Source organism: Caulobacter sp. 602-1 (assembly GCF_003931565.1).
GTDB lineage: Bacteria > Pseudomonadota > Alphaproteobacteria > Caulobacterales > Caulobacteraceae > Caulobacter.
This window is the reverse complement of record NZ_RRYI01000004.1, coordinates 453,091-568,433: the sequence shown is the minus strand read 5'-3', so window position 1 is coordinate 568,433 and position 115,343 is coordinate 453,091. Positions and strand designations below refer to the sequence as shown.

The window sequence follows — 115,343 nt, the reverse complement described above, 5'->3', positions numbered from 1 at the left end:
GAACGACACGGATGCACACTGATCCGAGCAAGGGCGTGGTCGACGCCGATCTGCGTCTGCATGAGGCCAGGAACCTCTATGTCGCCGGCAGCTCGGTCTTCCCGACCTCCGGCATCGTCAACCCGACCCTGACCATCCTGGCGCTGTGCATGCGGCTGGCCGACCACCTGAAAAGCGAGACTGCACAATGACCAGCCGCCGCGACCTCCTGGCCGCCCTGGTGGCGCTTGCCGCCACACCGGCCATGGCCCGCTCCGCCACACCCGACGTCGTCGCCGGCCTCGACGCCGCCGCCGTGCAGCGGATCGGCAAGGCCTGGCGCGAACTGCATCCGAACGTCACTGCCGCCGTGCTGGCCAAGCGCCTGTTCCCGGCCGGACGCGGTCTCGCCGCCCTGCCCCGGCTGCGCGATCAGGCCGCCGCCGATTTCCGCAAGGGCGCGGTTTTCACCTATCGCGGTTGGCGGCTGTCGGACACCGAGGGGGCGCTGCTGGCGCTGCTCTCGTTCGAAGCTTAGCCCCAGGAACTCGAGCGAGCATGGCCGGTTAGGTCCTCAGCAGAGGAGTTTCGCCATGCCCCAGGGCGACAAGAGCAAGTACACGGACAAGCAGGAACGCAAGGCCGATCACATCGCCGAAGGCTACGAGGCCAAGGGCGTCTCGGACAAGGAAGCCGAGCGCCGCGCCTGGGCCACGGTCAACAAGCAGGACGGCGGCGGCAAGAAACCCGGCGGCTCGGGTCGCCACGCCTGAGCCGGATCAGGACGCCTTGGCCATACCGGCGTTGGCGGTGTCCACCCGCGTCCAGGTCTGCGACTTGCAGAGGAAGTTGGGCAGCAGACAGCCCTTGGCCTTCAGCGAGGCGCGGTCCAGCAGCTTGACCTGGCCCGAAAAGGTCATGTCCAGGTCAGGCACATAGACCCGTCCCTTCCACTCGTTGGGATCCGACGCGGAAAAGTCACGCAGCAGCTGCATGCCGACCAGGTCCTGGTTTTTCTTCTTCTTCACGTCGGCGCGCGCGTTGTCATTGGCCCAGACGACAACCCCGCAGGTGCGGCCCTCGCAAGGCTTGATCTCGATATGGACGCTGCCCTTGGGATTACGCCAGACGCCGTAGATGTCCCCCGGACGCGGCGCGGCGCCGGTCTGCGCGAGGGCGGCTCCGCCCCCGGCCCACAGCGCTAACGCCACAGCCAGTCCACGCGACATGCTTCGGCTCATCATGGCCGTCCTTCTCTCAGCGGCTACGCCAACGCGCACCCCGACGGGGCGCGAAGCTAGCCGCTTGGAAAGACGAGGTGAAGCCGTCAGAATTGAGGCGTCCCCTTATTCGGTCAGCCGGTGCGCCAATCGGCCCCGGTCGCCGCGAACAGGCGGATGGCGTCGACCAGGCGTTGGCCCTGCGCGCGGGCCTGGGCCGAGCGCGCGGCGTTGAGCGTACGCTGAGCGTCGACGACCTCCAGCAGCGTGCCGCCGCCCTTGTCGAAGGCGACCCTGGCCAGACGCAGGCGTTCGGTCGCCTGCTGCTCGGTGCGGGCGTGGGCGGCCAGCGCGGCCTCGTCGGACGACAGAGCCGACAGCGCGTCCGCGACCTGGCCGAAGGCGGTCAGCACGGTCTGCTGGTAGCGGGCGCTGGCGGCGCGGGCGGCCTCGCGGGCCTGCTGGCGGCGCGCCTTCAGGGCGCCGCCGTCGAAGATCGGGGCGGTCAGGCCGGCCCCGAGGTCCCAGCCGCTGGCGTCGTACGAGAAGAGGTCGCCCGGCTTCAGCGCGCCCTGGGTCAGCGACGCCGTCAGCTTCAGGTTCGGATAAAGGTCGGCCGTCGCCACGCCGATGTCGGCCGTCGCCGCGTGCAGCTCGGCCTCGGCCGCCAGGATGTCAGGACGCTTGCGGACCAGCTGCGACGGCAGGGTCACCGGCACGGGCGCGTTCAGGACCATGGTCGAAAGATCGAAGGCCGGAGCGTTCCAGTCGGCCGGCGCCTTGCCGACCAGAACGGCCAGGGCGTGGCGGGCGGCGGCCAGTTCGCCCTGCAGGACCGGCAGCTGGGCGCGGTCCTCTTCCAACTGGCTTGCCGCCGAGACCTTGGCCAGGCTGGTCGAGCCGCCCAGGGCGTTGGCCTTGCGGATCAGCTCGATATTGGCCTGGTCGTCGGCGATCATCCGCTCGACGCTGGCGATCTGGGCCCGCAGCGTGGCGATGGTCGCGGCCTGGAGGGCGACATTGGCGGTCAGGCTGAGATAGGCCGCCTCGGCGCGGCGCCCCTGGGCCTCGGCCCGGGCGGTCGCGCTCTCGATCCGCCGCCTGTTCCCGCCCCACAGGTCGAGGTCGTAGCTGACCGCGCCGCCGACGGAATAGAGGCTGAAGGTCGGGTTGCTGAGCTGGATGTCGCCGAAGCCCGTAAAGCCGAACGCCTGCAGGTTGGCGCGCTCGCGGGCCACGCCGGCGTTGCCTGTGACCTGAGGTCCGGCCACGCCGCGCGCCTGGGCCAGGGCCGATTGGGCCTGAGCCAGGGTGGCGTCTGCCTCGGCGAGCGTGGGACTGTCCTTCAGCGCCTGGCGGATGACGGCGTCCAGTTCGGGCGCGCTCAGGGCCGTCCACCACGGGCCGGCGTTAGCCGCCTCGGCGTCGAGGCGCGCGGCGGCGGGGGCCGTCTCGCCCGCGCCGAGGGCCGACGCGGTCTTGGGGGAGTCCGGCGCCTGGAAGTTCGGCCCCACGGTCGCGCAGGCGGACAGGCTGGTCGCCGCCAGCAAGGCGGTCAGGAGCTTAGTGGTCGGAGACATTGGCGGCCTTCGCCCCGGGCTTGGGGGTACGCATGAGAAGGATGAGCGGCGCGCAGGCGATGGTGATCACCAGCATCAGCCGGAAGTCGTCGAGATAGGACAGCATCGCCGCCTGCCGGCCGATGACGCCGTTGAACGCGGCCATGGCCGCCTCGGTCGAGAACACGTTCGGAGCGTAGGCCTGGTACAGGGGGTTGTCGGGCCGGGCGTGCTCGACCAGCACCGCGTGGTGCTTCTCGATGCCGCTGACGAACAGGGCCTGCATGATCGAGATGCCCGCCGCCGAGCCGATATTGCGGATCAGGGTGAACAGCCCCGCGCCCTCGGCCCGGTGCTGCGGCATGACCTTGGCGAAGGCGATGGTGCTGAGCGGCACGAAGATCAGGCCCGTGCCGACGCCCGACAGGAAGCCCGAGGTCACGAGCAGGGTCGTGTCCATCTCCAAATTATAGTGGCTCATCTGCCAGAGCGAGAGCGCGCTGATCGCCAGGCCGATGCTGAGCAGCAGCTTGATGTTCATCCGCCCCATCAGCTGGCCCACCGCGAACATGGCGATGAACGAACCCAGGCCGCGCGGCATCGACACCAGCCCCGTGAAGGCGACCGGATAGCCCAGCAGGGTCTGCATCAGCGGCGGCAGCAAGGCCAGGGTGCTGTACAGCAGGATGCCGATGAAGAAGCCGAACAGGCAGCAGGTGATGAAGTTGCCGTCGGCCAGCAGTTCCCGCGCCACGAACGGCTTCTCGGCCGTGGCCAGCTGAACGCCGAACACCCACAGGGCGATGACGGCGACGATCAGCTCGACCCAGATCTCGCGTGAGCCGAACCAGTCCTGGCTGGGGCCGCGGTCAAGCATCAGCTGGAAGGCGCCGATGGCGATGGCTAGGGCCAGAAAGCCCAGGGTGTCGAACTTGCGCTTCTCGCTGCTCTTCTTCTCGGAGAGAAAGAAGAACACGCCGCAGAAGGCCAGGACGCCGATCGGCAGGTTGATGAAGAACACCCACCGCCAGTCGAGATTGTCCGTCAGCCAGCCGCCCAGGCCGGGCCCCAGCAGCGGCCCCAGCACCGCGCCGGCGCCCCAGACGGCCATGGCCTGGCCGTGGCGCTCGGGCGGGTTGATGTCCAGCAGCACCGCCTGGGACAGCGGGATCAGCGCCGCGCCGAACAGGCCTTGCAGCAGGCGGAACAGCACGATCTCGACCAGGTTCTGGGCCACGCCGCACAGCATCGAGGCGGCGGTGAAGCCGATGATCGAGACGATCAGCACCATCTTGCGGCCCATCCGCTCGGTCAGGAAGCCGGTCAGCGGCGTCATGATCGTCGAGGCCACGATGTAGGAGGTCAGCACCCAGGTGATCTGGTCGGTCGACGCCGAGACGCTGCCCTGGATGTGCGGCAGGGCGACGTTGGCGATCGTGGTGTCCAGCGAGATCATGATCGTCGCCAGCATCACCGAGATGGTGATCGGCAAGCGATTGGCGACGTCGCGGGCGTGACCCTCCTGGAGCGCCTTGGGGGTCATCAGCGCTTGCCCGAGCGAATGTCCACCTTCGCCTTGGCGCTGAGCCCCGCCGACAGGTTGCTGGGCGCGGCGTCGTCCAGGGTCAGGCGCACGGGCACGCGCTGGACCACCTTGACCCAGTTGCCGGTGGCGTTCTCGGCCGGCAGCAGGGCGAAGCTGGCGCCGGTGCCCGGGCTGAAGCTGGCGACATGGGCCTTCAGCGGCTTGTCATAGGCGTCGACCTTGATCGTGGCCGGCTGGCCGACGCGCATGTGGGCCAGTTGGTCTTCCTTGAAGTTAGCCTCGATCCAGGGCTTGCCCGAGATCAGGAAGAACAGGGGCCTGGACGCCTCGACCCGCTGGCCGACCTGCAGCTGCTCGACCTTTGCGATGACGCCGTCGGCCGGGGCGATCACGGCGGCGTAGGAGCGATCCAGCTTGGCGCGCTCCAGCTTGGCGGCGGCTTCCAGCACCCCGGGCTGCTGCTCGGTGGCGAGGTCGGCGCGACCGCCGAGGTCGGCTAGGGCCGTGGCGATCTGCTGCCGGACGACGGCGACCTGGCGCTGGGCCTGGTCGGCGGCGTGGCGGGCCTCGTCGGCCTGGGCCTTGGTGGCGACGCCGGCGGCGGCCAGATCCCGCTGACGGGCGGCCTCGCGCTGGGCGTAGCCGGCGGTCTCCTGGACGGCGGCCAGATCGGCCAGGCGCTGGCTATAGACTGCGCGCTTGCCCTGGACGTCGAAGCGGGCCTGGGCAAGCGCCGCCTCGGCCTGCGACACCGCCACCTGGTAGTCGGCCGGGTCGAGGCGGAACAGCACCTGCCCCTTGGCCACGCGTTGGTTCTCCCGCACGTCGATCTCGATCACCCGGCCGTCGATGCTGGTGCTGATCGCCGTGCGGCTGGCCTGGACGTAGGCGTTGTCGGTGGTTTCGGACTTGCCGCCGGTGAGCACGACGAAGGCGCCGATGCCCACGAGAACGACGACCGGCACGCCGATCATCAACGGCCAGCGCAGCCGCTGGCCCAGGGTCTTCTGGCGCCGCCTGCCGGCCGCGCCGACCTCGGCTTCGGCGATGGCGTCGTAACCTTCAGCGTCGCTCACGCGCTGCTCCACGTCTCGATAGGTTTTGGGGAATCGTCGAGGTTCGTTCGGCTCGCGAACCTTGGCGCTCAGATAGGGCTCGGCCCGTCATGAGAGAAATGATATGTCTTCACGACAGCCATGAACGCCGTGAATTTCCGAAACGCCGATCTCAACCTCTTCCGGGTGTTCGTCACCCTGCTGGAAGAGAAGAACGCCACACGCGCCGGCGAGCGCCTGGGCCTGTCGCAATCGGCCGTGAGCCATTCGCTGCGGCGACTGCGCGAAATGGTCGGTGACGACCTCTTCGTCAGGGGACAGACCGGTCTGCGGCCGACGCCCCGCGCGCTGGAGATCGCCGACACCGCCCGCACCGCCCTGAAGCTGCTGGAGACCGCCGTCACTAACCAGCGGTTCGACCCGGCGCTCGACACCCACACCTTCAACATCGCGGCCGGGACCTACATTTCCTACGTCCTGGGCCCTTTGATCGCCGAGCGCGTGATCGCCACCGCGCCCAACGTCCAGATCCACTTCCACAACCTCTATGCCGGCATGACCGAGGACCTCGACACGGGGCGGCTCGACATGGTCATCGGCTGTTTCGAGGCGATCCCGGGACGCTTCTCCTACAGTCCGCTGTTCGAGGAGACAGGCGTGTGGGTGCTGCGCGCCGACCACCCCATGGTCGCGAGCGGCGTCGACTACGACACCCTGGCCCGTCTGCCGCGCCTGGGCGTATCGGGCGGCGGCAACGACGATCCCGACCGCACCTCGGCCGGTCACCTGGGCCTGCGGCGCGTAACCTCTTGGGGCGACACCTACGCCCTGGGCGAGAGCCCCTATCAGCCGTTCACGGTGCAGGACTCATTCAGCGCCATGAACATGGTCGGCCGGTCGGACATGACCTGCATCCTGCCGCGCCGCCTGGCCCAGTTGGCCGCCGACCGGGGCAAGGTGTTCATGGTCGAGCCGCCGAACGCCCCGCCCCCCATGCCGTTCGGCGCGGTGCTACGGGCCAGCGACGCGGCGGACTCGCCCAATGGCTGGCTGCTGGACCTCTGCCGGGAAGCAGCGGCCCAGCTATAACCCTCTATTCGACCTGGCTGACGTCGCGCACCGCGCCGCGGGCGGCGTTGGTGGTCATGGCCGCGTAGGCGCGCAGGGCCGGGCTGACCTCGCGCTTGCGATCCAGCGGCTTCCAGGCCTTGGCGCCCCGGGCTTCCTGGGCGGCGCGGCGCTCGGCCAGGACCGCGTCGGAGACTTCGAGGGTGATGCCGCGATTGGGGATGTCGATCAGGATCGAGTCGCCGGTCTCGACCAGGGCGATCAGGCCGCCCTCGCCCGCTTCCGGCGAGACGTGGCCGATCGACAGGCCCGAGGTGCCGCCCGAGAATCGGCCGTCGGTGATCAGGGCGCAGGCCGCGCCCAGGCCCTTCGATTTCAGATAGGTGGTCGGGTACAGCATCTCCTGCATGCCCGGACCGCCCTTGGGCCCCTCGTAGCGGATGACCACGACCTCGCCGGCCACGACCTTGCCGCCCAGGATGCCGCTGACCGCCGCCTCCTGGCTCTCGAAGACACGCGCCGAGCCTCGGAAGGTCAGGATCGAGTCGTCGACCCCGGCCGTCTTCACGATGCAGCCCTCGGGGGCCAGGTTGCCAAACAGCACCGCCAGGCCGCCGTCCTTCGAGAACGGATGCTCGACCGAGCGGATGACGCCCTTCTCGCGGTCCAGGTCCAGGCTTTCCCAGCGGGCGGCCTGACTGAAGGCGATCTGGGTCGGCTTGCCGCCCGGCGCGGCGCGGAACAGCTCGTGAGCGACGGCGCTGTTGGTGCGGCCGATGTCCCAGCGCGCCAGGGCCTCGGCCAGGGTCGTGGCGTGGACGGTAGGCTGGCTGGTGTCGATCAGGCCGCCCCGCTCCAGTTCGCCCAGGATGGCCATGACGCCGCCGGCGCGGTGGACGTCCTCCATGTGCACGTCGGCCTTGGCCGGGGCCACCTTGGACAGGCACGGCACCCGGCGCGACAGGCGGTCGATGTCCTCCATCTTGAAGTCGACCCCGCCCTCCTGGGCGGCGGCCAGCAGGTGCAGCACGGTGTTGGTCGAACCGCCCATGGCGATGTCCAGGCTCATGGCGTTCTCGAACGCCGCTCGCGTGGCGATGCCACGCGGCAGGGCCGTGGCGTCGTCCTGCTCGTACCAGCGCTGGCAGAGGTCGACGACCAGGCGGCCGGCTTCCTTGAACAGCGCTTCGCGGTCGGCGTGAGTGGCCAGGACCGAGCCGTTGCCCGGCAGCGACAGGCCCAGGGCCTCGGTCAGGCAGTTCATCGAGTTGGCGGTGAACATCCCCGAGCACGAGCCGCAGGTCGGGCACGCGGCCTTCTCGATCGCGTTGACTTCTTCGTCGGTGTACTTGTCGTCGGCGGCGACGACCATGGCGTCGACCAGATCCAGCGCTCGGATCTCGCCCTTCACCCGCACCTTGCCGGCCTCCATCGGGCCGCCCGAGACGAAGACCACCGGAATGTTGAGCCGCATGGCGGCCATCAGCATGCCGGGTGTGATCTTGTCGCAGTTGGAGATGCAGACGATGGCGTCGGCGCAGTGGGCGTTGACCATGTACTCGACGCTGTCGGCGATCAGCTCGCGGCTGGGCAGCGAGTACAGCATCCCGCCATGGCCCATGGCGATGCCGTCGTCGACGGCGATGGTGTTGAACTCCTTGGCCACGCCGCCGGCCGCCTCGATCTCGCGGGCGACCAGCTGGCCCAGGTCCTTCAGGTGCACGTGGCCCGGGACGAACTGGGTGAAGCTGTTGGCCACGGCGATGATCGGCTTGCCGAAATCCTCGTCCTTCATGCCCGTCGCGCGCCAGAGGCCGCGGGCTCCCGCCATGTTGCGGCCGTGGGTCGAGGTGCGTGAGCGATAGGGAGGCATGGCAAATCTCAATGTCGGCGGTGGGGTTATTTACGGCCGTTTCGTCCGCGCTCAAAATATATTAGTTCAGCATCATTAGGTCGCTGAGAATATCAATGGATGCTCGCCCGCTCCGCCACTTCGTCGCCGTGGCCCGGACCCTGCACTTCGGACGCGCCGCCGAACGACTGGGCATGACCCAGCCGCCGCTCAGCCAGTCGATCATGAACCTCGAGCGCGACCTGGGCGCGCCGCTGTTCGAACGCACCAAGCGCAGCGTCCGCCTGACCGCCTTGGGCGAGCAATGGCTGCCGCATGTGCTGGAAGCCTTGGCGACGCTGGACGGCCTGCCCGCCCTGGCCCAGCGGATGCGCGACGGCCAGACCGGCTATCTGGCGCTGTCGTTCGTCAGCACCGCCGACTACAGCGTCCTGCCCTCTCTGGTCCGGCGATATTCCCAGGCCTATCCGGGCGTCGAGATCCGTCTGTTCGAGGCGACCAGCGACGTGCAGATCCCGGCCATCGTCGGCGGCGAGCGCCATGCCGGCATCATCATTCCGCCGCTCGATCATCCCTTGCCCCCTGCCCTCGCCTATCGACGCCTGCTTCGCGAGCCTCTCGTCGCCGCCGTCCCCAGCGCCTGGATCGAGGACGGCCGCATCGCCCACGAGACCGAGATCTCCAGCACGGAGGTGCTGGCGTCGCCGCTGATCCTGTTCCCCAAACACGTGGCCCCGGCCTTTCACGACCTGGTCACCGGCTATTTCGCGTCACTGGGCGGGACGGCGCGGATCATCCAGGAAGCCATCCAGATGCAGACGATCATCAGCCTAGTCTCCAGCGGCCTAGGGATCGCGCTCGTGCCCGCTTCGCTGCGCAACCTGGCGCGGGCGGGGGTCACCTATGTCCCGCTGGCCGGGGTCGCGCCGATGCTGGAGACCGGCCTGGCCTGGCGACGCGACGATCAGGCCCCGACCCTGGCCAACCTCCTGAACCTGCTGGACGAGGCCGAAGCGCCGGGCTCGACGATCGCCGAAGACGCGCCTCGACATCCATGAGGAGCAGGAGCCGGCGCGGCGTTAGCCCCGGCGATCTTCCAGGATCATCGCCGCGCCCTTTTCGGCGATCATCACGGTGGGGGCGTTGGTGTTGCCCGAGGTGATCGTCGGCATCACCGAGGCGTCGACGACCCGCAGGCCTTCGAGGCCGCGCACTCTCAGCCGTTCGTCGAGCACCGCCATCGGGTCGTCCGCCACGCCCATGGCCGCCGTGCCGACGGGGTGAAAGATGGTCGTGGCCAGGGCTTTGGCGGCCGCCAGCAGGCCCTGATCGGTATCGACCTCAGCCCCTGGCCGGAACGCCTCGGGCGCATAGGCGGCCAGGGCCGGTTGTCCCATTATCCGCCTTGCCCAGCGCAGCGAGGCCACGGCGACGTCCCGGTCGGCCTCGGTGGTCAGGTAGCGGGGATCGATCAGCGGGGGATCGGCGAGGTCCGGGCCCGAGAGCGTGACGCTACCCCGGCTGGTGGGCCGCAGGTTGCAGACGCTGGCCGTTATCGCGCCGAACCGGTGCAGGCCCTCGCCCCAGCGATCCAGGCTGAGCGGCTGGAAGTGGAACTCCAGGTCCGGCGTGGCCAGACGCGGGTCCGACCGACAGAACATGCCCAACTGCGACGGGGCCATGGTCAGCGGCCCGGACCGACGCAGGGCGTAGTCCAGGCCCATGCCCAACCGCCGCGCCAGGTTGGCGTAGTCGGTGTTCAGGGTCCGTACGCCGCGCACCTTGTAGACCGGCCGGATCTGCAGGTGATCCTGCAGGTTGGCCCCGACGCCGGGCAGGTGATGGCGAGGCGCGACGCCGATCCGCTTCAGAACCTCGGCGTCGCCGACGCCCGAGCGTTGCAGGATCACCGGAGAGCCGATCGCTCCGGCGGCCAGGATCACCTCGCCCTTGGCGCGGGCGCTCAGCGCCTGCCCGCCCCGTCGCGCGCGCAGGCCGATCACGCGCTTGCCGTCGAACACGAGGCTTTCGACCTCGACGCCCTTCTCCAGCCGCAGGTTGCTGCGCCCGAGAATGGGCTTGAGGAAGGCCGTGGCGGTGCTCCAGCGCCGACCGGCCCGCTGGTTGACCTGGAAATAGGACGAACCGGCGTTGTCGCCGCCGTTGAAGTCGTCGATTTGCGGGACGCCCGCCTGCTCGCCCGCCAGCCGGATCGCGTCGAGAATGTCCCAGCGCACGCGCGGATGCTCGACCCGATATTCGCCGCCAGACCTGTGGTGCTCCCCCTGGGGGGCGACGTGGTCCTCGTGGCGCAGGAAGTAGGGCAGCACGTCGGACCAGCTCCAGCCGGCGAGGCCGCGCTGGCGCCAGCCGTCATAATCCTGAGCCTGGCCGCGCATGTAGATCATGGCGTTGATCGCCGACGACCCGCCGATCACCTTGCCGCGCGGATAGGCCAGGACCCGATTGTCGAGCCCAGGCTGGGCCGTCGTCTCGAACAGCCAGTCGGCGCGCGGATGGCCGATCGCGAACAGGTAGCCGACCGGAATGTGGAACCAGATCCAGTCGTCCTGGCCGCCAGCCTCCAGCAGCAGCACGCGAACCGAAGGATCGGTCGTCAGCCGATTGGCCAGCAGGCATCCGGCGGATCCCGCCCCAACCACGATATAGTCGTACTCGCCCAGATCGATCGCGTCCGTGGTCACGGCTGATTCCGTCCTCCCGAGGGAAGACTGCGGTCAGAAGTCGAAGTCGCTCAAGCCGGGATGATCGTCGGGTCGGCGGCCCAGCGGCCAATGGAACTTGCGGTCGGCCTCGGCGATCGGCTGTTCGTTGATGCTGGCGTGACGATTGCGCATCAGGCCGTCGGCGTCGAACTCCCAGTTCTCGTTGCCGTAGGCGCGGAACCAGTTGCCGCTGTCATCGTGATATTCATAGGCGTAGCGAACGGCGATACGATCGCCCTCGAACGCCCACAGCTCCTTGATCAGCCGATAGTCCAGCTCCTTGGCCCATTTGCGCTCCAGGAAGGCCTGGGCCTGATCACGGCCGTTCAGGAACTCGGCGCGGTTCCGCCAATGGGTGTCGGTCGTATAGGCCAGGGCGACCTTGGCGGCGTCGCGGCTGTTCCAGCCATCCTCGGCCAGGCGGACCTTCTCTATGGCTGTTTCGCGCGTGAACGGGGGCAGCGGCGGACGGGACATGGGTTTCTCCTCGGGGATCAAAGGGCCAGATGCAGCGCCTCGCCGTCGGCGGCCGGAACGGCGCAGCAGATCAGCGCCTCGTCCTCGGCGACCGGAGCGGTCGGCGGCGTCAGATAGGAAACGGCGCCTTGCAGCACCTTTGTCTTGCAGGAACCGCAAGTTCCGGCGCGGCAGCTGAATTCGGGTTGCAGTCCCCGCGCCTCGGCCAGTTCCAGCAGCGTGCCCGAGCCGGGCTCCCAGCGGGCTTCCTTGGACGACTCCATGAACAACACCGGCTTCGAGGTCGTCGCGGGCGGCGGGCCGACCTTGGCGGGCGCGCCGCCCAGGTCCGGCGTGCATTGCAGCGATGCGGGGCCAAAGGCCTCGGCATGGATGCGCCGATCGGCGACGTTCAGGCCCCGCAGGCCGTCATAGATCGCCTGCATGAACCCCGGCGGGCCGCACAGATAGAAGTCATAGTCGTCGAACGGCAACTCGGCGCGCAGGGCGTCCATGTCCAGCCGGCCCAGGAGATCGTAGTCATCCGGGTCCGCGCCGTCCGTGTCGCCGAGGATGCGCGTGAGGCGGATCGCCCCCTGCCCCGCCTCGACCAGCGCCGCGAGCTCCTCGTCGAACGCCCGCTCGGCCTTGGTCCGCGCCGCCTGGAAGATGTACGTGCGCCGGACACCGCGCGTGCGGAAACCCTCGAACAGGATGTGCCGCGCCATGGCGATCATGGGCGTAATGCCAACGCCAGCCGCCAGCAGCACCGCCGGACGCTTTTCCGCGGCGTCGATCGTGAAGCCGCCAGCCGGGGCGCGAGCCTCGATCAGGTCGCCTTCGCGGATCTGGTCGTGGAGGTATTGGGAGACCCCGCCCTCGCGCTTGACGCTGATCCGGTAGAACGGGTCCGACGGCGCGACCGAGAGCGTGTAGGTGCGGATGACGGGCCGCTCGTCGCCGGGCAACAGGACGCGGATCGGCAGATGCTGACCGGCCAGGTGCGGAATGGTCGCCACGCCATCTGCCGGCTCCAGCTCGAACGAGCGGATCGCCGCGCTCTCCCGGGTGATCTTCCTGACCCGGAACGGACGCCACCGATCGGCCAGTTCGGCGGCCTTCAGCCGCGCCGCCGTCGCATCCCAGTCGCCGGTGATCAGGGCGTTGGGCGAAGCGCCGTTGGCGCGGTCGGCCCAGCGCACCGGTAAGACGCTCCGTCGACGGACGATCTTGGTGGGACGCACGCGCCACAGGCGCTCCGCGCCCTGGAAAGCGGCGATCTCGGGCGAGTCCAGCACCACCTCGGCCTCGCCGGTCAGCTGCAGCATGTCACCGGACGAGAAGTCGACAAAGACCAGGCCGGCCTTGCCGTTCAGGCGGATATTGCCCAGTGTGTTGAAGAACAGGTTGCCGGCGAAGTCGGGAATGGTCAGGACGCCGTCTTGGCCGATCCGCACGAAGCCAGGCTTGCCGCCCCGGTGCGAGACGTCGACCCGTCGCCCGCCCTCGTCGCTGTAGGACGCCACGAAAAACGTGTCGGCGGCGGCGATCAGCGCGCGGGCGTCGACGTCCAGATCCGTAGAGGTCTCGACCTCGCCGGCATAGGGCGCGGCGGGGTCGCCCACGATCGCGAAGTCGCGCAGCTGGATGTATTGCGGGCAATTGCCATAGCTCTGGTCCACGACCACGTCGAAGCCGCCAGCCGTGCGGCGCAACGCACCGTTCATGCGATTGCGACGGCGCGTATGCAGCTCGACGCCCAGCAGGCCGACGGGGTCGCCGTCCTCCATCCCCGCATCGGCGGGATCACTGGGTTGCCGCGCGGCCTCGATCGAGAGGGTGTAGATGTCGGGCGAGCTGATGAAACCCGGCTGGCCGGCGACGATGGTCGCCCAGGGCGCGCCCGCCGGATCGACGCTGCCCACCACCAGGAAAGGCAGTTGCGGAAAGAACGCGCGGTGCTGATCCAGCAGGTAGTCGCGGATGACGCGACGGCCGATCCCGTCCATCCTCGCCTCGACGCCGACGCTGCGCTGGATCTCGACCTCGCCGCGATGCCAGGGAGAGGGCTTTTCGGTGGTGGTCATGGGCCCGCTCCCCGGCGCTCGACGCTACGCGGCCAGGCCGACGGGCGTCTGGCGGAACGGCACGAAGCCCGGCAGAGCCTCGATGCGCGCCAGCCATTGGCGGACGGCCGGATAGGGCTGAAGGTCGACGTTCCCCTCGGGCGCGCGGGCCGTGTAGCTATAGAGCGCCACATCCGCGATCGTCGGGCGGCCGGCGACCAGCCAGTCCTGCTGGGTCAGAAGGCCTTCCAAGATATTCAGCAGCGCGGCGCCGCGCCCGATGACTTCGTCGGCGTCGCGCTTGGCCCCGAACACGGTGATCAGGCGAGCGGCGGCGGCGCCGTAGGCCAGTTCGCCGGCGGCCACGGACAGCCAGCGCTGGACCTGGGCGGCCTCGATGACGCCCTCCGGCAGCCAGTCGGTCTTGTCGAACTTGCGAGCCAGGTAGACCATGATGCCGTTGGAATCCGAGACGATGACGCCGTCGTCGTCCAGCACGGGCACCTGGCCGAACGGGTTCAGCTTCAGGAATTCCGGCGTCTTGTGCGCGCCCGACGCCAGATCGACCTCGACCAGCTCGAAGTCCGCGCCGATCAGCGACAGGAACAGGTGGGCCCGGTGGGCATGGCCCGACAGCGGATGGTGGTAGAGGCGCATCGTCATGTCCTTCGCGGAGCGGCTGGACACAGCGTCCATCCGACGGGCCAAGGACACTCCATCCAACGGACGGGCTGAAGCCGCGACGAGGGAAAGGCACTCTTCCGCGCGGCGGAATGCTCTAGCCTAATTGATCCGGCGGTCCGCCCGTAGCCGCCCCGCCGCGAAGTCGATGAAGGTGCGGACCTTGGCCGGCGCGTGCCGTCCCTCCGGGTGGACGATGTGGACCGGCAGCGGATGCTCTTCATAGTCCGAAAGCACCGTCCGCAACGCGCCGGACGCCAGCGACGGCGCCGCCTGGTAGGACAGCACCCGCGTCAGGCCGAAGCCGTCGATCGCCGCCTGAAGGGCCGCGTCGTTGGTGTTGCAGTAGAGCCGCGGATAGACGTGAACGACGGTCTTCTGGTCCTGGCCGAAGCGCCACTCCGTCGAGGCCCAGGCGCTGGTCGCCGAGATCACCGAGTGGCTGGCCAGATCCGCCGGCGTGGTCGGGACGCCATTCTTCTCGAAATAACCGGGCGAGCCGCAGACGACCCGGCGGACCGAGCCGACGCGCAAGGCGCTGAAGCCGGAATTGGGCAGGTTGCCGATCCGAACGGCCAGATCCACGCCTTCGTCGACGATGTTGACCATGCGGTCGACGAACAGGGTGCGGATGCTGACCCGCGGATGTTCGGCCAGGTAGTCCATGATGATCGGCAGGATGTACTGATGACCGAACATCACCGAGGCGGTGATGGTCAGCGTGCCACTGGGCGTGGCGAAACTGCCGGCGGCGCTGGCCTCGGCCTCGGCCAGATCGGCCAGGATCCGCGAGCAGTCCTCGAAGAACCGCGCGCCGGCGTCGGTCAGGGTCACCGAGCGCGTGGTGCGCACCAGCAGACGCGCGCCGATCGCCTCTTCCAGCGCCGCGACCGCGCGGGTCACGGCCGGCGGGCTCATGTGCAACTGCCGCGCCGCCTCGGCGAAGCCCTTGGTCTCGGCGACCTTCACGAACACCTTCATCGCTTGCCAGCGATCCATGACGCCCGTCCCTGTTCCCGAGTCCCTGGCGTTATAGCCGGGACGCGACACCCTAGGCCACGCCTTCGCGGTCAGCCCCGGTTCGGGACGCGGGAGGTGACGTTGCGTCGCGCTTGGTCGCCAATGCGCGTAATCCGATCATATCGACTACAATATACGGGAAAGATTTGACCTCGGCGGCGGGGCGCTACAGAACTTCGTTCGCGCGAGATTCCCGCGCGCGGGGGGTCACGCGAGCGCCTGTGTTTTTGGGCCGTTGGGGAGAAGAAACTTGGATAGACGTCAGTTCCTTGCCGCCTGCGGGATCGGCGCCGGCGGTGTTCTGCTGCCCGGCTTCGGCCGCGCCATCGCCGCCGAACAGCTGGTCGAGTCCCTCGACGTGGCGGTCAAGAAGCGCCTGGCCGACGCGGCCATGAGCGCCGCCAAGGCCGCCGGGGCCAGCTATTGCGACGTGCGCGTGGGCCGCTACCTGCGCCAGTTCATTCAGACGCGCGAAGCCAATGTGCAGGGCGTGACCAACACCGAATCCAGCGGCGTCGGCGTGCGCGTCATCGCCGGCGGCGCCTGGGGCTTCGCGGCCACCAACAGCCTCTCGGCGGAGGCGGTGGCCGACACCGCCCGCCTGGCGGTCGCCATCGCCAAGGCCAACGCCAAGAACCAGACCGCTCCCGTGCAGCTGGCCCCGACCAAGGGCGTCGGCGAGGTGAAGTGGGCGACGCCGCTGCGCCGCAACGGCATGGAGGTCTCGCTGCAGGAAAAGGTCGACCTGCTGATGCGGGTCAATGGCGCGGCCCTGAAGGCGGGCGCCAACTTCGTCAATTCCAGCCTGTTCCTGATCAACGAGCAGAAGTACTTCGCCAGCACGGACGGCTCGTACATCGACCAGGACGTCCACCGCATCTGGTCGCCGTTCACGGTCACCGCCGTCGACAAGGCCACCGGCAAGTTCCGCTCGCGCGAGGGCCTCTCGGCCCCGATGGGCATGGGCTACGAGTATCTGGACCCGCAGGCCAAGGACAAGACGCTCTCGCCCAACGGCATCATCAGCTACGGCCGGTCCTACGACATGGTCGAGGACGCCCAGGCTGCCGCCGTGCAGGCGCGCGAGAAGCTGACCGCCAAGTCGGTCAAGCCGGGCCGCTACGATCTGGTCCTGGATCCCAACCACCTGGGCCTGACCATCCACGAGTCGATCGGCCACCCGCTGGAGCTCGACCGCGTGCTGGGCTACGAGGCCAATTACGCAGGCACCAGCTTCGCCACGCTGGACAAGCGCGCCGCGCACTTCAAGTACGGCAGCGACCTCGTCAACATCATGGCCGACAAGCTGCAACCGGGCAGCCTGGGGGCCGTCGGCTTCGACGACGAAGGCGTCAAGACCAAGCAATGGCCGCTGATCCAGGACGGCAAGCTGGTTGACTACCAGGCCACCCGCGACCAGGCCCATATCCTGGGCAAGACCGAGAGCGACGGCTGCTCCTACGCCGACTCCTGGTCGACGGTGCAATTCCAGCGGATGCCCAACGTCTCGCTGCAGCCGGGCAAGACGCCGCTCAGCCTCAACGACATGATCGCGGGCGTCGAGGACGGCATCTACATTCTGGGCCGCGGCTCGTTCTCGATCGACCAGCAGCGCTACAACGCCCAGTTCGGCGGTACGCTGTTCTACGAGATCAAGAACGGCAAGATCACCCAGCCTCTGGAAGACGTCGCCTACCAGATGCGCACGCCCGAGTTCTGGAACGCCTGCTCGGCGATCTGCGACGAGCGCGACTATCGCCTGTTCGGTTCCTTCTTCGACGGCAAGGGCCAGCCCAGCCAGGTCTCGGCCGTGAGCCACGGCTCGTCGACCACGCGGTTCAACGGCATCAACGTCATCAACACCGCGCGTTCGCTCGGTTGATCGGTTCGGGGAAGATTATCCAATGAGCATCATGACCGAAGCCGAGGCCAAGACGATCCTCGCGAAAGTCATCAAGCTGTCGACGGCCGATGAGTGCACCGCGCAGCTGACCGGTTCGATCGAGGGCAATATCCGCTTCGCCCTGAACAACGTCTCCACCAGTGGCGTCGTCAGCAATATCGACCTGGCCGTCACCGTCGCCTTCGGACGCCGCGTCGGCACCGCGACGATCAACGAGTTCTCGGACTCGGCCTTGGCCCGCGTGGTCAAGCGCGCCGAGGAGCTGGCCAAGCTGGCGCCCGAGAACCCCGAGTTCGTCCCCGCCGTCGAGGCCACGACCTACAAGCCGAGCGACACCTTCAGCGCCGCGACCGCTGCGATCACGCCCGACCAGCGGGCCGAGGTCGCTCGCGCCTCGATCGCCCCGTGCCGCGCCCAGAACCTGGTCGCCGCCGGCTTCCTGCAGGACGAGCAGAGCTTCGTGGCCTTCGCCAACAGCAAGGGTGCGTTCGGCTATCAGCGCGCCACCCAGATGGACTACACCTGCACGGTGCGGACGGCCGACGGCAAGGGCTCGGGCTGGGTCGCCCGCAACCTGCAAGACTCCAGCGCCTTCAAGCCGGCCAGCGACATCGAGATCGCCATGCGCAAGGCCAGCGCCTCGGCCGAGGCCCAGGCGCTGGAACCGGGCAAGTACACGGTGATCCTGGAGCCGAACGCGGCGTCGGGCCTGATCTCGTTCATGTTCAACTATTTCGACGCCCGTCAGGCCGACGAGGGCCGCAGCTTCCTGTCCAAGAAGGGCGGCGGCAACAAGCTGGGCGAACAGGTCTTCGATCCGCGCGTCACCTTCATGGCCGACCCCTGGGACAAGGAACTGCCGGTGTTTCCGTGGGACGAACAGGGCCGTCCGCGCGAGCGCATGCCTCTGGTCGAGAACGGCAAGATCGCCAACCTGCTCTACAGCCCCTACTGGGCCCAGAAGCAGGGCAAGAAGGTCACCGGCCGACCGGGCAATATCGTCATGTCGGGCGGCACGAAATCGACCGCCGACCTGGTGCGCGAGACCGAGCGCGGCATCCTGGTGACCCGCACCTGGTATATCCGCATGGTCGACCCGCAGACCGTGCTGCTGACCGGCCTGACCCGCGACGGCACCTTCTACATCGAGAACGGCCAGTTGAAGCATCCGGTGAAGAACTTCCGCTTCAACGAGTCGCCGGTGATCATGCTGAACAACATCGATGACCTGGGCCGCCCGGTCCGCGTCAGCGAAGGCGGTCGCATGCAGATGATGATCCCCGCCATGCGCCTGCGGGACTTCACCTTCACCTCACTGTCGGACGCCGTCTGACGTTCGACATGCCGAGTAGAAGCGTAACGCGTACCGAGTGCCTGCGTCTGCTGGCGGGCGGCGCGATGGGAAGCTGGCTCGCCAGCCGCCCGTCGGCCGTCCAGGCGGCGCCGACCTACGATTTCTGGTTCACGCGCCTGCGCTACGATTCCGGCGACTGGGACGTCGACCAGCGGATGCCGTCCAACATCCTGACCTCGCTGGTCGACTACACCAACCTGCGCGTGGACACCGAGGAGCGCGTCGTGCGCCTCTCGGACCCGGCCATGCTGACCGCGCCGTTCTGCTATCTGGCCGGCCACAAGCTGGTCGAGTTCAGCCCGGCCGAGGCCGCGAACTTCCAGCGCTACGTCCGCAATGGCGGCTTCGTCCTGGTCGACGACTGCAACCACGACATCGACGGCCTGTTCGCCAAGTCGTTCGAGCGTCAGATGGCCAAGCTGTTCGGCGGCGACGCCCTGAAGAAGCTGGCCAAGGACCATCCGATCTATCGCAGCTTCTTCAAGTTCGACGGCCCGCCCGCCACCAGCTTCGAGCTGAACGGATGGGGCGACGATCTCGTCCATGACTACCTCAAGGGCATCGAGATCAACGGGCGCCTCGGGGTGCTCTACAGCAACAAGGATTACGGCTGCGAGTGGGATTACGACTGGCGCAACAAGCGCTTCCTGGCCGAGGACAACACCAGGTTCGCGGTCAACATCGTCCTCTACGCCCTAACGGCCTGATCCGCTTTACGACCTGTCCGGAGTTCCGATGAGCGTCACCCCCACCGAAGCCGACATCGCGGCCAAGCTCGAGCGCCTGGGCCAGCTGCGCGCCGCCATCGGTCAGGCCATCGTCGGCCAGGACGAGGTCGTCGAGCAGTTGCTGATCGGTCTGCTGGCCGGTGGTCACTGCCTGATCGAGGGCGTGCCGGGCCTGGGCAAGACCCTGCTGGTCCGCACCCTGGGCCAGGCGCTGTCGCTGGACTTCCGCCGCGTGCAGTTCACACCCGACCTGATGCCCAGCGACATCCTGGGCACCGAGGTGCTGGAAGAGGACCATGGCACCGGCCACCGTCACTTCCGCTTCCAGCCAGGGCCGGTCTTCACCCACCTGCTGCTGGCCGACGAACTGAACCGCACGCCGCCCAAGACCCAGGCCGCCCTGCTGGAGGCCATGCAGGAGCACCAGGTCAGCTACGCCGGCGTCACCCACCGGCTGTCCGAGCCGTTCTTCGTGCTGGCCACCCAGAACCCTCTGGAGCAGGCCGGCACGTACCCCCTGCCCGAGGCCCAGCTCGATCGCTTCCTCCTCAACATCCGCGTCGGCTATCCGACCGCCGAGGAAGAGCGCGCCATCCTGACCCTGACCACCGGCGGCGCGATCGCCGCGCCGGCGGCTGTGATGACGGGGGCCGACATCGTCGAGCTGCAGACGTGGGTTCGTCAGGTCCATGTCAGCGATGGCCTGCTGACCTGGATCACCGCGCTGGTCCGCGGCACCCGGCCCGGGCCGTACGCCCCCGCCGCCGTCCAGGACTACGTCCGCTGGGGCGCTGGCCCCCGCGCTGGTCAGGCCCTGGTGCTGGCCGCCAAGGCCCGCGCCCTGCTGCACGGACGCCTGGCCGCCACGCGTGAAGACGTCAAGGCCCTGGCCGCGCCGGTCATGCGCCACCGCATCCTCTTGTCCTTCGCCGCGGAGGCCGAACGCAAGTCGACCGACGACGTGGTCGCCGCCCTACTGGCCGCCCTGCCCGCGCCGGCGCGCGACTAGCAGACAATGTCCCCGTTCGACCTGCCCCCGGACCTGCGTAGCCGTCTGCGACGTCTGTCGCTGACGCCGCGCGCGGCCGCGGTGCTGAACGGGGATGGCCACCACGCCAGCCGCAATCGCGGCGGGGCCATGGAGTTCGCCCAGTACCGCGCCTACGAGCGTGGCGACGACCTGCGGCGCATCGACTGGAAACTCTATTCGCGCTCGGACAAGTTCTTCGTCCGCGACGCCGAGCGTGAGAGCCCCGTGGCGATCTGGGTCGTGCTGGACGCCAGCGCCTCCATGGGCCAGACCGATCTCGCCAAGCCTAGCTGGACGCGCTTCGACGCTGCCCGCCGCCTGACCGCCGCGATCATCGAGGTCGCGCTCCAGCAGGGCGACCGCTTCGGGGTGATCGTCGCCCAGGCCGAGGGCGCGATCGTTCTGCCGCCCTCCAGCGACAGCCGCCATCGCGACCGCATCCGCCTGGCGCTGGGTCCCCTGCGGCCCGAGAGCGTCCCCCAGTGGGAGCGGGACCTGAAGCTGCTGGGCGAACGGATCGCGCCCGGCGACCTGGCGATCTTCATCTCCGACGGCTTCGACGACACCTGTGTCGCGGCCGCCGAACGGCTGGCCGCGTCCGGTCGCGACGTCTCGTTCGTCCAACTCCTGACCGGCGACGAGCGCGACTTCCCGTTCGATCGGAGCCTGCTGTTCCGCGATCCGGAGAGCGACATCGCACTGGCCGGCGACGGCCGCGGCCTGCGCGCCGACTTCCTGACGCGCTTCGCCGAGGCTCGCGCCGCTCTGCGCGCGCGGCTGGAGGCCAAGGGCGCGCGGTTCGTCGAACACTTCAGCGATCGGGATCCTGACCAGCCGATCCAGGATCTCTCCCGCCCGGCGACGCGCGGATGATCCCCGTCCTGCTCGCCCCCGCCGCGCTCGGCGCCCTGCTCGCGGTCCTGGTCCCGCTGGCGATCCACATCGCCCGCCGCACCGAGACGCAAGTCATCGACTTCGCCGCCCTGCGCTGGCTGAACCCGAAACCCAAGCCCGTCCAGCGACTGCGCCTCGACGAGCGGCTGCTGCTGGCGGCGCGCATCGCCCTGGTCGCCGCGATCGTGTTGGCTCTGGCCGAGCCGGTGCTACGGCCGACGAGCGACGGCCGGCCCGTGGTCGCCGTCTCGCCCGGGGTCGACGCCAGCAGCGTCCCGGACCATGGCGAGCGGCGCGTGTGGCTCGCGCCGGGCTACCCCGGCCTCGACCGTCCACCTCCCGCGCCGTCGGCGGACTTCGCCAGCCTCGTGCGCCAATTGGACGCCGAGACGCCCGGCAAGGCACCCATCACGATTGTCGCGCCGCCGGAAGTGCGCGGCGATGCCGAACGGCTTTACCTGTCGCGCAAAGTGGATTGGCGGATCGGCGCGGCGGCTGCGCGCTCGAAGACCGTCACCGCGCCAGCGCCCCCGGCGCTGACCGTCCGCTACGCCCCGGCCAGCGAACGCGCGGTCGGCTACTTCCGCGCGGCGGCGACCGCCTTCGCCGAGGCCGGCAAGCCGCCCGCCTTCGACGCCGCGCCGACCGACAGTCCCGTGCCGGGGACGGCGCGCTATCTCATCTGGCTCTCCGACGCGCCCATGCCCGCGCCCGTTCTCGACTGGATCGAGACCGGCGGCGTCGCCTTGCTGGCCCGAGACGCCCCCTCGCCCGTCGAAGGCGCGCAGCCCGCGATCTGGCGCGACGCCGACGGCGCGCCGCTGGCCACGGCTGGCCGCTTCGGAAAGGGCCGCGTGTTGCGCCTGACCCGTCCGCTCGAACCCAGCGCCATGCCGGGCTTGGTCGAGCCGAACTTCCCCGAGCAGCTGTGGACGCTGCTGGCCCCGCCGCCCGCGCCAAGTCGGGTCGCGGCGACCGACTATGCCCCGAGCGTCCGTCCGGCGGCGGGCGGCTTGGCTTACAATCCGCATCCCGTCAGCCTGAAGCCTTGGCTGGCCCTGATCATCGCCCTGATTTTCACCGTCGAGCGCTGGCTGGCGACACGGCGTGACCGTCCGGTGGCCGCATGATCGCCGCCCTCGCCCACCATCCGCGCGCGGCTCGACAGCGGGCTGTTCTCGACACGGTCGCCGTCGGCCTGCCCGTCGTCCTGGCGCTCGCCGCGCTGGGCCTGCGCTGGTTCCAGGGCGTCGGGGCCATAGCCGTGCTCGTCGTCGGCGCGCTCGTCCTGGCCGGGATCGCGATGCGCCGCGCGAGCCGTTTCGATCAGACCTGGCTCACCGCCGCCCTCGACGCGCGCGCCCCAGGTCTGGAGGACAGCAGCGACCTCCTGTTTCGGCCCGCCGTCGACGGCCTGGTCGCCCTGCAGCGCGCCCGCCTCGAGGCGCGTCTCGCCGAAGCCGCCGCCGTGGACCTGCGGCCCGACTGGTCCCGTCGCTGGATCCCCTGGACCGCCGGCTTTGGCGCGCTCGTGATCCTCGCCGCCTTGTTCTGGCCGCCCGCATCGGGCGTCGCTCTCGGCCCAGAGGAAGCCGAAACCGCGGCGGCGCCCGGCGCGCCCAAGGTCACCAACGCCAAGCTGCGGATCACGCCGCCGGCCTATACCGGCCAGCGCCCCTACGATCAGGGCGGCCTGGACGCGCGGGCTCCGGAGGGGTCGCGCATCGAGTGGACGGTGAGCTTCCGCCCGCATCCCGACGCCGCCAGCCTCAACTTCCCAGGCGAGGCCTCGCTGTCGCTGCGCAGCGACGGCGGACGCTGGCTGGGGGGGCGTGCGTTCGAGCGGTCGGCGCTCTATCGCGTTGAAGCCCCTGGACTGGCCCGCCAGCGCCTGCACCGCCTTGAGATCATCCCCGACGCACCGCCCGTCGTCCGCGTCGTGACGCCCGACAGTTCGCTGACCCTGATCGCGCCCGGCCAAACCCGCTGGTCGCCGGTGTTCGAGGTCCGCGACGACTACGGCGTCGACGGCGCCGCCCAGCTGCGCATCACCGTCACCAAGGGCGAAGGGGAGAACATCACCACCGCCCAGCGGACCCAGCCCCTGAGCGGCCAGGGCGCCGGGCGGCTCAAACGCTTCACCGCCGCGCTGGACCTGGCGCGCGAAGGCCTGGCGCCGGGCGGCGACATGATCGTCCAGCTGGTCGTCGGCGATAACCGCGTCCCGCGACGCCACACGGTCGAGGGTCCTAGCGTCATCCTGCGCTGGCCCGCCGCCATGGGCCTGGCCGACGGCCTGGACGGCATGGCCAAGCAGGTCATGCCCGTCTATTTCCGCAGCCAGCGCCAGATCATCATCGACGCCGAGGCCCTGATCGCCCAGCGCGGCAAGATCACGCCCGACGCCTTTCTGAGCCGCTCGAACAGCCTGGGCGCCGACCAGGCCCAGCTGCGGCTGCGCTATGGTCAGTTCATGGGCGAGAAGGCGGAAGGCGAAAGCGGCGGCGGCCTCGACCTGCCGACCAACGACGCGCCCGCCCTGCCGACGGACGATGCGCCCGCCGCCACGCCCGCCAAGGCCGAGGCGCATCACGACGACGATGACGGCCACGATCATGGGGGCGGGGCCAATCTCAACGACATGACCGACGTCGTCGCCAAATACGGTCACGCCCACGATACCGGCGACGCCGCGACGCTGTTCGACCCGGGCACGCGCTCGACCCTGGCCCAGGCGCTGGACGCCATGTGGGATTCCGAGCGCGCCCTGCGCCAGGGCAAGCCGAAGGACGCCCTGCCCCACGCCTACAAGGCCCTGAACCTGCTGAAGACCGCCCAGCAGGCCGGACGCATCTTCCTGGCGCGCACGCCGCCGAAGCTGCCGCCGGTCGACCTGTCCCGCCGCCTGACCGGCAAGCGCGAGGGCATCGCGCCGGGTCACCTCGCGCCGGCGACGCGCGATCCCGCCGACACGCCGGCCGTCGAGGTCTGGCGCGCGCTGGGCGATCGGCCCGACGCCCCGCTCCAGCTCGACGCCTTGGCCCGCTGGGTGAACGCCAACCAAAAGCGCCTGGCCGATCCGCTGGCCCTGTCGGCCGCGATCGACACGGTCCGCAACGAACCCCGGTGCCAGGACTGCCGCCGCAAGCTGCGCGCCCTGCTCTGGACCGCGCTGGAGCGCCCGCCCGCCGCCGTCAGTCGCCGCGATCCGGCCGACGCACGCGGCCGGCGCTATCTGGACGCTTTGCGATGAGCGGTTCCTTGGAACTCTGGACGGCGATCCTGATCGCGATCGTCACGATCGGCGGGATCGCGCGGACGGTTCTGCGGCGACGATCGGCCGACGTGCGCGGGCCCGCCTGGCGGTTCGCCGCGCTGATCGCTCTGCAGATCCTGGGCGGAGCGCTGCTCCATCCGACGCTCTTCCCGCCTTCGGTCGCTACGCCGCCTGGTCGCCTCGTAGTCGCCACGCATGGCGCGAAACCGGCGCTACGCGCCTCGGGGGACGTCCTGGTCGCTCTGCCGGAGGCCGGGCCGCTGCCGGGGGCGGTCCGCGCGCCCGACCTTGGCTCGGCCTTGCGCCTCTATCCGGAACCCGGGCGCCTGCGGATCGAGGGTGACGGCCTGACGCCGCGCGACCAGATTCCGCTCGACCGCCCCGCCGAGTTCGCCCCCTCGCCCGCGCCCCGCGGCCTGATCGCGCTGACGCCGCCGAAGCCGCTCGCCCCGGGCGGATGCTTCACGGTCGCCGGCCAGGTCGGAGGCGGGGGCGGCGTCGAGCTGATCGATCCAGCCGGCGCCGTGGTCGATCAGGCCGCCGTCGCCGCCGACGGACGCTTCCAGCTGTCGGCCGCCGCCCGCGCGCCCGGTCTGGCCCTGTTCGACCTGCGCCTGAAGGACGCCGCCGGCCGCACGGTCGAACAGATCGAGATCCCGATCGAGACCCGCGCCCAGCGCCAGCCGCGCGTGCTGGTCCTGGCCGGCGCGCCGAGCGCGGAGACCAAGTACCTGCGCCGCTGGGCCCAGGACGCCGGCATCGCGCTCAACCTCGACATCGACGTGGGCGCTGGCGTGGCCCTGGGCGATCCTCCGATACCGATCACCCGCGCGACCCTGGCCGAGATCGATCTCGTCGTGGTCGACGATCGCCGTTGGGAAAGCCTCTCGCCCGGCGCGCGGACCGCCCTGGCCGCGGCGACGGGCGAGGGCCTGGGCCTGCTGCTGCGCCCAACCGGCCCGCTCTCGGCCGCCACGCGGCGCGATTGGACCAATATGGGGATGGCGACATCGGGCGATGGCGAGGTCCACGCCTTCAGGCTCGACGGCCCGACCAACCTTGAGCTCAGCCGCTACGACCTCGCTCAAGCCGGTCGCGACGGCGTTCCGATGATCCGCGACAAGGCGGGCGCGCCTCTAGCCGCCTGGCGGCCGCGCGGCCAGGGGCGCGTGGGACTCTGGATCGTGGTCGACAGCTACGGCCTCGCCCTGGCCGGCCACACGGATCGCTACGGCGAAATGTGGAGCGAACTCTTCTCCATCCTGGCCCGGCCCAGCGACGGCCCCGGTGTGTGGGTGGACGGTATCGCCAGGTTGGGCCAACGCGCGACGCTCCGCGGCGTCAGGGGGCCGATCCGGGTTGTCGACCCGGATGGCGTCGAAAGCCGGCCCGTCGTCGATCCGGCGGCCGGCCCCGCCGCCCGCGCCGCCTACTGGCCCCGCCGCGCCGGCTGGCACAGGGTCTCTGACGGCGCGCGCTTCTACGTCCATCCCGCCGACGCCGCGCCCTCGCTGGCCTGGGCCGCCGACCGTCAGGCGACGCTCGACGCGGTGGCCGCCAGCGTCACGCGCGGCGCCCGCGCCATCCGCACCGCGCCGGGTTCGTCCTGGCCCTGGGCCGCCGGCCTGCTGGCCGTGCTTGGCCTTCTGTGGTGGCTGGAGCGCCGATCACGCTCTTGAAGGACTGGCGGCCGGCGGCGCGATCGCGTCAAATCGGATCGACGCATCGACGCCCAGACTGTCGAGCAGCCCAGGGAGCAAACCATGCCGCACTACGGCGACTACCAGACCGAGATCTATTTCCAGGGCCTGCACGGGGTGCTGCCGAAATACCCCGTCGACTTTGCCGGCCTCGTGGCGCGCGCCCAGGCGGCCATGCCACCCTCGACCCTGAAATACGTGCAGGGCGGTTGTGGCGACGAACACACCCAGGACGGCAACGCCGCGGCCTTCAAGCACTGGGGGCTGATCCCGCGGATGATGGTCGACTGCTCCACGCGCGACCTCTCCATCGACCTGTTCGGCATGAAGCTGCCCAGCCCGCTGTTCATGGCCCCGATCGGCGTGACCGGCCTCTGCACCCAGGACGGCCACGGCGACCTTGCCGCCGCCCGCGCCGCCGCCGCGACGGGCGTGCCCATGGTGGTCTCAACCCTGACCAACGATCCGCTGGAGGACGTCGCCGCGGCCATGGGCGACACGCCAGGGATGTTTCAGCTGTACACACCCAGGGACCCAGAACTGGCCGCCAGTCTGGTCAGTCGCGCAGAAGCGGCCGGCTACAAGGCCATCGTCGTGACCCTGGACACCTGGGTCACCGGCTGGCGGCCGCGCGACCTCAACGACTCCAACTTCCCACAGCTGCGCGGCGCCGTGCTGGCCAACTATTTCTCGGACCCGCGCTTTCGCGCCATGGTCGGCGGAAAGGACCCGAAGTCGGACCTCCAGACCTCGGTGATGACCTGGGCGGCGACCTTCGGCAAGGTGCTGACCTGGGCCGACCTGCCGTGGCTGCGGTCGCTGACCAAGCTGCCGATCGTGCTGAAGGGGATCTGCCATCCCGACGACGTGCGCCGGGCCAAGGACGAGGGCGTCGACGGAATCTACTGCTCAAACCACGGCGGTCGGCAGGCCAATGGCGGCGTCGCGGCCATCGACATGCTGCCGGGCGTAGTCGAGGCGGCGGGCGAGACGCCGGTGCTGTTCGACTCTGGCGTCCGCTCGGGCAGCGACGTCGCCAAGGCCCTGGCGATCGGCGCGACGGCGGTGGGCGTCGGACGTCCCTATTCCTACGGCTTGGCCCTGGGCGGGACCGAAGGCGCGGTCCACGTCTTGCGCTCGCTGCTGGCCGAAGCGGACCTGCTGATGGCCGTCGACGGCTTCCCGACGATCAAGGCCCTGCGCGAGGCCGGGGCAGTGCGCCTGCCGGCGTAGCCTCGGGCGTTCTTGCCGAGCAGCGTCGCCTGTCATGCTTTGTCACAATCGCGATGCAGAGCCGCAAGGCGGGCTCGCCACTCTCGAACCGTTGAAAGGCCGCCCCCGATGGCGCGGCCCCTGTTCGGGAGAACATGGATGCGCAAGACCCATACCGGCCTGGCGGCCCTGGCCGTCGTAGCCGGACTCGCCGTGAGCGGCGCCGCGATCGCCGAGACCGTCCGCCTGCCCGCCAAGCAGACCGCCCTGACCGCCGACCACTTCCATGCCCGCGCCCAAGTCATCGACGATCCGTTGGACATCGAGACGGTGATCAGCACCGAGCGCGGCTTCCAGACCGGCAAGGGCGTCTTCAAGTCGCCCCGTAACGACAACCACCTGCGGGCGGTCGTCGACAAGCGCTCGGGCGCCACGCGCTTCGAGGTCCGGCAGACCCTGACCTACCCTGGCTCTATCCGCGGTTATAGCGAGGTCTCGCATCAGACGGGCCAATGGCCGGTCGCCGCGCCGCTGACCAAGATTCGCGACAACGCGAGCCACTGCTTCCTGTTCGAGGCGCCGGAAGTCTGCCGCGAGGAGGTCTCGTTCGGCGTCGCCGAGAGCGAATTGCGCCGCGCCGCCGCGACCCCCGGCGCCTGGGCCTTCAAGTTCACCTCGGCCAAGGGCTACGAGCATCGCGCCGCCATCACCCATGCCGAGATCGAGGGCCTGTTGAAGGCTGTCGACACCTACCGCCGCACCCTGCCCGCCACTCAGGCGCAAGCCGACACCGCCGCAGGCGGCTGAGTTTCCTCGTTCAATTTCCCGGAGTCTGTTTCGTATGAAAGTCCTCGCGTCCCTCGGCCTCGCCGCCTGCCTGCTGGCCTCCCCGGCCATCGCGGGTCCCGCCGGCACCGGCCTGACCTTCACCGAGGAGGTCGCCAAGAAGAACCAGCAGAAGCGCGACGCCAAGGCCCAGGCAGCCATCGCCTGCGCCACGCCCAAGGCCCAGACAACCGACGCCGCGCCAGCGGACGCCGCCGTCGACACCTGCCGCGCCGGCTAGCGCGGCGTCCGGACGGTCGCCGTAGCTTCATCGTCAACGGCGGCCAGCCCTCGCGCGCTCCCCTACCTGCAAAATGCGCGCGAGGGCCCAGTTTCGTGGGATGCTGAAAGTATCCCCGCCTTTTTGTCCGGAGCTGGCGAGAAATCGTCGGCTCCGGCCTTGTTCCCGGCGCTACGGCGCCTAACTAGCCCGAGCATATGGATTCTTCAGGCCACGGAATGATCGCGCTGCCGCGCGACTTGGCGACCGCGCCGCTCGCCTCCACAGTGCTCGTCGTAGAGGACGATCCGGCCCTTCGCACCCTGCTGATGCGCCTGCTGCGCGAGGAAGGCTTCCAGCCGCTCAGCGCCGCTCATGGCGCGGAAATGGCGCGCGTTCTTGAGACCAATACGGTCGACCTTATCCTCTTGGATGTCATGCTGCCGGGCAGCAATGGCTTCGATCTCTGTCGCCTGGTGCGCCGCGAGAGCGATGTGCCGATCGTCATGCTCAGCGCCCGCCACGACGAGACCGACCGCCTGATCGGCCTGGAGCTCGGCGCCGACGACTATATCGGCAAGCCCTTCAGCAAGAAGGAGCTGATCGCCCGCATCCGCGCCATCCTGCGTCGGACCCAGACCGGATCGCAGTCCAGCCAGCCGCGCGGCCACCAGCGGATGACCTTCTCCGGCTGGAGCCTGGACCCCGGCCGCCGCGAACTCCTGTCGCCGGACGGCGCCTTCGTCGACCTGTCGGGCGCCGAGTTCGACCTGCTGCTAGCCTTCGTCAGCTCGCCCCAGCGGGTGATCGGCCGCGAGCGACTGCTCGAGATGTCCCGCGCCCGCCTTTCCGACGCCTCGGACCGCAGCATCGACGTGCTGGTCAGCCGCCTGCGCCGCAAGCTGGCCGTTGTCGGCCAGGCCGAACCTCTGCTGCGCACCGTGCGCGGCGTCGGCTACATCTTCACCGCCGCCGTCGAGCGCCGATGAAGTCCTGGCGGCTGTGGCCGCAGCGTCTTGTCGGCCAGGTCACCCTGGTCCTGATGCTGGCCGTAGCCCTGGAGTTCATCGGCAGTTCGATCCTGTTCGAGAACAGCCGCCTCTATCCCGACCGCGAGAACCAGATCCGACGCGTGGCCGAGCAGTTGGCGGCCGCGACGGAGATTCTGGAGTCGTCGTCTCCAGGCGAGCGCGGGGTGCGGGCGGCGGTGATTTCCAATCGCGCCACCCACCTGACCTGGTCGGTCCTGCCCACGTTGGTCGACGGCGGCCGGGCGGTCGAGAACGACTACCGCGAAGAACTGTTCGACGCCGAGCCCAGCCTGCGCGACCGCGATCTGCGCGTCCACGCCGACATCGACCGCGCCCTGCCGCGCGACACCCGCCTGAAGGTGGCCGTCAAGTTGCGCGACGGCAGCTGGATGGCGTTGAGCACCAAGATCCGCGTCGCGCCCTGGGCGGTGCTGCTGAGCGGCTTTGGTTCCGCCTTTACGTTGGGCCTGGGCGTGATCATCGCCGCGGCGCTGGTGCTGCGCAATCTCAGCCGCCCGCTGCGGGCCTTGGCCGAGGCCGCCGACAAGGTCGGCAAGGGCGGACAGGTCCGTATCGCCGAGAGCGGGGCCGGCGACCTCAAGCTGGTGGCCAAGGCTTTCAACGCCATGCAGGACCGCATAGCCGGCCTGCTGCAAGCCCGCACCGAAGCCCTGGCCGCCGTCGGTCACGATCTGCGCACGCCCCTGGCCCGCCTGCGGCTGAGGGCGGGCTTCGTGACGGACCCGGACGCGCGCGAGGCCCTTGAGGCCGACGTCGACGAGATGACGTCCATGCTAGACTCCCTGCTGGCCTATCTGGGCGGTCAGGAGGATCCCGAGCCCCGGCGACGGACAGACCTGGCCGCAATCGCCATGACGGTAGTCGACGACGCCGCCGACGCCGAACGGCCCGCGACCTATGCCGGCCTCGACCACCTGCCCGTGCTGGCCCGACCGCTCTCCGTGAAGCGGGCGATCAGCAACATCGTCGAGAACGCCCTGCACTACGGCGGCGACGCCGCCCTCACGCTCACGCGCGACGGCGACACGGCGGTGCTGGCCATCGAGGACAACGGTCCGGGCATACCCGAGGCGGAGTTGACCCATGTGCTTCAGCCGTTCCATCGCCTCGACGACGCCCGGGCCCGCAACACCGGCGGCCTGGGTCTGGGTCTGACCATCGTCCAGCAGATCCTGCAGCGCGAGAACGGAACCCTGGTCCTCAAGAATCGTCCGCGCGGCGGTCTGCGCGTCGAGATCCGCCTGCCCGCGCTTTAGGCCGACCGAACTCCCACCAAGACATCCTTTGTCACAAAGCCGCTGCACCGCAGCAAAGACCCCAAACGACCTTCATCAATGCGTCCGGCGCTTCTCGCCGTAGCGCTCGCCGCGGCGCCCGCCCCCCTTTTGGGCGTCGCGGCGATCAGTTTACGGAGGTCCCTTGGAACAGTTTCTCGAACGCGCCGCCTTATTTCGCGGCCAGGTCTTCCCCGCCCAGAGCGCCCTCTACGAACGCCTGGCCAGCCACGGCCAGAGCCCGTCGGCCCTGATGATCTCGTGCGCCGACTCGCGCGTGGTTCCCGAACTGATCACCCAGGCCGCGCCGGGCGACCTGTTCGTCTGCCGCAACGCCGGCAACATCGTTCCGCCGTTCAGCCAAGCCAATGGCGGCGTCTCGTCGGCGGTTGAATACGCCGTCATGGCCCTGGGCGTTCGCGATATCGTCGTCTGCGGCCACTCGGACTGCGGCGCGATGAAGGCGTTCTCGAACCCGGCGGCCCTGGAAAAAATGCCGAACGTGGCCGCCTGGCTGCGCCACGCCCACGCCGCCCACAGCGTCGTGTGCAACGCCTATCACGGCCTCGACGAGCATGGCACGACCCGCGCCCTGTCGCTGGAAAACGTCGTCGTCCAGCTGAATCACCTGCGCACCCACCCGTCGGTGGCGTCGGCCATCGCCCAAGGCAAGCTGACCCTGCACGGCTGGTTCTTCGAGATCGAGACCGGCCAGATCCAGGCCTATAACGGCGACACCGGCCAGTTCGAGCAGGTCTATGAGGGCGCGCCCCTCCCCGTCGCGCAGCGCCCCTCGCGCCGCATGGTCGCCGCCGATCACCTGGGCATCGCCGCCGAATGACCCAAGCTGTCGCTTCCTCTCCCCAGGGCGTGAAGCCTGGCTTCTCGACGATCCTGTCGCGTGACTTCATCGCGTCGATCGTCGTCTTCCTCGTGGCGATGCCGCTGTGCATGGGCATCGCCGTCGCCTCCGGCGTCCCGGCCGAGCGCGGTCTCGTTACCGGCATCATCGGCGGCGTCATCGTCGGCGCCCTCGCCGGCTCGCCCTTGCAGGTCAGCGGGCCCGCCGCCGGCCTCGCGGTCATCGTCTTCGAGATCGTCGCCAAGCACGGCCTGTCCATGCTGGGCCCGATCCTGGTCGTCGCCGGCCTGATCCAGTTGATCGCCGGCGCGGCCAAGCTGGGCAACTGGTTCCGCGCCATCTCGCCCGCCGTCGTGCACGGCATGCTGGCCGGTATCGGCGTGCTGATCGTGGCGGGCCAGTTCCATGTGCTGTTCGGCGACTCGCCCAAGGCCCACGGCCTGCAGAATCTGGCGGCCATCCCGTCGGCCCTGGCCGGCGTGCAGTTCGCCACCTTGACCCAGGTCGAAGCCGCCCTGGCGGTCGGCGTGGTGACCATCGGCTCGATCCTGCTGTGGGAGAAATTCCGCCCCAAGGCCCTGAAGCTGGTTCCGGGCGCCCTGCTGGGCGTCGTCGCCGGCACCGTGCTGGCCACGGCCCTGGGCCTGGACGTCCAGAAGATCGTCGTGCCGGAATCGATCGCCGCGGCGATCGCCATTCCTGGCGTCGCCGACTTCGCCCGCATGGCCGATCCGATGCTGCTGGTGACCGCCATCGCGGTGGCCTTCATCGCCTCGGCCGAGACCCTGTTGTCGGCCGCCGCCGTCGATCGGATGCACGACGGTGAGCGCACCAAGTACAACAAGGAGCTGGGCGCGCAGGGCGTCGGCAACATGCTGTGCGGCCTGGTCGGCGCCCTGCCGATGACCGGCGTGATCGTGCGCAGCTCGGCCAACGTCCAGGCCGGCGCCATGACCCGCCTGTCGGCCATCCTGCACGGCGTCTGGATCCTGGCCTTCGTCGCCCTGCTGCCCTGGCTGCTGCGCATGGTGCCCAGCGCCGCCCTCGCCGGCGTGCTGGTCGTCACGGGCTGGAAACTGGTCAGCCTGCAGCACGTCCGCCATCTCTTCGCCCGCTACGGCCTCCTGCCGGCGATGATCTGGGCCGCGACGTTCGTAATGGTCGTGGCGACGGACCTCCTGACCGGCGTGCTGGTCGGCATGGCCCTGACGCTGCTCGAGCTGGTTCCCAACCTCAAGAAGATGCGCCTCAACGTCTCCCAGCACGAACTGGGCCCCGACGAGAGCGAGATCCGACTGGAGGGCGCGGCCACGTTCATTCAGCTGCCCAAGATCGCCAAGGTCCTGGACGGCGCGCCGAACAACGGCCGGGTGACGCTGGACACGCGCGGCCTCACCAGCCTGGACCACACAGTCGCCGAGGCTCTCAGCGACTGGCTGAAGGGCAAGGCGCGCGCTGGGGTGAAGGTCGAGTTGCCCCCGACCTGCGCCTTCGGCGACCGCCTTCGAGCCGCGGGCGCGCACTGACCCACCGTTCGTCCGCCAACTGGCCCAGGGGCGCGATCCCAGCGCCCCTGGGTCTCTTCCCACAGGATCCCCGAGACCCCCATGACCAAGGCCCAGGAACGCGCCGCCGAGATCGCCGCCCAGGTGCTGTGCGCCTATCTCAGCCGTAACACCGTGTCGGCGGACGACCTGCCGGCGCTGAGCGCGCGCACCTACGCCGCGCTCGAAGCCGTGTTCGCCGGCGCTGCGACCGGCGCCCCGCCCACCGAGCCGCCGACGCCCGACCAGATCGCCGCCAGCGTCACGCCCGACGCTATCGTCAGCTTCGAGAACGGCCGTCGCTATCGTTCGCTGCGCCGGCATCTGAACCAGTTGGGGCTGAGCGAAGACCAGTACCGCGCCAAGTGGGGTCTGCCCGCGGACTATCCTCTGGTGGCCCAGAGCTTCTCGGACCTGCGCTCCAGCGCCGCCCGCGCCCAGCGCTTCGGCGGCGCGGCGGTGGCGGCCGAGTAACGCCGGCGCAAGCCTTAAGCCGCCGGACGCTCGCCGTGTTCGATCCGGGCCGCGATCTCGGCTAGGACGGGCCCGAGCTCGGCGACGCTCTCGACCACGTAGTGGGCGCCGGCCCCGCGCAGGGCCTGGGCGGACGCCTCGACCCGAGCAACGCGCTCGGCTTCCGGCAGTTGGGCCAGGTCATCGAACGAAAGACCGACCCCATTGCCAGAGGCCGACAGGCCCACGGTCCAGGCGCCGACCTCCAGCCCCTCGCTGATGCCGACGACCGCGTCGTCGACCTTGACGCAGGCCCGCGCCGGCCAGGCGCCCAGCTCGACCAAGGCTTTCCACATCATCAGGGGCGAAGGCCGTCCCGCCGCCGTCTCGCCAGCGCAGACCACCACTTCCGGCGCATAGCCCTGTTCGGCGGCCAGCGGCAGGATGTCAGCCATCATCGGGCGGGTGTAGCCGGTGGTGGAGCCGATCTTCACGCCTCGCGCCCGCAGCTCGGCGACGAGTTCGGCCGCGCCGGGGATCAGCTGGGCGCAATCGCGGGCGGCGGCGCGCATCCTCGGCTCGACGGCGTCGTGCAGGCGATCGACATCGGCCTCCGTCGAGGCCGCGCCATGTCGCTCGGTCCAGAGCTTGGCGACGCGCGGCATGGCCAGCAAGGCCCGCACGTGGTCGCGCTTGGCCTTGCCCATGTCGGCGCGAGCCTCCGCTTCCGAGATCTCGATCCCTGCCTCGGAGAACACCTCGCGCAAGGCCATGACCGGCGCGCGGCAGCCAAAATCGATCATGGTGCCGGCCCAGTCGAAGACGACGGCCTGGATTGGGCTCATGCGGCGGCTCCTTGCCGAGGAAGGCCGTAGAGGCCGGCGATCACGTCCTCGGCCAGGCCGAAGGCGGTCGAGGCGCCGGTGCCGCTGGTCACGGTCACCAGACGCACGCGCGGCATCGGGGCCTCGATCAGACTGTGACCGACCGCCGACGCATAGGTGCCGGTCCATCGCTCCAGCACCGGCGGCGGCGCCTGGCCGAACACCTTGGCGAATTCGTCGAGGATCAGGGCGTCGACGTCGTCGCGGGCGAAGGGGTCGGGCGTGGCGCCATAGTGGTGACTGTCGCCGACCACCAGCGAGCCGTCCGCGCTCTGCGCCACGATCAGGTGGACGCCGTGCTCCAGATGCGACGGCTGCTCGGCCTCCAGCCGCGCGCGCAGGGCTGTCGCCTGGGGCAAGGCGGCATAGCCGAGGTAGCGAACCAGACCGAGGTCAGACATCACCGGCCCGGGCAGACGCCAGCCCGGCGCGGCCAGACGCAGCATCTGCAGCTTGCAGCGCGTCACCTCGGCCTGGGCGAAGGCGTCGGGGAACAGGGTGACGAGATCGTCCCCCGGGCAGACCACGACGGTCTCCGCCGAAACGGCCCCGACGGAGGTCTCCAGGCGACCGGTCTCGACGCCACGAACGGCGACGCCTCGCAGGAAGGTCACGCCGTGCGCGGCCTCCAGCCAGGCGGCCAGGCGCGGAATGGCGGTGCGGGATTCGACCCGCAGATCGACCGAACTGGTCAGGGCGCCCAGCACCTCGCCCTGAACCGGCAGTCGGTCGCCGAGGTCGCCGGCGTCGCGCCAGGCGCAGCCCTCGGCCATCTCGGTTTCGAGAAAGGCTTCCAGCACGGCCTTGGCCTCGGTCCGGCGGGCGACCATGGTCAGGCCGCGCTGCACGACCTCGATTCCGGCCGGCCCGGCGATCTCGGCCCAGACCCGGGCCGAGCGCCGCGCCCGTCGCCAGACCTCGCCTCGCGCCTGGCCCGTGACCGTCACGAAGCCGAAATTGCGCACCGAGGCGCCGTTGGCCTGGGCGTCGCGGTCGATCACCACGACACGCTTGCCGAGGCGCGCGGCGGCCAGGGCATGGGCCAGACCGACAATGCCCGCGCCGACAATGGCGAGATCGAAGGGGCGCTCCGACATCACGGCTCGACGATCTGGCCGGGGGCCGCAAAGGCCACCGCGCCCTGCCCGCTGTCGGACGTCTTCCGCCGACGCAGGAAATAGAGCCCCGCGAACAGCGTGCAGATCGCGCCAACGACGCTGGTCGCGTAGGCGCTGTTGACGAAAAAGCTCAGCCAGTCGAGGTCGACCATGGCGAAGTTGCGCCAGACCAGCAGCGCCACGCTGCCCAGATACCCCGAGGCGTCGGCCACATAGATCAGGAAGCCGGCCGTGCCGACCTGACCGCTGAAGGCGATCATGCGGTCGAACAGCATGGCGTTGAACGGGGTGTAGGCCATGTACAGCCCCGCGCCGGTCAGGACCATCCAGGTCAGGGGAGTCAGCATGTGCGCCTGAAACGCCAGGGTCGAGCCGCCCAGCACCAGGAAGCCGGCCAGGATCACGCCGTGCATGACCAGCAAGGCCCGCAGGTTGTCGCGCACCAGCATCACCGCGCCCATCACGGCCAACGAGACGACCGCAACCGGCAGTTCGCTGGCGGTGAACACGCCCGAGGCCTCGCCGAAGCCCAGGGCGGTCCAGATCTCGGCGGCGAAATTGTCACGGAAGTCGCGCAGGGCCGTCAGCAGGATGTAGGCCAGCACCAGCAGCACGACGCCCGGCGCGTAGGATCCCAGGAAGGCGCGGCGCTGGGCCTTGTCCATCGGCTCCCGGCGCACGCGAGCGGCCTCGTCGGCGGCGCTCGGCGGCGGCATCTGGACCAGCGCCCAGACCGAGACGGCCAGCAGCGGCATGAAGATCGCGCCGGTGGCGGCCGGCATCCAGAACGGCGAAACGTGCAAGTCGACCATCAGCCATTTGCCGACCGACTTCACCACGCCCGACGAAAGGATGAAGCTGGCGCAGAGGATGGCGCCCAGCACCTCCGACGTGCGGCGGCCTTCCATGAAGCCAAACACCAGGCCCCAGATCATGCCCAGCGGCAGGCCGTTCAGGAACAGCGCCGCGACATTCCATGGCGCGGGCGTGACCGCGAAGGCCAGCAGCGCCAGCCACGAGAGGCCGATCAGGCCCAGAATGGCGCCGCCGCGATGGCGAGGCGCGATCTCCGAGATCACCTTGACGCCGATCATCTTGGACAGGGCGTAGCCGGCGACCTGGGCCAGCACGAGCGCGATCTTGTAGTCGACCGCGAAATTCCAGCCCTCGACCACGCCGAACGTCGCCGCCGCGAACGGCTTGCGGAAGGCGTACATCGAGAAATAGGCGCAGAAGCCGGCAAGGCCCGCGAATAGGGTGAAGGCCAGCGGGTTGGCGCGCTCCAGCCAGCGCTTTGGACCAGTTGTCATGCGACGCCCTCTTTGGAGCGCACTGGTCTAGACCAAGTCTAAGACACTTGGATGACGGCCGCGTATGCCCGGGACGCACCCCTTCTCAAGTCAGCGTACGCGGATATCGACGCTGATTTTAAGGGAGTCGTGGCGCCAGTGTTCACGGTCGAACTCGACCACGCGACCCTGCGCGTCATAGCAGGTGCGAACCAGATTGAGCCCCGGCAGGCCGGACTTGACGCGGAGGGCCTCGGCCTCCTCGCCCGTGAGGGCGCAGGGCCTCATGTCGACCTTGTTGCGCGCCACGCCGATGCCATAGACCGACTTCAGCACACTGGTCAGCGAGCCATTCAGATCGTGGTCTATCAGACCCGGCGCCAAGGATGCGTCGACGACGATGCTCTCGAACAGCACCGCCCGGCCATCGACCGAACGCCGGCGGCGGATCCAGTACATGGGCGACCCGATCGGGCGCGAGAAGATCTCGGCCAGCATGCCGTCGCAGACGATGTCGGTCTTGCTGAGCGTCTCCGTCGCCGGCCGCCGCCCCTGCGCCTCGACATAGGACATGAAGCCTTCCCAGCGGGTCGGGTCGTAGACCACGGGCGGTGGCGAGACATACCAGCCGCTGCGGTCCTTGCGGTAGATGACGCCTTCGGCCTCGAGCTGGAACAGGGCTTCGCGAACCGTGCCGCGGGCGACGCCGCCGCCGATCTGCAACTGGCGCTCTGACGGAAGGCGCTCGCCCGGCTTGAACTCGCCGCCAGCGATGCGCGCGGCGATGTCATCGCGCACGCCGAGATACTGAAGGCTTTCGGGATGCTGCATCGAGCGACCTGGCCAGCGGTCGAATCCCGCCATGGCGCGAGGATGGGAGGGCGCTCCCCCAGGGTCAAGGAACTGGATCGGTCCGGCAGCGGAATGGCCTGATCCGCGTCGCGCTGTCACGAAACTTTCGCCGACGCCCCAAACAATCTGGTCTATACCAAACAAGAATTTCGGGAGATGGGCCGATGACGACCGACCGCCGCTCTTTCCTGCGCGCCGCCGCCACGGCCAGCGCTGCGGCCGGCCTGTTGCCAGCCACCGTCGCCAGGGCCATGGCCATCCCCGCGCGCCATCGCACCGGCACGATCATGGATGTCGAGCACGTCGTGATCTTCATGCAGGAGAACCGGTCGTTCGACCATTATTTCGGGGTGCTGAACGGCGTGCGCGGCCTGGGCGACCCGCGTCCGCAGCGCCTGCCCGGCGGCGCATCGGTGTGGCGACAGCCGAGCAAGGAACACCCGGACGGCTTCGTCGCCCCGTTCCACGGCGACGCCTCGGCGACCAACGCCTACACCGTCGACGGCTCAGACCAGGGCCATCAGGCGGCGATCACCATCGTCAACGGCGGGCGCTACGACCAGTGGGGCCACTCGGGCGAACTGCACAAGCGGATGGTCTACTACAAGGCCTCCGACCTACCCTTCTACCACGCCTTGGCCAGCGCCTTCACGGTCTGCGACGCCTATCACTGCTCGACCCTGACCCAGACCTACCCGAACCGCCTGCACCTTTGGACAGGCTGCAACGGCGGCGGCAAGGTTGGCGGCGATCCGGAAATGAGCAACTACGGCGAGGACGAGACGCCCAGCGCCGACATGGCCGAAGACAAGGTCATGGCCAAGGGGCCGCACGACTGGACGACCTATGCAGAGCGTCTGCAGGCGGCCGGGGTCAGTTGGAAGGTCTATCAAGAGTACGACAATTTCGGCGACAACATCCTGTCGGTGTTCAAGCCCTTCCGCCCCTGCGCCAAGGACTCCGAGCTCTACGCGCGCGGCCGCTCTTGGGTGAGTGAAGACAAGTCGGGCGCCGACCGCAGCCGCTCGGACGGAGAACAATTGGTCGAGGCCTTCCGCGCCGACGTCGCCGCCGACCGGCTGCCGCAGGTCTCGTGGATCGTCACCGCCGCCGACCTCTCCGAACATCCCCAAGCCGAGCCCTCTAAGGGCGAACATGTCTGCGCCGAACTGATCAAGGCCCTGGTCGACCACCCCGAGGTGTTCGCCAAGACCGTCTTCATCGTCAATTACGACGAAGCCGGCGGCTTCTATGACCACATGCAGCCGCCGATGCCGCCTCTGACGCCCGAACAAGGCTGGAGTTCGGTGTCGGTGGCCGGCGAGGCCAAGACCTATGGTCCCGACGCCGAAGGCCCAAACAAGGGCGCCCATCCCCTGGGCCTGGGCATCCGCGTGCCGGCCATCGTCGTCTCGCCCTGGAGCCGGGGCGGCTTCGTCTGCTCGGAGGTGTTCGACCACACCTCGACGCTGAAGTTCCTGGAGAAGCGCTTCGGGGTCCGCGAGGACAATATCAGCGACTGGCGCAGGACGGTCTGCGGCGACCTGACCTCGGCCTTCGACTTCGCCACGCCGAACCAGGACTGGACGGCCCTGACCCTGCCCGCCACCGCCGACTACATGCAGCGCGTGGCCCGCTCCAAGGCCGCGGCAAGCCTGAAGATCCCCGTCACGCAAAGTCCATCGGCCCAGGACGGCCCGCAGCGCGGCGCGCGCGCCCTGCCCTACGTTCTGTCGGCCGACGCCCGCGTCTTGGACGGCGCGCTGTGGATCGACCTGGTCAACGCCGGCCGCGCGGGCGCGGTGTTCCAGGTGTTCGACAACACCGACCGCGACGGCCCCTGGCGCTTCACCCTGGCGGCGGGCCGGAAATACGCCGCCGGTCACTGGAACAAGGACGGCCGCGCGCCGGGTCCCTATGACCTGACCGTCCACGGCCCGAACGGCTTTTACCGTCGCTTCGCCGGCGACACGTCACGATCACAGCCGATCGTCACGGTCGCCGCCGACGCCCGCTCACGTCTGGTCGTCAGCCTGCAGGGCGTCGGCCTGGCGACCCTGCGCATGGCCGAGGACTATCCGCTGGCCGAGGGCGAGGCCCGCCAGACCGTCGTGTTGAAGCCCAAGGGCGTCGTCCGCTCGGTCTGGGACCTGCGCGGCAGCGACCACTGGTACGATCTGACCCTGACCTCGGCCGACGATCCCTCGTTCATCCAGCGCCTGGCCGGACACCTGGAAACCGGCCGCGCCAGCCGCACCGATCCCGGTATCGGCCGGATGCGCCTCTAAGCCTTCAGTACACGGATAGTCCATGACCACTCGTCCCGCCGCCGACGCCTTTCTGGCCGAACTGACAGACCTGTTCACCCGTCTGGGCGATCTGCACTACGGTGAAGGCGTCAGCCAACTGGAGCACGCGCTGCAGACCGCGCACCACGCCAAGCTGGAAAACGCCCCGCCCGAACTGGTCGCCGCCGCCCTGCTGCACGACGTCGGCCACCTGATGCAGAAGATCGGCGAGAACGCCGCCGACCTGGGCATCGACACCCGCCACGAACACATCGGCGCCGGCTATCTGGCCCGCGTTTTCAGTCCGGCGGTCACCGAACCGATCCGCCTGCACGTGGCGGCCAAGCGCTATCGGGTCTCGGTCGATCCGGCCTATCTGGAACGTCTTAGCCCCGCTTCGCTGCAGAGCCTGGCCCTGCAGGGCGGCCCGATGTCGGCGGCCGAGATCGACGACTTCCTGGCCGATCCGGCGGCGCACAGCGCCCTGCGATTGCGCGGCTACGACGAGGCCGGCAAGGCGCCCGACGCCGAGGTGGCGGGCCTGGCGACCTATCACGACCTCCTCCGCGACCTGATCGACCGCGCGGACGGGACCTAATCCACGACCAGGTGTTGCAGCACGCGCTTTTCCAGCACCAGCAGCGCGCTGGCGTCGTTGGTGCGCATCACCAGTCCCTCGGCCAACGGTCCGGCGGCTTCGCGCACGGCGCCGGCCAGCCGCCGAAAGTCCTCGAGCCCCCGCCCGCCGACGCCGTGGAGCGCGCACAGCTGGCGCCAGTCGAACAGGAAGCTCTCCAGCAGCTTGCCGAACCGCGCCGCGCGCGCCCTGGCGGCGGCCGTGTCGTCGGTGATCGCCAGTTCCGCGCACAGGTCGTCGATCAGCCACTGAGCCTCGGCGGCGGGCATCACGGGCGAGCGCTGGCCATCCTCGGTGAGCAGCTCCGGGCTGGCGCCGGGATCCCAGGCCAACGTCCGCCATTGCGCGCGCGGCGGCGTCGGCCCGCAGGCGAGCCGCCAGAACGCCGCCGTGCCCGTGGTGTCCGCGACCAGATGGATACGCTCGGCGCTGGCTCTGTTCTCGACATGGTGCCGGCGCCAGTTGTCGAAGATCCAGGCCTCGCCGGCGGCCATGTGCACCGCCTCGCCATCGCAATGGAAGCGCACCGCCGGCTGGGTGAAGACCGGAATGTGGACCCGCACCCGCGTGTGCCAGTGGTAGTTGATGTCGGCGTGCTCGGGCACGTCGGCGCCTGCCGCCAGGCGCATCAGTCGCGAGCGGCTCCAGACTACGCCGAAGCCCGCCAGGACCTGTTGAAGGTAGGGCATGCTCTGCAGCCAGCGTGTCGCCAGCATCTGTCCGTGCACGGCGTCGGTCTCGCCCCCGCCGGCGCTGATCAGGCGCGCCGCGCTGTTGCCCGGCAGGCGATCCGGATGCGCAACCCAGGCCTCGCCCGGCAACGCGGCGACCTCGGCCTGCAGGCGCGCCACGTCGAAGAGCACGGGAATCTGGAAGAAGGGCCGCGACAGCCGCATCGGTTAGTCCTTGTAGTCGGTCACGGCGCCGCCCAGCGCCTGTCGAAGCGGTTCCAGCCACGGGGCGTAGTTCCGCCACTGGGTCAGTCCGTCTCTCCCGAGAGGCTGACGCACCTGTTCGGAGCTTGGCGTGCGCACGCTACGGCGCGTTTCGTGGAAGGTCAGGCAGGCCGGTTCGAACGGCAATCCGGCATGGTCCACCATCCGGCGCACGCCGCCCTCGAGATCCTCGACCATGTCTTCGTACGCGACCCTCAGCACTCGCCCCGGCAGCACCGCGTTCCAGTGCCGCATGACGTCGAGATAGGTCCGGTAGTAGCGGGCGATATCGTCGACGCCATAGGTGAATTCCTGGTTCGTCGTCCCGAAAAGTTGCTTGAGGTTGCTGAAACCGCAGGCCATCGGCTCGCGCCGGACGTCGAGGATCGTCGCGCTCGGCAGGATCAGGTGGATCAGTCCGATGTGCCAGAAATTGTTCGGCATCTTGTCGACGAAGAAAGGCCGGCCCAGCCGGCGATAGGTCCGCGTCTCGGTCAGAAAGCGTTCGCCCAGCGCCCTCGCCCCTTCGGCCGTCAGATCCAGCAGCGCCTCGGGGTCCAGCGGCAAGCCGCAGTCCGCATCGCTGCCGCACAGCTCGGCGGCATAACGGCCGATCTCGGTCAGCTCCTGCGTCCCCTCAACCTGGGAATGGGAGGCCAGGATCTGCTCGATCAGGGTCGAACCCGACCGCGGCAGGCCCAGGATGAAGATGGGCGCCGGATCCTCCAGGCCCCAGCCGGCGCGTTCGGCGAAGACCTTGGCGGTGAAAACCTGTTTCAGCCGGGCCGCGTGAGCTTCCGCCACCTCCGGCCGCCAGCGACCGAGACCGCGGCGCACCGCGTTGCCGCGCGCGTAGGATCGCCACGAGGCCTCATGGTCGCCCCGGTCTTCCAGCGCCTTGCCCAGGGCGAACCCCAGATAGACGCGGTCCATGTCCTGGAGATCGTTCCGAGCCTCCAGAACGCTCATCCGCGCGACCTCGTCGTCGGAGAAGCGATAGGTCTTGAGGTTGGCGAGACTGAACCAGGCCACGCCGTTATCCGGCCGCGCCGCCAGCGAGGCCTGGTAGTCGGCGATGGCCTCGGCCTGCCGCCCTGTGACCTTCAAGGCGTTGGCTCGCCACAGGCGCAGGTCGGCGACCTCCGGTCCCGTCGGGGGCAGACCGTCCAGCAGCCGCGCATAGACGTCGATGACCGGCTCGTGGTCGCCCAGCGCGACGCAGGCCGCGCCGTACTGCTTGAGGTAGTCGCGGTTGTCGGGATCGTCTCGCAGCAGCCGCTCGGCTTCCCGCCGCGCCTGTGCCGGCTTCTGCCGCTGCAACAGCACCATCCCGTAGTCGAAGCGGGCCGCATGATAGTCCGGCGCGCGTTCGACCACCGACAGCAGCAGCGCTTCCGCCTCGGCGAGATCGCCACGCTCCAGACGAATCCGGGCGAACAGGCGCAAGGCGCCGACATTGAGATGGTCCTGGCGCAGGTAGTCGCGCAGGACCGCCTCCGCCGGTTCCAGGTCGCCATCGGCCAACAGGCTGTTGGCCATCACCACCGCTGGCGGCAGCTGCTTCAGGATCGCCAGATGCTGAGCCGCCGTCGCCGCCTGAGCGGCGTCGCCCGCCATGCGGTAGAGCTGTTCCAGCATATCCCAGCTGGCCGGCAGGCTCGGGTTGAGACGCACGGCCTCACGCAGCGCCTCGATCGCCGCCGGCCCATCGCGCAGCAGGATGTGGCAGTGCCCCCGTTCCTGGTGAAGGCGGCCGAACCCGGGATTCAGCGCCTCCAGCCGCGCCAACGTGGCCAGGGCGTCCGGGACACGCTGGCTGGCGCGCAGGCCCTGGGCCTCGCGCAGCAAGGCGTCGCGTTCCTTCACCGCGCCACGCTCGCCGCCAGGAACGGCGCCAGCCAGTCCGGATCTGGCTGGTCGGCGTCGTAATATTCGAAGATCAGGTGGATGCGGTCGGTGTCGCCGTCGTTGCGCACCCAGTGCGGACCGAGGTTGTCGACCTCCACCGCCTCGCCCACGGGGAAATGGCGCTCTTCGCCGCCGAAGAACGACACCACACCCGGATTGGTCGTCAGCGGCACGTGGATCTTGTGCGGCCATTTCGCGGCGGGGTTGGCGTCGATGTGCGGATGGATCACCCCGCCCGGCGGCATGCTGGCCAGCATCACCCGCGGAAACAGTCCGCGCGCATAGCCGTAGTCGCGCACTGCCTGGGCGAGCACCGGCTCCAGCCGATCGCGCCATGCGGCCCAGGCCGGACGATCGTGCGACCCGCGCCAGTCGCGCGGACTGTCGATGAAACGGAAGACGATGTGACGGGTCGCGCCCAGCGCCTCGAACCGGTTGGGCTTGCCGGCGTTCTCCGCCGCCCAGATATCCTCGGGGATCGCCAGCACGGCCGCCCGCAGGTCGGCGATATCAACGGGGCCGAGCTTGCGGACCGCCGCGGTCTTGCGCGGATTGGCGGCCGGCATGGCGCTCATCGCGGGCCGTCGAAAGTGTAGCCGAACAGCTCCAGATCCTGGGCGTAGCGGGCCGCGACGCCGTCGATCAGGGCCTGATCGTAGTACTGGCGATAGTCGCCGTGCTGACTGCCGTTGACGCGCTCGAGCGGCTGGGAGGGAATGCCGATGCGGGCGCAGATGGTCTCGTAGGATCCCTGCATGTCCTCGACCCGGCCGATCGCGTCGGTCAGCAGGGTCGCGCCGTCGTCGTCGACCAGTAGCGAGGCCTGCGGCTTGAACAGGATGTGCTGCTCCGGTGGCTCGGCGAAGAGAAAGTGGCGCATCACATCGCGCGGGCGCTGCTGGAAGGCATCGCCGCCGCGCAGCATGAAGGCGCAATAGGACACGAAACGGTCGAACGGGTTGCGGACGAAGGCGAACTTGAAATAGCCGCCGAAAGCGTCCTCTCCCAGATACGGCCTGACCTGCTGCAGTGACAGATGGCCATGCTGGATCTCAGCCAGGTCCTGCCAGGGGAAGCGCTTGTTGAGGAACAGCCCGACCTGTTCGACATCCTCGTCGCCAAGCTGATCGCGCAGGGCGCGTCGCACCGAATGGGTGCCCGTCTTGGGCACCGCGGCGAAAATGAAGCGATGGCGATGGGAGACAATCACGTTCGAGCCCACGCAAAAGGGGGCGCCCCTCCCCGCCGGAAAGGCGGGTCGGGGCGCGGTATTGATCGAGTTCGGTCGTCTTAGAACTTGTAGCGAAGACCGACCATGTAGGTCGAACCGCTCTGGGTCTGGTTATAGAGATACTCGTTCTGCCCCCAGAACTGGGTGTCCTTCTGGTTCGTCAGGTTGATCGCATTCAGCGTCAGCTGCAGCGCGCTGGAGACGTTGACGAAGGCCGAGGCGTCCACATAGGTGGAACCCTGGAACCCTCGCGTGCTGGCGCTCATCAGGCTGTCGCTATGGCCGGTGAACCACTTGTTGCGATGGCTCAAGGAGCCCCGCAGTCCCCAGCGCTCGGTTTCATAGTAGAGCGTGGCGTTATAGCTGGTGTTCGAAATGCCGGTGAGCGCCTCGTCGGCGTCCACATAGGTATAGTTCACCACCGCGCCCAGCTTGTCGAACGGCGCCGGCAGGAACGAGAACTGGCCTTGCGCAGCCAGTTCCACGCCAGTCAACTGCTTCGTGCCGGCGATGTTGATCGGCATCTCGAACTCTTTGACGATCGAAGTAGCCGTCGCGCCCGGGATCGTGGTGTAGGGCACGCCGGTCTGACTGAACGGCACGTTCTCGAGCGTCTGCGTACCGATGAAGTTCTTCAGGCTCTTGTGGAACACGCTGGCCGACAGCAGCCCGTCCTGGCCGAAGTAGTATTCCGCCGCCAGGTCCAGCGTGCTGTCCTTATAGGGCTTCAGGTTGGGGTTGCCGCGCGAGGCCGTGATGTCGCCGCTGTCGGACTGGAAGGCGCTGCCCTTGGCCGCCATCGAGCCCAGACCCGGACGGTTCAGATTTTGCGTGGCGGAGAAGCGCACCAGCACCTGCGGCGTCAGTTCCAGCACCGAGTTCATGGCCGGCAGTACGCCGTCATAGCTGCCCTTCACGTCCGTCGTGCCCAGATAGGCGTAAGCGTCCCCCTGAATCCAGCCGGTGCCGTGCGTGTCGGTCTGATAGCCGCGCAGGCCGATATTACCGCGGAAGCGCTTGCCGAAGAGGTCGCTGTCCCAGTCCGCCTGCACATACTCGGACACGGTCTCTTCCGAGGTCTCGTAGACGTTCTCGATGTCCTGCAGCGCGCCGCCCGTGCCGTCCTTGTTCGGACCGAAGCGGTGGTACTCGTTGAACTTGGCGAAGGTCTTGTCGTAGTCGCCGACCAGCCACGAACCGAACGCGTTGGTGAACACGGAGACCAGGCCGGTGACCGACGCGCCGCGCATCTTGGATCGGGTGCCATTGACGTTGTCGTCATAGAACAGGTCCCGGCCGCCTTGCGTGAACTTGTGGTAGGCCACGCCAGCGCGCAGGGTCCACGTGTCGTTCAGCGCATACTGGGCGTTCAGCACGCCTTCCTTCAGTTCCGACTGGTTGTTGAAGCCACGATAGTAGAAGGAATCCAACGCGTAGTTCGCCGGGTTGGTGGCGTCGAAATTCGGGTAGGAGAACGTCGCCGATTGGCCATCAGCGCCATAGTTGGCGACCATATTGCCCTTGGCGCGCATATACAGCTTGTCGTCATAGGGGGTCTTGTAGGTCGACTTCTCGTAGCCGACGTGACCATCGATCTTGAGGCGATCGGACAGGTCCCACTTGCCGGTCAGCGCGACCTGGTTGAAGCGGTTTTCGTTCAACGACCGGCGATGCTCGCTGCCGAAGGTCGTGCCCGTGACATCGGTCATGGTGACGTAGTTGCTGCTGTCCCACGCCAGGTTGTTGAGCACCGAACCCTTCTGGAACTGCGACGGCCAGACCCCCCCGGCCGGGGTGTCGAACGCGAAGGACTTCGTCCCCGACCCCAGCGGCCGCGTGGCCAGGTGATATTCGTTGCGGTGGGTCGTGAACTCGCCGTGCAACACGTCCAGCGTCAGGAGGAGATTGTCCGCCGGCTTCCACTGCACGGCGCCCGTCAGACCCAGGCGCTCGGCCTTCGAGTTCCAGGAGGAGATGCGGTTGCCGTCCGCGATATACAGGTCGCCGGACAGGAACTTGGCCTGCTGCGCGGCGGACAGGTGGGAGATGTCCAAGCCGTTGGCGACCAGCTTGCCCATGTCCGAGGCGCTCAGCTTGTCGTAGTTATAGGTGTTGTGACCCTGCTCGGTGGTCTCGCGCTTGCTGTAGGCGACCGACACCGCCACGCCGAACCTGTTGTCCCAGTTGTAGCTGAACAGGCCGGCGACGCGCGGCTGGGTGTCCTTGGTATATTGGTTGGTGCCGGCCTTGACCGAGATGGCGCCTTTGGCGCCGGGCGCGTAGTCGAACGGCTTGCCGGTGAACAGGCCGACCGTGCCGGCCATGCCGCCCTCGTTCTGGGCGGCCTGGAAGGTCTTCTCGACCTCGACCTTCGAGAACAGTTCCGAGGCGAAGATGTTGAAGTCGAAGGCGCGGTCGCGCGAGCGCTGGCCGCGGCTGTCCTGCGCCGAGTCGACATTGCCCAGCACTTCCATGCCGTTCAGCTGCACGCGGGCGAAGTCGGGACCCAGGCCCCGCAGCGAAATGCGGCGACCTTCGCCGGCCTCGCGGGTGATCTGCACGCCCGGCAGGCGCTGCAGCGACTCGGCCAGGTTCAGTTCCGGGAACTTCGCCATGTCTTCGGCGACGATCACGTCCTTCTGGATGACCGAGTCGCGCTTGATGGCGCGCGCGTCGCTCAGCGACTTGCGGAAGCCGGTGACCACGACCGCGTCGACCGTGTCGGCCGCGGCCGATTCATTGGCGGTCTGTTGCGCGAACACGGCCGATGAATGAGCGCCAACGGCCAGCGCCGCGACGGTCGCCAACAGAATGGTCTTCAGGTTCGGGCGCGCGGCTCGAACGGGATATAGCGTCGACATAGGTGGCTCCCCTGCCCCAACTGGTATGGACCAGAGCGCTTTAAGCAGCTTGCCACGACATCAGCGTGACAGTCGGCGTCGATGAACTAGAAAATCGGCTTGCCCTGCCAAAGCGTCAGCGAACCCCCTCGTCGCAAGCTCAGGTTGAAGCCCATAATCTCATCGATCGAACCCTTCCGAGCGAATTTCATCGCATACGGATGAACGCCGAGCCGCATCCCCAGGCGCTAGGCGATGTTGCTTCCGCCAGACATGCTCGCAGGCGCATGGCGGCCGCGCTCCAGATAGGACTCTACTTTTGGACTATACCAAAAGCGGTTCAGGGAGCCCATCCACGACCAGCGTCGTCGATCGGGGACAGACGGCCGACCGCGGCCAAGGCGGATAAGGGCCGCGCGGGGTCAACGCGCCGTTTGAGCGTTCGCCCCGCGGCCTGGCTGGAAGACGTCGTCGAATCGATCCGGATCACCAGCGCCTTGCGGCGCCGGCTGCGGGCGATGGGACGGCGGCGAATGGCGTGCGGATCAAGCCAGGTCCCGCCGGCCCAACTTCCGCATGGCGTAGAAGATCAGCAGGCTGGTCACCAGCAAGACGGCGGCCAGGGCCAGCATGGGCGCCAGGTTGCTGCCGGTGGCGTCGCGCACCATCGGCACCATGTTCTGGGCGATGAAGCCGCCCAGATTGCCGATCGCGTTGATCGCCGCGATCCCGGCCGCCGCTCTGGGGCCGCTGAGGAAGCTCGGCGGCAGGCTCCAGAACACCGGCTGGGCGGCGAAAATGGCCGGCGCGGCGATGCACAACGCGGCGAACTTGAGCACCGGCCCCGGCAGGACCACGCTGAGGACGAGACAGAGCGCCCCCAGCAGAACCGGTCCGGCGATATGCCAGGCGCTGGCCCCATGGCGCGCGGCATGGCGCGGCACCGCCCAAAGCGCCACGGCGACCATCAGCCAGGGGATGACGTTGATCAGGCCGTTTGTCGTATTGGAGACGCCGAACGACTTGACGATGGTCGGCAGCCAGTAGCTCAGACCGTAGGCCCCCAGCGGCATGCCGATGTAGAGGCCCGCCAGCAGAAGCACGCGCGGATCGAAGATCGCCTTCCAGGCGCCGCGATGGTCGTCCACCGCGCCGCCGCGCTCGGTGTCCAGCATCTTGGCCAGCCAGGCCTTCTGATCGTCCGGCAGCCAACGCGCATGGGCCGGGCCATTGGGCAGCTTCCACAGCACATAGGGCGTCAGCAGGATCGCCGGCGCGCCGGTGGCCAGGAACACCCATTGCCAGCCGGCCAGCCCCAGCAGGCCGTCCAGGTCCAGCAGCAGGCCGCCCAAGGCCGCGCCCACCGCGTTGGCGATGGCGCTGGCGATCATGAACAGCCCCACCATGCGCGCCCGGTGCGACTGCGGATACCAGAGCGTGAGGACATAGAGCACGCCGGGGAAGAACCCGGCCTCGGTGACGCCGAGCAGGAAGCGCAGGACGTAGAACATCGTGGTGTTCTGGGTGAAGCCCAGGGCCAGGGTGACCAGACCCCAGGTGAACATGATCCGCGCGAACCAGACCCGCGCGCCCACCTTGGCCAGGATCAGGTTCGACGGCGCCTCGAACAGGAAGTAGCCGATGAAGAACAGGGACGCGCCAAGACCATAGGAGGCTTCGCTGAGGCCAAGGGCCTGGACCATGTCGAGCTTGGCGTAAGAGACGTTCTGCCGGTCGATATAGGCGATCAGGTACATCAGGCAGAACAGCGGCATCAGCCGTGCGGTGACCCGCCGGACGGTCGCGACTTCCAGATTGGGAGACGGATCAGACATTCGAGGGCCTCTTGTCGGGACGTCGGGGTGGAGCGGTAGAGTCCCGCTGGATAAGCACATGGTCCAGCACGTGATCCGCATAGACCTCCGCCGAGGGCTTGGGCGAACGCAACGCGCGCAGCAGAAGGTCGAGGGCCACCGCGGCCATCTGGCGGACAGGCTGGTGAATGGTGGTCAGCGGCGGCCACAGCGTGGTGGCCACGGTCGTGTCGTCAAACCCGACGATGGTCAGGTCGCCCGGCACGTCCAGGTGTCTGCGATGAGCGACCGAGACGGCGGCGGCGGCCATGTCGTCGTTGCTGGCGAAGATCGCGGTTGGCAGGCGCTCGCCGTCCAGCAACACCTCGGCGGCGCGCAGACCGGAGTCGTAGGTGAACGCGCCGTGCGCCAGGACAAGCTCGGCGTCTTCGACGGCTGCGACGGCCGCCCGGGCGCCGTCCAGGCGCGCGGCGCTGGCGGTCTGGTTGGGGTTGCCAACGATGAAGCCGATCCGGCGATGACCCAGATCCAGCAGATGCCGGGTCATGGCTTGGCTGGCCTGACGGTCATCGATCCGGACATTGATCGCGTCCGCCGGAGGACGCCCCGCGGCGACCACGGCGACGGGCAGATTGGCGGCGCGGAGGATATCCAGCACCGCGGCGGACTCGCCGAGCGGGGGCGCTAGGACCACGCCGTGAACGCCGCCGTTCAACAGGGGCCGCAACTCCTGGAGCGAAGGGGCCGCGCCGTTCTCGCCGCGCACCAGGATCAGCCGCGCGCCGGCGTTGGTGGCCTCCTCGAACACGCCAACCAGGAAGTCGCTCATGAACGCGGCGCTAGGATTGGAATAGACGACGCCGATCCGCAGTTCCCCGGCCGTGACGAGATTGCGGGCCGCCAGGTTGGGTTGGAAATTGAGGTCGCGGATGGCTTCGAGCACGGCCCGCCGAGTGGCCTCGCGGACCTTGGCGCCGTCGTTGATGACGCGTGACACGGTCATCCGCGAGACGCCCGCCCGCTCGGCGACGTCGGCCATGGTGGCGTCGCGGAGGCGGTCCGGCCTGCTCAACGGGCGCCCCCTCGGCTGATCGCTCTCGTCACCAGAATCCTCAACTCGATCTCCCCGCCCAAGGCCGCCTCTGGCGGCGCCGGCCGGCTTCAGTGTGTAGCGCAAAGAAAGACGCCCGAGCCACGATCCGGCGCTTGGCCGGATTCGGGCCCGGGCGGGACCGCCCAGGGGAAGGAAAGGCGGAGGAACCGGACTAGAAGCTGTAACGCAGACCAACGTGGTAGAAGCGGCCCAGCAGGTCATAGAGCGCCGGATTGGCGTCCAGACCGGTGTTGGTCTGCGGCGACGGCGTCGGATCGCGGTTCAGCAGGTTGTCGACCTTGCCATAGAGCTGCAGACCCTTGCCGAACTTGTACGAGGCGCTGATGTCGACATAGGTCGCGCCCTTCATATGGTTGTAGTCGATGGTCGGGTTGACGCCGGTCGAGACGGGGCAGCTGCCCGGCTTGCATTCGATATAGTCGGTGGTCGTGCCGCCGAACCGGCCATTGCTGAACCAGCGCTCCTGGACGCTGAAGGCGAAGCGGTCGGTGTCCCACGACTGGATGGCCAGGAACTTCCAGTCCGGCGTCGCGCCGGAGTTCTGGCCAGCCGAGTCGACGGCGACCGCGCCGGGGATGCCCGGATTGGTGACGAACTTGTGGGTGTTCGTGGCCAGGCCACGGACAGTGAAGCGCCCCGGAACGCTGGGCAGCTCGAAGCGATAGCTGCTCTCGATGTCGAAGCCGCTGGTCTTGATCGAGGCCAGATTGAACGTCTGCGAGTTAATGAACGGCGTCACGCCGCCCGAGGGGGCAAGATTGAAGGCGCCGCAGAACTGGCTGAGGCCAGCATAGCAGAAATTGACGATCTGCTGGGCGCCCAGGCTGGAGATGCCGCCATTGAGGACGATGTTGTACCAGTCGACCGAAACGCTGAAGCCCGGCAGCCATTGCGGGTTCGACAGCACCGCGCCGATGGTCACGTTCTTGGCGATTTCCGGCTTCAGGTCCGGGTTCCCCACCACGTTCTGGAACGCCGTCACCGCGCCGCCGGAAGGCTGGCCTGGCGGGGGGTTGTTGGTCGTGGGAATGGTGAAGTTCGGCAGGGTGGTCGTCACCGGTGCGGCGAACAGTTCCGACAGGTTCGGCGCGCGGACGTCCCGCGAGGTGACGGCCCTCAGGCGGACGCCGTCGATCGGCGTGTCCCAGGTGGCCCCGACCTTCCAGGTGTAGACGGTGCCGGAGGTGCTGTAGTCGGTCCAGCGGCCGGCCATGTTGAGATTGGCCCGACCCGCCGCTTCCGAATTGACCAGCGGGATGTTCACTTCGGCATAGGCTTCCTTGACCGAATACTCGCCGGCGCCGGAGTGGTAGTTGCCCGCGAACCAGTTGGAGCCCGACGCATTCAGGACCGGGTCGGCAGGGTAGTCGGCGGTATTGGGCGAGTCCGTATTGCCATCGCCGTAGGGGTCGCCTTGGACGTGGTACTGCTCCTTGCGCCACTCGCCGCCAAACGCCAGCGAGACCGGACCTGCCCAAGACGAGAAGGGTTCGCCGCTGAAATTGATGCTGGCCACATCCTGCTTCTGCACGGAATGCTGATACGGGCCGTTCTTGGGCGTGATGTAGGCCAGGGCGGCTTCGCTCGGCGGCTTACCGCCGAAGATGTTGATCGGCACGCAGCCGTTGGCGCGGGCGATCGGGTCGGCGCAGACGATCTGACCACCGACGGTCGTGGCCTGGATGGCCGCGCGATAGCGCGGCATCAGCAGGATGTCGCGAACGTGGATGTTCGTCGTGTTCTGGCCGTGGGTGTAATAGGCGTCGTAGCGCCACTCCTTGCCCATGGCGTTGAACTTGCCGTCGGCGCCGATGACCGCCCGGACCTGGGTCCGCGTCGGATGGACCGAGATATTCCGCGGCAGCAGCGCGTTGCTGGTGCCAAAGCTGAAGGACGTGATGTTGTTGGCCGCGCAGGCCGCCACGATCGACGCCGGCAGGAACGGGTTCGAGCACGACATCGTCAGGCCGGTGGTCGCCGCGCCCGGATTGGGCTGGTTGCTGCTTTCCACACGGGCGACGTTCAGGGTCGCGTAGATCTCGTTGTTGTCGTCCAGGTCGTAACCGATGCGGCCATAGCTGCCCATCCGCTTGATCCGGGATTGCAGCGAGGTGCCGACGCCGACATTGCCCGACAGGTCGCCGCCAACGCAGAAGCCGCCGTTCGTATAGCAGCCGCTGACCGCGCCGTTGGCCGCCTTGGACGGCACGCCGCCGCCACCATACTGGAACTGGAACGGATTGCCGGCCTGGTCGAAGGCTGTGCCTTGCAGCGGCCCGTTACTGATCAGGCCGTATTTGGTGTACTGATAGGCTTGGGCGTGCTCGCGATAGAGGTACTGAGGCGAACCGTCGTTGGTGACCCCGCGATTGACCAGGGTGGCGGTCGTATACCAGTCGCGGCTGCCCGGCGCGTCCTCGCCGAAGCCACCCGCCGGGACGCCCTCTTCCCAGTCATATTCGCCGCTGACCTGGACATGCAGGCGGTCATTCAGGAAGTTCTTCCCGGCGGCGACCTGGGCCAACCATTGGTGGTTGTCGCCATACTTGGTGACGCCCCCCATGACGTTGGCCTTGAAGCCCACGAACTTCTTGTTGGTGATGAAGTTGACCACGCCGCCAACGGCGTCCGAGCCATAGGAGGCCGAGGCGCCGCCGGTGACCACGTCGACCCGCTCGACCAGCAGCTGGGGGAACAGGCTGATGTCCGGCACGCCGGTGACATTGGCCGGCACGACCCGCTGGCCGTCCAGCAGGGTCAGGGTGCGGATGGTGCCAAGGCCCCGCAGCGAGAACGAGGACAGGCCCTGCTGGCCGCTCGAGGTGCTGAACGTGCCGGTAGTGGCGCCGCTGGAGCCCTGCAGGGACGGCAGCTGAGTGATGGCGGTGAAGATGTTCGGCTGGGCGGCGCGCTCGAGATCGGCCTGACCCAAGACCTGGGTCGGGGTCGGCGCGGTGAACCCGGTCGACCGGATCCGCGTGCCCGTGACGATGATTTCGGTCAGCGCCGTCGAGTCGGACGATCCTGTGGCAGGAGCCGGCGCCGTCTGGGCGTTGGCCGCTCCGGCCGCCATGACCATCGCGACCGCGCTGGTCGCGAGCAACATGCTCAAAACGGGCGATCGCCCCCGCAGGCTACCGACAGCGCTCATCCTACACCCTCCCATTTTTCATTGAGACCCTCGTTCGATGGCCTGATCGGACTATCTCAGACGATGGGACCGCTAACTATACGACCATGGTCGTATGCCCCGCGGGCTGGAGCTTCCGGCCAACGCCAACAGCCCCGGACGCGGCGCGCCCGGGGCTGTTTCGCCGTCCGTCCTCGGCGTCTTATCGCGGACGAACCGCGTAGAGCGCGTGGTGGGTCAGCACGAACAGGGTCTGCTTGTCGGGGCCGCCGAACAGCAGCTGCAGCGGCCGTTCGGGGACGTCGACACGCCCCAGTTCCTGGCCGTTCGGCGCGTAGACGAACACCTGGCCATTGGCGACATAGACCCGGCCCTGGCCGTCCGTCGCGACGCTCTCGCCGCCCCGGTCGGCGAAGGGTTTCAGGTCGGTGATCGCCCCGCCCTTCCCCACCACGCCGCTGTAGGTCTTGTTCTCGGAGCTGTTGGCCAGGAACACCCGCTGCCCTGGCTTCGCCGTCGTGAAGCCGTAGGTGTCCAGCGAGTCGGAGAACCGCAGGCCGCGATAGTCCGGCGGCCCCTGCTGAAAGACGCGGTAGGCCGGCAGCACCAGGCTGCCGTCAGGCGAGACGTATTCACGCGACTTCGACAAGGCCATGTCGCGCAGGAAGAAATCCGCCAGGGTCGGGTACTGGTAGGTCTCGGGATCGATCTGGTCCTTGAACTCGCCGTTGTTCCACCAGTTGACCGGCAACACGGTCGCCGCGCCGGCATGGTCGGCGGTCGGCGTCGCGGCGATCACCGTCACCTCGGTGTCCGGGCTTCCGGGCTTGAAGCTGTAGACCGAGCCGTTGCGGCCGTCCGACGACAGCACCAGAAGACTGCCCGAGGCGTCGACCGCCAGGTTGACCGGATCCAGGGTGTTGTCGCGCACGATCGACAGCTTGCGGGCGTCCGACCAGCTGTAGATGCGCTGATGCTTGCGGTCGGCGAAGTATAGAGTCCCGGTCGCGTCGACGGCCCCGCCGCCCAGCGAGTAGAAACCGTCGGCCAGCTTCTCCACCGTCGCGCCAACCGGGAAAACAGAGGGCGCGACCGGCTTCGAGACGGCCGGCAGGTCCAGCACCGCGAACTGGCGCTCGCGCACCTCCAGGCCGTTGGTGACGTCCTGGATGGCGTTCTCGTAAGGATACTTGGTCAGGCGCAGGAAGGTCGCGCATCCGTTCTCGTCGCACGTTCCCAGACCGCTCTCGCCATTGACGGCCACGTTGCGGAACCGGATGTCGTGCGAGTTATAGACCCGCACCGCCGCCGGCGCCGGCTTGCGCGTCCGGGTGACGCGGTAGCCGTGATAGTTGGCCAGCAGGATGTTGTGGGAGTCGCGGATCTCCAGCGAGACGGTGTCCTCTCCCTCTCCGGCCTCCTCCTCGGTCTGGGGCGCCAGGAACTCCCAGTTGGCGACGCGGTTGAGGGTGATCTCGGTGCGCACGTGGTGCTCGACCGACGTCTGGTACACATGGCCGGGCGTCGTGGTGTCGGAGACGTAGATCCCCGTATAGGCGTAGGTATTGGGGCTCCAGACATTCGCGAATGTGCCGCCGCCGCCGTTGGTCACCCAAAGGCTGGGATACTGCCCCGCCCAGCGCTTGGCCGGATCGGCGTCGCCCGTGCCGTTGGCGTTGTAGGGAATGACCCGCGTCCCATCGAACAGGTTGGTGCCGTGGCCGCCCTGGAACTTGACGTCGTTGACCATCGAGGTCGCGCCGGCCGTCCACAACAGGGCCGTGGCGCGCGGATTGGCGCCGTCGGTGTAGAGACCCAGGCCGAAGACGATGTTGTCGCCGCCCTTGGCCGACTCCACCAGCGCCTTGGGCGCGCCCACACCCTGATAGGCGGGTGTCCCGTGGGGCAACACGATCTGGGTCAGGCTGGGATGCAGGCCGATCAGCACCGTGTCGGGCTTGAGCTTCAGGGTGTCAGTGACGCGATAGAATCCGGTCGGGAAATAGACCACGCGATGGCCGTCGATCGCCTTCTGGATGGCGGCCGTGTCGTCGGTGACGTTGTCGCCCTTGGCGCCTAGCGTGCGGACATTGGTCCAGTCGACGGTCGCCGGCAGCGGCCGGATCGCGGGCGCGTCGGGCTTGGGAAAGGCCTTCAAGGGTTCGGCCTGGAGGTTCGTACGGTACTCGCCCATCTGGCCGGGGGCTGGCACGGTGAGGCCGTGATTGAAGGCCGAAACGTGGTAGGTCGCTCCCTTGCCGGCGACCGTCTTGCCGCTGTCGCGGAAGCGGGCGAACACCGGGGTGTTGGACGCCACCGCGTTCTCGAAGCCGACCTGGGTATAGACGTTGCGCTCGTTGGAAATGACGACGCCGGCCCTGGAGATGTTCTCGAAGCGGACGTCCTTGCCCCACAGCCAGTCGCCATAGCCCCTGTCGATCTCGATCCCGACTGGCGTGTCCTTCATCGCGACATTGACCAGGGTGAGCCCCGCCTCGTGCTCGCGGATCGCCGCGTCGCGCTGGCCTTCGAAGGTCGAGTCCAGCAGCACGAAGCCCCAGGCCGGCGACGGCTTCTCGGCCAGAATGCCGTAGCGCCCCCCCTTGAAATGCAGGTCCTCAGCCTCGTTGGCGACGTGGTAGAGACCCGCCAGGCCCGAGCCGATGTCGAACTCCATGTGGGTCAGCACGGCGTGCTGGGCGGCGTGGAAACGGATCGCCGTGGCCGCCGGATTGCCCTTGCCGATCTTGAAGTCGATGTTGCTCATCGCGCTGTAGAAGGTGCCGGGATTGGCGTCGGGCACGGTCTTGTCGAACGGCACGCTGCCGGGCGGCGGGAAGGCCACCGGACGGCCCGCCGGATCGCGCTTGGCGCCGGCGAAGATCACCATGTTGGCGACGCCCTTCTGGAAGCCCGGCGTGGCGTCGGGAAGCTCGATCAGCGGCCGCGTCGCGCCGACGCCGAACACCCGCACGCCCGGCCACAAGAACAGGGTCTTGGTGATCCGGTAGCGCCCCGATGGCAGGAAGACCAAACCGCCGCCCGGCTTGGCGGCCGCGGCGTCGATCGCCGCCTGGATCGCCGCGCCGTCGTCGGTCTTCCCGTCACCCTTGGCCTTGACCACGATGGCGGCCGGGTCGTCGGGGACCGTCGCCAGGACCGAGGTCGAGGCCCAGGCGGGATCGGTCGCCAAGCTCAACGCGATCGAAGCCGCACCCAACACAAGCCAATGCTTCATGGCAGCCTCCCTCACCCGCGACCTACGGGTTCACAGCGTAGAGCGAATGGTGGGTCAGGACGAATAGCGTCTTGCCGCCCTCCCCGCCGAAGATCAGTTGCAGCGGCCGCTCGGGCACGTCGATGCGACCGGCCGGCTGGCCATCGGCGCCGTACTGGAAGATCTGACCGTTGGCGACGAACACCCGGCCCTGGCCGTCCACCGCGACGCTCTCGCCGCCGCGATTGGCGAACACCTTCAGGTCGGTCAGGGTCCCGCCGGGCCCCACCTGGCCGCTATAGGTCTTGTTCTCCGAGCCGTTGGTGAAGAACAATCGTTCGCCGACCGCGCCGCCGATCAGGCCGTGGGTCTGCAGGCTGTCTGCCCAGCGCCAGCCGACATGGTCCGGCGGGCCTTGTTGCCAAACCCGGAAGGCCGGAAGCGCCACGCTGCCGTCGGGCGAGACGTATTCCTGGGCCTTGGGTGTCCCGACGTCGCGGGCGAACATTTCGGCCAGGGTCGTGAACTCGCCCTTGGCCGGGTCGTACTGGTCGCGGAATTCGCCATTGTTCCACCAGTTGACCGGCAGCAGCGTCTTGGTCCCGGCGCGCGAGGAGACGGCCGTCGGCGCGATCATCGTCATCTGGTCCTTGGGGCCGTTCGGATCGATCGAATAGACCGCGCCTTGCGGCCCCAGCGATGACACCACCAGCAGGTTGCCCGAACGGTCGACGGCCAGGTTGGTCGGGTCCAGCGAGCTGTCGCGGACGATCTCCAGGCCCTTGGCCGCCGTCCAGCGATAGATCCGCTGGAAGCGCTTCTCGACGAAATAGAGCGCCCCGTCCACGCCGACCGTCGCGCCCGAGATCGACCAGAAGCCGGTCTCCAGCTTCTTGACGTTCGGATTGGCTGGAGGCGGCGCCGGCTGGTCATCCTTCACATCCAGCACCGCGAACTCGCGCTCGCGCACCTCCAGCTTGCGGGTCTTGTCCTGGATGGCGTTCTCGAACGGATACTTGCTGGCCCGCAGGTAGGTGCCGCAGCCTATTGTGTCGCAAAGGGCCACGCCGCTCTCGGCGTTGATGTGGACATTGCGGAAGCGGATGTCGGTCGAGTTGAACAGCTTCACCGCCGTCTCGGCCGGATGGTACGAGCGCGTGACCCGGTAGCCGTGATAGTTGGCGAACAGGATGTTCTTGGAGTTGCGGATCTCCAGAGACACCGCATCGGGGCCGTCACCGACCTCCTGCTCGGTCTGAGGCGCCAGGAATTCCCAGTTCTCGACATTGTCGAGCACGAACTCGTTGCGCACGTGGTGCTCGACCGAAACCTCGTAGATGTGGCCCGGCGTCTTGGTGTCGCTGATGTAGAACCCCGCGGAGGCGAAGGTGTTCGGGCTCCAGACATTGGCGAAGGTCCCGCCGCCACCGTCGGTCACCCAGATGCTGGGGTACTGAGCGTCCCAGCGACCGTCGGCCACGGGATCGCCGCTGCGGGCCTGGGCCGCGCCCAGCGGCTTGCCGTCGGCGGTGGGCGTGCCGCCGCCGCCCATGATCTTGACGTCCGTGACCAGCGATTTTTCGCCCGACCGCCACAGCAGCGCCGAGGCGCGCGGGTTGATGCGGCCTGTGAACAGCCCGATGCCGGACAGGATGTTGTCGCCCCCCTTCGGCGTCTCCAGGATCGGCTTCACCGCCCCGACGCCGGCGTGACGGGAATTGCCATCCGGAATGACCAACTGGGTCAGGGCTGGGTGCAGGCCGATCAGCACGGTGTCGGCTTTGAGCTTCAGGGTGTCGCTGACCATGTAGAAGCCGATCGGCAGATAGAGCACGCGATGGCTGTCGATCGCCTTCTGCAGGGCGACGGTGTCGTCCGTCGCGCCATCCCCCTTGACGCCCAGCGTCTTGACGTTGGTCCACTCGCCGATCGGGGGCGTGGAACGCAGCGCCGGCGCGCCGGCGTTGGGCAGCGCCTTGAGCGGCGCGATGTCGGAGATCGTCTTGTACTCGCCCACTTGGCCCAGGCCCGGCAGGGTCAGGCCGTAGGTGAAGTTGGCGACCCGATAGACCTTGCCCTTGCCCGTCACCGTCTTGCCGCTGTCGCGGAAGCGCGCGAACACCGGGGTGTTGGAGGCCACCGCGTTGTCGAAGCCAACCTGGGTGAAGACGTTGTCCTCGGCGGAGATGACCACGCCGGCCTTGGAGACGTTCTCGAACCGGACGTTCTTGCCCCACAGGCTGTCGCTGTAGCCGCGATCGATCTCGATCCCGACCGGCGTATTCTTGATCGCGACATTGACCAGGGTCAGGTCGACCTCGTGCTCGCGGATCGCCGCGTCGCGCTGGCCGTCGAAGGTGGAGTCCACCAGGGTGAACTGCCAGGCGGGCGAGGTCTTCTCGGTGACGATGCCATAGCGGCCGCCGTGGAAGTGGACGTCCTCCATGATGTTGCCGGCCTGGTACACGCCCGCGAAACCCGAGCCCAGGCGGAAGTCCATGTGGCTGAGGAAGGCGTGCTGGGCCATCCGGAAGCGAACCCCGGCCGCGGCCGGATTGCCGTCGCCGATCTCGATGTCGACATTGCTCATCGACGAATAGAAGGTGCCGGAATTGGCGTCGCGCACCTTGGCGGTGGCGGGCCGCACGGTCGGCACCGGCACGGGGATGTCGCCGACCTGGTACTGGTCGCCGCCGGTGAACACGACCATCGTGCCCACGCCGTCCTGGAAGCCTGGCGTGTTGGCGCCCAGCACGAACACAGGCCGGGTCGCGCCCACGCCGAAGACGCGAACGCCCGGCGGCACCAGCAGGCTTCGGCTGATGCGATAGCGACCCGACGGCAGGAAGACCAGGCCATGACCCGCGCCGTCTCGGGCGGCGTCGATGGCCTTCTGGACGGCGTCGGTGTCGTCGGCCTTGCCGTCCCCGACACCCTTGACCGTGATCGCCCGAGGATCGTCAGGCGCCTTGGGCAGATACGAATTCGAAGCCGCGGCTTCCGCCACGACGGGGCACGCAGCCACCAGGATCGCCGACAACAGGATCGCTCTCATGCTGCTCCCCAAATCTACTTTGGGACTAGTGATAGAGCGGTCAGCGTGGGCGCCCACCGCGACCATGGTCGTAGTTACGGCTCGTCGACACGCCGCTAGAACCCCAACCTCGACGTGTCGATCTCCGACACCTTCCGGTCGAGGACTCCGCTTGCCGCCATCGCGCCCAGCACGCTCCACCAGTTTCGCCGTCGTCGTCATGGGCGTCAGCGGTTGCGGAAAGTCGACCCTGGGCGCCCTGCTGGCCGGCGCGCTGGACTGCCCGTTCCTGGAAGGCGACGAGTTTCACGACAGCGGCGCCGTCGCCAAGATGCGTGCGGGCCAGCCCCTGGCTGACGACGACCGCTGGCCATGGCTCGATCGACTGGGCGCGGCCACCGGGGAGTCCCTGACAACGCAGGGCGGCGTCGTGGCGGCCTGCTCGGCGCTGAAACGCAGCTATCGCGAGCGACTGCGCGAGGCCATAGGGGCGCCCACGCGGTTCGTCTTTCTTGACGCACAACCAGACGAACTCATGCGCCGCCTCACCCAGCGCGCGGGCCACTATATGCCGGCCAGCCTATTGAACAGCCAGTTGGCCACCCTGGAGCGTCCGGACAGCGACGAGGCCATCCTCACGCTCGACGCCGCCGCCTCGCCCGAGCGTCTGCGGGACCTGGCGCAGACCTGGCTCGAGACCATCGCTCGGCCAGCCAGCGCCACGCGCCTAGGGCATGAGCCGCTTCCGCCCCCTGGATAGATGCCAGCGCATGGCCAGAGCGGCGCCGTCGCCGTCCTGCGCTCGGATCGCTTCCACGATCATCTCGTGCTCGCGCATCATCTCGGCGATCGCTTCCGGCGGCCTTGACCGCGAGATGTCGACGCCGGCGCGCATGATGCGGTCGACATCGGCCTCCAGCGCCTCGAAGGCGGCCAGGAAGGCCGGGTTGGCGGTCGCCAGCACGATCTCGCGATGCAGCGCCATATCCTCCGCGTGGGCCGGCGCGCTCGACATCAAGGCGGTGCGCAGCCTCGATAGCGCCGCCTCGATCGCCACCATTTCCTCCGCCGAGCGTCGCACCGCCGCCAGCCGCGCGGCCTCGGCTTCCAGCACGAAGCGCACCTCGTAGCTGCCCATGGTCGACGGCAGCTCGGACAGCGGCATGTAGGCGCTCAGCTTGTCCGACGGCCGGTTCTTGATGAACGAGCCCGCCCCGCGCCGCGCCTCGGTGATGCTGTCGGCGGCGAGGCGCACCAGGGCCTCGCGCACGACGGTGCGCGACATGCCGAACATCTCGGCCAGCCGCGCCTCGGACGGCAGGCGGTCGCCAACCTCCAGGCCATCGCTGTTGATCATCTCGACGATGCCCGTATAGGCCCGATCAGCCAGGCGGCCTTCGCTCATCGCTCTCCCCTTCGTTGACGCCACCATCGGGCCATTCGCGTCGCGAGGCCAACCCCCACGCTCCGCAACCGTGCGCCACCCAAAAACCTGTATGACAGATTTCGGAGATATAACGACACCGACGCGATGTTCACGCTCACATTTCTAAAATCGCTTGAATTGGTCCAACAGATAACGCTAACATCCGAAATCAGCGAACCGGGCCCAGCCGACTCACAGCGGCAGCGAGAAGCCGGTCGCCGCGCCTCCGAACACGGAGGCGCCGGGACGAGACAGAGGGGTTGACGCATGACCACGATGGACATCCGCGGCGCGGACCAAGGCTTCGAGACCGGGCTGGGCGCTTTGACGCCGACCCAGATGAAGGTCCTTGAGGGCGTCAATCTGGGGCTGCTGAACAAGCAGATCGCCCACGATCTCGGCATCGCCGAGGCCACGGTGAAGGCGCACATGACCGCGCTGATGCGCAAGCTCAACGTCCACAATCGCACCCAAGCCGCCATCGCCGCACAGTCCCTGGCTCAAGGCCTGCGGTCCGCCGGACGCTAAGCCCGCGCTTGCCAATAGGGGCGCCCTCGCGCTAGCGCAGAGCCATGCCCCTATTCGCGGATATCTGGCGCGTCGGCGTGATCGAGAGTTCCATCCAGGCCGTCGCCGCGGCTGGGGGCCTGCACGCCGCCCCCGTGCGTTGGCTACCGGAGGAGCCGTCCTACAGATTTCTGGCGGACCCGTTCGGCCTGTGGCGCGACGGCCGGATACACCTGTTCGCCGAGGCCTACGACTACCGCACGCGGCATGGCGTCATCGACTATCTTGAGCTGGACTCCGACTATCGGCCGGTCCGCCGCGAGACGGTGATCCGCGAGCCCTGGCACCTCTCCTATCCCGTCGTGTTCGAGGCCGACGGCGAGACCTGGATGACGCCGGAGGCCTTTCGATCGGGGACCTTCACCCTCTATCGCGCCGAGCGCTTCCCGGACGTCTGGGAGCCAGTGGCGAAGATCGCCTTCGACACCCCCGCCATAGACCCGACCTTCTTCCAGTGGGAGGGACGCTGGTGGTGCGCCTATTCGCCGGACGGCGCGCAGCGTGACAAGCAGGGCAAGATGCACCTGGCGCACGCCGATCGCCTCGAAGGCCCCTGGACGCCCCATCCGGGCAATCCGGTGCGGATCGATCTGGCCAGCAGCCGACCGGGCGGCACGCCCTTCATCCACGAAAATCGCCTTCATCTGCCGGTTCAGGACTGCACCCGCACCTACGGCGGCGACCTGCGCCTGCTCGTCGTCAACGTCCTGACCCCCAACCGCTTCGAGGCCGAGGCGACGGCGATCCTCAAGCCCCCCGTCGACGCCGGCCGCTATACGGGCGGACGCCATACCCTGGCCGCCTGCGGGCCCGTGACCCTGTTCGACGCCAAGCAACAGAAGGTCTCGCCACGTGGCCTGGCGATCGACATCGCCCGCAAGATCCGCGCGCGCGGGGCGAAGGCTGGGCGCTCCGCCTGACGTCCCGCCGCGCGGCGCGGCGTCACGGTCGCGCTTTTTTCACGAACCAGTACGGCTCCGCTCGATCGGTGTCGTCAGACTGGTATGCGGATTTGTTTCCTCTTCAATCACGACCAAGTCCATCAGGTGGCGCACAGCCTGCCGATCGCCCTGGCGATGCTGGACGCCAATCTCGACGCCGAGATCATCATCGCGACGTCGAACGCCCGACTGACGGCCGAAGTGACGCGATTGAGCGGAGGCCGGGCCGGCCTGCCCGTCGTGGAACTGGGCCTGACACGCCGGTCCAGCCAGCTTGCGAACCAGTTGCTGGAGCGATTGCTCCCCGCCGGCAAGCTGCTGTTCTACCGCGACAATCTCGACTTCTTCCGCTCGGTGGACGTGCTGGTGGTCGCCGAGAAGACCTCGCTGATCCTCAAGACCAAGTTCGGTCTGGACAACCTCAGGATCGTCCACACGCGTCACGGCGCGGGGGACCGGGCGGTCGGCTTCGACCCCGCCAGCGCCCTCTTCGACCATGTGCTGGTTTCGGGTCCGAAGATCCGCGAGCGACTGGTCAGCGACACCGGCGTGAGTCCCGAGGCGATCTCGGTGGTCGGCTATCCGAAATTCGACCTGGCCTCGGCCACCCCCACGCGGCCGCTGCCGAACGACGGTCGTCCGCTGGTGCTGTACAACCCCCACGTCTCGCCGCACCTGTCGTCGTGGTTCACCGTCGGCCGCGAGGTCCTGGACTGGTTCGTCGACCACCCCGAATACCAACTGATCTTCGCGCCGCACGTCATGCTGTTCGAGCGCCCGTTCACGATCAGCGTCGACAAGCTACGCATCGACCGGCCCGGTCGCCTGGCGGCGCGACACCTGAACGCGCCGAACATCCATATCGACCTGGGCAGCCGCGCCTCGACGACCATGACCTACACCCAGGCCGCCGACATCTATCTTGGCGACGCCAGCAGCCAGGTCTACGAGTTCCTGCTGCGCTCGCGTCCCTGCATCTTCCTGAACCCGCAGGGCCATGACTGGCAGAACGACAAGAACTTCGGACACTGGAAGATGGGCCGCGTGATCAACGGCGTGGATCAGTTGGGCAGCGCGCTCGAAACAGCCTCGACCGACCACGCCGCCGGCTACTGCCATGTCCAGCGCGAGCAGTTCGAGAACAGCTTCGACCTGACCGAGGAGCCCTCGGCCCGTCGCGCGGCGCGGGCCGTGGCGGCGTTCGCGGGCCTGACCGCGCCTTTGCTCCAGCCGATCGCCGAGTTCGTCCGTGTCGCGAATGGCTGAGGATCGCGGCGCGCTGCGCGGCATCTTCGGCAACACCTTGCGTCTCCTGAGCGGCAAGGCCGGGGCCGGGATCATCAGCCTCGTCTATATCGCCCTGGCCGCCCACGCCCTGGGCCCGAAGGACTACGGCATTCTGGTTCTGGTCCACACCTATGTGCTCGCCGTCGGCGGCGTCATCGAGTTCCCGGGCTGGCACGCGGTGGTGCGCTATGGCGCCCAGGCCCTGCTGGCCGGAGACGAGCGAAGGCTTGCCCGCCTGCTCAAATGCGCCGCCGCGTTGGAGCTGGCCTGCGGTGTCGTCGCCGTCGTGATCTCGGCGCTGCTCGCGCCGTGGATCGGCGCCAAGCTCGGCTGGTCGGCGCGCGCCATCGAACTGAGTCTGCCCTACAGCCTGGCGGTGCTGGCCACCGTGCGCGCCACGGCCGCTGGCTATCTGCAGGTCATTGGACGCTTCGGCCTGCTGGGCGTCCACAGCCTGGTTCCGCCCGTCGTGCGCCTGATTGGCGCCGTCGTCGTCTGGATTGGCGGCTGGGGGCTGGTCGGTTTCCTTTGGGCCTGGCTGGCCGCGGCCGTGCTGGAATGGGCCGTGATGTGGATCATGGCCTTCGCCGTCATGCCTCGGTCGCTACGCGGGCTTGCCCTGGCTGCAGATCCCCGCGGCGTGCGCGCCGAGAACCCCGGCATTGTCCGCTTCATGCTGGGCGCCAACGCCGATGTGACCTTGGCTGAACTGGCTGCGCGCGTGACGCCGCTGGCCATCGGCTGGCTGGGCGGCCCGGCCGCCGCCGGCCTCTTCGCCATCGCCCAGCGCGCCACCACCGTGATCGCCCAACCCGCCCAGAGCCTTGGCCAGGCGGCCTACGCCGAATTGGCCAAGCTGGCCGCCAGGGGGGAGACGGCGCTGGTCATCTCGACGATCGCCCGCGCCAGCGGCGTGACCATGGCTATCGCGATCCCGGTCTGCGTCCTTTTCGGCCTGTTCGGAGACACGTTCGCCCGGCTGATGGGCGGTGATGGGTTCGCCGCAGCCGGCGGGCTGATGCTTTGGCTGGCCATCGCCCGCACCCTGCTGCTCTGCGCCCCGCCGCTGAGCGCGGCCCTGACCGCCCTCGGTCGTCCCGGCCTGTCGGCCACCATGAATCTGATGGGCAGTTTCAGCCTGGTCGCCCTGTTGTCGATCGCCCTGCCCGACTGGGGCCAGGGCGCGATCGGTCCTTGCATCGTCGCGCAGGCGGTGCTGACCATGGCGCTGCTGGCCGCGGCGTTGGCCACCCAGGCTCGTCCGTCCGCGAGCACGCCCCAAACCGCGTAGTATGGCCGCCTGACATGCGTATCGCCTATGTGATCAACTCCGTCGAAGGCGGCGGCGCTCAATCGCCTGTTCCCGCCATCGCCCGGGTGCTGCGCGACGAAGGCGCGGAGGTCGCGGTGTTCGCGCTCAGCCGCCGCGACGGCCGAGGCGCCGTCGCCATGGAGGCCGCCGGCTTGGACGTACGCGTCTGTCCGGCCAGCGAAAAGCAGCAGATCGCCGCCCTTCGCTGGCTCCACGCCGAGCTGAAGGCCTGGAAGCCCGATGTGGTCTGGACCTCCCTGACCCGCGCCACCCTGATGGGCCAGATCGTCGGCGGCTGGCTGGGCAAGCCGGTGGTCAGCTGGCAGCACGCCGCCTTTCTCAAGCCCGCCAACCGCGCCCTGCTGCGCTGGCGGCGCGCGGCGTCGGCCCTGTGGATCGGCGATTCAGAAAGCGTCACCGCCCTGACCGCCGAACGGATCGCCCCCGATCCGGACAAGCTGGTCTGCTGGCCGATCTTCTCTATGGACGCCGACGCGCCCCAGGCCAAGCCGTGGCGCCCGGGCCAGACCCTGCGGCTCGGCGCGCTGGGCAGACTGCACCCCGTGAAAGGCTATGACGTCCTGCTCGAGGCTCTGGCCCAGTTGAAGGCTCAGGGCTTCGCGCCCGCCACGCCGTTCGAGGTGCTGATCGCTGGCGATGGCGGCGAGCTGGAGCGGCTCGAGGCCCAGAAGGCGGAAGCCAGTCTCGACAATGTCCGGTTCGTCGGTTTCAGCCAGGACCCGCGGAGCTTCCTGGCGACCTTGCATCTCTATCTGCAGCCCTCGCGCTCGGAGGGCCTGTGCGTCGCGGCCCACGAAGCGATGCAGGCCGGCTTGCCGGTGCTGGCCTCGGCGGTCGGCGAGCTCCCCTACAGTATCGTGGACGGCGAGACGGGTTTCCTCGTTCCGCCGCGCGATCCCGCCGCGCTGGCCGCCGCTCTGGCTGAAGCGCTATCGAATCCGGAGCGCCTGGGGTCCATGGGTCAGGCCGCCCGGGGCCGGATCGAGGCGCGGTTCGGGGCCGAACAGTTCGCGGCCCGCGGCGCGGCGATCGTCCAGCGCTTGAAACGCCTGGCATGAAAATCCTCGTCGTGCTGCACGACCTGCCCCTGGGCGGCACCGAGCGCGTCGCCCTGCGCCTGACCGACGCCTGGGCCAAGGTGGGTCATCAGGTCACCTTACTGTGCGGCTCGGCGACAGGCGCCCAGGCAGGTTTGGTGTCGGAGGCCGTGGAGTTGGTCGAGTGCGCCCCGCCGATCCCACGCGGCTTCGGCTCCCGCATCCGACTGGGCCGCGCGGTGGCCGAGCATTTGCGCCGCCATCCCGCCGACGTGCTGTTCGCGCCCGGGAACTTCCACTGGTCGGTCTGCCGCTCCGTGGCCAAGAGCCTGGGCGACGACCGTCCGGCCATCGTCGCCCAGGTCAGCTCCCCGATCTTCAAACATGGCCGCAAGGGCTTGAAACAACGGATGTTCGAGGCCGGCGCGCGCCGCCGCCTGCGGGATGTCGACGCGATGGTGACGCTGTCGCCTCGGACCGTGCCCGAGACGGATAGATTGTTGGGCCGCCGCATCGCCACCGCGATCCCCCTGCCCGCGCTCGACGACACCCTCCATCCGGCGAAGATCGCCTCCGGCAAGCTGATCGTCGCGGCGGGGCGCCTGGCGCCGGAAAAGGGTTATGACATCGCCCTGAAGGCCTTCGCCAGGATCGCCGATGCCGAAGCCCGCCTGGCCTTCATCGGCGACGGGCCGCTGCGGGCGGACCTGGAAGCGCTGGCCGAGAGCCTCGGCGTCCGGGAGCGCGTGACCCTCGCCGGCTACGCGCCGGACATCGCACCCTGGCTCGATCGCGCGCGGCTCCTGCTGCTCAGTTCCTGGCACGAGGGCTTCGGCGCGGTCATCGTCGAGGCCCTGGGGCGCGGCCGTCCTGTCGTCGCCACGGACTGCACGCCAGCGGTGTGGGACCTCCTGGACACGCCCGGGCGCGGGCGCGTTGCGGCAGCGGGCGATGTGGACGGCCTCGCCAGGGCGCTCGAAGCCGAACTGGCCGCCGCCCCGCCCGAGCCCTCCGCCCTGATCGCCGCGGTTCAGGCCTACCGGATCACCCCGGTGGCAAACGCCTATCTCGACGTCTTCGAAGCCAGCCGCACGCGGCGACAGCCCCCCATCAGCTAGGCGCCGTCGCCGCCGCATGCGGCCGCGAGCAACCCGACGAGATCCTCCGTCGACGCCAGGGTCTCTACGCGGCTCATCAGGTCCTTGGAATGCGCCGCTCCAAGGCGAGGCTCGACCAGATTCAGGAACTTTGTCCGCAACCTCCCTCTCAGGACGTTCAGATCGCCGGCGGGTCTGGAGACGTCGTGACGCGCCACGAACCTCCGGCCGTCGAGGGTCTCGATGCTGACCTCGGTGACATCCTCGGGCCATCCCGCCGGCGCCAGCTCAACCTCGGTGATGGCCCGAACAGCCTGCAGATCGGCGCGCTGAACGACGGAGTCCGCATAGGCGGCGACATCCGAGGTATCGACGCCGTGCAGGGCCAGGGCCGCGTTGAGGCGCAGGCTGAACTTGGCCTCCAGCCCCGTCCGCGGTTCGGCGATGTTGCACATGGCGTCGGCCCCGGCGTCGACCTTCAGGCAGATCGCGCGAACGGCCTCGGGTGCCAAGCCCTCGCGACGCAGGACTCCAACCGCCTCCAGGGTCCCGTGCGCGCCGAAACAGGCGGCGTGGTGCTTGAAGAGGTTGTTGTCCAAGGCGTAGCCGTCCCAGCGCGGTTCCTCCGCCAGCGGGCCGTCGCTCTGGGTGGCGGCGAAGCCGCGCGGATGCTCCAGGATGTCGGCGCGAGCGCTCACGCCCGCGCGCGCCCACAGCGCCGCCATCACGCCGGCCTCGGCGGCTCGCCCCGCGTGCAGCGGCTTGGCCATGGTGCCGAACTGCGCCTTCAGCCCCGCCGCCTGAGAGCCGGCCAGGCCATAGGCCCGCGCCGTCTCCTCTTCGTCGAGGCCCAGCAGATGGGCGCAGGCCGCCGCCGCGCCGAACGCGCCGATCGTCCCGGTCGCGTGAAAGCCCCGCGCATAGTGGCTGGCGCTGATCAGGGTCCCGATCATGCCGGCGGCTTCGTAGCCGGCGACGAAGGCCTCGATCACCGCGCGTCCCGACAGGCCCTCGGCCTCGGCCAGGGCCAGCAATCCGGGCAGGATCACCGCCGTCGGGTGGACGCGCATCGCCAGATTGACATCGTCATAGTCCAGCGCGTGTCCGGCCACCCCATTGACCAGGGCCGCCTGACGAGCGCTGAACCCACTCCCCAAGCCTACCACCGAGGCCACGGGAGCAGCGCCTTCAGCCTCCACGACCTGGCGGATCAACCGCGTCGCAGGTTCCCCGCCCCCCCCGATCGCCAGGCCGAACCAGTCGAGGACGCAGAGTCGCGCCATGTCGAGCGTGGCGGACGGAACATCGGCCGCCGCCGCGCGGCTCCGCCGAATGATCGCCGTCGTCAGCCCGCTCACTGAGGCCTGCTCACTGGGGGAAGACCGCCGGACCGGGCCAGCTTGTCGTCGCGACCAGGGCGTCGAACTCGGCCGGCCAGCGCGCGCGCCATTCGGCCTTCTGGTCGTCATCGGTCCAGGAACCGTCCACGCCGTTCAGCATCATCGCGCGAAGGTCGGCCATGTCGTAGCCGAGATGGCTGTGCATCAGCTCCCAGGCGCCGCCGGGCGTGACGTTGTGCAAGGTCGGGTCGTCGGTGTTGGGGTGCAACTTCAGCCCCAGGGCGGACATGGCGCGGATCGGATGATCGATCGCCCAGCACTCGGGCTCCAGCGTGCGCAGATAGTAGGAGTTGGTCGGCACGATGGTGAACACCAGGCCCCGCTCGGCATAGCGCCGGGCCAGATCCGGGTTGTCGACGATGGTGTAGCCGTGGTCGATCCGATCGACCTTCAGCCTCTCGACGGCCGTCTGGACGTTGGTCCAGGGCATGCCGAACTCGCCCGCATGGGCTGTGGCCTTCAGGCCATGGCGACGCGCCAGGGCGTAGGCCTCATGGAAGAGCTCGGGCGGGCGGTCGTTCTCGCGATAGTCGATGCCGATGCCGGGTACGGCGGGATCGCGGCAGCCGAGCATAAGTTCGACCATCTCGAGCGCGCTGGAAGCCTCGGCTTCGCGATCGATGCTGGGGATGAGCAGCCCGCTGACGCCGACATCCGCCCGCGCCTCGCGGACGCCCGCCAGGATCCCGGCCTGGGCCTCGCGGTAGGCCAGGCCCGTATCGCGAACCGTCGCGGTCGGGTTCCAGAAGAACTCGGCGTGACGCACGCCCTCGGCCGCCGCGTCCTGGAGGTACTCGTAGGTGATCCGGCGGAAGTCGTCGGGTTCCAGCAGCAGGTGACGCTCCAGCGCCCGCAGCACGCGCAGCACGCCGACCGGCTTGGACCCGCGCTCGTAGAACGCGGCGATCTCGGCCTCGGTGATCGGCGCGCCCCTTCGACGGACCATGTCCGTGAAGGTCTTGCGCCGCACTGAACCCAGCAGGTGGCAGTGCAACTCGACCTTGGGGATGGCGCGGAAGACGGCGCGCTGGACGTCGGTCGTCCGGCGTCCCAGCGTGGAGGCCGGGACGGCTCCGATGGATGCGGTGGTGTCGGTCATCAGTGCGTGGCGGCCGTGTAGAAGTAGTAGCCGAGCGGAATGGCCAGAATGAACAGGCCGAGCGGGATCTCGCGGGCCTTGCCAGCCAGCACCTGGACGATGACATGGACCAGCAGACCGCCGGCGATGCCCGTGCCGAAACTGTTGGAGATCAGGGTCAGCAGCACCATGGCGATGGCGGGGAAAAGGTCCGTGACGTCTTCGCCGCGCAGGTGGCGGATCGTGCCCAGCATCGAGACGCCGATCAGGATCAGGGCCGGGGCGGTGGCCTGCTTGGGGATGGCCATGGCCAGCGGCAGCAGGCACAGGGCGCCCAGGAATAGCGCCGCGGCGGTGACCGGCGTCAGGCCCGTGCGGCCGCCGGCCTCGACGCCCGCGGCCGACTCGACCAGGGCGGTGCCCGCGGGAATGCCGATCAGCGGCCCAACTGCGGCGGCGAGGGAGTCGACCAGGAATGGCCGCTCGATCCCTGGCAGATTGCCCTGCGCGTCGGTCAGTCCGGCCTTGGCGCCGATCGCCAGGGTCGTGCCCAGGGTCGAGAAGAACTCGCCCGCGAAGAAGGCGAAGACATAGGGCAGAGCCGCCAGGCTGAACGCCCCCGCGAAGTCGACCTGCAGGGCCACCGGTCCAAGGCCATGCGGCAACGAAAACAGGCTGGGCGGCAGCTTGGTCAGGCCCAAAGGAATGCCCGCGAGGGCGGCGGCGGCGATGCCGGCCAGCACCGCGCCAGGGATCTTGCGGGCTTGCAGGGCCAGGGCGACGGCCAGGCCGATCAGGGCCACCACCGGTCCGGGCTGGGAGAAATCGCCCAGCTTCAGGGCCATGGTCTTGGCGTTGACCGCCACCATGCCCGCGTCGCGGCAGCCCAGCATGGCGATGAACAGGCCAATCGACGCGCCCAGGCCGAGCTTGATCTGGGGCGGGATCATCTTGACCACCAGCTCGCGCGCACCGGTCAGGGTCAGAACCAGGAACAGCACGCCGGAAGTCATGGCGATGGCCAGACCGGTGGCCAGGGGGACATGCTCGGTGTGCGCCAGGGTCACGCCCAGGATCACCGAACCGCCGATCCCGGGTCCGACGATGAAGGGCAGGTTGGCGTAGACGCCCATGGCGATGCTGCCCAAGGCCATCACCAGGATCGCCGCCGTGGTGGCCGCGCCCCGATCCATGCCGCCCGTCGACAGCAGCGACGGGATCACGACGATCAGATAGGCGGCCGCCAGGAAGCTGGTCAGGCCCGCCATCATCTCGCGGCCGATCGTGGTCTCGCGCGCGCTCAGAGCGAAACGGCGATCTAGCAGCGTATGCAGCCTGGTCATTTGGAGGCCTGCGCCACGAAGGTCTCAAGGAAGCGCGGCACGTCGATGGCCCGCACGATGTGGACTTCACGCTCGCCGGCGTTCGGCGCCATGTCCGACTTCCACACGACGGGCTGGCCATAGGAGGGCCCGGCGAAGGTGTCGACGTCCATGCGCGCCACCAGTTCCTCGGTGACCAGCGAACGGTCGATGGCCACGGCGACGGTGATCTCGTCCCACAGAGGCTGGCCGATCCGGGCGTAGGTCTTGACGTAGGTCGCCACCGGCGTGCCGGCCGCGCCGATACGGTCGACCACTTCCTGCGTCGCCTTGGCGGCGGCGGTGACGTTTCCCATCACGGTGATCTTCTTCCACGGCGCGGTCAGCACGATATGCGCCGCCTCGGGGTCGAAGATGAAGTTGAAGTCGGTGGCGTAGTCGGTATTGCCGGTCACCCGCGCCACGGCGGTGTCCAGCTTGCCCGGCTCGATGACGATCTCCTTGGCCAGGGTCGCGATGTCGGGCGCGATGCGCAGCGCCAGGGCGATATTGGTCAACGGGCCGGCGCTGACGATCGTCACCTCGCCCGGATGAGCGCGGACGTTGCGGATCAGGGCGTGGACGGCGTCCTCCTCGGAGGCCTTGAGCTTCGGCTCTCCCTCCGGCATCGGCGGGATCAGGTCGGGATCCTGGGGATGGTAGGTGCGGCCCGGACGCGGCGTGCTCCAGGCGCCCTTGAACGGCACCTTGCCGTAGCGCGCCTCCCAGTTGGCCATCTCGACCTGGGTGCGGATCAGCGGCATCTGCGCCCCCAGGTGGACGGGAGGCTCGGGACGCTTGGCGATTTCGAGGAAGCGCAAGGCGTGAGCGGCTTCCTCCTTCAGCCAGGCGTCGCCCGTGACGACGCCGATGCCCAGCAGCTTGACCCGATCGTCGCGCAGCAGCGGGATCAGCGACTGGATGTTGCTCTGGCCCGGACCGAGAAAATCGTTGTCGAAGAAGATCGCGACCTTGTCCCTGGCGGCGGCCGGCGACGTGGTCTGGGCGAGCGCGCTGCTCGCGAGCGACTGGCTCGCGAGCAGCGCCGCCAGGCCAAGGGCTGCGTGGCGCAAATAAGGGGAGAAGCGACAGGGCAGCATGGGAGATCCTTGGCCTGGACGCGGGAGGAAGAACGCCCCTCCCCCGTCTGGATCGAAAAGGGACTTGATCAGAAGCGGGCGGTGGCGCCGACGAAGATGTAGCGACCCAGCGAGTCGTACATCCCCGCAAAGAAGGCGCCGTTCGAGGTCTGGCCGCCCGTGCTGGCGGTCACAGGCGGATCCTTGTCGAAGGCGTTGTTGACGCCCAGGCGCAGGGTGACCTTCTCGGTGACATTGGCCGAAGCCGCGAAGTCGACATAGCTGACGCTGGGCATCTTCAGGTCGTAGGGCTGGTAGGTCCCGGTCAGGTAGATCGAGGTGCTCGACTTGTCGTTCTTCGTACCGCCGATATAGCGCCACGTGGTCGACAGGTTGACGCCGCTGGGCAGGGTCCAGTCGGCCACCAGGCGGTGACGCCATTCCGGGATCGGCTGACCGCAGGTGACGCCGAAATAGCCGTCGCAACGGTACGGCGCCAGGCCCGGCAGAATCTGGACCTCGTACTTGTCGGTCCTGGTGCCCGCGAAGTTCAGGCCCAGACGGCCCAGGTTCGCGCCAAACAGTTCCGGCAGATCGTGGGCGTAGCTGGCCGCGAAATCCAGGCCCTTGGTCTTCAGGTAGCCGGCGTTGATGCTGGTGGTGACGACATAGCCGCTGGTCACCAGCGAGCCGGTGGCGGGGTTACGCTTGATCAGTTCGCACGAGACGCCGGAATTGATGCACTGGTTCAGCTCGATGCTGGCCGGCACCGTGGTGATCAGCTTCTTCACGTCGATGTCGAAATAGTCGATCGAGAGGCTCAGGCCCTGCACGAAACGCGGGGTGAACTGGACGCCGAACGACTTGGTGTTCGAGGTCTCGGGATCCAGGTTCGGATTGCCTCCGACCATCGCGCCCGACTGCTGGCCGGCCGCCGGAGCGATCGAGCCGTACTGCAGCGCAGTCACACCGGACAGCGCGCATTGGGCGGCGGTCGCCTTGGGCGTCGCGCCTTCGCAGGGGTCGCTGATCGCGGCCGTCACGACCCGCTGGGGACCGAACAGCTCGACCAGGTTGGGGGCCCGAACGGCGCGCTGATAGCTGGCGCGCAGGCGCACGTCGCTGATCGGGGCCCACTCGCCGCCGCCCTTGTAGGCCCAGGTGTCGCCAGCGGTGCTATAGTCGGAATAGCGGACGCCGCCCTCGACCGACAGGCTCTTGAAGAACGGCTTGTTCTCGACCAGCGGGATCCGGATCTCGCCATAGACTTCCTTGACGTCGAACGAACCGGCGATCGGGAATTCACCGCCCGAGTTCCCGGCCACGTCGCGGCTGCTGTAGAAGCTGTCGGGCTGGAAGCTGATCTTTTCCTTGCGGTATTCGGCGCCGATGGCCACCCCGATCGGATAGGAGGCCAGCGGGCTGGTCACGCCCAGGTCGCCGGTCAAAGAGCCGCTGAGGATGCTCTCCTCGGTGTAGCCATCCCGGTGGACGACGTTCTGCACGTAGTTCAGCGCCGCGGGCGTGATGCCGTCGGCCTGGAACAGGTTGATCGGCACGCACGACGGATCGGTCCCGTTGACCACGGATTCGCAGACGATCTGGCCGCTGCTGTTGGTCACCGCGCGCAGAGCCTTGGCGAACTTGGCCAACGAGTAGTCGCCGGTCAGGCGCGAGCTGTAGTCGGTGCGGCCGTACTGGGCGTAGACGTCATAGCGCCAGTGCGAGGAGAGGTCGCCGCGCAGGCCCGCCACGCCGCGATAAGAGGTGTGGTTCGTGTAGTCGTGACGCGAGCCGCCCAGGGCGTTGCGCTGCGAGACGATGACATTGGCGCTCTGCGCGTCGGTCAGGCCGACCGAGGTGCAGATCAGGTTCTTTTCCTGAGCCGACATCAGCGGATTGTTGCAGTTGATCTTCTCGGAGACCGTGAACACGGCGGTGGGCGACAGTTTAATGTCGGCCTCGTCGCGCATGTACATCAGCTCGCCATAGGCCTCGACCTTGTCGGAGAACCGGTAGCGGGCGAACAGGTCGGCGTTGTAGCGCTTGTCGGGCGATTGCAGGTCGTAGGTGTTGCCGTTGTTGAAGCCGTCCGTGCTGCGATAGGTGCGCAGCGTATTGCCTTCCAGGGCGTAGCTGCCGCGGGTCGCGCCCGTGGTCGGGTTGGTCAGCTGGAACTGCACCGGATAGGTGGCGCTGGACAGCGAGCAGGCATAACCAGTCGCCGTGGCCGACAGGTTACAGGTCGAGAAGTCCCGATCCTTGGTGCCGACGCCGGAGATGTGCTTGTAGCTGAAGAAGCCGGTGACATTGCCGCGCCCCTCGGCGAAGTTCTTGCCCGCGGTGATCGAATAGCTCTGCTGCTCGCCGTCGAAGCTGCGGCCGAAGGCCGGCAACTGGCCGGCCGCCCGCGCCGCCGAGGCGATCCGATTGCCGTTCGAGTGCATGTAAAGGCCGCCCTGTGCGTCCACCTGCACGCCGTCGAAGTCGCGCTTGAGCATGAAGTTGACGACACCGGCCAGGGCGTCCGAGCCGTAGACGGCCGAGGCGCCGCCCGTGACCACGTCGATGCGCTGGATCAGAGCCGCCGGGATGTTGTTGATGTCGGCCGCCTGGGCCGCCGAGCGGGCCGGATCGCCCTGCATAAGGCGACGCCCGTCGATCAGGACGAGGGTCCGCTGGTTGCCGAGGTTGCGCAGGTTGATGGTGGCCGTGCCGCTGGCGCCGACCGTGCCGCCGCGGTTGCCGCTGCCTTGGTCCGCAAAGGCCTGCGGCAGGGTGTTGATCAGGTCCTCGACGCGCACGACGCCGCGTCGGGCGATTTCCTTGTCACCGATCGTGCTGACCGGGCTGACGCTGGTGGCGTCGGGGCTCTTGATGCGCGAGCCGGTGACGACGATCGCCTCGACCTGATCGGACGACGCTTCCTGAGCGCTGGCGACGGAACCGCAGGCCACGGCGGCCAGCACGGCGGTGGAGGCTAGTCCAAGCCACGACGCGCGCTTGCGGCGGATGTGGATCGCGTCGAACGCGAGACCGGGAAAGGACGACATCGAAGAACCCCCTTGGTTGTTGGCGCGCTCCGCCGACAGCCCTCCCAGCATTTTCTCTTTATTGTTGTTCACCCCGATAAGTAGAGATGATCAAAATTCGCGCTCCCCTGAGCACGACTTCGATCTTCCCTGCCCTCTATTTATACTGCTGGGTGGAAGCGCGATGAGGGAACGCTAGCGAGCCCCCTTAGAAAGGGAAATTCTTTGTAATTATCTCGCTATCGATCGCGCTTATAACCAACCCGGAGGCGCGATCCAGTCTTGCTGGAAATCCGCCGTGCCGCCTTCATCGACCGCTACGCTCCCCCGTCCCGCGGCCCGCACCCAGGCCATTTCGCTCCGCCAACTGAGGTTCTTCACGGCCCTGGCCGAGTCGGCGAACTTCAGCCGCGCCGCCGAGCGGATGATGGTGTCGCAGCCCGCGCTGAGCGCCGCGATCCGACAGGTCGAGGACCATATGGGCCTGCGCCTGTTCGACCGCAGCACCCACCATGTCGCCCTGACCGAGGCGGGCGCGGCCTTCCTGCCCCATGCTCGCCGCCTGCTGACCACCGCCGAGAACGCCTTCGTCGACATGACCGACGTGGCCACGCGCGGCCGGGCGGTCGTGCGCGTCGGCGTCATTCCCTCGGTGGTGCCGGCCGCGGCCGAAGCCATCGCGCGCCTGGGTCAGGAGCGCCCCGACATCTGCTTCCACCTGCGCGACGGCAAGAACGACAGCCTGATGGCCGACTTGCGGTCCGGCGCGCTGGACCTCGTCGTCGGCGTGCTGGGGCGGGTCGAGGACGATGTCGAGGCCAGCCTGATCACCGAGGACGAGATGATGCTGGCCGCGCCGGTCGACCACCCCCTCGCCTCGCATGACGTCCTGCCCTGGAGCGCCCTGGAAGGCGACGAGATCGTCCACTTCACCGGCGGCAGCATCGGCGAGCTGAGTTCGGCGGCCATGCGCCAGAACAACCTCTCGCCCTCCCAGCGTTTCCGCGTGGATCAGGTCGGCTCGCTGTTCGGGCTGGTCGGCGCCGGCATGGCCCTGGGCGTCATCCCCTGGCTCTACGCGCGAGGCTACGACACGGACAAGATCAGGCTCATCCCTCTGACCGCGCCGACCATCCGGCGCAAGCTGATGCTCTTCCAACGCGCCAAGTTGCGCGAAGAGCATCCCGCGGCTTGCGCCTTGGGATCGGCCCTGGCCCCGTCGCTGGGCGCGATCCTGTCGGGGAAGACCTAGCCGCCTCGCGTTCGCGCGGCTGGGCGCGGTCAGGCGCTCGTCGTGGGTCCGCGCGCGACACCACGGACCAGATCGACAGCGAAAAGCCCGATGATCACCGCCAAGTGCAGGCCAAGCGTCATGAGCGCCAGCGCCGCCAGCAACACCGCCACCGAGGACTGCGCGCCCAGCAGCAGAAGCATCAGGTTTCCGAACACCAGATCCTTGTTCGAGATCAGCGGGAGGCGTGAAACGAGATAGCGGATCGCCAGCACGACCAGCCACAGGCCTGGAGCGACGTCCGGCAACGCGATCCTCCAGATCAGAACGATCAGGGCCGTCGACGCCACGAGCCGAAACGCGTGCGCGACGGCGACATAGGCCAGTTGCCCCAGGCGCAGCGAGAACACCCGGCGCCCGAAGACCAGAAGGCCGACCGAGATCGCCACGGGAATGAGCCCAGACCACATCGCGGGCCCCAGCCGCTGGGCGAAGTCGAGATCCTGGAGCCGGGTGGCGCTGATCGCCGCCAGCGCCAGGGTCAGGAGATTGCCGAGCAGCGCCGAGACGATGTTGACGTCCTTGATGGCGCCGAAAGGCGCGGCGGCGCCGACCGCGCGCCGCGCCCAGACGTAGAGATAGGCCTCGCCGCTGTAACCGAGCACGACCTCGTTGATCACGGTCTTGCGCAACAGAGCCTCGAAGCCCGCCAGGGGCAGGTTCCAGAGCCGCCGGAAAACCGCGAAATCACAGATCGGCTGCGTCAGGTAGAGCAGCACCAAGACCGGCCAAACAAGGAGCGGAAGCCGGTTGATCGTCTTCAGGACGTCCGAGGTCGCGTCGTCCAGCTGGAGAACGATGGCCACGACCAGGCCAACCGACAGGGCGCCGCCCAGCACGTTCCACCATGGCGACGCCTTTTTTGTCGCGACCTCTGGCTTGTCGTCGGAGGGGGCGGCATCGGCTTGCGTCACGCGAGTCAAACGCTCGCGCCCGCCGGCGGCCGCCGGGCCGCGGGCCGCGGCTCGACTGACCGCCCCCTATCCGCGACACGTTGATAGTGCTCGAACAGGTCCGCGAAGTGGTCGGTGTCGCGCCTGACCCCGGCGGCCGCCTCGATCGCCGCAGCCTTCAATGCGCCCGGGTCGCGCGAGAACAGGCGACGGATGGCCGCCGCGGCCGCCTGGGTGTCGCCGGAGCGATAGACTTCCGAGGTCGACGGTTGGGCGAGGTCGGCGAAACCGCCGCGATCGGGCCCCACCAGTGGAAGGCCGCTAGCCATCGCCTCGGCCGGAAGCAGGCCGAAGGTCTCCGAGTCGCAGCCGTGCACCAGGACATCCGCGCTGGCCAGGTGAGCGGCCAGCAAGCCTCTGTCGCGGATCGGCGGGATCAGATGGACGTGAACCTTTCCGGCGGCCGCTCGCCGAACCCTCGCGCGGTCGATGCCGTCGCCCACCACGACGAGGCCGATCGGGACATCAGCGCGGGCTCTTGTCGTGGCCTCGATCACCATGGGCCAGCGCTTTTCAGGGTGGAAACGTCCGACCGCCAGGGCCAATTTCGCATCGTTCGGGCAGGAACAGGCCTCCAGCAGCTCCGACCTCAGACGTTCGTCCCGCAGTCGCGGCGAGAAAGAGCCACGATCCACGCCGAGCGGGATGCTCGTCACGGCCTCCAGGCCGTGATGCTCGAAGCGGCGACCCAGCCAGTGCCCGCCGGTCACGACGGAGGCGAAACGCCCCGTCAGCTTTCGAAGATAGTTCCAGAACCAGTCGAAGAGCTGATCGATCCTCTCGGGGCTGGCGACGGAGGCCAACCACCTCTGGGGATAGATCGCCACCGGGTCGGCGTGCATGAACATGGCGCGGGCGACGGGCGCGGACCAGTTGGCGACGATCCAGGCCCCGCGCCAAGGCGAGGACGCCTCGACCAGATCCGGCGACAGTGAATCGAGCCAGCGATGCACAGGTCCCGCTTCCCAGAACATGTGATAGTTCGCGTCGAACGGCAGCCGGGGAGCGCGAACCTGGATCAGGCCTCCCGAGGCGCGCGGTTCGAATCCGTCCTCCGGCCCCGGCGCGATGACGAAGAGTTCGTGGCCCAACTGGGCCGCCGCCTCGAACTTGCGATCGATATAGGTTCGCACGCCCCCGCCAGTGGGCGAATAGAACTCGGCGACATCCACTACCCGCATCGTGCTTCCTGAAATTACCCCGCCGGCACCCGTAGACCATCACCGTGACGGTGGCGCGGCGGGCCGCCTTCACAAAAAGACGACGTTAGCGGGTGTAGGTCTCATCGAGTTCGAGATTCCGTGTGGTGGTGGGGCAAGCGCGTCGTCGTAGTGGCCGGGGGGCCAGGGGCCGCGCTCGTGGAAGGACTGATATGGACATCAAGGCGTTGACGCGCACCGATGGTGTGCGCCCGTTGCGGATTGCCTTGTTCTCGGGGAACTACAACTACACCCTCGATGGCGCGAACAAGTCGCTGAACCGGTTGGTCGACCACCTGCAGCGCACCGTGGGCGCGGAGGTGCGGGTCTATTCCCCGACCGGCCCGAACCCTGCCTTCGAGCCTATGGGACAGCTGATCTCCGTGCCGTCCGTGAAGATCCCGTTCCGGCGGGACTACCGCCTGGCCCTGGGCCTCCCGCGCGCCTTGCGACGCGATATCCAGGCCTTCAAGCCCGACCTCATCCATCTGTCCGCGCCGGACCTTCTGGGCTCGGCGGCCTTGAAGTTCGCGCGCGCCCTGAAGGTCCCGGTGGTCGCCAGCCTGCACACGCTGTTCGACACCTATCTCGACTACTATGGCCTGGGCCGACTGCGCCCGTTGGTGCGTCGCCATCTCTGGAACTTCTATGGGGCTTGCGATTATGTCCTGGCCCCGACCGAAGCGATCGGCGACGAGCTTCGCGCCCATAACCTGCCGGTCCGCATCCGGACCTGGGCGCGCGGCGTCGATCCCGAACTCTTCCATCCCGGACGCCGCAGCGAGGCCTGGCGACTGAGCCAGGGTTTCGCCCCTGATCGTCCGGTGATCGTCTTTCTCGGGCGGATCGTCATGGAGAAAGGCCTGGCGGCATTCGCCGAGACCATCGGTCAACTGGAGGCGGCGGGCCACGCCCCGCAGGTGGTGGTGATCGGCGACGGACCCGGCCGATCCTGGTTCCAGGAGCGGATGCCCTCGGCCGTCTTCACCGGCTTCCTGACCGGAGAGACTCTGGCCACGGCCCTGGCCAGCGGCGACATCTTCCTCAATCCCAGCACCACCGAGACCTTCGGCAACGTCAATCTGGAAGCGATGGCCTGCGGCCTGGCGATGGTCTGCGCCGATGCGCCCAACACGCGCGCGCTGCTGCGCCACGGTCGCAACGCCCTCCTCTGCGCGGATCATCCTTCAGCCTATGCCGGCGCCCTGTCGGGTCTGCTCGTCCACCCGGAGGAACGACGGCGCCTGGGCGCCGCCGCGCTCGAGCGCAGCGCCGCCTATCGCTGGACGGAGGTTCTGGACGCGGTGCTGGACGTCTACGCCGAGGCCCTGGACGCGCGCCCCGCTCCGCAAGCCCCCGCCGTGCGCGTGTGGCGCTCACCGGCCAAGGTCGAGCCGCAGGCCGCCGGCCTGCCGGCGCTTTGAAGCCCCGCGCGTATCGCCCATGTTCCCGACCATACTTGACCGCTACCTGCTGCGGCGGACTTTGACGCCGATGGCCGCCGTGCTGATCAGCACGATGGTGGCGTTCCTGATGGAGCGTCTGATGCGGTCCTTCCAACTGCTCTCTCAGACGACGGAAGGCTTCAAGTTCCTGACCGAGCTGCTGGTCAATCTCGTCCCGCACTATGTGGGCCTGACCCTGCCCGGCGGCTTTTTCATCGGCTTGTTCGTGGTCGTGAACGGCCTCAACAAGAGTTCGGAGATCGACGCGATCCTGGCCAGCGGCATATCGCTGGGCCGGTTCGCCGCGCCCTTCGTCGGCCTTGGCCTCCTGCTGATGGTCTTTAGCGTGGTGTTGTTCGGCTTCATCCAGCCCTATAGCCGCTACGCCTATCACGCGGTCCTGCACGCGGCCGAGAACGCCGGATGGAACGGCGACGTCAGGCCCAAGGCCTTGCTCAACGCCGGGCCCGACGTCTTCCTGACCGCCGATGACGCCGACGCCAGCGGACGTCGTCTCCAACATGTCTTCATCCGCAAGATCGGTCCCGACGGACGCGAGGACGTCCTGACGGCGGTCTCGGCCGAGGTCAGCAAGGACGCGGGCGATCAAAGCGTGAAGCTGGAGCTGCGCGACGGTCGACAGGTCAGCACGACCCGCGACGCCCGGGTCTATGTCGCCCGATTCTCGCGCTTCGCCTTCGATCTGCCCCTGTCGCAGTCGGCCAAGCTGCTGCGGCTGCGGGGCGACGAGGTCAGCGAGCTGACTCTGGTCGAACTGGCCCAACAGGGCTTTGGCGCCGCGCGACCCGCCCTTCCCCGGCAGACCTTGCTGGCCGAACTCTATGCTCGGTCCTCGCGGGCGCTGATCCTGCCCCTGCTGCCGCTCCTGGCCGTTCCGTTCGGCCTGAGCGCCAAGCGCGCGGGCTCGGGGTCGGCCATGGCCACTGGCGGGGTTCTGCTGTTCCTCTTCGAGACCTCCATGATCCTCGGCCAGGCCATGGTCTCGGCGGCTCGCCTTCCGGCGGCCGTGACGGTCGGCGGGCCGGCCGCGCTCTTCGCGATTATCTGCGTCGCCACCTGGGTGACCAGCCGCCGACGCCCCGGCGAGAATCCCGTCAGTTGGCTGACCGAGCACGTCGCCGCCGCCTTCGCCGCCGTCGCACGGGCGCTCCGCATGCGTCGCGTCGCGCCGTAGCCGGCCGCTTCCCGAACGCTCGCCACTGACGGCGGTCTATCCGCGGCGATCGCGATAGAACGCCGCTCTTGACGGTCCAGCTCAATCGCTCATGGTGGCGACGCGAACTTTGGCCGCGCACACGCCATAATGGCAATACCGAGCTAACGGCGCTTCAGGAGATAGCGGGCGCATGTCTCTGATCACCTACGACACCTTCCGGAAATTCGTACCGAAGATCGGACCTCAGAGCGCGGAGGCCTGGTGCGCCGCGCTGGCGCGGGCGGGCGATATGTGCGGCATCACCGGCCGGCGCGCGACCGTTCACTGGCTTGGCCAGATGGCCCATGAGTCCATGGGATTTCGAACGTTCGAGGAAGATCTGTGGTACTCGGCCGCGCAAATTCGCAAGACCTGGCCTGGACGCTTCAAGACCGTCGACCCCACGCCGTTCGCCGGAAATCCAAAGGCGCTCGCCAACAAGGTCTACAACGGCCGCATGGGCAACCGCGAGGGCTCGGACGACGGCTATTACTTCCGAGGCCGGGGGGCCCAAGCAACTGACCGGACGCGACAACTATACGCTCTTTGGCGCGTGGTTGGCGTCTCGACGACCCGATGTCGGCGATATCCGCCTGAAGCCGGAGCTGGTCGCCGGCCCGGATATCGGGTCCCTCGCCGCGGCCTGGTTCTGGGACAAGAACCACCTGTCGGCGATCCTGCAGGCCGACAGCAACGACGAAAGCGCGAGCAGGAAGATCACCCAGGCGATCAACAACGGCCAAACCGGCTGGGAGTCGCGATGGACCTGGACCCAAAGGGCCATGACGATCTGGTAACCCGCGTCCGATCGACCGCACTGGACGGTCCGACAGCGGCACCGACGCACACGTCCACGGAGGTCTGCACGCCAGGGTTAAGTATTGTTCCCAATGGTGTGGTTGGGGCGTGCGGCACTATCCCTGTCATCGCGCCGCAGGGAGAGCCACGATGTCGATGTACGCCTTACCGAGATCCGCCGCCGCTCCAGCGATGACGTCGCTTTATCCGCCCATGGCCGACATGTTCGGCGACATGGGCGTCAGCATCGCCTACGCCAGCGACGAAGAAATCTACGCCCAGGGCGAAGAGACCGATCTCGTCTATCAGGTCCAGAGCGGCGCGGTGCGCGCCTCGCGCCTGACCAGCGACGGCCGCCGCCAGATCGCCGGCTTCTATTATCCGGGCGATCTCTTCGGCCTGGAGACCGGGCCCGCGCACCTGTCCTCGGCCGAGGCGCTGGGCCCCACCCGCGTCCTGGTCGCCCGGCGCTCGACCATGCGCCATCGCGGCGAGGCCGGCCACGGCCTGGAACGGGCCATCTGGCAGGCCACCGGCTCGGAGCTGGAACGGGCGCACGAGCACATGATGCTCCTGGCCCGCAAGAGCGCCTTGGAGAAGGTCGCCGGCTTCCTGTCCGACGTGGCCAAGCGACAGCGGTCGGTCTGGAGCGAGTTGGCGATGAGCCGCCAGGACATCGCCGATCACCTGGGCCTGAGCATCGAGACCGTCTCGCGCATGTTCAGCCAGCTGCAGAGCGAAGGCCTCATCGCCCTGGAGGGCTGCCGTCGCTTCCGCGTCGCCTCCCCCGCCAGGCTGGCCGCCCGCGCCGCGCCCTAGGCGGTGTCCGTGGGCCTATGGCCCGAGGCGGTCCCGCGTTCTTACCGCCGTGCGCGCCAAGGTGCAGCAGAGCCATGCCGGGGCGCCATCGGCGTCCACAGGGTCAACAGTCGCAGCAGGACCGTCGAGGCGAAGACCAGCCCCAAGGTGGCGACGATCGAAGCCATGATCAGCGCGATGAAGCTCGTGGTCGGCGCGGGCTTGGCTTGTGCTGTTTCCCGCGAGTCAGCGTTCGAGAACATAGCGCCCCGGCGCGGGCGCGCGACTGCCTTTCCCGGGCTGGTCGGCCGGTTCCAGCGTCCGGGCCGGAACGGACGGACCCGAGCGATCGGCCAGCCATTTCGCCCATTGCGGCCACCAGGATCCCTCTCCCTGCTCGGCCTGGCCGAGCCAGGCCTCGGGGTCGACATAGCGGCCGTCGGCCGGCCGCGTCCGGCGACGCCATCGCCGGCCCGGACGACGCGGTTCGGAGATGATGCCGGCGTTATGCCCGCCACTGGTCAGCAGGAAGGTGACCTCGGCGCCAGTCAGCAGATGGATCTTGAAGACCGAACGCCATGGCGCGACGTGGTCCCATTCGGCGCCGACGGCGAAGATCGGGACCCGGATATCCTCCAGGGCGATGGGCCGCCCCTCGACCAGGAACCGCCCCTCGGCCAGATCATCGTTCAAGAACAATGAATGAAGATATTGGCTGTGCATGGCGTAGGGCAGTCTGGTGCCATCGCTGTTCCAGGCCATCAGATCGCTCATGGGCGCGCGCTCGCCCATCAGGTAGTCCCGCACCAGGCGCGACCAGACAAGGTCGTTGGAACGCAGAATCTGGAAAGCCCCGCTCATCTGACGCGGGTCGAGATAGCCCCTGGACCACATCAGGTCCTCCAGGAAGCGCACCTGACCCGCATCGATGAACAGGCCCAGTTCCCCTGGCTCGCTGAACTCCGTCTGCGCGGCCAGCAGCGTCACGCTCGCCAGTCGCTCATCGCCGTCGCGCGCCATGGCCGCGGCGGCGATGGCCAGCAAGGTTCCGCCCAGGCAGTATCCCACCGCGTGAACGGCGCTGGCTCCGGTCTCCGCGACCACCGCGTCCAGCGCCGCCAGGAAACCCTGACGCCGGTAATCCTCCAGGTCCAGGCCCCGATCCGCCGGGCCTGGATTGCGCCAGGAGATCATGAAGACGCAAAACCCTTGGTCCACCAGCCAACGCACCAGGGAGTTCTCGGGCGACAGGTCCAGGATGTAGAACTTCATGATCCAGGCCGGGGTGATCAGCACAGGCTCGGGCCGGACCTGCGCGGTGGCGGGCGCATAGCGGATCAGCTCGATCAGATCGTTGCGAAACACCACCTGCCCCGGCGTGATCGCCACCTCATGGCCAGGACGAAAGGCTTCCGCCCCGGCCGGCGGCTCACCGGAGAGCCCGCGGCGGACATCATCGAGGAGATTGGCCGCGCCTTGGGCCAGGCAGACGCCGCCTGTCTTGGCGACCTTGGCCTGGACGACGGGATTGGTGAGCACGAAGTTCGACGGCGCCAGGACATCCAGCATCTGGCGCGCGGCGAAGCGCGCCATGGCCTGATGCGGCGCGGTGACGCCCGGCACGCCAGTCAAGGCCGCATCCCACCATTGTTGCTGCAGCAGGAAGCCCTGCTCAAGCAGATTGAAGGGCCAGGTTCGCCAAGCCGGATCATCGAACCGGTGGTCCTGGGGCAAGGGTGTGATCGCCGGCGCGGCGGCCGAGCCTTCCAGAAGGGCGCGCCCGGTGAAGTCGGCCAAGCGCGACATCTTGCGTCCGGCCTTGACGCCCAGGCGCCACTGGCGGCCGGGCGAAAGAGCCAGGTGAGTGGCCCAGTCGGCATAGGCGGAGAGGATCGAAAGCGGCGAGAGCCCGCCGGTCATCCGCGCCAGCCCCGCGCTGGCCAGGCGATCCAGACGTTCAGCCCACGCATCGCCGGGATCGTCGGCCTTGGCGGCTGGCGGCTGGCGGCTGTCGATCGCAAGAGCGGCGGTCACGGCGGGCTCTCCTCCACCAAGGCGGCGTGCGCTTGACCTACCGCGACGTCGGCGCGGGCGAACCTCGCAAATCTACGTAGCTTTCCCAATTGGGCGCGGCGGTCGCCCCGACCACCCTCCGCGCGTCTGGTTCCCGGCGCCGAGAGCGACGGCGGAGGAGAAAGCGATGCCTAGGCGCGGAGACGACCTTGACCTTGGCGCGGCCCTATCGGTCCCGCCCGATCGGGCGACGGATTTCATGGCCTCGGTCTGGGCCTGGATGGCTGGCGGCGTGTTGATCTCGGCGGCCGCGGCCTGGAGCGCGGCCTATCTGCCGGCCGTTTCGCGGGCCCTGTTCACCGACCAGGGTCTGACGGGCGTCGGCTGGATGGTGACCCTGGCGCCCCTGCTGATCGTGCTGCCCCTCAGCGCCTCGATCACCCGCCTCTCTCCCGCCGTCGCGGCGATGATGTTTCTGAGCTACGCCGCGCTGGTCGGACTATCCCTGGGCGGGCTGGTGATGGCCTATTCCGGCCATGACCTGGCCCTGGCCCTGGTGTGCGTCGCGGCTGGCTTCGGCGTCATGGCCGCGCTCGGCGCGGTGACACGGATCGATCTTGGCGGCCTGGGAGTCTTCATGACCATGAGCGTCGTGACCTTGCTCCTGGCCATGGTGGCCAACCTCTTTCTGCGATCCTCGCCTCTGGACCTCGCGATTTGCGCGATGGGCGCCCTGATATTCGCCGGTCTGACCGCCTTCGATGTCCAGCGCTTGCGGCGCCTCGCCGCCGAAGGCTGGAATGGCGCCCCGCGGCCGGCGGTCATGGGCGGCCTGACGCTCTATCTTGATCTGCTGAACCTCTTCCTGTTCGCGCTTCGCCTGACCGGGCGCCGGCGGTGAGCGCCAAGCTCCCGCCGTTCTGGCGGCAAGGCGCCGACGTCCTGCTCAAGACCCTGGGGAGCGATCTCCAGGGTCTTTCGACGCAGGAAGCCGTGCGCCGACTGGCCGTGGATGGCCCCAACAGCCTCGCCCCGAGCACGCACAGCCATCCCCTGGCGGATCTGCTGCGGCGCCTGGCGAACCCCTTGGTAGCCATCCTGCTGGTGGCCGCCGCGATCGCCGGGGCCACGGGAGACGCGCCCAGTTTCGTGATCATCGTCGCCGTCGTCCTGGCGTCCACCGGGCTGGACATGATCCAGGAACATCGCGCGCGGGCGAGCGCGGAGGCCTTGCGCCAAACGATCGCGTTGCGCGCTCGCGCCTGGCGAGACGGCAAGGCCGGCGAAGTTCCCGCCGCCCAGTTGGTGGCTGGCGACGTCGTCGACTTGGCGGCAGGCGACCTTGTGCCGGCCGACGGCGTGGTGCTGGCCGCCAACAATGTCCAGGTCAACCAAGCCCTGCTGACCGGCGAGCCCTATCCGGTGGAGAAAGCCGTCGAGCCCGCCGCGACGGAAGCCACCTTGGCGGACGCGCGCAACGCCCTGTTCGAGGGCGCCTCGGTGGTCGCCGGCACGGCCAGAATGCTGGTGGCCGCCACCGGCCCGCGCACCCGGCTTGGCGCCATCGCCCGAGCCTTGGGCAAGGCGCAGCCGCCCACCGCGTTCGAGCGCGGCGTTCACCAGCTGGGGGTCCTGATCGTTCGCCTGACCCTGTTCCTGGTGCTCTTCGTGCTGCTGGCCCACTTGGCGCTGGGTCGACCGGCCCTTCAGTCGTTCCTGTTCGCCATGGCCCTGGCGGTCGGGCTGACGCCCGAACTCCTGCCGATGATCATGACCGTGGCCCTGTCGCGCGGCGCCCAGCGCATGGCCGCCGCCAAGGTGGTGGTCAAGCGCCTGTCGGCGATCCACGACCTGGGTCAGATGGACATCCTTTGCACCGACAAGACGGGCACGTTGACCCAGGCGCGCATAGCGCTGGTCGCCCATCCCGGGATCGACGGCGAAGACGATGACCAGGTGGCCGAATGGGCGGCGATCAACGCGCGCTTCGAGACCGGTCTGAGGAGTCCCCTCGACGAGGCGTTGCTCCAGCACATGTCCGACCGCGACCTCAACGGCTGGCGCAAGCTCGACGAGCGCCCCTTCGATTTCGAACGACGGCGGGTCTCGGTCCTCGTCGAGCGCGCCGCCGACGGCGTCCGGCTCGAGATCGTCAAGGGCGCCCCCGAAACCCTGCTGACCCTTTGCGCGAACGCTCAGGACCGCTCGGGAGCGGTCAGACCGCTCGACGCGGCGCTTCGTCAGCGCCTGGCCGACCTCCAGGCCGACCGCGCCGCCCAAGGGCTGCGTCTCCTGGGCGTGGCGTTCAGATCCGCCGCCGGCCGCCAAACCATCGGCCAGGATGACGACGCAGGTCTTGTGTTCCTGGGCTTCTGCGTCTTCGTGGACCCGCCCAAGGCCAGCGCCACCCAGGCGATCTCCCGGCTTCAGGCGGCCGGCGTACGGGTCAAGGTGATCTCGGGCGACGCCGCGGCCGTCGTGCAGCATCTGGTCACCACGCTGAACTTGCCGGTCGAGGGCCTGTTGACCGGGGAGATGATCGACAAGCTCAACGACCAGGCTCTGGCCGTCCGGGTCGAACACACCGATCTCTTCGCCCGCGTCACGCCTGACCAGAAGACCCGGATCGTCCACGCCTTGCGCGCGCGTGGTCATACGGTCGGTTTCCTCGGCGATGGGATCAACGACGCCCCGGCGATCAGGGCCGCCGATGTCGGCCTGTCGGTCGACGGCGCCACGGACGTGGCGCGCGAGGCGGCCGACATGATCCTGCTAGATCAGGACCTTTCCGTCTTGGCCGACGGGGTGGCCGAGGGACGGCGCACCTACGCCAACATCATGAAATACGTGCGGATGGGCACCAGCTCCAACTTCGGCAACATGCTGACCATGGCGCTGGCCTCGCTGGCCCTGCCCTTCCTGCCGCTGACCGCCGTCCAGGTGCTGCTCAACAACCTGATCTACGATCTTGCGCAGGTCGGCATTCCGCTCGATGGGGCGGACGCTTCGGACCTGTCGCGTCCCAGAGCCTGGGACATGCGCGGCCTGATGCGCTTCACAGCGATCATGGGACCGCTGTCATCGGTGTTCGATGTCGCCACCTTCGCCCTGCTGCTGTGGGTGTTCCACGCCGATGTGGCCCAGTTTCGCGCCGCCTGGTTCATTGAATCCATGGCCAGCCAGATCCTGGTGATCTTCGTGATCCGGACGGCGGGTCCGGCCTTGGCCAGCCGCGCGCATCCGGCCCTGACCGCCACGGCGCTCGCCGGTCTGGCCCTCGCCCTGGCCTTGCCGCTCCTGCCATGGGGCGCGGTGCTGGGCTTCGCGCCCCCGACCGGGGCGACCCTGGCGGCGATCGCCGGGCTGGTGGGGACCTATCTCGTCTGCGCGGAGGGTCTAAAGCGCCTGGCGCTAGGTCAAGCGCACGACGGGAGGATCTTCTAGATCCTCGCGCCGTGTGGGCCCTCAGCGAGACCGAGCCCCACGCGGTTCGAGACCAGACGCCTAGCCGAAGACGATTCTCGCGCCTCCGGCGGCGATCATCAGGGCCAGTCCTCGACCTTCGAGGTTTAGGCGGATCTCCACGCCCTTGCCGTTGCGCAAGATCGCCGCGCCGCGGCCCAGGACCAAGGCGCCGCTCGCGCCCGCGCCCCAATAGACTCCTTCGAAGTCGGCGAGGGACTTCAAGTGGCGAACCTCGGCCGTTCCTTCGAGGCGCTCGGCGCCGACGCCGACCGCGGCCAGGCCGTTGACGCGGAAGTCATAGCGTCGCCCCTGGAAAGTCAGGCGACCAGCGCCCGACTGGTAGCCGACGACCAAGGCCAGGTTTTCTCCCCTGAACGTGGCTTGCGCCGTATCGGAACGGCCCTGGCCGAACGCGGCCATTGGCGCCAGCGGCATGGCCGCGGCCAAGGTCATCAAGGTTCTACGGTTGAGATATCGAGGCATGGCGGAGCTTCTCCAGGGCGCGGCGGGGATGGCCAAGGTCGCGCCGCTCGGCGCTCAATCGCATGATCTTGATCAATCCCGGCCGCCCCAGCCCGTGTCATCACCATGCAAGGCCGGCGTCCGGCGGCCTTCTGGATTGGCCCCTGGCACGATGGACACGCCCCTCCCCCGCTCCGCCGCGGCGCCAAAGACGGCCAATCCCACGCCGGCGGCCGCGCCGATATCCGCCAGGGCGGGATCGCGCCGGCTATGGGTCTTTGGCGCGGGCCTGCTCGTGCTGATCGCGGCGCTCGCCGCCGGGGCGCTCTATCTGAGGCCGCCACGGGTCGTCGTCGCTCAAGCCGTCGTGGGGCAGGCGGTCGATGTCGTCTACGCGTCCGGCGTGGTCGACTATGTGCGCCAGGCCCATGTCGCGCCGATCGTCAGCGCGCCAATACGCGAGGTCGCGGTCGCCGAAGGCCAGTGGGTCAAGGCGGGCCAACTGCTGGCTCAGCTCGAGGATGGTCCGGCGCAAGGCACGGCCCTGCAGTTGGCCGCCCAGGCGGCGCAGGCCCGCGTTGTCGCCGGTCGCACGCGACGCCTGCTGGAGGCGGGATTCGCCGCGCGCGCCGCCGATGACGACGCCCAGGCGCAGGCCCGCGCCGCGGGGGCGGCCGCAGAAGGCGCCCTGGCCCACCTGCGCGACTATCGCCTGACCGCGCCGTTCGCCGGCCAGATCCTGCGGCGCGAGGCCGAACCCGGCGATCTGGCGACTGTGGGAACGATGCTGTTCCTGCTGGCCGATCCACGCACCCTGCGCATCACCGCCGACGTCGATGAGCGTGATATCGCCCGCCTGAAGCTCGGCGCCCAGGCCCTGATCCGCGCCGACGCCTTTCCCGGGCGGACATTCCAGGGATCCATCGCCCGGATCACCCCGGCCGGCGACGCCACGGGCCGGGTGTTTCGTGTCCGCATCGCCCTGCCCGCCGACTGCCCACTCTCGCCCGGCATGACCGTCGAGACCAACCTCGTCGCCGCGCGGCGCGAGCAGGCGATCCTCGTCCCCGCCACGGCGGTCCAGAACGGCCAGGTGTGGCGCGTGGAAAATGGGCGCGCCCGCCAAGTTCCGGTGCAGGTCGGCGCGATTGGCGCGACCCAGACCGAGCTCAAGTCGGGCATGGCCGCCGGTGAGACCGTCATCATTGCGCCCGGCCGCCTTCGGGACGGTCAACGCGTAAGCGCCGCGCGCCCATGAACTCGGTCGCCGGCGTTCTGGCCGGGGTGGCCCTGGCGCATCTCCGAGTACGAGCCCGCCAAACCCTGGTGGCCACCTTGGGCGTGGCGATCGGCGTCGGGTTCTTCCTGGCCGTCTCGGGCATGATGGTCGGCTCCCAGAAGGACTTCATCAAGACTCTGGTGGACTCCGCGCCCCACATCATCGTGCGCGACGAGCAGCGCAAGCCGGTTCGCCAGCCCGCCCTGGACGCCTTTCCGAACGCCGCGGTCGCCATCCACGGCCTGCGGCCTCAGGAGGAGGTGCGCGGATTGAAGGATTGGCCCGCCATGCTCGCCGACGCCCGCGCGATCCCCGGGGCCCTGGCCGCCCCGTCGCTCAGCGGCGCGGTGACCATAGCCTACGCGGGCAGGACGGCGGCGGTGGCGCTCAATGGCGTCGACCCACGGCTGGAAGGACGCCTGGCCAAGATCGGCGAAACTCTGGTCGGCGGCGCGCTGACGGACCTGGAGGCGCGCCCCGACGGGATCATCATCAGCCGCCCCCTGGCCGAACGCCTGGGTGCGCGCTTAGGCGACACCCTGGTCGTGACCGCCTCAAGCGGGACCCTGCAGCGCATGCGGATCCTGGCGCTGATCGAGCCCGACGCCCAGGCCGGCTTCTATGCCGGCGACACGGTAGCCTATGGCCTGCTGCGCACCGCCCAGGTCCTGTTCTCGCGGCCAGACATCGTCAACCAGCTCCATATCCGGCTGGCCCGGTCCGACGACGCCAAGGCGCAGGCCGAGCGCCTCGAGAGCCGGTGGGGCTACAAATGGGAGTCCTGGCAGGAGCGTTCGGCCGACATTCTCAACCTGCTGGTCGTGCGGAACATCATCATGTACGCGGTGATCCTGGCGATCCTGGTCGTAGCCAGTTTCGGCATCTATACCGCCGTCTCCAACAGCGTCGCCGACAAGCGCCGCGACATCGCCATCCTTCGTGCGATGGGTTTCACGGCCGGCGACATCCAGGCGATCTTCCTGATGGAGGGCCTGCTGGTGGGCGTGTTGGGCGCGCTCGTCGGCTTCGCCGTCGGTACCGGTCTTCTGCAGATCCTGGCCAGCCTGCCTTTGACCATGGGCGGCAAGCCGCTGGTGCTGCCGCTCGACCGCAGCCTGCCGCAATATCTCCTGGCCGGCGGCGCGTCGCTCGCCGCGGCCCTGATCGCCGCCTGGCTTCCGGCGCGCAAGGCCGCGCGGGTGGACCCGGTCGACATTCTGCGGGGGGCGACGTGAGCGCTCTGATCGAAGCGCGCGCGGTTACGCGGGTTCTCGTGGATCCCGAGCCCTTCACCCTGGTCGACGCGGCGACCCTGAAGATCGAGGCCGGCGCCCTGGTGGCGATCGTGGGGCCGTCCGGGTGCGGCAAGTCCTCGTTGCTTTACCTGCTGGGCCTCCTGGATCGACCCGACCAGGGCGAGGTGCTGATCGCCGGACAGCCAACGACCGATCTCGGCGAAGCGGCCCGCACGCGGCTGCGCCTGGAGCGGATCGGCTATGTCTTCCAGTTCCACTTCCTGCTGCCGGAGCTGACGGCCCACGCCAACGTCGCCCTGCCAATGCGACGCCTGGGACGTCGCAGTCCTCTAGAGATCGATCAGGCCGTCCATACCCTGCTTGAGAAGCTCGGCTTGGCCCAACAGGCCGGGCGGCGGCCTGACCGCCTCTCCGGCGGTCAACGGCAACGCGTGGCGATCGCCCGCGCCTTGGCCAACGACCCGGCCATCGTGCTATGCGATGAGCCGACCGGTAATCTCGACAGCGTCAACACCCGCCTGGTGATCGAGGAGTTCCAGCGCCTGGCCCATGCCGAACAACGCGCGGTGGTGTGCGTGACCCACGACGAGAGTTTCGCCGAAGCCGCCGATCGCCGCATCCGCATGCTGGACGGCCGGATCGTTGAGGATCGCTAGATTGGGTCAAGATCGCGTTCTACGCAGGGCGACTCCACCGGCGACCGATACATCCCATGTCTGCCGCGCGCTGGTCGTCGGCGCCGAACGGAGGCGCCATGTGGCGTGATGCTTCGCTCTCCATCGCCGCGATCGGCCTGCCCGCTCCCTCGCCGGCTGGCTCAGTCGGGCTGGTTGACACGACCATGCTCTACGCGCCGGCCAGCGGCGGCGTGCGGCGCTATCTGAAGGCCAAGGCCGACTGGGTGGCCCGACGCCGACCCAGCCTGCGCCATCGGCAGGTGCTGCCCGGGCCCACTGATCGTGACGAGGCTCAGATCGCCTTTGTTCAGTCGGCCATCCTGCCCTTCACGCACGGCTATCGCTGGCCGATGAACTTGGCGGCCTGGACCGAGCGCATCCTGCGCGAGAGCCCCGCCCTGATCGAAGCTGAGGATCCCTACCTGCCCGGCAAGGCGGCTTTGCGGGCCGGCCAAGCTCTCGGCGTCCCGGTGGTCGGCTTCTGCCATAGCGACGTGGCGGCCCTGACCCGGCGACTTCTCGACGGCCGTGGAGCCGTCGCGTTTCGCAAGCTTTGGGCGCACCGCTTTCGTCGCTTCGACCAAGTGCTGGCGCCGAGCCGCTACATGGCCGAAATCCTGGGCGAGGCTGGCGTGGAAAATGTCCAAGACGTCTCGCTCGGCGTCGATACCGACATCTTCCATCCCTATCCGCAGGCTCGCGCGCCGCTGCGCGCGGCCCTTGGCCTTGGCGCGCGGGAGCGGTTGGTCGTCTTCGCCGGGCGGCCCGCGCCGGAGAAGCGACTGGACGTGCTCGTCGAGGCGGTGGAGCGCCTAGGTCCGGACTACCGCCTGCTGCTGATCGGCGGAGGCGCATCGCGCTCGCGGCAGGTGCTAACCCTGCCGTTCCAGAACGACCCCGCCAGGCTGGCCAGGATCCTCTCGGGTTGCGACGCCCTGGTCCATGCCAATCCCTTCGAAACCCTCGGCTTGGTGGTGCTCGAAGCCATGGCTTGCGGCGTGCCGGTGGTGGGGGTCGCCCATGGAGGCGTCGGCGAAACGGTCGACGAGACGTTCGGCCAACTGGCCGCGCGGGCAACGCCCGAGGCCATGGCCGAGGCGATCGCGGCGCTGTTTGATCGCGATCTGTCGGTGCTAGGAGCCCGCGCCAGGGCACGGGCCGTCGAGCGCTATCGTTGGGACACGACGTTCGAACACCTCACCCAACTTTATCATCGCCTGACAGGACTGCCCGCGTTCACCAACAGCCCGGCTAGCGCCCCTTGATCGCGAGGACGGCCGCGCCGGTGAAGGCGCCGGCGCGCAAGTCGGCCAGGGCCTTTCCGGCCTGGCGCAATCCATAAGTCGTGATGTGCGCGCGTACGCCCGCCGCGGCGGCGCGCTTCAGATAGTCGGCGCCATCGGCGCGAGTGAGATTGGCCACCGACAGGACCCGACGCTCTTCCCACAGGTCGCTATAGTCGAGGGCCGGAATGGCGCTCATGTGGATGCCGGCGCACACCACAGCGCGCCCTCGGTCGACCGCGCGCAGCGCCAAGGGGACGAGGGCTCCGTCTGCGGCGAAGATGATCGCCGCGTCCAGCGGCTGTGGCGGCCGTTCGGCGGAAGAGCCGGCCCAGACACAGCCGAGCGAGCGCGCCAGAGCCTGCGCGGCGGTGTCCCCGGGCCGCGTGAAGGCGTAAACGTCCTGGCCTTCGAAGATGGCCAACTGCGCCAGGAGATGCGCCGCCGCGCCGAAGCCATAGAGACCAAGGCGCCGGACCACGCGCCCCTGGGCGGCCATGCGCCAAGCCCGGAAGCCAATCGCGCCGGCGCAAAGCAGAGGCGCGGCTTCCAGGTCGCTGAACGCTTCGGGCAGCGGGAGGCAGAAGGCGGCGTCGGCCAAGACCTGATCGGCATAGCCGCCGTCCCGGGTCCATCCGGTGAACTCGGCGCGCTTGCAGAGGTTCTCCAGGCCTTCGCGGCAAAGGTCGCAGCGGCCGCAGGCCCGACCCAGCCAGGACACGCCGACGCGCTGACCGAGCGCCAGGGTTGTGACGCCCTCGCCCAGCGCGGCGACGGTCCCGACGACCTGATGGCCCGGCACGATCGGGCCCGGGGTGGAGAGATCGCCATCCAGCAGATGCAGATCCGTGCGGCAGACCCCGCACGCGCGGATCTCCAGCCGCACCTGCCCCGCGCCAGGCTCGGGAACCGGGCGCAGGGTGGCTGTCAGCCGACCGTCCTCGAGGACCATGGCCAGCATGGTCAGGCGGCCGGCGACGCGGCTTGGATGGGAATGGTGCGACCGACGCTCTCGTTGGTTTTTGACGCGACGATCGTCAGCACGCCGTCCTTGAGATTGGCGGTGAACCCCTCGGCGTCGACCGTTCGCGGCAAGGTGACCTGACGCGTGAATTCGCCCGAGCGCCGTTCGAGCACGCGATAGGTCTTGTCGCCGCTCTCGGTCTGATCCGTCTTGTGGCCATGGACGATCAGGCGGTCGTCTTCGACCGTCACGGTCAATTCGCTTTCAGTATAGCCTGGCACATCGAGCTTCAGCTCGATGCCCTGGGCGGTCTCGCTGAAGTCGAGACTGGGAACGGCGAAAGTCTCGGTCATGCCGAAGCCGCGGCCGAACTCGCTGAACACGCGATCGATCTCGCGCTGAAGCGGCGCGAAGATATGGGTGGCCTGTTGTCCGATGGTCGGCAGAGTGGATTTGATCTCAGGCTGGGACATTGGAAGTTCCTTGCGCAAGACACGCCCAATCGGCGCGCGCGGATGATCGCGCTGGCTGGTCCGTGTGGGTTGATCCCCGTCAAAACGGTCCGTTTTGGGCGGCGCATCCTGGTCGCCTCAACCCGGAGATAGTTCAATGGCCAAGACCGATACGCCCAAGGTCGCGGAGTCCGTCTTCGACACCGTGATCGCCGCAGCGCAAAACGGCCAAACCCAGATGGCCCGCGACTGGTCGCAAGGCTGCGAACGGTATGCGCGCTATTTCGCCAGCCTGGCCAAGGCGCGTGGCCCTGAAGATCTGATGGCCGCCAATGCGGACCTGATGCTCGGCGGGCTGGACGCTGTGGTCCGCCGAACCACCGTCCTGCCGAGCGTCGACGGGACGCCTCCGCCGGCCGCTTGACGCAGATCAGTTTCGCGCGCGCGGGCCGGCCTAGGTTTGGGCGTCTTCGTCGCGAGGTTCGCCGTGCGCCATTTCATCGATACCCAGGATTTCACCAAGACCGAGCTCGTCTGGCTCATGGACCTCATCGGGCTCCTGAAGACGGCCGACCGCGACCGCGCCCTGCCTCCGCTGCTGGCAGGCGCATCGCTGGGAATGATCTTCGAGGAGCCCTCGACCCGGACGCGGATTTCGTTCGAGGTGGCGATGACCAAGCTTGGCGGGCACGCGCTCTATCTCAAGCCAGGCGAAATCCACCTGGGCGTGCGCGAGAGCATCAAGGACTCCGCGCGCGTGATCAGCCGCATGGTCGACGCCATCGAGGCGCGCACCCTCAAGCACGCCACGGTCACGGAACTCGCCCGCTACGCCAACGTGCCGGTGATCAACGGCCTGACCGACTACAACCACCCCACCCAGGTGCTCTGCGACGTCTTCACCATGCGAGAGCATCGGCCCGCCGGTAAGCCGCTCGAGGCGCTCAAGGTCGCCTTCATCGGCGACGCGACCAATGTCTGCTCCTCGTTGATGATGATCTGCACCCAGATGGGCATGGAGTTCGTCCACTGCGCGCCGCCGCGCTATCAGGCGCCCAAAGCCTGGCAATTGATCGCGCGGGCCAATTGCGTCCAGTCCGGAGGGCGGTTCTCCGTGACCGACGACCCGGTCCAGGCGGTCGCCGACGCCGACTTCATCTACACCGATCTCTGGTGGTGGGTGGGCCAGGAGGCCGAGATTCCCGAGCGGCAGGCCGCCTTCATGCCGCGCTACCAGGTCAACGACGCCCTGTTGGCCAACGCCCCGCCTCACGCCAAGTTCATGCACTGCCTGCCGGCCTCGCGGGGCGTCGAGGTCACCGACGCCGTCATGGATGGGCCTCGGGCCATCATCTACGATCAAGCTGAAAACCGGCTGCACGCCGAAAAGGCCATTCTCGTCGCCTTCGTGCGGCCGCACCTGAGACTTCCCAGCGCCAAGCGCTCGGCCCGCCACGCGCACGCGATCGGCGCCTTCCTCGACGATCATCAACTGGACGGCGCGGCGACGCCCGCCGCCGCTCTGGAGGCTTGAGTCATGGCCAAATCTCCCGCCGCCCCGACCCGCGCGCGCTTCGCCCGCGTCATGGGTCTGCTCGACGTAACCCTGTTCACGGTCTGCGCGATCCTGGTCATCGACACCCTGGCCGCCTCGGCGGCGATCGGCCCCTCGGCCCTGAGTTGGTGGGTGATCACATTCGCCCTGTTCTTCATTCCCTATGGCCTGATCACCGCTGAACTCGGCGCGGCCTATCCCGGCGAAGGCGGCATCCAGACCTGGATCCGTCGCGCCTTCGGCGACCGTTGGGCCGCGCGCGCCACCTGGTACTATTGGGTCAACGTCGCGCTGTGGATGCCCTCGGGCTACATCCTGCTGGCGGGTCTGATCGCGCAGATCACCGGCGTCGAGATGGGCCTGTGGTCGAAAATCCTGATCGGCGTGGGCGCGACCTGGCTGACCGTGCTGATCGGCGTCACCAGCCTGGCCGCGGCCAAGTGGGTGCCCAATGTCGGCGCCTTCATCAAGGCCGGCATCATGCTGCTGATCGGCGGTGGCGGCATCTACGTCCTGGTCACCCGCGGCGCGGCCAACGACCTGTCGTGGGCCAGCCTGATGCCGCATTGGAGCGCGGGTTTGGGTTTCCTTCCGGTCATCGTCTACAACTTCATGGGCTTTGAACTAGTCTCCGGCGCGGGCGAAGAGATGCGCAATCCCGCCCGGGACGTGCCCATCGCGGTCATCACCGCCGGCCTGCTGATCTCAGCCTTCTATCTCCTGGCCACGTTCGGCATTCTGGTCGCCCTGCCCGTCAAGGATATCGGCCTGATCAAGGGTCTTCTGGACACCCTGAGCTCGCTGCTGGCCGGAGCGCCGGGCCTCGACGTAATCATCATCGTCGTCGGCGTCGGCGCGGTGTTCACGATCCTCGCCAATCTGGTGACCTGGTCGATGGGCGCCAACCGCGCGGCCCAGTCCGCCGCCGCCGACGGCGAACTGCCCAAGGTGTTTGGCTGGCAACGCAAGTCCAACCAGACCCCGGTCGGCGCCTACCTGCTCACCGGTCTGGTCTCGACGGTGGTGATCATCGCCTATGGCGTCTTCGCCCGCAGCGCCGAGGATCTGTTCTGGTCGCTGTTCGCCTTCAGCTCGGTGATCTTCCTGCTGCCCTATCTGGTGCTCTTTCCGGCCTTCCTGACCCTGCGACGCAAGGATCCGACCACGCCTCGCCCATACCGGGTTCCGGGCGGCGCGCTTGGCGCCGGAGTCCTGGCGGGCGTCTGCACCCTGTTCATCGCCCAGGCGATCATCTTCTTCCTGTGGGTTCCGGGGGTGGCGATCGACTGGAGCAAGACCGGGCCGATCCTGGGCGGCGTCATTGTCACCCTGGTGCTGGGCGAACTGGTGATCGGGACCATGAAAGCCAATCGGCGCGCGAACACGCCGGAGTCTGACCCGCCCGCCGAACCCGCCCGTCCACGCTGATTTCTCCACTCGCCGCTCAATCACATTCGGAAGGTCCCGCCATGAGCCGCCTCCTGACCACCACGCCGCGCGCCGACGGCTTCCGCATGCCCGCCGAATGGGAGCCCCACGCCGGATGTTGGATGCTTTGGCCCGAACGCTCAGACAACTGGCGCGGCGGCGCCAAGCCGGCCCAGCACGCCTTCGCCGCCGTCGCCGCCGCCATCGCTCAGGGCGAACCGGTCACCGTCTGCGCCTCGCCGGCGCAGTACATCATCGCCCGTGAAATGCTCGACCCGACCGTGCGCGTGGTCGAGATGACCAGCAACGACAGCTGGATCCGGGATTGCGGGCCGACCTTCGTCGTCAACGCCGCCGGAGAGGTTCGCGGCGTCGACTGGAAGTTCAACGCCTGGGGCGGTCTTGTCGGGGGCCTTTATTTCCCATGGGATCAGGATGACCTGGTCGGCGAGAAAGTCGTCGAGCTGGAGGGCGACGACCGCTACGGCCCGGATTTCATTCTCGAAGGGGGCTCGATCGATGTCGATGGTCAGGGCGCCGTCCTGGCGACCAAGGAGTGTCTGCTCAACCCCAATCGCAACCCCGGCCTCCATCAGGACGAGATCGAGCAAAGGCTACGCGACTATCTCGGGGTCGAGACCGTGATCTGGCTCGATCAGGGAGTCTATCTCGACGAGACCGACGGCCACGTCGACAACATGTGCCGCTTCGTGGCGCCCGGCGAGGTCGTGCTGACCTGGACCGATGACCAGGCCGACCCACAGTACGCACGCTCGGCAGCCGCGCTCGAGCGACTTTCCATGGCGCGTGACGCACGGGGTCGCCCCTTGCGAGTCCACAAGGTCTATCAGCCGGCGCCCGTCCTGATCACGGCCGCGGAGGCCGCAGGCGTCGACAAGGTCCCGGGCACCCTGCCCCGCGAGCCCGGCGACCGGATGGCCGCCTCCTACGTCAATTTCTATATCGGCAACGGCGTGGTGGTCGTCCCCGCCTTCGACGACCCGATGGACGCGCCCGCCCAGGCGCTGCTGGCTGAGTGCTTTCCCGGCCGAAAAATCCTGCCGGTTCCGGCTCGCGAAATTCTCCTGGGCGGCGGCAACATCCACTGCATCACTCAGCAGGAGCCGTTGGGGCAACGGCCGGCGGCGATCCGGCGGCAGGCCTGATGCGCCAAGTCATCGCCCTCGGCGGCAACGCCCTGCTCAAGCGCGGGGAGGTCGCCTCGGCGGACAATCAACGCCACAACGTGGCGCGAGCGGCCGCCAGCCTCGCGACGGCCTGTGACGGCGTTGAGACCGCGCTCGTCCACGGCAACGGCCCACAGATCGGCCTGCTCGCCCTGCAAGCGGAAGCCTATGCGGCCGCGCCAGCCTATCCCCTCGACATGCTGGGCGCGGAGTCGCAGGGCATGATCGGCTATGTGCTAGCCCAGGAGTTGCGCAACGCGCGGCCCGAACGGCAGGTCGCGACCTTGCTGACCCAGACCCTGGTCGATCGCCGTGATCCGGCCTTTCAGCGGCCCACCAAGCCGATAGGGCCGGTTTATACTGCCGAGCAGGTCCTGGCCTTGGGCGAGACACGCGGCTGGTCCTTCGCCAAGGACGGCGCCGGTCAACGCCGCGTCGTCGCCTCGCCCGCACCCATCGAGGTCATCGAACAATCAATCATCGAGCGCCTTATGAGAGACGGAACGCTGGTGATCTGCGCGGGCGGCGGCGGCGTTCCGGTGGCCAAAGACGCGGCCGGCCGGTTGATCGGCCTGGAGGCGGTGATCGACAAGGATTTGGCCGCGGCCCTTCTGGCGATCCAGCTGAACGTCGACCGACTTGTCATCCTGACGGACGTGGAGGCGGTCTATCGCGACTGGGGCGGCCCCTACGCGACGCCCCTGAGGACGATCCGCGCCGACGATCCCGCGGGACAGACCTATGCCGAAGGCTCGATGGGCCCAAAGGTGCGGGCCGCCCGACAGTTCGCTTTAGCGACTGGACGCGAAGCGTTTATCGGCTCGCTCGACGACGTCACGGGCGTACTGGCCGGCAGCAGCGGAACGCGGATTACGCCTTGAGCCGACAAGGGGCTCGGGCTTCGAGCGAGCCGCCCACCGTTCAAGCATTTAACTTGATGGCCCCCACTCGCCGACGCTGGTCCTCCCTCGTTTGAGCGGACACCCATGCTAGCTTTTCGGAGGTGGAGAGGAGTGTCTGATGAGCATGAAGCGCTCGGGCTTCCTGTCTGAGAGCAAATAACAGGAATCAAACGAGCGTCGGGTGGCGCGCCCGACGTTCAGGTTCGGCGGCGGCGTCGGCGATCCACGGGAGCGGATCAGCCGGCCTCGTCCACGACAGCCTCGTAGATGGTCGTGCGATCCGGCCCCTCATATATGTGAAGTAGCGTCCACGTGCCGCCGCGCTGCGCCACGATCATGCGCATTCGATCGCCGAACAGACCGTCCGCGAAGCCGATGGGTGCGACCTTGCCCGAATTGAAGATCAGCGCGCCCATGCCCGAGCCACACGCCCTTTCGCCCACGCATGAAAAGACCGTACGGAAGCCGGCAGACTGTAATAGGCCTTCATAGTAACGGCCGACCTGAGCGGTCGCTGTGGCGGGGGTCAGAACATAATCGATATGCGTGACGTCGCCGGTCATCTGCCGCGCCAGCGAAGCGGCCTTCTCGTCGCCAATACGACTGACCGGAATGATGAGGGTATCCTGCGACGACGCGCGATAGGCGCGGATCTCAGCGCCTTCGTAGCGAGGCAGCAGCGGATGATCCTCACCAGGCGCTTCGGCCATGGCGGTCGTTGAGAAAGACATCGCCAGACATAAGGCCAGGACCGATACCGGTCTCATTCTCGATGTACCTCCGATGCAGGCGGGGCCGGCGCTCTGCCCAACCGGCGCAAGATCATCGCCAGGGCGTCCCTCTGGTCGGTGTCCAATTCGGCCAAGGCGTCGTTCGCCAGTGCAAATCTCGCATCGATCAGCGCTTCGACCTTTTTCACACCCACGTCCGTAAGCCGCGCCGTGAGCCGGCGTCGGTCGGCAAAGGCGGAGCGCCGTTCGATCAGCTTCAGCGTCTCCAGCCGGCGCAGGCATGCAGTCATCGCCCCGGAGGTCAGCAGAACATTATGCCGCAGTTGGGTCGGCGACATTTCATGGGGCGGACCGATCCGGCACAGCGTCGCCAGAACGTCGAAGTCCGAATAGGACAGGCCATGAGGACGCAGCAGCCGCGTCACGTGCTCTTCATACGCGCGGCCCAGGCGGATGACCCGGCCGACAACCTGCATGGGCTCGGGCCGGGTATTGGGCCGGGTCCGTCGCCACTCGTCCACGAGCATATCGATCATGTCGGCGTCGTCGCGCTGAGCCATCGCGATACGGTAGCCGGGAATCTCGACCGGCAACAGCCTTGACATGAAGTATCTTCATATAAAGTAATCTACGTCGAACTGAGGCGAGATGAAGCAGACCGGGAGACGGGGCTTGGCGGTATCGATAGTCGAACGCAGACGAGCATGGCGCTGGGCGATGATCGGCATGACGGCCTGGAGCGCTGCGCTGGCTGTCAGCGCGACACCCGTCGCGGCGCGTACGCAGGCGGCGCTGGCGCCATCCACTACCGCCCCTGCTGGAAAAGCGCTCGATACAGCGCTGGACGCCTATCTCGCCGCAGCGACCAAAAACGAGCAGTTTTCAGGCACGGTGCTGTTGGCGCGAGATGGCAAGCCGGTGTTCGTGCGCAGCTACGGCATGGCGAATTACGAACTGGGCGTGCCCAACAGCGCGGACACGGTGTTTCGCCTCGCATCGGTCACCAAGCAGTTCACCGCACTGGCGGTCATGCAGCTTCAAGAGCAGGGCCGCCTCAAGGTCGATGACCCGATCTGCCGCTATCTGGCGGACTGCCCGGCTGCATGGCGGCCGATCACGATCCGCGAGTTGCTGAACCATACGTCGGGCATCCCCAACTTCTCCAGCCTGCCCGACTGGGACGAAGTGCTGTCACGGCGCGACTATACGCCGGCCGAGCTGGTCTCGCTGTTCCGTGACCTGCCGCTGAAGTTCACGCCGGGCGAGAAGTACGACTATTCCAATTCCGGCTACCACCTGCTCGGCCTCATCATCGAACGCGCATCGGGAATTGGCTGGGGCGAGTATGTGCAGCAGCGTATTTTCAACCCGCTGGGCATGACGCACAGCGGGGACGACAATACTCGCGCGTTGGTGCCGCATCGCGCATCCGGCTACTATTCGCTTGGCGCCACCTTCATCAACGCGCCGATCATCAGCCGGACGGTCGGCTATGCCGCGGGTGGGCTGTATTCCACGGTCGGGGATCTGCTCCTGTGGGACCGGGCTCTCGCCCCAGGCAAGTTGCTCGGCCAGGTCTCGCTTGATGCGATGTTTACGCCGGCCAAAAGCGGCTACGGTTTCGGCTGGCGGATCGGCGAACGTTTCGGCCGACGCGAGATGGATCATTCGGGCAGCGACAACGGCTACTCAACCTACATCATCCGCTTCCCCGCTGATGGCCTGACCGCGATCGTGCTGAGCAACAGCGATCGTGCGTCGGCGGGCAAGGTCGGCAATGCGATGGCGGCGATCGCCTTCGGTCAACCAGTGACGCTGCCGACGGCGCAGCTGCGCGAAATCCTATGGGAGCGGATCGATCGCGACGGCGTCGCCGGGGCGATTGCTCACTATGGCGAACTGAAACGGTCTGGGGCCAAGCTGGACTTCGGCGACGACGCGCTCGTCGGGTTGGGATATGATTTGTACGAGGCCCGCCGTTATGCGGACGCCAAGGCGATCTTCCGCTTCAATCTGACGATCTATCCCAAGTCCGCTTACAGCCATGATGGGCTTGCGGACATCGCAGTCGCCGAAGGTGATCCGAAGCAGGCGATCGCCCTGTTCCGACAGTCTTTGGCTCTCGACCCGACCAACAGCTACGCCAGCGATGCCCTGAAGCGACTCGGCTCATCGGCGCGTGATTGACCCCGTCATCCTTCCGACACCGCCGTTGCCGCAGCCGGGGCCAAGATGGCAGACGATATGATCGAGGACATCCGCCTGATCCAGCCGAGAGCTGCGGAACCTACGGATCGCCCCCAACAGGCTCGCCCGCAACTTCCAGTCCGCGCCCCAGGCCAGGTCTGGCTCGCTGATCTGACCTACATCATCCCGATCGGCGAAGGCTGGCTCTACCTGGCCCTGGCTCAGTCGGGGATCACCCAAGACCGAGCACGTTCATCACCGGATCTACGCCACCCGCGCCGAGGCCAGGCGCGATCTGTTCGGCTAGCTCTCTGGACGGCTGGTGCATCACTCGACGCGCTTTTCCCCGAACTCTCACCTTCTAAGATCGAGGTCGGATAGAGGGCGCGATGCCCCGCGCCGAGGATTGCCCTCCCCATCTCCGAAAAAGCGGCCCCCGGCGTTTATTCGCCGGAGGCCTAGCAGCAGGAAGCTTTACGTCGGGAGGTGTGACGTTGGCTTTATGGAAGTCCTACCAGCGCTTGCGCAGGCCGACCGTCCACATCCGCCCGATCGGGTTGGATCGGGTGAAGTCGATATTGCTGGCATTGGTGTCGGCGAAGGTCGGCGGATCTTGATCGGTCAGGTTCGACACGTCGAGCGAGAGCTCGATGCCCGACAACAGCCCCTCGCCTTCCGGCGCATAGCCCAGGTGCAGATCGACGGTCTTGAAGGCCTTGATCCGCTTATTGGTCGAGGTATTGACGTAGCTGCCGGTGTAGTTGCCGAATAGCACGGCCGTCCACGCTCCGTGGCTCCAGCTGGCATTGCCGCGCCCCAGCCACTTGACCGCGTAGTTGGTGTCCAGACGCGAGCTGGTGCGGGTGTCGCCATTGATGGTCTGGCGGAACTTGGTCAGGCGCGTGCCGCCGACCCCGAAACCCAGATTGCCGACGTCGGTGGTCACGCGATAGCGCACGTCGTAGTCGAGGCCTTCGATATTCTGGGTCGCGAAGTTCTGGCGCCGCAGGTCGTAGACCGCCGTCGGCAGGGCCGTCACGTCCGGATAGACCAGGCCATCGTGACGCATCGAACCCACGGCCGTGGTCACCTGGGCCGCCGTCGGGTTGTAGATCCGATAGCGGTCATAGAGCGGATTGTTCGGCTCGGTGACGACGTTGAAGCCGGGGAAGGTGATGACGTTCTTGTAGTCGATCTTGAAGAAGCCGAGGCTGGCCGACAGGCCCGGCAAGGCGTCGGGCTTGAAGTCGAAGCCCAGCGAGTAGGTGTCCGCCGTTTCGGGCTTCAGCGTGTTGCCGCCGGCCAGGATGATCGAATAAGCGCCCGGGGTCGTGCTGCCGGTGAAGTCGGCGAAGCGGATCGCGCGGGTGTCGATCGCCGTCGAGGAGTCGGCCATGCTGGGCGCATGGAACGAGGTGCCGTAGCTGCCGCGCAGCTTAAAGCCGTGAAACAGCTCCCAGTTGACGCCGATCTTCGGGTTGGTGGTCGAGCCGACGTCGTCGAAGTCGTCATAGCGCAGCGATAGCGACACATCGATGCTGCGAGCCAGAGCGATGTTCTGAGCCTCACCAATCACCGGAATGAACACCTCGCCGTAGACCGAGGTCACCTTGCGCTCGCCACGGACCGAGACCGGCGCGGTGACCGGCGCGCCGGCCTGGGGCCCTTCGCGATAGGTGGCCGCGAAGGTCTCCTGGCGGCGGGTGACGCCAAAGGCGCCCTTCACTCCGCCGGCTGGCAGGTCGAACAGCGTGCCCTGGACCTTTGCCAGTCCCTCGAGCAGGGTCTGGCGGACCGAGTAGCGGCTCTCATAGTCGCCGACCTGGCGCAGCAGGGCCTGGCTGGTCGCGGGGCCGACACCATAGGGATTGAGCGAACCGTTGGCCGCCGAGCTCGTCACCAGGCTCTGGTTGATGCCGTACTGGCGCACGATGTCGCGCTCGAAGCCGTGGTTAATCTCGGCCGAGGCTACCCAGTCGCCACCAAGCTTGTACTCAGCGCCCAGCAGGCTAGAGACCGTCCGGGTCTGCGTGCGATTGGTGAAGGTGTCGCCAAAGTCGCCGACGGGATTATAGGTCACGGTATGCGCACCGGCCGGAACGCCCAGGTTGCCGGTGACGTAGTTATAGGCCGGGCCTTGGGTGACCGTGACCGCCAGACCAGCTTTGGAGTTGTCGCGGCTGTTGACGCCGACGTCGGTATAGACCTCGCGACGTGAATACAGGGCCGAGCCATAGACCGAAAGCCTGTCGCTCAAATCCTGGGTTACCGAGATCAGGCCCTGGTGGCGATGCTGCTTGGGATAGAGATCGCTGGCCTGGTTGCTCTCACACTTGTTGGGAGGGCCGGCTATCGCGCCCGCGCCCGACAGGGCGTAGGTCGCGCCGCCGACCATGACGTTGGCGGGCGCGCAGATCGTCGAGCGGTTGTCCGTCCCGCCGATGGAGACCTGATTGTCGGTGATGTAGCTGCGTTCGAGACCACTCAGGTGACTGTTGGCCGAATAAGCATAGTCGACCAGCAGCGAGCCACCGTCCCAGGTCTTGCCGAACAGCTGGTTAAAGCTCTTGCTTGTGTAGCCGTCGGCGACCCCGTAGTTGGCCGAGGTCTCCGCGCCGTTGAAGTTCTTGCGGGTGATGAAGTTGATGACGCCGGCGACGGCGTCCGAGCCGTAGACCGACGAGGCGCCGTCGGCGACCACTTCCACGCGTTCGATAGCGCCAGGGGGGATGGAGCTGGGGTCGGGCGCGCTCTGATTGATACCCGCGCCCGGCAGACGGTGACCGTTGAACAGCACCAGGGTCAGGCCGCCGCCGCCATTGCCCGCACCAATACCGTGGATCGTGGGCTGATCGACGATGTTGGCCTGATTGGCGCCGCGGTTGCCGCCGGTGGCGTTGAAGTTGCTGACCGTGGGCGTCGAGCGCAACAGTTCGGTGGCGTTGGTGGCCGGCACCTGCTTGATGTCTTCTCGGGTCACTGCGCTCAACGGCGAGCCGACCGGCGCGACGCCGCGGATCGAGCTGCCGGTGACGACGACTTCCTCGACCGCGACCGACTCGTCCTGAGACGTCGTCTGAGTCTGCGCCTGAGCCTGAGCGCTTAACGCCAGCACGCCAGCCAGGACCGCCGAGCCGGCGAGCAGGCGGTTACGCAGAGTTCCGCGAACGAATGACGACGACATGGACGTTGCTCCCATTGTTCGGGCGAAAAGCGCCCGATTTGTTTTTTCGGGGATGCAGAGCGGCGCGCGCCCTCCCCGACCGGCTGAACCTCCGGTTACGACAACGTTATCGTAATCCCATTTTTTGGCAAGCATGCCCAACAAATGATATTGTTGTGCGTTGCAGATCTGCAACTTCTACCCAGTTTGGGGCCGCATTGTCCGAAACGACGAGCCCTCTTCAAGCGCAACCGGAGGGCTGGAGACGAGACTTGATCTCAATAAATGGGATTTTCGAGCGGACCGTGAGGAGTCTAGCTGGAGCGACCAAGCTTGCTCACCACACGCCGTTGCGGATGAGTCCTCCGAACATCGCCAGGCACAGGGCGGACGGACCGATCCATAGCGGGCCCGCGCTGGTCGAGAGGCCGTCCATCAGTGACCACTGCCCTGGTCGCGCAGCCCGCCCCCGAACCACAAACGCGCGCGTTGATCTCCAGGAAAGCTATGGCGCGGCTTGGGATGACCGCGCAGCCGATAGGATGAAACCGAGAAATTAACCGAGCGCTGCGCTGAACCCCACTATGCCTGCGCGTTCACAGGTGTTTCCGCCCGCGCGGAAGCCCCCCCCCCGAACGTCGGCGCGAGCGCTTGAAAGCGTCCCATCGCGTAAATAGGATAGCTGCAAGATGGAATCTCCAGCGGTGATCGAGGCGGATGGCGACGAAACCAAAGGCGGCGCGGCCAGCCGCACGCTCGTGCGCGGCCTGGAGGTGCTGCATGCGGTCAGTTGCGGGCACGCCGAATTGGGAGATCTGGCGACCACGCTTGGCCTGACCCGCAGCACGACGCATCGCCTGGCCTCCACCCTCGTCGAGCACCGCTATCTGAGCTTCACACCGCGCGTGGGCTATTCGCTCGGCCCCAAGCTCCTCGAGCTGGGCTTTATCGCCGGCCGTCAGATGAACGTCACCAAGGCCGCACGCGAACACCTCGAGCTGCTGTCGAGCGGCTCTGGCGACACCGTCCATCTGGGCGTACTCGAGGGGGGCAAGGTCCTCTACCTGGACAAGATCCCCGGCAGCCGGCGCGTCGATATCAGCTCGCGGATCGGCGAGCGTCAGCCGCTGCGGTCGACGGGCCTGGGTAAGGCTCTGTTGCTCGACGAGCCGACCGCGCGCCTGCGCGACATCTACGAAGCCGAGCAGCGCGAAGGATTCCGCTACTCCGTGGAGCTGTCCGAATGGCTGCGGCGGATGAAGGACTATCGCGCCTCGGGCGTGGCTTTCGACTTGGAAGAGAACGAAGACAGGGTTCGGTGCGTCGCCGCCCCCATTCGCGACGTCAGCAGTAAGATCGTCGCGGCGATCAGTCTGTCGAGCGCGGGACAGTACATGGACGACACGCGCATGGAGCGCTTGACGGCTGACGTCAAGGCGGCGGCCGAGGCCATCAGCCGCGATCTTGGATGGCGTGCCGCCCAAGCCAATATCGCCGGCCCTTCAACAACCGCGAGCCGCAAACGCGGGCCGGCGTAAGAAACATTGAGGCTGCTGAATGCCGGTGACCGGCGCCTCGCAGGGATCACGCCGCCGATCAGTTATGCTCGGCACGGCGCGTATGTGGCGATCAACTGCCATTATGACGAGGCCGACGCCGCTGACACCGCCGCCCAAGTCGAAACCGCCCAGTCCTTCATGCAGGCCGCCATCGACGCGTCCGGCGACTGGACCGCCGAATGCGCGACTGCCAGAACACCGGCGCGGCGTTCGACGTCGAGGAAAACGCCTACAAGGTGCGCAGCGTCGCCGCCCCGGATCGATCACCGTGACGGCGAATCCGACGGGCGCATCCAATTGATCAACCAATGGATTTACGCGTCATCTCTTTGAAGGCTCGCTGGAGACCGGCCGTAGACTTGACAAAGGGAGCCCCGCTGAACAGTATCAACTTATAAACAATAATCTCATGGGATGGGACGAAAGGGATCGCTTTTCTCCAGATCCCGTGGGGCCTTCAGCGCCGACTCGTTGGCCCTCGACGAAAGCGTCCCGATGACCCAGCCCTCCCCGCGCCGCCGCGCCAGCTTCGCCTGCGCCCTGCTCCTGGCATCCAGCGCGCTGAGCGCGCCCGCCCTTGGCTTGGCTCAGGGCGCCGCCGATCCGCTGGCGGCCGGGTTTCAGTCGCCGCCGGAATCGGCCAAGCCCCGCGTCTGGTGGCATTGGCTTTCAGGCAACGTGTCCAAGGCCGGCATCACAGCCGATCTTGAATGGATGAAACGCATCGGCCTGGGGGGCATGCAGATGTTCGACGGCGACCTCGGCGCGCCCAAGGTCGTCGACCACCGCATCGCCGCCCTGACGCCCGAATGGCGTGATCATCTGAAATTCGCCGCCGCCGAAGCCGATCGCCTGGACCTGGAATTCGGCATGGCGGCCGCGCCGGGATGGAGCGAGACCGGCGGTCCTTGGGTCAAGCCCGAGGCCGGCATGAAGAAGGTCGTCTGGGCCGAGACCCAGGTCACGGGCGGCAAGCGTCTGGCCGCGCCCCTGACCTCGCCACCGCGTCAGTCCGGGCCTTTCCAGGACGCGCCCCACGTCGACTTCACCGGTAAGCCGCTCGTCGGCCCCGAACATTTCGACACCATTTCGGTGCTAGCCTATCGCCGTCCGACCGGGGACATACCGCTGAGCGCCCTGGCGCCAAAAATTTCGACCCAGGGCGTTGAGGGCGCGGCAAGCCTGCTCGTCGACGGCAAGCTCGACCAGTCGGTGATCCTGACCGATCCCAAGCCGGGCGCGCCGGTCATCATCAGCTTCGATTTCGACAAGCCCCAGATCATCCGCGCCCTCACCTATGCCGGTCCGGTCGGCGATCGCTTCAACACCGGTCCTGGCGGTCGCCTGGAGGCGAGCGCCGACGGTAAGGCTTGGACGGTGGTCGCCGCCTTGACCGGAGCCGGGCACAATCCCGCGCCCCAACGCACCTTCGCCTTTCCCGAAACGACCGCGCGGCATTTCCGCGTCATCTTCGACCAGCCGGCTACCACCGAGAACCCCTGGCCGCGTGGCCCGGTGAAGGTCGCCGAACTGGCTCTGACGCCCGGAGCCCGGGTCAATCACTTCGAGGACAAGGCCGGCTTCGGCGTCGCTCCCGAGGACGAGACCCTGCGCACGCCGGCGGTCACGCCGGGCGCGGCCATCGCCTCCAAGGACATCCTCGACCTGACCAGCAAGCTCAGGCCTGACGGTACGCTCGACTGGACGCCGCCGAAGGGCGAGTGGTCGATCCTCTGGCTCGGCTACTCGCTGACCGGCGAGGTCAACCACCCTGCCACGCCGGAAGCCACCGGCCTGGAGGTCGACAAGTTCAATCCCGCCCACGTGCGCGACCACCTGGACGCCTATCTCGGCCCAGTGGCCAAGTCGCTGAATGACCTGGTCGGGGCCAAGGGCCTCAGATACATCATCACCGACAGCTGGGAGGCGGGCGACGAGAACTGGACTGAGGCGATGGCCAAGGAGTTCAAGGCCCGTCGCGGTTATGACATGACGCCGTTCCTGCCGGTCCTGGCTGGCAGGGTCGTCGACAGCGCCGAGGTCAGTGACGCCTTCCTCTGGGACTTCCGTCGCACCCTCGCCGACCTGCTGGCCGAGAGCCACTACGGGACCATCACCCGCTACGCCAAGGAACATGGGCTGGGCTACTACGGCGAGGCGACCGGCGCGGCTTGGCCCACAGTGGCCGACGGCATGCTCGCCAAGAGCCTGACCGACATTCCGATGGGCGAGTTCTGGGACATGCCGTTCGGCGGCGAGGCGGCCGCGTTCCAGGGCGTGCGCAGCGACGAGTTCCCGGCCGATATCGTCGAGACCGCCTCGACCGCGCACGTGTACGGCAAGTCGCTGGTGGCGGCCGAGTCCTTCACCTCGTCCCAACCCCTGTGGACCCGGACCCCCTGGACCTTGAAGTGGATCGCCGACCGCTACATGGCCATGGGCGTGAATCGCCTGGTGATCCACACCTCGCCCCACCAGCCCGATACGGTCGAAAAACCCGGCCTGACGCTCGGTCCGTTCGGCCAGACCTTCACCCGCAACGAAGCCTGGGGACCGCTGGCCAAGCCCTGGGTCGATTATCTCTCCCGCAGTTCCTTCATGCTCCAGCAGGGCGCGCCCGTCGCCGACCTGCTCTATTTCTGTGGTGAGGGCGCGCCGTCGGGGGTTCCCTATCGAGAAGCGGCCAAACCGGGACCGGTCGAGGGCCATGGCTACGACTACGTCAATGCCGACGCGCTCTTGCGGCTGGCCAAGGTGGAGGACGGCAAGATCGTCTTTCCAGGCGGGGCGGCCTATTCGGCCTTGGTGCTGCCCGACACCCTCGATCGCATGACCTTGCCGCTGCTCGAGAAGCTCACCGCCCTGGTCGAGGCCGGCGGCGTTCTGGTCGGACCGCGGCCGCAGGGCTCGCCGAGCCTGGCGTCGGACGATGCGGCCGTACAGGCCGCGGCCCGCAAGCTCTGGGGCCAAACCGACGGCCGCATGGCCACCCGCGCCGATTTCGGCAAGGGCCGGGTCTACTGGGGTAAGACCCCGGCCGAAGTCCTGGCCGACCTCAAGGTCGTGGCCGACTTCGACTATACCCGGCCGAGCGTGGAGACCAAGCTGATGTTCGCACATCGACGCTTGGCCAACGGCGCCGAACTCTATTTCGTCACCAACCAGACCGACCGGACCGAGACGCTCGACGCGATCTTCCGCACCAGCGGCAAGGCGCCGGAAATCTGGCGCGCCGACACCGGCGGGGCCCGCGACGCCGGCTACCAGTTCGACAACGGCCGCACCACCGTGCCCCTGAAGCTGGCGCCCTACGACGCGGTCTTCGTGGTCTTCCGCAAGCCGGCGACCGCGCCGGCGGCCACGGTGGCCGAGCCAGTCGAGCGAAAGGTCGCGACGGTGTCAGGGCCGTGGTCGCTCAGCTTCGAAGCCAACAGGGGCGCTCCGGCCAAGGTCGAGAAGACCGCCCTCGGTTCCTGGACTGACAACGCCAGCGCCGACATCAAGTACTATTCGGGCGTTGGGACCTACAGCCATGCGATCAAGGTCGATCCGAACTGGCTCAAGGGCGGCCAGCGACTGACCCTTGACCTGGGCCGGGTTGGCGACGTCGCCGAAGTCTGGCTCAACGGCAAGCGCGTTGGCGGCCTCTGGAAGGCGCCCTACCAGATCGACGTCACCGAAGCGGCCAAGCCCGGCGACAATCAGCTGGTGGTGAAGGTGGGAAATGTCTGGCTCAACCGCTTCATCGGCGATCGCCAGCCCGGCGCGACCAAGCAGGCCTTCACCAACGCCGCCGAGGGCGGCGGCTTTGCGATGCTCGGTAAGGGCATCAGCAAGGATAGCCCACTTTCGCCCTCGGGCCTTATCGGCCCCGTCACCCTGTGGAGCGTTGGGCGCTAGGTGGTGGTGACGATCGAGCTATTTGAGCCAAAGCATGATTGCGACGTGGTATGGTTTCTCCTTTGGTTTCAAAAACTTGAGTGTGGCGTCAGTGAGCATGAACGGCCTCCTGCGCACTCCGAAAACCGCGAAAAAGGCCGCAAAATACCGTCACGCCTAAAACGGCACGGCGGAAGCGACTTTTCCTGAGAGAATTCAGGGGCTTGATACTGGAAAAGCACCGTCAGGCCTGACTTGCCGTGACGGTGTCAGCCGCCCGGCCTCGCGAGCAAGGTCGCGGCGACACCGTCAGACGCACGAAATGTGAACTGGCTCCACCGATCGCCGCCGATCATTGGAGATCCAAAATACAAATTATTTCAATAATTTATGCTATATTCGCGATGGTCCGCGAAGGTCCCGAAAGGACCCTGAATCACTCCCACTCAATTGTGATTTCAAGCTCAGTGAATTGAATTCACTGAGCTTTTTTAATAACGCGCTTGTGTCTACCCGTGATCGATACGACAGAAATCTAGAGTTTTGATTTCAAAAGGAAAACCCAAAGTTTGACATGACGTCATTTCTGTGAGCCCGCCAGTTCCTAGCCAAGCTTCCGGCTGCGGATTTACTTTCGACATGTGATAAGGACCCGGTCCAGGGAGGCAACAGACTGGCGCTATCGGTAGAGAAATCTCGATTTCTGCTCGAGCTCTCCTATTATGGAGCTACGCACCAGGGCCGTTCGCGCACACTTCACCGCACGGCGTCACAACTTCGTAGGCCGTTATGCAGAGTGATGGTGAGCGTAGTTCGCGCGACGACGAGGTCGTTGTCCTCACGGGGGCAGCGCCAAGCTCGACGCAAAGGCTCCTGGCGCTCGTCGTTGTCCCTGGCGTTTTGCTGCTGCTGTTCGCCGTCACACGCCCTTTCGCCACCACTCAGTGGCCTCGGGTGCCGGCATTCGTGCCCATCGAGACCTCGGCGCTCTTCGTGATCGATTTGATCACGGCGGTGATCCTCTTCTCACAGTGCTCGATCCTGCGCAGCCGCGCCTTGCTGATGATCGCCAATGGCTATCTCTTCGCCGCACTGATCCTCATTCCCTACCTGCTGGCCTTCCCTGGTCTTTTCACGCCAGACGGGGCATTGATGGGAGGCTTGCAGAGCACGGCGTGGCTCTACATCCTCAAGCATTGCGGGCTGGCGGCGTCCATGACGGGCTTTGCCCTCCTGAGCCATCGCGCACCGAGAGCAGCCGAGCGCGACGGGCGCTTTCCACCCATTTTCTTGAGTATCGCAGCAACGGCTGTACTCGTTGCGGCGCTGGGAACGCTGTGCATTGCCGGCCACGGACTGTTGCCCATAGTGGCGACGGATGGACGACGTTTTAGCGCCAACTGGATATTGTACGCGGGCGTGCCGATAAGCGTGCTTTATGGCTTGGCTGTATCGCTACTCTGGCCGCAGCGAACCACGATCCTCGGACTGTGGCTGTGGCTCGTAGCGAGCGTGCACCTCGCCGGCGTCCCCATCGCGTTCTTCGGCCCTTCAAGCCGCTTCAGCATTGGCTGGTACACGGTCGTCATTATCAATCTCGTCGCTAACAGTCTGGTTCTCGTGGTTTTGCTGGTCGAGGTATCGAACCTGTACAGCCGCCTCCTGGAGGCGGTGCGAGCTCAGCGGGCCGAGCGGCAAGCGCGCCTTTTCACCGGCGACGCCGTAGCGGCGATGATCGCACATGAAGTCAAACAGCCACTGGCGGCGATGATCATGCGCGCCCGGACCAGCGCGCGAACACTGTCCGCTCCGGCGCCCGATCTAGCGAAGGCTAGAGATAGCCTGGATAGGATCGCGGCCGATGGCCTGCGCGCGGCGGAGGTCATTGACAGCATCCGCGCGAACTTCAAGCAGGGCCAGCGCCCCAGCACCGTAGTCGACATCAACAAGTTGATCGCCGACACGGTGTCCTTGATGCAAGCCGACCTGCGCAAGCGGAGGATCCGGGTACGCACGCGGCTCGAGACGCTCGGGCTCGCAGCGCCGGGCAACCCCACACAGTTGCAGCAGGTGCTCGTTAACTTGATCACCAATGCGGCCGAAGCCACGTCGGTCGCGGGCGCGGCCCCGCCTCTCGAGCTCCGAGCTCACGCCCGTGAGGACGGCAAGGTTCTAGTGTCAGTCGCTGACTTCGGGGCCGGAGTCAGCGAGCAGCACCTCGAGCGAATCTTCGACCCGCTTTACACGACCAAACCTAGCGGCATGGGCATGGGTCTTTCGATCTGTCGCTCGATCATCGAGGCCCATGGTGGGCGCATCTGGGCGTCGCCCAACAACCCCAACGGCGCGGTATTCCAGTTCACCCTGCCAGCGGCGACAAGGCCCTGACGCCGAGCGCAGCTGCAGTCCAGAAGCCGCCTTCCGATGTGCCGAGCCCGCCAAGCGCGAACTGCTCATGCGATCCAGCGGCCAGAGCCAGGATATCCGTCATTCGCACGAGTTCGGCCAACGACGCGGCCATCATCTTTCGCATCACGGCTCCACGATGAGCTTTCACCGTGATCTCGCTCAAGCCCAGGTCGGCGCCAACCTGCTTGTTGAGCTTGCCGGCGGTGACCAAGGCCATGACTTGGCGCTCGCGAGGCGAGAGGGTCGCAAAACGCCCTTGGAGAATCGCGAGGCGTTCGGCCTGGAGATGTCGCAGGCGCGCCAACCGGACCGCCGCGCGGATGACCGTGATCGCGCTTTCATCATCGATCGGCTTTTCAAGGATATTGCTGACTCCGGCCCTGATCGCCCGGACCGCGGCCGGAAGCTGGTCAGGCTCGGCCGTCGCGACGACGGGATAGGCCAGCCGCACGGCGCCCCACTCTGGCTGATACATCGCGGACAGCGGTCCAACGAGTTCGGCGGCGATCACCAGGCAACCGCCATCGCGATGAGATGTAGCGGCATGGAAAGCTTCTATCCCCCGGTGCAGTCGAACCGTCATTCCATCCGCCTTCGCGAGCCTGGCGACCCGTTGCCGGAAATCTTCGTCCGGCTCGACAATGTGCACCACGTCGGCGGCCGTGGGGGGCCGCGCGCTGATTGCCTCCCCGGACGTCCGGAGCGAGATCGGGCCAGTGGCTTGCGAGGCGGGCCGCCCGACTTCAAAGCGGACGAGCAGGTCATCATCGATTTGGTGGGCCATGTGAGCCTCGATTGTCGGAACGTGGGCCGTCGCGGCGCGACGGCCCGGTGTCGGCGGGATCAGTCAGGTCTGACCGGAAGCTCGTCGCTTGCGGTATTCGGGGACGGGCAAGCCGCCCCAGCCCCAGTTCTCCAACTCGACCTCCTCGATGACCACGAACGTCGAGTCGAGGGGCTTGTGGAGTACGTCGAGGAGCAACTGACTCACCCCGGCGATCAGGGCCGCCTTCTCCTCGGGCGTTGCGGCCACGCGATTAGGACCGGAGCCTTCCCGCGTGATCTGGATGTTGACGATCGGCACGACGATCTCTCCTAGTGGCCGGCGCTTTGACCGCCGTCGACGTGCAGGATTTCACCTGTCACGAAACCGGCGCTCTCCAGGTAGAGCACGGCCTCGACGACATCTCGGATCTCACCAAGACGCCCGACCGGATGCAGCCCGGCCAGGAACGCATGGGTTTCGGGGGCGTGCATCGGCGTCTTGATCACCCCGGGCGAGACAGCGTTGACCCGGACCCCCTTGT

The 115,343-nt window shown here is 67.9% G+C and carries 91 protein-coding genes and 4 pseudogenes (2 of these 95 only partly in view); 52 read left to right on the top strand and 43 right to left on the bottom strand.

All coding sequences use genetic code 11. The annotated features are described in order from the left end of the window. The 3 genes in view from EIK80_RS15130 to EIK80_RS15120 are tightly spaced (at most 55 nt apart) and all read left to right on the top strand, a layout consistent with a single transcriptional unit that may run on beyond the window. Nucleotides 1-191: the 3' portion of an FAD-dependent oxidoreductase gene (locus EIK80_RS15130; protein WP_125157824.1), read on the top strand. The gene continues 1,333 nt to the left of window position 1, outside the view; 191 of the gene's 1,524 nt are visible here — the last part of the coding sequence; its start codon lies beyond the left edge, outside the window; it ends in the stop codon at nucleotides 189-191. Beyond that, entirely contained in the window at nucleotides 188-517 is a 330-nt protein-coding gene (locus tag EIK80_RS15125) for a hypothetical protein (protein ID WP_125157823.1), read from the top strand. The genes EIK80_RS15130 and EIK80_RS15125 overlap by 4 nt, the downstream gene beginning before the upstream one ends. Before the next feature lie 55 nt (nucleotides 518-572). Next, nucleotides 573-752 carry a hypothetical protein gene (locus tag EIK80_RS15120; protein WP_125157822.1) on the top strand — a complete coding sequence of 60 codons (180 nt, stop codon included), beginning with the start codon at nucleotides 573-575 and terminating at the stop codon, nucleotides 750-752. 6 nt (nucleotides 753-758) lie between these two features. On the opposite strand, the gene EIK80_RS15115 is transcribed toward EIK80_RS15120, so the two are convergent. The 4 genes from EIK80_RS15115 to EIK80_RS15100 form a co-directional block, all read right to left on the bottom strand. Beyond that, on the bottom strand, nucleotides 759-1,208 hold the full coding sequence (locus EIK80_RS15115) for a DUF2147 domain-containing protein (protein WP_233586662.1): 450 nt from the start codon (nucleotides 1,206-1,208) through the stop codon (nucleotides 759-761). Between the two features lie 125 nt (nucleotides 1,209-1,333). Continuing rightward, nucleotides 1,334-2,779 carry an efflux transporter outer membrane subunit gene (locus EIK80_RS15110; RefSeq protein WP_125157820.1) on the bottom strand — a complete coding sequence of 482 codons (1,446 nt, stop codon included), beginning with the start codon at nucleotides 2,777-2,779 and terminating at the stop codon, nucleotides 1,334-1,336. Next, entirely contained in the window at nucleotides 2,763-4,301 is a 1,539-nt protein-coding gene (locus EIK80_RS15105; protein WP_125157819.1) for a DHA2 family efflux MFS transporter permease subunit, read from the bottom strand. Before EIK80_RS15105 ends, EIK80_RS15110 begins: the two co-directional genes overlap by 17 nt. Continuing rightward, nucleotides 4,301-5,380, bottom strand: a complete 1,080-nt coding sequence (locus tag EIK80_RS15100) for an HlyD family secretion protein (RefSeq protein ID WP_125157818.1) — start codon at nucleotides 5,378-5,380, stop codon at nucleotides 4,301-4,303. The genes EIK80_RS15105 and EIK80_RS15100 overlap by 1 nt, the downstream gene beginning before the upstream one ends. Nucleotides 5,381-5,500: 120 nt before the next feature. Between EIK80_RS15100 and EIK80_RS15095 the strand changes: the two genes are divergently transcribed. Continuing rightward, nucleotides 5,501-6,448 (top strand): LysR family transcriptional regulator, encoded by a 948-nt coding sequence (locus tag EIK80_RS15095; RefSeq protein WP_125157817.1) that lies wholly within the window; start codon nucleotides 5,501-5,503, stop codon nucleotides 6,446-6,448. Between the two features lie 4 nt (nucleotides 6,449-6,452). Here EIK80_RS15095 and ilvD read toward each other — a convergent pair whose 3' ends face one another. Then, on the bottom strand, nucleotides 6,453-8,300 hold the full coding sequence (gene ilvD / locus EIK80_RS15090) for a dihydroxy-acid dehydratase (protein WP_125157816.1): 1,848 nt from the start codon (nucleotides 8,298-8,300) through the stop codon (nucleotides 6,453-6,455). A gap of 95 nt (nucleotides 8,301-8,395) precedes the next feature. On the opposite strand from ilvD, the gene EIK80_RS15085 reads away from it, so the two are divergent. After that, a complete protein-coding gene (locus EIK80_RS15085; protein ID WP_125157815.1) occupies nucleotides 8,396-9,337 on the top strand; it encodes a LysR family transcriptional regulator in 942 nt (313 codons plus the stop codon). 21 nt (nucleotides 9,338-9,358) lie between these two features. Here the strand turns inward: EIK80_RS15085 and EIK80_RS15080 are convergent, their stop codons facing one another. From EIK80_RS15080 to EIK80_RS15060, 5 genes are all read right to left on the bottom strand, one after another. Continuing rightward, a complete protein-coding gene (locus EIK80_RS15080; protein ID WP_125157814.1) occupies nucleotides 9,359-10,984 on the bottom strand; it encodes a GMC family oxidoreductase in 1,626 nt (541 codons plus the stop codon). A 33-nt stretch (nucleotides 10,985-11,017) separates the two neighbouring features. Then, the gene (locus tag EIK80_RS15075) at nucleotides 11,018-11,482 is read right to left on the bottom strand and encodes a DUF1348 family protein (protein ID WP_125157813.1); all 465 of its coding nucleotides are present in this window, start codon (nucleotides 11,480-11,482) and stop codon (nucleotides 11,018-11,020) included. 17 nt (nucleotides 11,483-11,499) lie between these two features. Next, entirely contained in the window at nucleotides 11,500-13,548 is a 2,049-nt protein-coding gene (locus tag EIK80_RS15070) for a pyridoxamine 5'-phosphate oxidase family protein (protein ID WP_125157812.1), read from the bottom strand. Nucleotides 13,549-13,572: 24 nt separating this feature from the next. Next, nucleotides 13,573-14,184 carry a glutathione S-transferase family protein gene (locus EIK80_RS15065; RefSeq protein ID WP_125157811.1) on the bottom strand — a complete coding sequence of 204 codons (612 nt, stop codon included), beginning with the start codon at nucleotides 14,182-14,184 and terminating at the stop codon, nucleotides 13,573-13,575. A gap of 126 nt (nucleotides 14,185-14,310) precedes the next feature. Continuing rightward, on the bottom strand, nucleotides 14,311-15,207 hold the full coding sequence (locus tag EIK80_RS15060) for a LysR family transcriptional regulator (protein WP_125157810.1): 897 nt from the start codon (nucleotides 15,205-15,207) through the stop codon (nucleotides 14,311-14,313). A gap of 271 nt (nucleotides 15,208-15,478) precedes the next feature. Between EIK80_RS15060 and EIK80_RS15055 the strand changes: the two genes are divergently transcribed. The 16 genes from EIK80_RS15055 (at nucleotide 15,479) to EIK80_RS14980 (ending at nucleotide 33,577) form a co-directional block, all read left to right on the top strand. Next, nucleotides 15,479-17,110, top strand: coding sequence for a TldD/PmbA family protein (locus EIK80_RS15055; protein ID WP_125157809.1), 1,632 nt, complete (start codon nucleotides 15,479-15,481; stop codon nucleotides 17,108-17,110). Between the two features lie 22 nt (nucleotides 17,111-17,132). Further along, entirely contained in the window at nucleotides 17,133-18,464 is a 1,332-nt protein-coding gene (locus tag EIK80_RS15050) for a TldD/PmbA family protein (protein ID WP_125157808.1), read from the top strand. Nucleotides 18,465-18,472: 8 nt separating this feature from the next. Further along, entirely contained in the window at nucleotides 18,473-19,192 is a 720-nt protein-coding gene (locus EIK80_RS15045) for a DUF4159 domain-containing protein (RefSeq protein WP_125157807.1), read from the top strand. Nucleotides 19,193-19,220: 28 nt separating this feature from the next. Continuing rightward, nucleotides 19,221-20,222 (top strand): MoxR family ATPase, encoded by a 1,002-nt coding sequence (locus EIK80_RS15040; RefSeq protein WP_125157806.1) that lies wholly within the window; start codon nucleotides 19,221-19,223, stop codon nucleotides 20,220-20,222. A gap of 6 nt (nucleotides 20,223-20,228) precedes the next feature. After that, a complete protein-coding gene (locus EIK80_RS15035) occupies nucleotides 20,229-21,116 on the top strand; it encodes a DUF58 domain-containing protein (protein WP_125157805.1) in 888 nt (295 codons plus the stop codon). Then, nucleotides 21,113-22,267, top strand: a complete 1,155-nt coding sequence (locus tag EIK80_RS15030; protein WP_125157804.1) for a BatA domain-containing protein — start codon at nucleotides 21,113-21,115, stop codon at nucleotides 22,265-22,267. The genes EIK80_RS15035 and EIK80_RS15030 overlap by 4 nt, the downstream gene beginning before the upstream one ends. Further along, the gene (locus tag EIK80_RS15025) at nucleotides 22,264-24,390 is read left to right on the top strand and encodes a DUF4175 family protein (protein ID WP_125157803.1); all 2,127 of its coding nucleotides are present in this window, start codon (nucleotides 22,264-22,266) and stop codon (nucleotides 24,388-24,390) included. The genes EIK80_RS15030 and EIK80_RS15025 overlap by 4 nt, the downstream gene beginning before the upstream one ends. Next, nucleotides 24,387-26,093: a hypothetical protein gene (locus EIK80_RS15020; protein WP_125157802.1), complete on the top strand. Its 1,707-nt coding sequence runs from the start codon at nucleotides 24,387-24,389 to the stop codon at nucleotides 26,091-26,093. Before EIK80_RS15025 ends, EIK80_RS15020 begins: the two co-directional genes overlap by 4 nt. Before the next feature lie 84 nt (nucleotides 26,094-26,177). Continuing rightward, nucleotides 26,178-27,347, top strand: a complete 1,170-nt coding sequence (locus tag EIK80_RS15015) for an alpha-hydroxy-acid oxidizing protein (RefSeq protein ID WP_125157801.1) — start codon at nucleotides 26,178-26,180, stop codon at nucleotides 27,345-27,347. 138 nt (nucleotides 27,348-27,485) lie between these two features. After that, nucleotides 27,486-28,133 (top strand): hypothetical protein, encoded by a 648-nt coding sequence (locus EIK80_RS15010; protein ID WP_125157800.1) that lies wholly within the window; start codon nucleotides 27,486-27,488, stop codon nucleotides 28,131-28,133. A 34-nt stretch (nucleotides 28,134-28,167) separates the two neighbouring features. Continuing rightward, nucleotides 28,168-28,392, top strand: a complete 225-nt coding sequence (locus EIK80_RS15005; protein WP_125157799.1) for a hypothetical protein — start codon at nucleotides 28,168-28,170, stop codon at nucleotides 28,390-28,392. Nucleotides 28,393-28,610: 218 nt separating this feature from the next. Further along, nucleotides 28,611-29,360, top strand: coding sequence for a response regulator (locus EIK80_RS15000; protein ID WP_125157798.1), 750 nt, complete (start codon nucleotides 28,611-28,613; stop codon nucleotides 29,358-29,360). Further along, the gene (locus tag EIK80_RS14995) at nucleotides 29,357-30,679 is read left to right on the top strand and encodes an ATP-binding protein (RefSeq protein WP_125157797.1); all 1,323 of its coding nucleotides are present in this window, start codon (nucleotides 29,357-29,359) and stop codon (nucleotides 30,677-30,679) included. Before EIK80_RS15000 ends, EIK80_RS14995 begins: the two co-directional genes overlap by 4 nt. A 163-nt stretch (nucleotides 30,680-30,842) precedes the next feature. Next, nucleotides 30,843-31,538, top strand: coding sequence for a carbonic anhydrase (locus EIK80_RS14990; RefSeq protein ID WP_125157796.1), 696 nt, complete (start codon nucleotides 30,843-30,845; stop codon nucleotides 31,536-31,538). After that, complete coding sequence (locus EIK80_RS14985; protein WP_125157795.1) at nucleotides 31,535-33,085, top strand: SulP family inorganic anion transporter; 1,551 nt, start codon at nucleotides 31,535-31,537, stop codon at nucleotides 33,083-33,085. The genes EIK80_RS14990 and EIK80_RS14985 overlap by 4 nt, the downstream gene beginning before the upstream one ends. A gap of 81 nt (nucleotides 33,086-33,166) precedes the next feature. Further along, nucleotides 33,167-33,577 (top strand): MucR family transcriptional regulator, encoded by a 411-nt coding sequence (locus EIK80_RS14980; RefSeq protein ID WP_125157794.1) that lies wholly within the window; start codon nucleotides 33,167-33,169, stop codon nucleotides 33,575-33,577. Between the two features lie 14 nt (nucleotides 33,578-33,591). Here EIK80_RS14980 and phnX read toward each other — a convergent pair whose 3' ends face one another. The 4 genes from phnX to EIK80_RS14960 all read right to left on the bottom strand — a co-directional run bounded on the left by phnX (nucleotide 33,592) and on the right by EIK80_RS14960 (nucleotide 37,678). Beyond that, the gene (phnX, locus tag EIK80_RS14975) at nucleotides 33,592-34,401 is read right to left on the bottom strand and encodes a phosphonoacetaldehyde hydrolase (RefSeq protein ID WP_125157793.1); all 810 of its coding nucleotides are present in this window, start codon (nucleotides 34,399-34,401) and stop codon (nucleotides 33,592-33,594) included. Beyond that, entirely contained in the window at nucleotides 34,398-35,537 is a 1,140-nt protein-coding gene (locus EIK80_RS14970) for a TIGR03364 family FAD-dependent oxidoreductase (RefSeq protein WP_125157792.1), read from the bottom strand. Before EIK80_RS14970 ends, phnX begins: the two co-directional genes overlap by 4 nt. Beyond that, complete coding sequence (locus EIK80_RS14965; protein ID WP_125157791.1) at nucleotides 35,537-36,868, bottom strand: DUF5690 family protein; 1,332 nt, start codon at nucleotides 36,866-36,868, stop codon at nucleotides 35,537-35,539. Before EIK80_RS14965 ends, EIK80_RS14970 begins: the two co-directional genes overlap by 1 nt. Before the next feature lie 90 nt (nucleotides 36,869-36,958). Continuing rightward, complete coding sequence (locus EIK80_RS14960) at nucleotides 36,959-37,678, bottom strand: UTRA domain-containing protein (protein WP_125157790.1); 720 nt, start codon at nucleotides 37,676-37,678, stop codon at nucleotides 36,959-36,961. Between the two features lie 185 nt (nucleotides 37,679-37,863). On the opposite strand from EIK80_RS14960, the gene EIK80_RS14955 reads away from it, so the two are divergent. Together EIK80_RS14955 and EIK80_RS14950 are read left to right on the top strand one after the other, a co-directional pair. Next, the gene (locus tag EIK80_RS14955; protein WP_125157789.1) at nucleotides 37,864-39,987 is read left to right on the top strand and encodes a phosphocholine-specific phospholipase C; all 2,124 of its coding nucleotides are present in this window, start codon (nucleotides 37,864-37,866) and stop codon (nucleotides 39,985-39,987) included. 22 nt (nucleotides 39,988-40,009) lie between these two features. Then, the gene (locus EIK80_RS14950; RefSeq protein ID WP_125157788.1) at nucleotides 40,010-40,585 is read left to right on the top strand and encodes an HD domain-containing protein; all 576 of its coding nucleotides are present in this window, start codon (nucleotides 40,010-40,012) and stop codon (nucleotides 40,583-40,585) included. Here the strand turns inward: EIK80_RS14950 and EIK80_RS14945 are convergent. From EIK80_RS14945 to EIK80_RS14905, 10 genes are all read right to left on the bottom strand, one after another. Next, nucleotides 40,582-41,520 (bottom strand): aspartyl/asparaginyl beta-hydroxylase domain-containing protein, encoded by a 939-nt coding sequence (locus tag EIK80_RS14945; RefSeq protein ID WP_125157787.1) that lies wholly within the window; start codon nucleotides 41,518-41,520, stop codon nucleotides 40,582-40,584. The genes EIK80_RS14950 and EIK80_RS14945 overlap by 4 nt on opposite strands. Before the next feature lie 3 nt (nucleotides 41,521-41,523). Then, complete coding sequence (locus tag EIK80_RS14940) at nucleotides 41,524-43,425, bottom strand: sulfotransferase (protein WP_233586659.1); 1,902 nt, start codon at nucleotides 43,423-43,425, stop codon at nucleotides 41,524-41,526. Beyond that, nucleotides 43,422-44,042, bottom strand: coding sequence for an aspartyl/asparaginyl beta-hydroxylase domain-containing protein (locus EIK80_RS26700; RefSeq protein ID WP_233586657.1), 621 nt, complete (start codon nucleotides 44,040-44,042; stop codon nucleotides 43,422-43,424). Before EIK80_RS26700 ends, EIK80_RS14940 begins: the two co-directional genes overlap by 4 nt. Beyond that, nucleotides 44,039-44,677: a sulfotransferase family 2 domain-containing protein gene (locus EIK80_RS14935; protein WP_125157785.1), complete on the bottom strand. Its 639-nt coding sequence runs from the start codon at nucleotides 44,675-44,677 to the stop codon at nucleotides 44,039-44,041. Before EIK80_RS14935 ends, EIK80_RS26700 begins: the two co-directional genes overlap by 4 nt. An 80-nt stretch (nucleotides 44,678-44,757) precedes the next feature. Continuing rightward, nucleotides 44,758-47,559, bottom strand: coding sequence for a TonB-dependent receptor (locus EIK80_RS14930; RefSeq protein WP_125157784.1), 2,802 nt, complete (start codon nucleotides 47,557-47,559; stop codon nucleotides 44,758-44,760). A gap of 524 nt (nucleotides 47,560-48,083) precedes the next feature. After that, entirely contained in the window at nucleotides 48,084-49,373 is a 1,290-nt protein-coding gene (locus EIK80_RS14925; RefSeq protein ID WP_125157783.1) for an MFS transporter, read from the bottom strand. After that, a complete protein-coding gene (locus tag EIK80_RS14920; RefSeq protein WP_125157782.1) occupies nucleotides 49,366-50,424 on the bottom strand; it encodes a LacI family DNA-binding transcriptional regulator in 1,059 nt (352 codons plus the stop codon). The genes EIK80_RS14925 and EIK80_RS14920 overlap by 8 nt, the downstream gene beginning before the upstream one ends. Before the next feature lie 193 nt (nucleotides 50,425-50,617). Continuing rightward, nucleotides 50,618-53,617 carry a TonB-dependent siderophore receptor gene (locus tag EIK80_RS14915; RefSeq protein WP_125157781.1) on the bottom strand — a complete coding sequence of 1,000 codons (3,000 nt, stop codon included), beginning with the start codon at nucleotides 53,615-53,617 and terminating at the stop codon, nucleotides 50,618-50,620. Between the two features lie 181 nt (nucleotides 53,618-53,798). Beyond that, a complete protein-coding gene (locus EIK80_RS14910) occupies nucleotides 53,799-56,834 on the bottom strand; it encodes a glycosyl hydrolase family 28-related protein (RefSeq protein WP_125157780.1) in 3,036 nt (1,011 codons plus the stop codon). Between the two features lie 22 nt (nucleotides 56,835-56,856). Beyond that, complete coding sequence (locus EIK80_RS14905; protein WP_125157779.1) at nucleotides 56,857-59,868, bottom strand: glycosyl hydrolase family 28-related protein; 3,012 nt, start codon at nucleotides 59,866-59,868, stop codon at nucleotides 56,857-56,859. A 151-nt stretch (nucleotides 59,869-60,019) separates the two neighbouring features. On the opposite strand from EIK80_RS14905, the gene EIK80_RS14900 reads away from it, so the two are divergent. Continuing rightward, nucleotides 60,020-60,607: a gluconokinase gene (locus EIK80_RS14900; protein WP_233586651.1), complete on the top strand. Its 588-nt coding sequence runs from the start codon at nucleotides 60,020-60,022 to the stop codon at nucleotides 60,605-60,607. Here the strand turns inward: EIK80_RS14900 and EIK80_RS14895 are convergent. Then, on the bottom strand, nucleotides 60,575-61,252 hold the full coding sequence (locus tag EIK80_RS14895) for a FadR/GntR family transcriptional regulator (protein WP_125157778.1): 678 nt from the start codon (nucleotides 61,250-61,252) through the stop codon (nucleotides 60,575-60,577). The genes EIK80_RS14900 and EIK80_RS14895 overlap by 33 nt on opposite strands. 336 nt (nucleotides 61,253-61,588) lie before the next feature. Between EIK80_RS14895 and EIK80_RS14890 the strand changes: the two are divergent. The 6 genes and pseudogenes from EIK80_RS14890 to EIK80_RS14865 all read left to right on the top strand — a co-directional run. Continuing rightward, nucleotides 61,589-61,801, top strand: a pseudogene (locus EIK80_RS14890) (response regulator transcription factor); the annotation flags it as partial. Between the two features lie 44 nt (nucleotides 61,802-61,845). Next, nucleotides 61,846-62,760, top strand: coding sequence for a formyl transferase (locus EIK80_RS14885; protein ID WP_125157776.1), 915 nt, complete (start codon nucleotides 61,846-61,848; stop codon nucleotides 62,758-62,760). An 84-nt stretch (nucleotides 62,761-62,844) separates the two neighbouring features. Then, entirely contained in the window at nucleotides 62,845-64,047 is a 1,203-nt protein-coding gene (locus tag EIK80_RS14880; RefSeq protein WP_125157775.1) for a hypothetical protein, read from the top strand. After that, nucleotides 64,040-65,359: a lipopolysaccharide biosynthesis protein gene (locus EIK80_RS14875; RefSeq protein WP_125157774.1), complete on the top strand. Its 1,320-nt coding sequence runs from the start codon at nucleotides 64,040-64,042 to the stop codon at nucleotides 65,357-65,359. The genes EIK80_RS14880 and EIK80_RS14875 overlap by 8 nt, the downstream gene beginning before the upstream one ends. A gap of 14 nt (nucleotides 65,360-65,373) precedes the next feature. Then, entirely contained in the window at nucleotides 65,374-66,459 is a 1,086-nt protein-coding gene (locus EIK80_RS14870; RefSeq protein WP_125157773.1) for a glycosyltransferase, read from the top strand. Further along, nucleotides 66,456-67,556 (top strand): glycosyltransferase, encoded by a 1,101-nt coding sequence (locus EIK80_RS14865; RefSeq protein WP_125157772.1) that lies wholly within the window; start codon nucleotides 66,456-66,458, stop codon nucleotides 67,554-67,556. Before EIK80_RS14870 ends, EIK80_RS14865 begins: the two co-directional genes overlap by 4 nt. Here EIK80_RS14865 and EIK80_RS14860 read toward each other — a convergent pair. The 5 genes from EIK80_RS14860 to EIK80_RS14840 form a co-directional block, all read right to left on the bottom strand. After that, entirely contained in the window at nucleotides 67,553-68,893 is a 1,341-nt protein-coding gene (locus tag EIK80_RS14860) for an MmgE/PrpD family protein (RefSeq protein ID WP_158624702.1), read from the bottom strand. The genes EIK80_RS14865 and EIK80_RS14860 overlap by 4 nt on opposite strands. A gap of 10 nt (nucleotides 68,894-68,903) precedes the next feature. Further along, on the bottom strand, nucleotides 68,904-70,034 hold the full coding sequence (gene add / locus EIK80_RS14855; RefSeq protein WP_125157770.1) for an adenosine deaminase: 1,131 nt from the start codon (nucleotides 70,032-70,034) through the stop codon (nucleotides 68,904-68,906). Continuing rightward, a complete protein-coding gene (locus EIK80_RS14850) occupies nucleotides 70,034-71,356 on the bottom strand; it encodes an NCS2 family permease (protein ID WP_125157769.1) in 1,323 nt (440 codons plus the stop codon). The genes add and EIK80_RS14850 overlap by 1 nt, the downstream gene beginning before the upstream one ends. Continuing rightward, nucleotides 71,353-72,474, bottom strand: coding sequence for a nucleoside hydrolase (locus EIK80_RS14845; RefSeq protein WP_125157768.1), 1,122 nt, complete (start codon nucleotides 72,472-72,474; stop codon nucleotides 71,353-71,355). Before EIK80_RS14845 ends, EIK80_RS14850 begins: the two co-directional genes overlap by 4 nt. 68 nt (nucleotides 72,475-72,542) lie before the next feature. After that, nucleotides 72,543-75,506, bottom strand: a complete 2,964-nt coding sequence (locus EIK80_RS14840; protein WP_125157767.1) for a TonB-dependent receptor — start codon at nucleotides 75,504-75,506, stop codon at nucleotides 72,543-72,545. Between the two features lie 277 nt (nucleotides 75,507-75,783). Here EIK80_RS14840 and EIK80_RS14835 point away from each other — a divergent pair, with 277 nt between their 5' ends. Beyond that, nucleotides 75,784-76,737 carry a LysR family transcriptional regulator gene (locus EIK80_RS14835; RefSeq protein ID WP_125157766.1) on the top strand — a complete coding sequence of 318 codons (954 nt, stop codon included), beginning with the start codon at nucleotides 75,784-75,786 and terminating at the stop codon, nucleotides 76,735-76,737. 29 nt (nucleotides 76,738-76,766) lie between these two features. On the opposite strand, the gene EIK80_RS14830 is transcribed toward EIK80_RS14835, so the two are convergent. Both EIK80_RS14830 and EIK80_RS14825 read right to left on the bottom strand, forming a co-directional pair. Then, nucleotides 76,767-77,690, bottom strand: a complete 924-nt coding sequence (locus tag EIK80_RS14830) for a hypothetical protein (protein WP_199743487.1) — start codon at nucleotides 77,688-77,690, stop codon at nucleotides 76,767-76,769. 5 nt (nucleotides 77,691-77,695) lie between these two features. Beyond that, the gene (locus EIK80_RS14825) at nucleotides 77,696-78,910 is read right to left on the bottom strand and encodes a glycosyltransferase (protein WP_125157765.1); all 1,215 of its coding nucleotides are present in this window, start codon (nucleotides 78,908-78,910) and stop codon (nucleotides 77,696-77,698) included. Nucleotides 78,911-79,101: 191 nt separating this feature from the next. Here EIK80_RS14825 and EIK80_RS14820 point away from each other — a divergent pair, with 191 nt between their 5' ends. The 4 genes from EIK80_RS14820 (at nucleotide 79,102) to EIK80_RS14805 (ending at nucleotide 83,206) form a co-directional block, all read left to right on the top strand. Further along, nucleotides 79,102-80,352: a glycosyltransferase family 1 protein gene (locus EIK80_RS14820; RefSeq protein ID WP_125157764.1), complete on the top strand. Its 1,251-nt coding sequence runs from the start codon at nucleotides 79,102-79,104 to the stop codon at nucleotides 80,350-80,352. A 19-nt stretch (nucleotides 80,353-80,371) separates the two neighbouring features. Then, a complete protein-coding gene (locus EIK80_RS14815) occupies nucleotides 80,372-81,568 on the top strand; it encodes an LptF/LptG family permease (protein ID WP_125157763.1) in 1,197 nt (398 codons plus the stop codon). A gap of 578 nt (nucleotides 81,569-82,146) precedes the next feature. Further along, on the top strand, nucleotides 82,147-82,386 hold the full coding sequence (locus EIK80_RS14810; RefSeq protein WP_125157762.1) for a hypothetical protein: 240 nt from the start codon (nucleotides 82,147-82,149) through the stop codon (nucleotides 82,384-82,386). Between the two features lie 193 nt (nucleotides 82,387-82,579). Further along, nucleotides 82,580-83,206, top strand: a complete 627-nt coding sequence (locus EIK80_RS14805; protein WP_233586649.1) for a helix-turn-helix domain-containing protein — start codon at nucleotides 82,580-82,582, stop codon at nucleotides 83,204-83,206. A gap of 225 nt (nucleotides 83,207-83,431) precedes the next feature. Here the strand turns inward: EIK80_RS14805 and EIK80_RS14800 are convergent, their stop codons facing one another. Then, entirely contained in the window at nucleotides 83,432-85,219 is a 1,788-nt protein-coding gene (locus tag EIK80_RS14800; RefSeq protein ID WP_233586647.1) for an alpha/beta hydrolase, read from the bottom strand. Between the two features lie 166 nt (nucleotides 85,220-85,385). Between EIK80_RS14800 and EIK80_RS14795 the strand changes: the two genes are divergently transcribed. Both EIK80_RS14795 and mgtA read left to right on the top strand, forming a co-directional pair. Further along, a complete protein-coding gene (locus tag EIK80_RS14795) occupies nucleotides 85,386-86,099 on the top strand; it encodes a Bax inhibitor-1/YccA family protein (protein ID WP_125157760.1) in 714 nt (237 codons plus the stop codon). Further along, nucleotides 86,096-88,642 carry a magnesium-translocating P-type ATPase gene (mgtA, locus tag EIK80_RS14790; RefSeq protein ID WP_125157759.1) on the top strand — a complete coding sequence of 849 codons (2,547 nt, stop codon included), beginning with the start codon at nucleotides 86,096-86,098 and terminating at the stop codon, nucleotides 88,640-88,642. The genes EIK80_RS14795 and mgtA overlap by 4 nt, the downstream gene beginning before the upstream one ends. Before the next feature lie 60 nt (nucleotides 88,643-88,702). Here the strand turns inward: mgtA and EIK80_RS14785 are convergent, their stop codons facing one another. Then, on the bottom strand, nucleotides 88,703-89,146 hold the full coding sequence (locus tag EIK80_RS14785; protein WP_125157758.1) for a hypothetical protein: 444 nt from the start codon (nucleotides 89,144-89,146) through the stop codon (nucleotides 88,703-88,705). 151 nt (nucleotides 89,147-89,297) lie between these two features. On the opposite strand from EIK80_RS14785, the gene EIK80_RS14780 reads away from it, so the two are divergent. The 4 genes from EIK80_RS14780 (at nucleotide 89,298) to EIK80_RS14765 (ending at nucleotide 93,602) form a co-directional block, all read left to right on the top strand. Beyond that, on the top strand, nucleotides 89,298-90,383 hold the full coding sequence (locus tag EIK80_RS14780) for an efflux RND transporter periplasmic adaptor subunit (RefSeq protein ID WP_125157757.1): 1,086 nt from the start codon (nucleotides 89,298-89,300) through the stop codon (nucleotides 90,381-90,383). Beyond that, a complete protein-coding gene (locus EIK80_RS14775; RefSeq protein WP_125157756.1) occupies nucleotides 90,380-91,639 on the top strand; it encodes an FtsX-like permease family protein in 1,260 nt (419 codons plus the stop codon). Before EIK80_RS14780 ends, EIK80_RS14775 begins: the two co-directional genes overlap by 4 nt. Then, nucleotides 91,636-92,316 carry an ABC transporter ATP-binding protein gene (locus EIK80_RS14770; protein ID WP_125157755.1) on the top strand — a complete coding sequence of 227 codons (681 nt, stop codon included), beginning with the start codon at nucleotides 91,636-91,638 and terminating at the stop codon, nucleotides 92,314-92,316. The genes EIK80_RS14775 and EIK80_RS14770 overlap by 4 nt, the downstream gene beginning before the upstream one ends. A gap of 98 nt (nucleotides 92,317-92,414) precedes the next feature. After that, a complete protein-coding gene (locus tag EIK80_RS14765) occupies nucleotides 92,415-93,602 on the top strand; it encodes a glycosyltransferase (protein ID WP_158624701.1) in 1,188 nt (395 codons plus the stop codon). On the opposite strand, the gene EIK80_RS14760 is transcribed toward EIK80_RS14765, so the two are convergent. Both EIK80_RS14760 and EIK80_RS14755 read right to left on the bottom strand, forming a co-directional pair. Next, complete coding sequence (locus EIK80_RS14760; protein WP_125157753.1) at nucleotides 93,589-94,581, bottom strand: zinc-binding alcohol dehydrogenase family protein; 993 nt, start codon at nucleotides 94,579-94,581, stop codon at nucleotides 93,589-93,591. The genes EIK80_RS14765 and EIK80_RS14760 overlap by 14 nt on opposite strands. A gap of 2 nt (nucleotides 94,582-94,583) precedes the next feature. After that, nucleotides 94,584-95,057 (bottom strand): Hsp20/alpha crystallin family protein, encoded by a 474-nt coding sequence (locus tag EIK80_RS14755; protein WP_125157752.1) that lies wholly within the window; start codon nucleotides 95,055-95,057, stop codon nucleotides 94,584-94,586. A 136-nt stretch (nucleotides 95,058-95,193) separates the two neighbouring features. On the opposite strand from EIK80_RS14755, the gene EIK80_RS14750 reads away from it, so the two are divergent. From EIK80_RS14750 to EIK80_RS14730, 5 genes are all read left to right on the top strand, one after another. After that, entirely contained in the window at nucleotides 95,194-95,460 is a 267-nt protein-coding gene (locus EIK80_RS14750) for a hypothetical protein (RefSeq protein WP_125157751.1), read from the top strand. 63 nt (nucleotides 95,461-95,523) lie between these two features. After that, complete coding sequence (gene ptcA / locus EIK80_RS14745; protein ID WP_125157750.1) at nucleotides 95,524-96,570, top strand: putrescine carbamoyltransferase; 1,047 nt, start codon at nucleotides 95,524-95,526, stop codon at nucleotides 96,568-96,570. Nucleotides 96,571-96,573: 3 nt separating this feature from the next. After that, nucleotides 96,574-98,019 carry an APC family permease gene (locus EIK80_RS14740; protein WP_125157749.1) on the top strand — a complete coding sequence of 482 codons (1,446 nt, stop codon included), beginning with the start codon at nucleotides 96,574-96,576 and terminating at the stop codon, nucleotides 98,017-98,019. Nucleotides 98,020-98,060: 41 nt separating this feature from the next. Continuing rightward, nucleotides 98,061-99,185 carry an agmatine deiminase gene (aguA, locus tag EIK80_RS14735; RefSeq protein WP_125157748.1) on the top strand — a complete coding sequence of 375 codons (1,125 nt, stop codon included), beginning with the start codon at nucleotides 98,061-98,063 and terminating at the stop codon, nucleotides 99,183-99,185. Further along, nucleotides 99,185-100,087, top strand: a complete 903-nt coding sequence (locus EIK80_RS14730) for a carbamate kinase (protein WP_125157747.1) — start codon at nucleotides 99,185-99,187, stop codon at nucleotides 100,085-100,087. The genes aguA and EIK80_RS14730 overlap by 1 nt, the downstream gene beginning before the upstream one ends. A gap of 257 nt (nucleotides 100,088-100,344) precedes the next feature. On the opposite strand, the gene EIK80_RS14720 is transcribed toward EIK80_RS14730, so the two are convergent. Together EIK80_RS14720 and EIK80_RS14715 are read right to left on the bottom strand one after the other, a co-directional pair. Beyond that, the gene (locus EIK80_RS14720) at nucleotides 100,345-100,818 is read right to left on the bottom strand and encodes a hypothetical protein (protein WP_125157746.1); all 474 of its coding nucleotides are present in this window, start codon (nucleotides 100,816-100,818) and stop codon (nucleotides 100,345-100,347) included. A 53-nt stretch (nucleotides 100,819-100,871) separates the two neighbouring features. Continuing rightward, entirely contained in the window at nucleotides 100,872-101,444 is a 573-nt protein-coding gene (locus EIK80_RS14715) for a MarR family winged helix-turn-helix transcriptional regulator (RefSeq protein ID WP_125157745.1), read from the bottom strand. 67 nt (nucleotides 101,445-101,511) lie between these two features. On the opposite strand from EIK80_RS14715, the gene EIK80_RS14710 reads away from it, so the two are divergent. Together EIK80_RS14710 and EIK80_RS14705 are read left to right on the top strand one after the other, a co-directional pair. Further along, nucleotides 101,512-103,026: a serine hydrolase domain-containing protein gene (locus EIK80_RS14710; protein WP_158624700.1), complete on the top strand. Its 1,515-nt coding sequence runs from the start codon at nucleotides 101,512-101,514 to the stop codon at nucleotides 103,024-103,026. A 106-nt stretch (nucleotides 103,027-103,132) separates the two neighbouring features. Further along, nucleotides 103,133-103,330, top strand: a pseudogene (locus EIK80_RS14705) (IS3 family transposase); the annotation flags it as partial. Nucleotides 103,331-103,537: 207 nt separating this feature from the next. Here EIK80_RS14705 and EIK80_RS27045 read toward each other — a convergent pair. Continuing rightward, nucleotides 103,538-105,106 (bottom strand): annotated as a pseudogene (locus tag EIK80_RS27045) (TonB-dependent receptor domain-containing protein); the annotation flags it as partial. Nucleotides 105,107-105,685: 579 nt separating this feature from the next. Continuing rightward, nucleotides 105,686-106,210: pseudogene (locus EIK80_RS27040) on the bottom strand (TonB-dependent receptor plug domain-containing protein); the annotation flags it as partial. 668 nt (nucleotides 106,211-106,878) lie between these two features. Between EIK80_RS27040 and EIK80_RS14695 the strand changes: the two are divergent. The 4 genes from EIK80_RS14695 to EIK80_RS14680 all read left to right on the top strand — a co-directional run bounded on the left by EIK80_RS14695 (nucleotide 106,879) and on the right by EIK80_RS14680 (nucleotide 114,015). Next, complete coding sequence (locus EIK80_RS14695; RefSeq protein WP_125157742.1) at nucleotides 106,879-107,727, top strand: IclR family transcriptional regulator; 849 nt, start codon at nucleotides 106,879-106,881, stop codon at nucleotides 107,725-107,727. 6 nt (nucleotides 107,728-107,733) lie between these two features. Beyond that, the gene (locus EIK80_RS14690) at nucleotides 107,734-108,081 is read left to right on the top strand and encodes a hypothetical protein (RefSeq protein WP_125157741.1); all 348 of its coding nucleotides are present in this window, start codon (nucleotides 107,734-107,736) and stop codon (nucleotides 108,079-108,081) included. 162 nt (nucleotides 108,082-108,243) lie between these two features. Continuing rightward, a complete protein-coding gene (locus EIK80_RS14685) occupies nucleotides 108,244-111,648 on the top strand; it encodes a glycosyl hydrolase (protein ID WP_158624698.1) in 3,405 nt (1,134 codons plus the stop codon). 879 nt (nucleotides 111,649-112,527) lie between these two features. After that, nucleotides 112,528-114,015, top strand: a complete 1,488-nt coding sequence (locus tag EIK80_RS14680; protein WP_158624697.1) for an MASE4 domain-containing protein — start codon at nucleotides 112,528-112,530, stop codon at nucleotides 114,013-114,015. Here EIK80_RS14680 and EIK80_RS14675 read toward each other — a convergent pair. The 3 genes from EIK80_RS14675 to EIK80_RS14665 all read right to left on the bottom strand — a co-directional run. After that, complete coding sequence (locus tag EIK80_RS14675; protein WP_199743486.1) at nucleotides 113,987-114,820, bottom strand: response regulator transcription factor; 834 nt, start codon at nucleotides 114,818-114,820, stop codon at nucleotides 113,987-113,989. The genes EIK80_RS14680 and EIK80_RS14675 overlap by 29 nt on opposite strands. 63 nt (nucleotides 114,821-114,883) lie before the next feature. Further along, complete coding sequence (locus EIK80_RS14670) at nucleotides 114,884-115,120, bottom strand: 4-oxalocrotonate tautomerase family protein (protein WP_125157738.1); 237 nt, start codon at nucleotides 115,118-115,120, stop codon at nucleotides 114,884-114,886. 11 nt (nucleotides 115,121-115,131) lie between these two features. Continuing rightward, nucleotides 115,132-115,343 carry the final stretch of an SDR family NAD(P)-dependent oxidoreductase gene (locus tag EIK80_RS14665; RefSeq protein ID WP_125157737.1) on the bottom strand. It continues 499 nt past the right edge of the window, so the window shows 212 of its 711 coding nt (coding positions 500-711); its start codon lies beyond the right edge, outside the window — the gene reads right to left on this strand; the stop codon is at nucleotides 115,132-115,134.

Bases quoted from the DNA above. Each gene is read 5' to 3' on its own strand.
- EIK80_RS15125 (WP_125157823.1), top strand. From the start codon at position 188: ATGACCAGCCGCCGCGACCTCCTGGCCGCCCTGGTGGCGCTTGCCGCC.
- EIK80_RS15120 (WP_125157822.1), top strand. From the start codon at position 573: ATGCCCCAGGGCGACAAGAGCAAGTACACGGACAAGCAGGAACGCAAG.
- EIK80_RS15115 (WP_233586662.1), bottom strand. From the start codon at position 1,208: ATGTCGCGTGGACTGGCTGTGGCGTTAGCGCTGTGGGCCGGGGGCGGA.
- EIK80_RS15110 (WP_125157820.1), bottom strand. From the start codon at position 2,779: ATGTCTCCGACCACTAAGCTCCTGACCGCCTTGCTGGCGGCGACCAGC.
- EIK80_RS15105 (WP_125157819.1), bottom strand. From the start codon at position 4,301: ATGACCCCCAAGGCGCTCCAGGAGGGTCACGCCCGCGACGTCGCCAAT.
- EIK80_RS15095 (WP_125157817.1), top strand. From the start codon at position 5,501: ATGAACGCCGTGAATTTCCGAAACGCCGATCTCAACCTCTTCCGGGTG.
- ilvD (WP_125157816.1), bottom strand. From the start codon at position 8,300: ATGCCTCCCTATCGCTCACGCACCTCGACCCACGGCCGCAACATGGCG.
- EIK80_RS15085 (WP_125157815.1), top strand. From the start codon at position 8,396: ATGGATGCTCGCCCGCTCCGCCACTTCGTCGCCGTGGCCCGGACCCTG.
- EIK80_RS15075 (WP_125157813.1), bottom strand. From the start codon at position 11,482: ATGTCCCGTCCGCCGCTGCCCCCGTTCACGCGCGAAACAGCCATAGAG.
- EIK80_RS15070 (WP_125157812.1), bottom strand. From the start codon at position 13,548: ATGACCACCACCGAAAAGCCCTCTCCCTGGCATCGCGGCGAGGTCGAG.
- EIK80_RS15065 (WP_125157811.1), bottom strand. From the start codon at position 14,184: ATGCGCCTCTACCACCATCCGCTGTCGGGCCATGCCCACCGGGCCCAC.
- EIK80_RS15060 (WP_125157810.1), bottom strand. From the start codon at position 15,207: ATGGATCGCTGGCAAGCGATGAAGGTGTTCGTGAAGGTCGCCGAGACC.
- EIK80_RS15050 (WP_125157808.1), top strand. From the start codon at position 17,133: ATGAGCATCATGACCGAAGCCGAGGCCAAGACGATCCTCGCGAAAGTC.
- EIK80_RS15045 (WP_125157807.1), top strand. From the start codon at position 18,473: ATGCCGAGTAGAAGCGTAACGCGTACCGAGTGCCTGCGTCTGCTGGCG.
- EIK80_RS15040 (WP_125157806.1), top strand. From the start codon at position 19,221: ATGAGCGTCACCCCCACCGAAGCCGACATCGCGGCCAAGCTCGAGCGC.
- EIK80_RS15035 (WP_125157805.1), top strand. From the start codon at position 20,229: ATGTCCCCGTTCGACCTGCCCCCGGACCTGCGTAGCCGTCTGCGACGT.
- EIK80_RS15030 (WP_125157804.1), top strand. From the start codon at position 21,113: ATGATCCCCGTCCTGCTCGCCCCCGCCGCGCTCGGCGCCCTGCTCGCG.
- EIK80_RS15025 (WP_125157803.1), top strand. From the start codon at position 22,264: ATGATCGCCGCCCTCGCCCACCATCCGCGCGCGGCTCGACAGCGGGCT.
- EIK80_RS15020 (WP_125157802.1), top strand. From the start codon at position 24,387: ATGAGCGGTTCCTTGGAACTCTGGACGGCGATCCTGATCGCGATCGTC.
- EIK80_RS15015 (WP_125157801.1), top strand. From the start codon at position 26,178: ATGCCGCACTACGGCGACTACCAGACCGAGATCTATTTCCAGGGCCTG.
- EIK80_RS15010 (WP_125157800.1), top strand. From the start codon at position 27,486: ATGCGCAAGACCCATACCGGCCTGGCGGCCCTGGCCGTCGTAGCCGGA.
- EIK80_RS15005 (WP_125157799.1), top strand. From the start codon at position 28,168: ATGAAAGTCCTCGCGTCCCTCGGCCTCGCCGCCTGCCTGCTGGCCTCC.
- EIK80_RS15000 (WP_125157798.1), top strand. From the start codon at position 28,611: ATGATCGCGCTGCCGCGCGACTTGGCGACCGCGCCGCTCGCCTCCACA.
- EIK80_RS14995 (WP_125157797.1), top strand. From the start codon at position 29,357: ATGAAGTCCTGGCGGCTGTGGCCGCAGCGTCTTGTCGGCCAGGTCACC.
- EIK80_RS14985 (WP_125157795.1), top strand. From the start codon at position 31,535: ATGACCCAAGCTGTCGCTTCCTCTCCCCAGGGCGTGAAGCCTGGCTTC.
- EIK80_RS14980 (WP_125157794.1), top strand. From the start codon at position 33,167: ATGACCAAGGCCCAGGAACGCGCCGCCGAGATCGCCGCCCAGGTGCTG.
- phnX (WP_125157793.1), bottom strand. From the start codon at position 34,401: ATGAGCCCAATCCAGGCCGTCGTCTTCGACTGGGCCGGCACCATGATC.
- EIK80_RS14970 (WP_125157792.1), bottom strand. From the start codon at position 35,537: ATGTCGGAGCGCCCCTTCGATCTCGCCATTGTCGGCGCGGGCATTGTC.
- EIK80_RS14965 (WP_125157791.1), bottom strand. From the start codon at position 36,868: ATGACAACTGGTCCAAAGCGCTGGCTGGAGCGCGCCAACCCGCTGGCC.
- EIK80_RS14960 (WP_125157790.1), bottom strand. From the start codon at position 37,678: ATGCAGCATCCCGAAAGCCTTCAGTATCTCGGCGTGCGCGATGACATC.
- EIK80_RS14955 (WP_125157789.1), top strand. From the start codon at position 37,864: ATGACGACCGACCGCCGCTCTTTCCTGCGCGCCGCCGCCACGGCCAGC.
- EIK80_RS14950 (WP_125157788.1), top strand. From the start codon at position 40,010: ATGACCACTCGTCCCGCCGCCGACGCCTTTCTGGCCGAACTGACAGAC.
- EIK80_RS14945 (WP_125157787.1), bottom strand. From the start codon at position 41,520: ATGCGGCTGTCGCGGCCCTTCTTCCAGATTCCCGTGCTCTTCGACGTG.
- EIK80_RS26700 (WP_233586657.1), bottom strand. From the start codon at position 44,042: ATGAGCGCCATGCCGGCCGCCAATCCGCGCAAGACCGCGGCGGTCCGC.
- EIK80_RS14930 (WP_125157784.1), bottom strand. From the start codon at position 47,559: ATGTCGACGCTATATCCCGTTCGAGCCGCGCGCCCGAACCTGAAGACC.
- EIK80_RS14925 (WP_125157783.1), bottom strand. From the start codon at position 49,373: ATGTCTGATCCGTCTCCCAATCTGGAAGTCGCGACCGTCCGGCGGGTC.
- EIK80_RS14915 (WP_125157781.1), bottom strand. From the start codon at position 53,617: ATGAGCGCTGTCGGTAGCCTGCGGGGGCGATCGCCCGTTTTGAGCATG.
- EIK80_RS14910 (WP_125157780.1), bottom strand. From the start codon at position 56,834: ATGAAGCATTGGCTTGTGTTGGGTGCGGCTTCGATCGCGTTGAGCTTG.
- EIK80_RS14905 (WP_125157779.1), bottom strand. From the start codon at position 59,868: ATGAGAGCGATCCTGTTGTCGGCGATCCTGGTGGCTGCGTGCCCCGTC.
- EIK80_RS14895 (WP_125157778.1), bottom strand. From the start codon at position 61,252: ATGAGCGAAGGCCGCCTGGCTGATCGGGCCTATACGGGCATCGTCGAG.
- EIK80_RS14885 (WP_125157776.1), top strand. From the start codon at position 61,846: ATGCCCCTATTCGCGGATATCTGGCGCGTCGGCGTGATCGAGAGTTCC.
- EIK80_RS14880 (WP_125157775.1), top strand. From the start codon at position 62,845: ATGCGGATTTGTTTCCTCTTCAATCACGACCAAGTCCATCAGGTGGCG.
- EIK80_RS14875 (WP_125157774.1), top strand. From the start codon at position 64,040: ATGGCTGAGGATCGCGGCGCGCTGCGCGGCATCTTCGGCAACACCTTG.
- EIK80_RS14870 (WP_125157773.1), top strand. From the start codon at position 65,374: ATGCGTATCGCCTATGTGATCAACTCCGTCGAAGGCGGCGGCGCTCAA.
- EIK80_RS14865 (WP_125157772.1), top strand. From the start codon at position 66,456: ATGAAAATCCTCGTCGTGCTGCACGACCTGCCCCTGGGCGGCACCGAG.
- add (WP_125157770.1), bottom strand. From the start codon at position 70,034: ATGACCGACACCACCGCATCCATCGGAGCCGTCCCGGCCTCCACGCTG.
- EIK80_RS14850 (WP_125157769.1), bottom strand. From the start codon at position 71,356: ATGACCAGGCTGCATACGCTGCTAGATCGCCGTTTCGCTCTGAGCGCG.
- EIK80_RS14845 (WP_125157768.1), bottom strand. From the start codon at position 72,474: ATGCTGCCCTGTCGCTTCTCCCCTTATTTGCGCCACGCAGCCCTTGGC.
- EIK80_RS14840 (WP_125157767.1), bottom strand. From the start codon at position 75,506: ATGTCGTCCTTTCCCGGTCTCGCGTTCGACGCGATCCACATCCGCCGC.
- EIK80_RS14825 (WP_125157765.1), bottom strand. From the start codon at position 78,910: ATGCGGGTAGTGGATGTCGCCGAGTTCTATTCGCCCACTGGCGGGGGC.
- EIK80_RS14820 (WP_125157764.1), top strand. From the start codon at position 79,102: ATGGACATCAAGGCGTTGACGCGCACCGATGGTGTGCGCCCGTTGCGG.
- EIK80_RS14815 (WP_125157763.1), top strand. From the start codon at position 80,372: ATGTTCCCGACCATACTTGACCGCTACCTGCTGCGGCGGACTTTGACG.
- EIK80_RS14805 (WP_233586649.1), top strand. From the start codon at position 82,580: ATGACGTCGCTTTATCCGCCCATGGCCGACATGTTCGGCGACATGGGC.
- EIK80_RS14795 (WP_125157760.1), top strand. From the start codon at position 85,386: ATGCCTAGGCGCGGAGACGACCTTGACCTTGGCGCGGCCCTATCGGTC.
- EIK80_RS14785 (WP_125157758.1), bottom strand. From the start codon at position 89,146: ATGCCTCGATATCTCAACCGTAGAACCTTGATGACCTTGGCCGCGGCC.
- EIK80_RS14780 (WP_125157757.1), top strand. From the start codon at position 89,298: ATGGACACGCCCCTCCCCCGCTCCGCCGCGGCGCCAAAGACGGCCAAT.
- EIK80_RS14775 (WP_125157756.1), top strand. From the start codon at position 90,380: ATGAACTCGGTCGCCGGCGTTCTGGCCGGGGTGGCCCTGGCGCATCTC.
- EIK80_RS14765 (WP_158624701.1), top strand. From the start codon at position 92,415: ATGTGGCGTGATGCTTCGCTCTCCATCGCCGCGATCGGCCTGCCCGCT.
- EIK80_RS14760 (WP_125157753.1), bottom strand. From the start codon at position 94,581: ATGCTGGCCATGGTCCTCGAGGACGGTCGGCTGACAGCCACCCTGCGC.
- EIK80_RS14755 (WP_125157752.1), bottom strand. From the start codon at position 95,057: ATGTCCCAGCCTGAGATCAAATCCACTCTGCCGACCATCGGACAACAG.
- EIK80_RS14750 (WP_125157751.1), top strand. From the start codon at position 95,194: ATGGCCAAGACCGATACGCCCAAGGTCGCGGAGTCCGTCTTCGACACC.
- EIK80_RS14740 (WP_125157749.1), top strand. From the start codon at position 96,574: ATGGCCAAATCTCCCGCCGCCCCGACCCGCGCGCGCTTCGCCCGCGTC.
- aguA (WP_125157748.1), top strand. From the start codon at position 98,061: ATGAGCCGCCTCCTGACCACCACGCCGCGCGCCGACGGCTTCCGCATG.
- EIK80_RS14730 (WP_125157747.1), top strand. From the start codon at position 99,185: ATGCGCCAAGTCATCGCCCTCGGCGGCAACGCCCTGCTCAAGCGCGGG.
- EIK80_RS14720 (WP_125157746.1), bottom strand. From the start codon at position 100,818: ATGGCCGAAGCGCCTGGTGAGGATCATCCGCTGCTGCCTCGCTACGAA.
- EIK80_RS14715 (WP_125157745.1), bottom strand. From the start codon at position 101,444: ATGTCAAGGCTGTTGCCGGTCGAGATTCCCGGCTACCGTATCGCGATG.
- EIK80_RS14695 (WP_125157742.1), top strand. From the start codon at position 106,879: ATGGAATCTCCAGCGGTGATCGAGGCGGATGGCGACGAAACCAAAGGC.
- EIK80_RS14685 (WP_158624698.1), top strand. From the start codon at position 108,244: ATGACCCAGCCCTCCCCGCGCCGCCGCGCCAGCTTCGCCTGCGCCCTG.
- EIK80_RS14675 (WP_199743486.1), bottom strand. From the start codon at position 114,820: ATGGCCCACCAAATCGATGATGACCTGCTCGTCCGCTTTGAAGTCGGG.